General features: G+C 42.8%; 84 protein-coding genes, 2 tRNA genes, 2 rRNA genes and 1 pseudogene (2 of these 89 cut by a window edge). 16 read left to right on the top strand and 73 right to left on the bottom strand.

Annotated features, from left to right (window positions below; genetic code table 11):
* The 4 genes from BacF7301_RS08870 to BacF7301_RS08855 all read right to left on the bottom strand — a co-directional run.
* Positions 1–193, bottom strand: partial view of a helix-turn-helix domain-containing protein gene (locus BacF7301_RS08870; RefSeq protein WP_007655403.1) — the 5' portion only. The gene continues 104 nt to the left of window position 1, outside the view; only the first 193 of its 297 coding nucleotides appear in the window; the start codon lies at positions 191–193; its stop codon lies beyond the left edge, outside the window.
* Between the two features lie 677 nt (positions 194–870).
* Entirely contained in the window at positions 871–1770 is a 900-nt protein-coding gene (locus tag BacF7301_RS08865) for a hypothetical protein (protein WP_167962066.1), read from the bottom strand.
* Between the two features lie 12 nt (positions 1771–1782).
* Positions 1783–2355 carry a DUF5034 domain-containing protein gene (locus BacF7301_RS08860; RefSeq protein WP_167962064.1) on the bottom strand — a complete coding sequence of 191 codons (573 nt, stop codon included), beginning with the start codon at positions 2353–2355 and terminating at the stop codon, positions 1783–1785.
* Between the two features lie 88 nt (positions 2356–2443).
* Positions 2444–3316, bottom strand: a complete 873-nt coding sequence (locus BacF7301_RS08855) for a DUF8429 coiled-coil domain-containing protein (protein ID WP_167962062.1) — start codon at positions 3314–3316, stop codon at positions 2444–2446.
* A 291-nt stretch (positions 3317–3607) separates the two neighbouring features.
* On the opposite strand from BacF7301_RS08855, the gene mdh reads away from it, so the two are divergent.
* The 5 genes from mdh to BacF7301_RS08830 all read left to right on the top strand — a co-directional run bounded on the left by mdh (position 3608) and on the right by BacF7301_RS08830 (position 9745).
* Complete coding sequence (gene mdh / locus BacF7301_RS08850) at positions 3608–4549, top strand: malate dehydrogenase (RefSeq protein WP_167962060.1); 942 nt, start codon at positions 3608–3610, stop codon at positions 4547–4549.
* 284 nt (positions 4550–4833) lie between these two features.
* Complete coding sequence (locus BacF7301_RS08845; protein ID WP_167962058.1) at positions 4834–6297, top strand: TolC family protein; 1464 nt, start codon at positions 4834–4836, stop codon at positions 6295–6297.
* An 11-nt stretch (positions 6298–6308) separates the two neighbouring features.
* Positions 6309–7301, top strand: coding sequence for an HlyD family secretion protein (locus BacF7301_RS08840; RefSeq protein ID WP_167962056.1), 993 nt, complete (start codon positions 6309–6311; stop codon positions 7299–7301).
* A 2-nt stretch (positions 7302–7303) separates the two neighbouring features.
* Entirely contained in the window at positions 7304–8485 is a 1182-nt protein-coding gene (locus BacF7301_RS08835) for an ABC transporter permease (RefSeq protein ID WP_167962054.1), read from the top strand.
* The gene (locus BacF7301_RS08830; RefSeq protein WP_167962052.1) at positions 8486–9745 is read left to right on the top strand and encodes an ABC transporter permease; all 1260 of its coding nucleotides are present in this window, start codon (positions 8486–8488) and stop codon (positions 9743–9745) included.
* A gap of 158 nt (positions 9746–9903) precedes the next feature.
* On the opposite strand, the gene BacF7301_RS08825 is transcribed toward BacF7301_RS08830, so the two are convergent.
* Positions 9904–10572, bottom strand: coding sequence for a porin family protein (locus BacF7301_RS08825; RefSeq protein WP_167962050.1), 669 nt, complete (start codon positions 10570–10572; stop codon positions 9904–9906).
* Between the two features lie 399 nt (positions 10573–10971).
* Here BacF7301_RS08825 and BacF7301_RS08820 point away from each other — a divergent pair, with 399 nt between their 5' ends.
* The 3 genes from BacF7301_RS08820 (at position 10972) to BacF7301_RS08810 (ending at position 15255) form a co-directional block, all read left to right on the top strand.
* Positions 10972–11337, top strand: a complete 366-nt coding sequence (locus BacF7301_RS08820) for a BlaI/MecI/CopY family transcriptional regulator (RefSeq protein WP_022136495.1) — start codon at positions 10972–10974, stop codon at positions 11335–11337.
* 18 nt (positions 11338–11355) lie between these two features.
* Complete coding sequence (locus BacF7301_RS08815; protein ID WP_167962048.1) at positions 11356–13173, top strand: M56 family metallopeptidase; 1818 nt, start codon at positions 11356–11358, stop codon at positions 13171–13173.
* Positions 13174–13359: 186 nt separating this feature from the next.
* Positions 13360–15255 (top strand): TlpA family protein disulfide reductase, encoded by a 1896-nt coding sequence (locus tag BacF7301_RS08810; RefSeq protein ID WP_167962046.1) that lies wholly within the window; start codon positions 13360–13362, stop codon positions 15253–15255.
* 109 nt (positions 15256–15364) lie between these two features.
* Here BacF7301_RS08810 and BacF7301_RS08805 read toward each other — a convergent pair whose 3' ends face one another.
* The 8 genes from BacF7301_RS08805 to mnmA form a co-directional block, all read right to left on the bottom strand.
* Complete coding sequence (locus tag BacF7301_RS08805; protein WP_167962044.1) at positions 15365–16465, bottom strand: Mrp/NBP35 family ATP-binding protein; 1101 nt, start codon at positions 16463–16465, stop codon at positions 15365–15367.
* A gap of 90 nt (positions 16466–16555) precedes the next feature.
* Positions 16556–17314, bottom strand: coding sequence for a tRNA (guanosine(46)-N7)-methyltransferase TrmB (trmB, locus tag BacF7301_RS08800; RefSeq protein WP_167962042.1), 759 nt, complete (start codon positions 17312–17314; stop codon positions 16556–16558).
* A 112-nt stretch (positions 17315–17426) separates the two neighbouring features.
* Positions 17427–18050, bottom strand: coding sequence for a DUF975 family protein (locus tag BacF7301_RS08795; protein WP_167962040.1), 624 nt, complete (start codon positions 18048–18050; stop codon positions 17427–17429).
* Between the two features lie 44 nt (positions 18051–18094).
* On the bottom strand, positions 18095–19126 hold the full coding sequence (locus BacF7301_RS08790; RefSeq protein WP_256380261.1) for a branched-chain amino acid aminotransferase: 1032 nt from the start codon (positions 19124–19126) through the stop codon (positions 18095–18097).
* 40 nt (positions 19127–19166) lie between these two features.
* Positions 19167–19376 (bottom strand): exodeoxyribonuclease VII small subunit, encoded by a 210-nt coding sequence (gene xseB / locus BacF7301_RS08785; protein ID WP_022136502.1) that lies wholly within the window; start codon positions 19374–19376, stop codon positions 19167–19169.
* Positions 19377–19435: 59 nt separating this feature from the next.
* Complete coding sequence (gene xseA / locus BacF7301_RS08780; protein WP_167962036.1) at positions 19436–20665, bottom strand: exodeoxyribonuclease VII large subunit; 1230 nt, start codon at positions 20663–20665, stop codon at positions 19436–19438.
* 48 nt (positions 20666–20713) lie between these two features.
* Positions 20714–22084, bottom strand: a complete 1371-nt coding sequence (locus BacF7301_RS08775; RefSeq protein WP_167962034.1) for a S8 family peptidase — start codon at positions 22082–22084, stop codon at positions 20714–20716.
* Between the two features lie 22 nt (positions 22085–22106).
* Positions 22107–23192 carry a tRNA 2-thiouridine(34) synthase MnmA gene (gene mnmA, locus BacF7301_RS08770; protein WP_167962032.1) on the bottom strand — a complete coding sequence of 362 codons (1086 nt, stop codon included), beginning with the start codon at positions 23190–23192 and terminating at the stop codon, positions 22107–22109.
* Between the two features lie 173 nt (positions 23193–23365).
* Here mnmA and BacF7301_RS08765 point away from each other — a divergent pair, with 173 nt between their 5' ends.
* Positions 23366–24229 (top strand): exodeoxyribonuclease X C-terminal domain-containing protein, encoded by an 864-nt coding sequence (locus tag BacF7301_RS08765; protein WP_167962030.1) that lies wholly within the window; start codon positions 23366–23368, stop codon positions 24227–24229.
* Here the strand turns inward: BacF7301_RS08765 and BacF7301_RS08760 are convergent.
* The 4 genes from BacF7301_RS08760 to BacF7301_RS08745 all read right to left on the bottom strand — a co-directional run bounded on the left by BacF7301_RS08760 (position 24219) and on the right by BacF7301_RS08745 (position 27059).
* Positions 24219–25226 carry a metallophosphoesterase family protein gene (locus BacF7301_RS08760; RefSeq protein WP_167962028.1) on the bottom strand — a complete coding sequence of 336 codons (1008 nt, stop codon included), beginning with the start codon at positions 25224–25226 and terminating at the stop codon, positions 24219–24221. The genes BacF7301_RS08765 and BacF7301_RS08760 overlap by 11 nt on opposite strands.
* Positions 25227–25245: 19 nt before the next feature.
* Complete coding sequence (ispF, locus tag BacF7301_RS08755) at positions 25246–25728, bottom strand: 2-C-methyl-D-erythritol 2,4-cyclodiphosphate synthase (RefSeq protein ID WP_167962026.1); 483 nt, start codon at positions 25726–25728, stop codon at positions 25246–25248.
* 66 nt (positions 25729–25794) lie between these two features.
* Entirely contained in the window at positions 25795–26409 is a 615-nt protein-coding gene (locus tag BacF7301_RS08750) for a fumarylacetoacetate hydrolase family protein (protein WP_167962024.1), read from the bottom strand.
* Positions 26409–27059 (bottom strand): redox-sensing transcriptional repressor Rex, encoded by a 651-nt coding sequence (locus BacF7301_RS08745; RefSeq protein ID WP_022136512.1) that lies wholly within the window; start codon positions 27057–27059, stop codon positions 26409–26411. Before BacF7301_RS08745 ends, BacF7301_RS08750 begins: the two co-directional genes overlap by 1 nt.
* A gap of 175 nt (positions 27060–27234) precedes the next feature.
* Here BacF7301_RS08745 and BacF7301_RS08740 point away from each other — a divergent pair, with 175 nt between their 5' ends.
* On the top strand, positions 27235–27585 hold the full coding sequence (locus BacF7301_RS08740; RefSeq protein ID WP_167962022.1) for a translation initiation factor: 351 nt from the start codon (positions 27235–27237) through the stop codon (positions 27583–27585).
* A 21-nt stretch (positions 27586–27606) separates the two neighbouring features.
* Positions 27607–28116 carry a TlpA family protein disulfide reductase gene (locus BacF7301_RS08735; RefSeq protein ID WP_167962020.1) on the top strand — a complete coding sequence of 170 codons (510 nt, stop codon included), beginning with the start codon at positions 27607–27609 and terminating at the stop codon, positions 28114–28116.
* A gap of 20 nt (positions 28117–28136) precedes the next feature.
* On the opposite strand, the gene BacF7301_RS08730 is transcribed toward BacF7301_RS08735, so the two are convergent.
* The 27 genes and pseudogenes from BacF7301_RS08730 to yaaA form a co-directional block, all read right to left on the bottom strand.
* Positions 28137–29894: an SGNH/GDSL hydrolase family protein gene (locus tag BacF7301_RS08730; RefSeq protein WP_167962018.1), complete on the bottom strand. Its 1758-nt coding sequence runs from the start codon at positions 29892–29894 to the stop codon at positions 28137–28139.
* Positions 29895–29913: 19 nt separating this feature from the next.
* Positions 29914–31716 (bottom strand): DUF4091 domain-containing protein, encoded by a 1803-nt coding sequence (locus BacF7301_RS08725; RefSeq protein WP_167962016.1) that lies wholly within the window; start codon positions 31714–31716, stop codon positions 29914–29916.
* Between the two features lie 81 nt (positions 31717–31797).
* Positions 31798–33318: a RagB/SusD family nutrient uptake outer membrane protein gene (locus BacF7301_RS08720; RefSeq protein WP_167962014.1), complete on the bottom strand. Its 1521-nt coding sequence runs from the start codon at positions 33316–33318 to the stop codon at positions 31798–31800.
* Positions 33319–33331: 13 nt separating this feature from the next.
* A complete protein-coding gene (locus BacF7301_RS08715; protein WP_369805645.1) occupies positions 33332–36667 on the bottom strand; it encodes a TonB-dependent receptor in 3336 nt (1111 codons plus the stop codon).
* 153 nt (positions 36668–36820) lie between these two features.
* Entirely contained in the window at positions 36821–37888 is a 1068-nt protein-coding gene (locus BacF7301_RS08710) for a FecR family protein (RefSeq protein ID WP_167962010.1), read from the bottom strand.
* Positions 37889–37964: 76 nt separating this feature from the next.
* On the bottom strand, positions 37965–38522 hold the full coding sequence (locus BacF7301_RS08705; protein WP_167962008.1) for an RNA polymerase sigma factor: 558 nt from the start codon (positions 38520–38522) through the stop codon (positions 37965–37967).
* 291 nt (positions 38523–38813) lie between these two features.
* A complete protein-coding gene (tsf, locus tag BacF7301_RS08700; RefSeq protein ID WP_167962006.1) occupies positions 38814–39806 on the bottom strand; it encodes a translation elongation factor Ts in 993 nt (330 codons plus the stop codon).
* 121 nt (positions 39807–39927) lie between these two features.
* A complete protein-coding gene (rpsB, locus tag BacF7301_RS08695) occupies positions 39928–40764 on the bottom strand; it encodes a 30S ribosomal protein S2 (protein ID WP_167962004.1) in 837 nt (278 codons plus the stop codon).
* A 120-nt stretch (positions 40765–40884) separates the two neighbouring features.
* The gene (rpsI, locus tag BacF7301_RS08690; RefSeq protein ID WP_167962002.1) at positions 40885–41271 is read right to left on the bottom strand and encodes a 30S ribosomal protein S9; all 387 of its coding nucleotides are present in this window, start codon (positions 41269–41271) and stop codon (positions 40885–40887) included.
* 6 nt (positions 41272–41277) lie between these two features.
* Entirely contained in the window at positions 41278–41739 is a 462-nt protein-coding gene (gene rplM, locus BacF7301_RS08685) for a 50S ribosomal protein L13 (protein ID WP_167962000.1), read from the bottom strand.
* Between the two features lie 203 nt (positions 41740–41942).
* A complete protein-coding gene (locus BacF7301_RS08680) occupies positions 41943–43637 on the bottom strand; it encodes a RagB/SusD family nutrient uptake outer membrane protein (RefSeq protein ID WP_167961998.1) in 1695 nt (564 codons plus the stop codon).
* Between the two features lie 21 nt (positions 43638–43658).
* The gene (locus tag BacF7301_RS08675; RefSeq protein ID WP_167961996.1) at positions 43659–46871 is read right to left on the bottom strand and encodes a SusC/RagA family TonB-linked outer membrane protein; all 3213 of its coding nucleotides are present in this window, start codon (positions 46869–46871) and stop codon (positions 43659–43661) included.
* A gap of 44 nt (positions 46872–46915) precedes the next feature.
* Complete coding sequence (locus BacF7301_RS08670; protein WP_167961994.1) at positions 46916–49468, bottom strand: DUF4962 domain-containing protein; 2553 nt, start codon at positions 49466–49468, stop codon at positions 46916–46918.
* Positions 49469–49600: 132 nt separating this feature from the next.
* Positions 49601–51157, bottom strand: a complete 1557-nt coding sequence (locus BacF7301_RS08665) for a DUF6562 domain-containing protein (protein WP_167961992.1) — start codon at positions 51155–51157, stop codon at positions 49601–49603.
* Positions 51158–51204: 47 nt separating this feature from the next.
* Complete coding sequence (locus BacF7301_RS08660; RefSeq protein ID WP_167961990.1) at positions 51205–52215, bottom strand: DUF6562 domain-containing protein; 1011 nt, start codon at positions 52213–52215, stop codon at positions 51205–51207.
* A gap of 36 nt (positions 52216–52251) precedes the next feature.
* Positions 52252–52989, bottom strand: a complete 738-nt coding sequence (locus BacF7301_RS08655; protein ID WP_167961988.1) for a DUF3575 domain-containing protein — start codon at positions 52987–52989, stop codon at positions 52252–52254.
* 26 nt (positions 52990–53015) lie between these two features.
* Complete coding sequence (locus tag BacF7301_RS08650; protein WP_167961986.1) at positions 53016–55619, bottom strand: DUF4962 domain-containing protein; 2604 nt, start codon at positions 55617–55619, stop codon at positions 53016–53018.
* Between the two features lie 422 nt (positions 55620–56041).
* The gene (locus tag BacF7301_RS08645; RefSeq protein WP_167961984.1) at positions 56042–60169 is read right to left on the bottom strand and encodes a hybrid sensor histidine kinase/response regulator transcription factor; all 4128 of its coding nucleotides are present in this window, start codon (positions 60167–60169) and stop codon (positions 56042–56044) included.
* A gap of 115 nt (positions 60170–60284) precedes the next feature.
* Entirely contained in the window at positions 60285–61484 is a 1200-nt protein-coding gene (locus BacF7301_RS08640) for a glycoside hydrolase family protein (protein ID WP_167961982.1), read from the bottom strand.
* 238 nt (positions 61485–61722) lie between these two features.
* Positions 61723–62214, bottom strand: coding sequence for a DUF4488 domain-containing protein (locus BacF7301_RS08635; RefSeq protein ID WP_167961980.1), 492 nt, complete (start codon positions 62212–62214; stop codon positions 61723–61725).
* A 139-nt stretch (positions 62215–62353) separates the two neighbouring features.
* The gene (gene asnS, locus BacF7301_RS08630) at positions 62354–63757 is read right to left on the bottom strand and encodes an asparagine--tRNA ligase (RefSeq protein ID WP_167961978.1); all 1404 of its coding nucleotides are present in this window, start codon (positions 63755–63757) and stop codon (positions 62354–62356) included.
* Positions 63758–63862: 105 nt separating this feature from the next.
* A complete protein-coding gene (locus BacF7301_RS08625; RefSeq protein WP_167961977.1) occupies positions 63863–65359 on the bottom strand; it encodes a pseudouridine synthase in 1497 nt (498 codons plus the stop codon).
* Between the two features lie 74 nt (positions 65360–65433).
* Positions 65434–66780, bottom strand: a complete 1347-nt coding sequence (purB, locus tag BacF7301_RS08620) for an adenylosuccinate lyase (protein ID WP_167961975.1) — start codon at positions 66778–66780, stop codon at positions 65434–65436.
* A 141-nt stretch (positions 66781–66921) separates the two neighbouring features.
* Positions 66922–66996: transfer RNA gene (locus BacF7301_RS08615), tRNA-Val, on the bottom strand.
* A 34-nt stretch (positions 66997–67030) separates the two neighbouring features.
* Positions 67031–67105: transfer RNA gene (locus BacF7301_RS08610), tRNA-Val, on the bottom strand.
* A gap of 237 nt (positions 67106–67342) precedes the next feature.
* Positions 67343–67480, bottom strand: a pseudogene (locus BacF7301_RS08605) (sugar O-acetyltransferase); the annotation flags it as partial.
* A gap of 8 nt (positions 67481–67488) precedes the next feature.
* Positions 67489–68262: a peroxide stress protein YaaA gene (gene yaaA, locus BacF7301_RS08600; protein ID WP_167961973.1), complete on the bottom strand. Its 774-nt coding sequence runs from the start codon at positions 68260–68262 to the stop codon at positions 67489–67491.
* A gap of 136 nt (positions 68263–68398) precedes the next feature.
* Between yaaA and BacF7301_RS08595 the strand changes: the two genes are divergently transcribed.
* A complete protein-coding gene (locus BacF7301_RS08595) occupies positions 68399–70381 on the top strand; it encodes a beta-N-acetylhexosaminidase (RefSeq protein WP_167961971.1) in 1983 nt (660 codons plus the stop codon).
* Positions 70382–70900: 519 nt separating this feature from the next.
* Here BacF7301_RS08595 and carB read toward each other — a convergent pair.
* Positions 70901–74122 carry a carbamoyl-phosphate synthase (glutamine-hydrolyzing) large subunit gene (carB, locus tag BacF7301_RS08590; RefSeq protein ID WP_167961969.1) on the bottom strand — a complete coding sequence of 1074 codons (3222 nt, stop codon included), beginning with the start codon at positions 74120–74122 and terminating at the stop codon, positions 70901–70903.
* A 347-nt stretch (positions 74123–74469) separates the two neighbouring features.
* Here carB and trpS point away from each other — a divergent pair, with 347 nt between their 5' ends.
* The gene (trpS, locus tag BacF7301_RS08580; protein WP_044653940.1) at positions 74470–75564 is read left to right on the top strand and encodes a tryptophan--tRNA ligase; all 1095 of its coding nucleotides are present in this window, start codon (positions 74470–74472) and stop codon (positions 75562–75564) included.
* Between the two features lie 94 nt (positions 75565–75658).
* Here trpS and BacF7301_RS08575 read toward each other — a convergent pair whose 3' ends face one another.
* The 7 genes from BacF7301_RS08575 to BacF7301_RS08545 all read right to left on the bottom strand — a co-directional run bounded on the left by BacF7301_RS08575 (position 75659) and on the right by BacF7301_RS08545 (position 87999).
* Entirely contained in the window at positions 75659–78040 is a 2382-nt protein-coding gene (locus tag BacF7301_RS08575; RefSeq protein ID WP_167961965.1) for a DUF2339 domain-containing protein, read from the bottom strand.
* Positions 78041–78237: 197 nt separating this feature from the next.
* Positions 78238–80133 (bottom strand): RagB/SusD family nutrient uptake outer membrane protein, encoded by a 1896-nt coding sequence (locus BacF7301_RS08570; RefSeq protein WP_167961963.1) that lies wholly within the window; start codon positions 80131–80133, stop codon positions 78238–78240.
* Between the two features lie 108 nt (positions 80134–80241).
* On the bottom strand, positions 80242–82065 hold the full coding sequence (locus tag BacF7301_RS08565; protein WP_167961961.1) for a transglutaminase-like domain-containing protein: 1824 nt from the start codon (positions 82063–82065) through the stop codon (positions 80242–80244).
* 141 nt (positions 82066–82206) lie between these two features.
* On the bottom strand, positions 82207–83193 hold the full coding sequence (locus BacF7301_RS08560; RefSeq protein ID WP_167961959.1) for a winged helix-turn-helix domain-containing protein: 987 nt from the start codon (positions 83191–83193) through the stop codon (positions 82207–82209).
* A gap of 66 nt (positions 83194–83259) precedes the next feature.
* On the bottom strand, positions 83260–84861 hold the full coding sequence (locus tag BacF7301_RS08555; protein ID WP_167961957.1) for an O-antigen ligase family protein: 1602 nt from the start codon (positions 84859–84861) through the stop codon (positions 83260–83262).
* A gap of 302 nt (positions 84862–85163) precedes the next feature.
* Positions 85164–86111, bottom strand: coding sequence for a hypothetical protein (locus BacF7301_RS08550; RefSeq protein WP_167961955.1), 948 nt, complete (start codon positions 86109–86111; stop codon positions 85164–85166).
* 484 nt (positions 86112–86595) lie between these two features.
* Entirely contained in the window at positions 86596–87999 is a 1404-nt protein-coding gene (locus BacF7301_RS08545) for a DUF3874 domain-containing protein (RefSeq protein WP_245208418.1), read from the bottom strand.
* Between the two features lie 330 nt (positions 88000–88329).
* Between BacF7301_RS08545 and BacF7301_RS08540 the strand changes: the two genes are divergently transcribed.
* Positions 88330–88968: an HU family DNA-binding protein gene (locus BacF7301_RS08540; protein ID WP_167961953.1), complete on the top strand. Its 639-nt coding sequence runs from the start codon at positions 88330–88332 to the stop codon at positions 88966–88968.
* A gap of 168 nt (positions 88969–89136) precedes the next feature.
* Here BacF7301_RS08540 and BacF7301_RS08535 read toward each other — a convergent pair whose 3' ends face one another.
* The 12 genes from BacF7301_RS08535 to tig all read right to left on the bottom strand — a co-directional run bounded on the left by BacF7301_RS08535 (position 89137) and on the right by tig (position 105683).
* Positions 89137–90324, bottom strand: a complete 1188-nt coding sequence (locus tag BacF7301_RS08535) for an OmpA family protein (protein WP_167961951.1) — start codon at positions 90322–90324, stop codon at positions 89137–89139.
* Positions 90325–90427: 103 nt separating this feature from the next.
* Positions 90428–92329 carry a DNA mismatch repair endonuclease MutL gene (mutL, locus tag BacF7301_RS08530; protein WP_167961949.1) on the bottom strand — a complete coding sequence of 634 codons (1902 nt, stop codon included), beginning with the start codon at positions 92327–92329 and terminating at the stop codon, positions 90428–90430.
* 15 nt (positions 92330–92344) lie between these two features.
* Positions 92345–92644: a hypothetical protein gene (locus BacF7301_RS08525; RefSeq protein WP_022137744.1), complete on the bottom strand. Its 300-nt coding sequence runs from the start codon at positions 92642–92644 to the stop codon at positions 92345–92347.
* Position 92645: 1 nt separating this feature from the next.
* Complete coding sequence (locus BacF7301_RS08520) at positions 92646–94394, bottom strand: OstA-like protein (protein WP_167961947.1); 1749 nt, start codon at positions 94392–94394, stop codon at positions 92646–92648.
* A 21-nt stretch (positions 94395–94415) separates the two neighbouring features.
* Positions 94416–95798 carry a peptidylprolyl isomerase gene (locus BacF7301_RS08515; RefSeq protein ID WP_167961945.1) on the bottom strand — a complete coding sequence of 461 codons (1383 nt, stop codon included), beginning with the start codon at positions 95796–95798 and terminating at the stop codon, positions 94416–94418.
* Between the two features lie 9 nt (positions 95799–95807).
* Complete coding sequence (locus tag BacF7301_RS08510; protein ID WP_167961943.1) at positions 95808–96653, bottom strand: peptidylprolyl isomerase; 846 nt, start codon at positions 96651–96653, stop codon at positions 95808–95810.
* 54 nt (positions 96654–96707) lie between these two features.
* Entirely contained in the window at positions 96708–98252 is a 1545-nt protein-coding gene (locus tag BacF7301_RS08505) for a peptidylprolyl isomerase (RefSeq protein WP_167967145.1), read from the bottom strand.
* A 107-nt stretch (positions 98253–98359) separates the two neighbouring features.
* A complete protein-coding gene (guaB, locus tag BacF7301_RS08500; RefSeq protein ID WP_167961942.1) occupies positions 98360–99838 on the bottom strand; it encodes an IMP dehydrogenase in 1479 nt (492 codons plus the stop codon).
* Between the two features lie 88 nt (positions 99839–99926).
* Positions 99927–102107, bottom strand: coding sequence for a DNA helicase RecQ (gene recQ, locus BacF7301_RS08495; RefSeq protein ID WP_167961940.1), 2181 nt, complete (start codon positions 102105–102107; stop codon positions 99927–99929).
* A gap of 168 nt (positions 102108–102275) precedes the next feature.
* Positions 102276–103520, bottom strand: a complete 1245-nt coding sequence (clpX, locus tag BacF7301_RS08490; protein ID WP_167961938.1) for an ATP-dependent Clp protease ATP-binding subunit ClpX — start codon at positions 103518–103520, stop codon at positions 102276–102278.
* Positions 103521–103522: 2 nt separating this feature from the next.
* Positions 103523–104185 carry an ATP-dependent Clp endopeptidase proteolytic subunit ClpP gene (gene clpP / locus BacF7301_RS08485; RefSeq protein ID WP_004297164.1) on the bottom strand — a complete coding sequence of 221 codons (663 nt, stop codon included), beginning with the start codon at positions 104183–104185 and terminating at the stop codon, positions 103523–103525.
* Positions 104186–104327: 142 nt separating this feature from the next.
* Positions 104328–105683: a trigger factor gene (gene tig, locus BacF7301_RS08480; RefSeq protein ID WP_167961936.1), complete on the bottom strand. Its 1356-nt coding sequence runs from the start codon at positions 105681–105683 to the stop codon at positions 104328–104330.
* Positions 105684–106080: 397 nt separating this feature from the next.
* On the opposite strand from tig, the gene rbpC reads away from it, so the two are divergent.
* A complete protein-coding gene (gene rbpC / locus BacF7301_RS08475) occupies positions 106081–106326 on the top strand; it encodes an RNA-binding protein RbpC (protein ID WP_004297160.1) in 246 nt (81 codons plus the stop codon).
* A gap of 91 nt (positions 106327–106417) precedes the next feature.
* Here rbpC and BacF7301_RS08470 read toward each other — a convergent pair whose 3' ends face one another.
* Positions 106418–107188: an ABC transporter ATP-binding protein gene (locus BacF7301_RS08470; protein WP_167961934.1), complete on the bottom strand. Its 771-nt coding sequence runs from the start codon at positions 107186–107188 to the stop codon at positions 106418–106420.
* Positions 107185–107928: an MlaE family ABC transporter permease gene (locus tag BacF7301_RS08465; protein WP_167961932.1), complete on the bottom strand. Its 744-nt coding sequence runs from the start codon at positions 107926–107928 to the stop codon at positions 107185–107187. Before BacF7301_RS08465 ends, BacF7301_RS08470 begins: the two co-directional genes overlap by 4 nt.
* Before the next feature lie 75 nt (positions 107929–108003).
* Between BacF7301_RS08465 and lptB the strand changes: the two genes are divergently transcribed.
* Positions 108004–108765 (top strand): LPS export ABC transporter ATP-binding protein, encoded by a 762-nt coding sequence (lptB, locus tag BacF7301_RS08460; RefSeq protein WP_044654979.1) that lies wholly within the window; start codon positions 108004–108006, stop codon positions 108763–108765.
* Positions 108766–108907: 142 nt separating this feature from the next.
* On the opposite strand, the gene der is transcribed toward lptB, so the two are convergent.
* The 7 genes from der to BacF7301_RS08425 all read right to left on the bottom strand — a co-directional run.
* On the bottom strand, positions 108908–110221 hold the full coding sequence (der, locus tag BacF7301_RS08455) for a ribosome biogenesis GTPase Der (protein WP_167961930.1): 1314 nt from the start codon (positions 110219–110221) through the stop codon (positions 108908–108910).
* 48 nt (positions 110222–110269) lie between these two features.
* Positions 110270–111151 carry a GTPase Era gene (gene era, locus BacF7301_RS08450; protein ID WP_073347496.1) on the bottom strand — a complete coding sequence of 294 codons (882 nt, stop codon included), beginning with the start codon at positions 111149–111151 and terminating at the stop codon, positions 110270–110272.
* Positions 111152–111237: 86 nt separating this feature from the next.
* Positions 111238–112245: a beta-ketoacyl-ACP synthase III gene (locus BacF7301_RS08445; RefSeq protein ID WP_167961928.1), complete on the bottom strand. Its 1008-nt coding sequence runs from the start codon at positions 112243–112245 to the stop codon at positions 111238–111240.
* 86 nt (positions 112246–112331) lie between these two features.
* A complete protein-coding gene (rpmF, locus tag BacF7301_RS08440; RefSeq protein ID WP_004296852.1) occupies positions 112332–112517 on the bottom strand; it encodes a 50S ribosomal protein L32 in 186 nt (61 codons plus the stop codon).
* 12 nt (positions 112518–112529) lie between these two features.
* Positions 112530–113108 carry a YceD family protein gene (locus tag BacF7301_RS08435; RefSeq protein WP_167961926.1) on the bottom strand — a complete coding sequence of 193 codons (579 nt, stop codon included), beginning with the start codon at positions 113106–113108 and terminating at the stop codon, positions 112530–112532.
* A 206-nt stretch (positions 113109–113314) separates the two neighbouring features.
* A 5S ribosomal RNA gene (gene rrf / locus BacF7301_RS08430) occupies positions 113315–113425 on the bottom strand.
* A gap of 113 nt (positions 113426–113538) precedes the next feature.
* Positions 113539–115343 (bottom strand): 23S ribosomal RNA (locus BacF7301_RS08425) (it continues 1077 nt past the right edge of the window).

Raw genomic sequence — 115343 nt, 5'->3', positions numbered from 1 at the left:
CGTTACGTCTTCTTAATAGTGTCCTGTCCGACATCTTTGTCAGCAGGCGTACACCTTTTGAATCCAGTATCTCACTATCCGGTATATTCTCAACGGCAGGAGAGAGTAACTTTTCAATGTTATTCACTTTGGCAAGTATGGTGCTGAGCATGTGACTCACCCCGGCACCGGGAACGGTTTTTCTATTATTCATAATGACCTCGTTGTTATCGTTTATGGTGCAATATTACGGAGTTGTTTTGAGGCCATTGGTTACTCAACCGTTGAGCAACCGCCAAAAAAAGACAGAGAACGCCAAATGGGGACAAAAAAATAGCCGGAGATACTGCCCCCGGCTATTCTATAAGTAACAGGCATCAATAAATTACGCCTTAAACACTTAATATGTTAATAATCAGATTTATACAAAAATAAATAGCAGAATATTTTGTTATGTTCCAAACATTGCCTACATTTGTATATGAGTTATTTGAAACTATGCAAAGCAGTGTAACCCGAAGCAGGACTTCCATATCCAAATCGTTACCTGCATCTTTTAAACTCTCTATATTTGTCTAACCTTCAGAGAGTTATATCAAAATACTTGGTTTCAAGCAATGAAACGAATAGTTTCATTAGGAGAAACAATTTTGAAACTAATCGTTTACAGGTAAAGGTGTTGTTCTTTACCCGCAACCCCTTTATTCATCGAAGAAACAGGAAAAAGGTGGTAGAGAAGATAGAAAGATGGGAATAAATATCCAGTAGAAAAACACATTCGATTCCTGTAAATATTCAGTACCACATCGAAATGAGCAGACTCATTACAGAGGATACTTTCCTGTTGAGGGGAATTCGCCAGGCAATGGAAGATATAATATATGAATGTTTTTATTTAGCTGTCGTAGGGAACAGTCCGAAGGACTTACGCTTCTGTTCCATGATTTTCCGCATCCTCTCTTTTCTTGAAGTTGTTTTCCCCTTCTTGTCTTTTCCTCCTAACCGGATGGGTATCCCGACCCCTATACAGACACTTAAATCCCGTCCAAGCGTGCTTGTCTTATAGATTTGCCGGTCAACTACTTCATCCGTATAAAGGTCAGTCGTAACACTCTCCATAGCCGAGCGGCTTCCTATCGGTTGTATATAATCAACGGATAAAAACAGATAACAGTATGTATTTAGCTTATAGTTTACACTAAAACCTGTTGAAAGAATAAAGATATCCCTACTATCTTGCCCGAACTCATCTTTGATATCATAACGGGTATCATATAACTGATTACCGCCTTTTTTCTTCAGTCCTATAAAAACATCCTGAAAACCGGGGCTATTGACGCCGATACCCAAGCGAGGATAGAAAGCCCAATGTGAATTTTCGATACGATGGACGAAACCGACAGCCAAGCATGGAGTTACCGGTGGCTTTTGCTTTTCAAATATATGGTTCCGTATATAATAATCTTTTTCCAAGACACGGACTAACTCCGAATAATAGTCTGTTCGATACTTAGAAGGAATACCTATTTTTATATTGGCAAACCAACCCCACTTCCTGGAAAAGAAATGCTCCAGACGGAAATCGAGAACCGGGAACGGGGATTTCTTAGCTGCCATAGAAGCAAACGCATTTCCTGCTCCCCTGTGCATCAAGTCAAAGCCGGTTCCCAAACCAACATTTAATTGAAGCAGTTTGTTACTCTCGCGGGAGTGAGATAACTGCTGACCTTCCTGCGCTTTCAAAAGCGAACAAATACCGAATAACAGTACAAGTAAATGAATTCTTTTCATGCTCTTGATTTATTAATACAAAGTAATCGGTTCGCTGATTCTCTCAATAGTCTCTCCGCTCTCCATAGTCAGCACTACACGGAAACGATATTCCCCCGGTTGCGGAACAGCCAACAATGCTTTATATATCCGGTTGATTTGTTCTACATAGTATATAGTGTTCCCATTTGCAGTATAGTCCGTCCGCTGATTGTCACTGATTGTTTTCGGGTAATTATAAAAGCAGGAAGTAACCTCTGCCCCTGCCGGGAAGTTTTCATTAAAAGTCGCATCCGTGAAAATACTGATCTTTTTTATCTCGTCAGACAATACATAAGAAAGATAACGACTGTCATCATAAGAAACGGATTCATCTTCCGTAATTACTGTCGATACACAAATCTCCAGGAGATATGCCTCTTTGGGTATCTTAAGTTCTGCTGGCTCTTTCGGATATTCGCCTGCATTATTCCAATGATGAAGTGTGACATCATCTATTGTACATGAGACTTTTACCGTTTCTATCGGTTCGTCATCATCGCAAGTCATTGCTGTAAACACTAGAAACAGCAATGATAATAATAGTAGTGGATAGTGCTTTTTCATATATATACCGCTTTAAGATTAACAAAGTTAATCTTTTTTTTGATATAGACACACAGCAAAAGGTACTACTCTCTGATAAAGTTGCTTTTTAGTCTAATGTAAATGACTGCGAACCAATCAGATTGCCGCCTTCGAAGATATCAACCCGGTAGTTTCCGGCATACAGGAACTCTTCCACATCCCAAAATACATTCACGTTCTGTTCTTCTCCGTTGTATTCGATATACTTTTTGATGGAATAGGTCAGTGTACGATTCTCATAAGGGAAAGTATTGGATGCGCTCTTCGTCAATGCATCGTTATCCGGTTTGGTAATACGTATATAAATGGTACGCTCACCGTTTTCGGCAGTTATATTCTTCACAACCGTAAAGCTGATAGCCAGCTTGACTACATCTTTCACCTTTTTTGCTACTTTATTACGCTTGTTACGAGGTTCTATGCGAATATTGGTCGCATCGAGTTGGGCGGCTAATGTCACCTTCTTATCCAAGTTCTTCTTTTCTTCAGAAAGGTTGCTGATTTGTTGAGAAGCCTGGTTATATTTCTTGGTCACATCAGCAATGACCAATTTCTGCTGTTCGGTCAGTTTGTTCAATGAATCAATCTGGTTGATATAGCCAATCATTACCTTACGCAGGGTAGCCAGTTCTTTCTTCAAGCGGCGGATTTCTGTTGCGTTCGAGCTTTTCACTGTGCGAAGTTCTTCCAGCAAACGCTGTGTCTTCAATTGTTCCTGCTCCAACAAATGGGATAAAGAATCATTGGATATGGTCATCTTCAACTCATCATACTGTTGTGCGAAACGGGTATATTCGTTTTCCAAATCTTCCTTGTCTAACTGAAATTCCTGTACTAACTCACGGTTAGCCTGTTTCTCAGTAAACAATAAATAGGTAATACCAATAATAGCTATCACCAGAATAGCGACAGTTGTAATAAGAAGACTTTTTTTACTCATAGTTTCAGTTGTTAATTGATAACGAGCGCAAAAGTAATCATTTCGTAACAGAAGTCAAGCAGAAAAACAGAGAGTTTTAGAAAAACCCTCGGCTAATCCGTACAATTTTAATTTATTAACCAGTTTGATAATCTATCGGCTCTCCTTTTATGCTACTGTCTGTAGATTCTAATTACTTCGACCTTTAACTAAAATTATTACGGAAAAATTTCTTTAATTAGGATTATCGTTGTAATTTTGTCGCGCAAAATAGATGAAACAAATTATCAACTTTTTAAATATATAAGTATTATGTCAAAAGTAACCGTAGTAGGCGCAGGTAACGTAGGTGCTACATGTGCAAATGTACTTGCTTTTAATGAAGTAGCAGACGAAGTAGTAATGCTGGACGTTAAAGAAGGCGTATCAGAAGGTAAAGCAATGGATATGATGCAGACAGCCCAATTGCTGGGTTTCGACACTACAATAGTAGGCTGCACGAACGACTATGCTCAGACTGCTGACTCTGACGTTGTTGTGATTACTTCAGGTATTCCTCGCAAGCCGGGTATGACTCGTGAAGAACTGATCGGTGTTAACGCTGGTATCGTTAAATCAGTAGCACAGAACATCTTGAAATATTCTCCTAACGCTATCCTTGTTGTAATTTCTAACCCGATGGATACAATGACTTACCTGTCATTGAAATCTCTGGGCTTGCCGAAAAACCGCATCATCGGTATGGGTGGCGCTTTGGATAGCTCTCGTTTCAAATATTTCTTGTCTCAAGCTTTGGGATGCAACGCTAACGAAGTAGAAGGTATGGTTATCGGCGGTCACGGTGATACTACCATGATTCCGTTGACTCGTTTCGCTACTTACAAAGGTATGCCTGTAACTAACTTTATCTCTGCAGAGAAGTTGGAAGAAGTTGCTGCCGCTACTATGGTAGGTGGTGCTACTCTGACTAAGTTGCTGGGTACTTCTGCATGGTATGCACCGGGTGCAGCAGGAGCATTCGTAGTTGAATCTATCCTTCATGACCAAAAGAAGATGATTCCTTGTTCAGTATTCCTGGAAGGCGAATACGGCGAATCTGACCTTTGCATCGGTGTTCCTGTAATCCTTGGCAAGAACGGTATCGAAAAAATCGTTGAACTTGACCTGAACGAAGACGAAAAAGCTAAGTTCGCAGCTAGCGCAAAAGCTGTACACGGAACTAACGCTGCTTTGAAAGAAGTTGGTGCTCTTTAATTAAAACAGCAAATCCCCTTAATAATTTATATTCAGAAAAAGGCTGTCCTTCATCATGAAAGGGCAGCCTTTTTTCTTTTCTTCTCCCCCGCTTATCTTGTTATATTTTTAAAAAAAGCTAATTCTTTTTGCATTTTCACAGAAAGCGCATACATTTGCATCGTTGTTTATGCAATTATTGTTTAAGCTAACAAGTACAAAAAAACAGACTACTTTAATAAACAAATTACATAAGAACAGGGTTATTTAAATAGAAGTATCACCTTATTAATATGCAAGATGCGATGAAAAAACTATTTCTCCTGACAATTCTGTTAAACCTGACTTTTATAGTAAAAGCGCAAACTATACTGAGCTTAGATAGTTGCCGCGCTTTAGCCCTTGCCAACAATAAAGACCTGTTGATAAGCAATGAAAAGATAAATGCCGCCCATTATCAACGAAAAGCCGCATTTACCAATTACCTACCCAGCTTCTCGGCAACGGGAGCTTACATGAGAAATCAAAAAGAGTTTTCTTTATTGAATAGCGACCAGAAAGCCGCACTTTCAGGATTGGGAACCAATCTGGCAGGCCCTATACAACAAGCCGCGAAAGAGATTGCAATAGCACATCCCGACCTCGAACCACTCATCTCTTCATTGAGTGGGAAATTGGGGCAAGCACTACCCGCCCTCGACCAGGCAGGCAACTCTCTGGTAGACGCGCTCCGCACGGATACAAGAAACGTGTATGCCGGAGCTATCACTCTGACACAACCTCTCTATATGGGTGGCAAAATCCGTGCTTACAACAAAATAACTCAATATGCCGAAGAACTGGCACGCCAGCAACATCAAGGTGGCATGCAGGAAGTGATTATGAGCACCGACCAAGCCTATTGGCAGGTCATTTCATTAGTCAACAAGAAAAAGTTGGCGGAAGGATATTTGAAACTTCTGCAACAGTTGGACAGCGATGTGGAAAAGATGATTGCCGAAGGAGTAGCTACTAAAGCAGACGGTTTATCCGTGCGCGTCAAGGTGAATGAAGCGGAAATGACACTGACAAAAGTAGAGGACGGATTAAGCCTTGCCCGAATGTTGTTGTGTCAACTATGTGGGCTCGACCTTAGCTCTCCCGTCACTCTGACAGACGAAAATATGGATGACATTCCCCTATTAACACCGGAGACTCATTTCGATATGTCAACGGCCTACGCCAATCGACCGGAAATACGCAGCCTCGAACTGGCTACGCAAATCTACAAGCAGAAAGTCAACGTAACCCGTTCCGAACATCTTCCTTCTATTGCATTAATGGGAAATTATATGGTTACGAATCCTTCAGTCTTCAACAGTTTCGAAAATAAATTCAAAGGGATGTGGAATGTCGGAGTAATGGTGCAGATACCTATCTGGCATTGGGGCGAAGGTCTTTACAAGACAAGGTCTGCCAAAGCTGAAGCAAGAATCGCACAATATCAACTGGAAGACGCCAGAGAAAAAATAGAATTGCAGGTTAATCAGGCGTCGTTCAAGGTGAACGAGGCCGGTAAAAAGCTGGTGATGGCTTCCAAGAATATGGAAAAGGCGGAAGAGAATCTTCGCTATGCGACACTTGGCTTTAAAGAAGGCGTAATTGCTACCAGCAATGTTCTCGAAGCGCAAACAGCCTGGCTATCTGCACAATCGGAGAAGATTGATGCTCAAATAGACGTGAAGCTGACAGAAATTTATCTAAAAAAATCATTAGGAACTTTGAAATAATTCATAATCATATGGCACCTACTAAATCACAAAACAGCAATATGCTGCTGGCATTTCTTACTTTACTCGGAGTTATTGCAATCGTTGCAGTCGTTGGTTTTTTCATGCTTCGTAAAGGACCTGAAATCATTCAGGGACAGGCAGAAGTTACCGAATATCGTGTCTCAAGCAAAGTTCCGGGACGTATTCTGGAATTTCGCGTGAAAGAAGGACAGCAGGTCAATGCCGGAGATACACTGGCTATCCTGGAAGCACCGGATGTAGTGGCAAAGATGGAACAGGCACGTGCCGCCGAAGCTGCCGCACAGGCACAAAACGAAAAAGCCATCAAAGGGGCACGCCAGGAACAGATTCAAGCCGCTTATGAGATGTGGCAGAAGGCACAAGCGGGAGTCACCATTGCCGAGAAGTCATACAAAAGAGTGAAAAACTTGTATGAACAGGGAGTGATGCCTGCACAAAAGCTGGACGAAGTAACTGCACAACGGGATGCCGCTATCGCTACCGAGAAAGCAGCAAAAGCACAATATACAATGGCAAAGAACGGAGCCGAACGTGAGGACAAGATGGCTGCTGAAGCTCTTGTCAACCGTGCAAAAGGAGCCGTTGCCGAGGTTGAATCTTACATCAAAGAGACTTATCTTATCGCTCCGGCAGCCGGAGAGGTTTCAGAGATTTTCCCGAAAGCAGGCGAATTGGTAGGTACCGGTGCTCCTATCATGAATATTGCCGAACTGAATGACATGTGGATAACATTCAATGTACGCGAAGACCTGCTTAAAGACTTGACCATGGGAACTGAGTTCGAAGCAATCGTTCCGGCTTTGGATAATAAATCGATCAAGCTCAAAGTATATTATATGAAGGACTTGGGTAGTTACGCAGCTTGGAAGGCTACTAAGACGACCGGTCAGTTTGATCTGAAAACATTTGAAGTGAAAGCATCTCCGATGGAGAAAGTTGAAAATCTTCGTCCGGGTATGTCAGTTGTCATTGATAAGTAATCATGAAAGAGAGAAAAAAGAAATATATAGCATTGTGGCAGGTCATGCAACGAGAATGCCGGCGGTTGGTATCACGACCGCTCTATCTCTTCTGTATGGTCATTGCCCCACTTTTCTGCTATATCTTCTTCACTACTTTAATGGATTCGGGGCTGCCGAAGGATCTTCCTGCCGGTGTGGTAGATATGGATGATTCGTCTACGTCCCGCAATATTGTGCGCAACCTGGATGCTTTTTCGCAGACGGGTGTCGTTGCCCATTATAGTAATGTAACGGATGCACGCATCGCCGTACAGGAAGGAAAAATCTACGGGTTCTTTTATATACCCAAAGGCTTGTCTGCGGAAGCACAAAGCCAGCGGCAGCCTAAGATTTCTTTCTATACCAACTATTCATATCTGATTGCAGGCTCCCTGCTTTTCAGGGATATGAAAATGATGGGGGAACTCACAGCGGGATCTGCCACACGTACCATATTATATGCCAAAGGAGCTACGGAAGATCAGGCAATGGGATTTCTGCAACCTATCGTAATAGATACGCATCCATTGAATAATCCCTGGCTGAACTATTCGGTATATCTATGCAACACGCTGATACCGGGAGTACTCATGCTGCTTATATTCATGGTCACCGTTTATTCTATCGGCGTAGAAATCAAAGATCGTACCGCCCGTGAATGGTTGCGCATGAGTAATAATTCTATTTATATAGCATTGGCAGGAAAGTTACTTCCACATACGGTAATCTTTTTCATTATGGGTATATTTTATAATGTATACTTATATGGTTTCCTGCATTTTCCTTGCAATAGCGGTATCTTTCCCATGATATTCGCCACGCTCTGTCTTGTGCTGGCATCGCAGTGTTGCGGAATCGTTATGATAGGAACTCTGCCCACGCTGCGGCTCGGACTGAGTTTCGCGTCACTATGGGGTGTCATATCGTTCTCTATTTCCGGCTTCTCATTTCCGGTGATGGCGATGCATCCCGTTTTGCAAGCTTTGAGCAACCTGTTTCCGTTGCGTCATTATTTCCTGATTTATGTAGATCAGGCGCTCAACGGATATAGCATGGCTTACTCATGGAGTAACTATATGGCATTATTAATATTCATGATGCTTCCTTTCTTTGTGGTTCACCGCTTAAAAGAAGCATTGGTTTACTATAAATACATACCCTAAATGAAAGATATAAAATTAAAAGATAAGATAGCCCAAGGCATCAATGACCTGTTTTATATCTGGAAGCGGGAGTTTCAGACAACTTTCCGCGACCAGGGGGTACTGATATTCTTCATACTCGTCCCGTTAGGTTATCCATTGCTATACAGCTTTATCTATGACAACGAAGTGGTACGCGAAGTTCCTGCCGTTGTCGTGGACGATTCCCATTCCTCTTTGAGTCGTGAATATCTTCGGAAAGTAGATGCTACGCCCGATATCCAAATCGTATCTTATTGTGCCGATATGGAAGAAGCCAAACAAATGCTGAAGAACAGACATGCGTATGGCATCATCTATATTCCTTCTGACTTTAGCGATAACATCGCTAAAGGAAAACAGACACAAGTCAGCATCTATTGCGACATGAGCGGATTACTTTATTATAAGTCCATGTTGCTAGCCAATACAGCCGTTTCATTGGACATGAATCAGGATATTAAAATAGCCCGTAGTGGCAATACGACCGACCGACAGGATGAAATAACTGCTTATCCGATAGAATATGAGGAGATTTCGATATTCAATCCTACTGCCGGATTCGCCGCTTTCCTGATTCCTGCCGTACTGGTATTGATTATTCAACAGACATTATTGCTCGGCATCGGTCTTGCAGCCGGAACTGCCCGTGAGAACAACCGATTCAAAGACCTCGTCCCCATCAACCGACATTATAACGGTACATTGCGCATCGTACTCGGGAAGGGACTAAGTTACTTTATGGTTTATGTATTGGTGGCTTTCTATGTATTATACATTGTACCACGATTATTCAGTCTCAACCAAATCGGACAGCCCGGTTCATTGGTATTATTCGTTGTTCCCTACTTGGCGGCTTGCATTTTCTTTGCAATGACAACTTCCATTGCCATTCGTAACCGGGAAACTTGTATGCTGATTTTTGTATTCACATCCGTTCCTTTGCTATTTATCTCAGGAATTTCCTGGCCAGGGGCTGCGATTCCTCCGTTCTGGAAATATGTATCTTACATCTTCCCGTCTACTTTCGGGATCAATGGTTTTGTAAAAATCAATAATATGGGAGCAACTTTGAGTGAAGTGGCTTTTGAATATAAAGCTTTGTGGCTACAAGCGGGTGTTTATTTTCTTACTACCTGCTGGGTATATCGCTGGCAAATACTTATGAGTCGTAAACATGCCATAGAGAGATATAAGGAACTGAAAGAAAAAGAAAACTTATCCAAGCAGGTAAGTGATTGATAAATACAACACAAGAGAGAGAAACGAACGGTATATTCTTATTATTAAGGTATGCCGTTTTTTCTTTTTCGGAAAGTAAGGATAAAAAAAATCCCCCGTCCAAAGAGAGTATAGGACGAGGGATTTTAAAGAGATATTATAAAGAGAGTATAATTCTATTAGAATTTATAACCTACGCCGATAGAGAAGTTCATGTTTTTCGGATTGCTAATATCATCATCTTTATAATCAAGCAATTTAGTTAATCCAAATTCTCCGTCTAGACTAACAAAAAACTTTCCGATTTCGTAAGCAACTCCTACTCCAAGGCCAAAATCAAATCTCTTCATATCCATTTTATTCTCGCCACTTCCGAAAAGATCTGCTTCTTTAGGAATCTCTAAATAATCTAAAACATCGTCTACAGAAATTCCACCTAGATCACCTGAAATATCAGTTTTAAACTTACCTGCAAGCCCAAAAGCAAAATACGGACCAGCTTTTATCACAATATTCTGATTATCAGCAACTGCAAAACGAGCAGCTGCCAATACAGGAATTTCCAAATACATTGGATTTAATTTTGCAGTAGCAGTAATTCCATCTTCACTTTCTTCCATTTTTGTTCCTTTTTGAGTAAACATCAAAGATGGTTGAATAGACCACATTTCTGTGAATTGATATTCTGCACCCACGCCAACATTAAATCCTATTCTCATCTTACTATCTTTAAACGCATCCCCAGTGAAGTTACTCATGTTCATACCCACTTTCGCATTCCAAGAAAGTTGAGAATAAGAAACGATAGAAACAAGTGCGAATAGCACAAAAATCAAACCTTTTTTCATATCATTAATTTTTTAGTTTGCTTCCCTCTTCCCTTCGGTCAGCATTGTTAATTAAATAGTTTCATTAGTTAAGTGCGGGGATTTTTTTGAGCTTACCAAAGCATCAAAACGCACCATCCATATTTAACGTCTGTTTTGTACCGGCAAAGATATTTCATTTATTTTAAATAAAAAAGTGTCCAATAGCCTATTTTTAGCATAAAGGTTATTAAAGTGTGATTATTTAAGCAAAAACAATGCCTATCCAATCTTTTTTTATGCTTAAGTATTTTCAGCAAACTGGTGCAATTCAAATATTCTTGCAATCTTTATGCATTTGCATTTATTAACCCATTAACTATTGCCTATTTACGAAATATTCGTAGATTTGCGAAGTATTCGTAATTAAACAATATCTCCATGGAAAAGTTAACAATACAAGAAGAAGAAGTAATGATCTACATTTGGGAGTTACAAAGCTGTTTCGTCAAGGACATCGTAGCGAAATATACGCAACCTGCTCCGCCGTACACCACAGTAGCATCCATCGTGAAGAACCTCGAACGGAAGGGATACGTCACACCGAAACGTGTGGGTAATACTTACCAGTACACTCCCGCAATTCGCGAAAATGAGTATAAACGCCATTTTATGAGCGGCGTAGTTCGTAACTATTTTGAGAACTCTTACAAAGAAATGGTTTCTTTCTTTGCCAAAGACCAAAAGATTTCGACCGATGATCTCAAAGACATCATCGACCTGATTGAAAAAGGAAAAGAAGATTAATAGAAAATATTTATTACTATGACTCCGGAATTAGCCTATTTTCTAAAGATAAATGTAGCAATAGTCCTATTCTACGCATTCTATCGGTTGTTTTTCTATAAAGACACCTTCTTCCATTGGCGTCGGGTAGCTTTGCTATGTTTTTTTGCCATCTCCTTACTTTATCCTTTGTTGAACATTCAAGGATGGATAAAAGCCCACGAACCAATGGTGGCAATGGCAGATCTTTATGCAACAATTATACTTCCGGAGCAAATTATAACCCCGCAACAGGATCCTACGATGAACTGGCAAGAGTTAATCATACTCTTTATGAAAATCATCTATTGGAGTGGAGTAATAGCATTAACAACACGTTTCCTTGTGCAATTGGGCAGCATCATACGGCTACATATCCAGTGCCCTAAAAGCACTATGCAAGGAGTACACGTACATCTATTAAAGAAAGAAAACGGTCCGTTTTCTTTCTTCCATTGGATATTCATTCATCCACAGTCACATACAGAGTCCGAAATCGGTGAAATCATTACTCACGAAGAAACACACGCCCGCCAATATCATTCGGTCGATGTGTTAATCAGTGAGCTAATGTGCACATTCTTCTGGTTCAACCCTTTTATCTGGCTGATGAAACGGGAAGTCAGAGGGAATCTCGAATACATGGCGGATCACCGGGTATTGGAGACGGGACATGATAGTAAATCATACCAGTACCATTTGTTGGGACTGGCGCATCACAAGGCTGCAGCAAATTTATCAAATAGTTTCAATGTTTTACCACTCAAAAATCGTATTAAAATGATGAATAAACGAAGAACAAAAGAAATAGGGAGAACAAAATATCTGATGTTTCTCCCCTTGGCTGCCCTGTTGATGATTGTCAGCAACATCGAAATGGTGGCACGTACCACAGAGAAGTTCGCCAAAGAAGTAATGGAACAGGCAACGACGCAAGTCATCCCTGAACCCGAGGCAGTAACTATCTCCATGCCACCTGCAGAAGAGATTCAAAAGATGGCTCTCCCACAGGATAAGAAAGTTAAAGAAGTATCCGAGACTCAAATCAAGAATGTGCCTGATTCTGTCATATTTGAAGTAGTGGAAGAGATGCCTGGTTTTCCGGGCGGACAGGGAGCATTAATGCAATATCTGGCCAGAAATGTCAAATACCCGGTTGAAGCACAGACCAAAGGAATACAAGGACGTGTGATTGTAAGTTTCATTGTCAGAAAAGACGGAAACATATCCGATATTAAAGTGATTCGAAGCGTAGACCCCTATCTTGATAAGGAAGCTGCACGAGTAATTGCTGCAATGCCCAAATGGAAACCGGGCAAGCAAAGAGGAGAAACAGTAAATGTCAGATTCACAGTTCCTGTTGCCTTTAGGCTAACCGGCCCCGAACCAGCTAAAGCAGAAGAAATAAAACAATCAGATTTGGAAGAAGTCGTTGTAGTAGGGTACGGTTTAAAAGAGGATTCAACCCCCGATGCAGTAGGTATTAAAACTGGAGATACGGAACCTACTTTCAAAGTAGTAGAAACAATGCCAAAATTCCCTGGCGGAACAGCCGGGCTGATGAAGTATCTTGCCAGAAGCATTAAATATCCGACTATTGCACAAAAGAACAAGGAGCAAGGCAGAGTCATCATAAAGATGGTTGTCGGAAAAGATGGCAGTTTGTCAGATATAAAAGTACTGCGTAGCGTTTCTCCTTCTTTGGATGCAGAAGCCATTCGTGTAGTTGGCAGTATGCCGAAATGGGAACCGGGACAGCAACGCGGACAAGCAGTTGCCGTAGAATATACCCTTCCTATTGTATTCCGACTACAATAATTTATTTCCCCGGTGCCGCGCCCTTTCCTCATCGGTGGGGAAAGGGGCGTTCCCCGGTGCCGAACACCCCCTTCCCCGGTGCCGGACATTTCTTTCAACAATACCGGGAAAAAGCATCTTTTTCTCTTTCCATAAGGATAGTTACAAAAATATCCTTATATTTGTTAGCAACAAAACGCTATTTATATGAAAAGATTCACATGGATTATCGGTTTGATACTCTGCACAGTTTGCACTGTACAAGCCAAAGACAGAGTTATCGAGCGTCCTCCTTTCCTTGCCTGGAGCTCCAACAATATCGAAGTTGATAAAATTGTCATGAGTGACACAGTGACCACTGTATATGTGAAAGCTTACTATCGGCCTAAATACTGGATAAAAATAGCAACCGGAAGTTTCCTAAAAGACAATAACGGGGCACTTTATCCTATCCGAAAGGGAGTCGGAATAACACTGGACAAAGAATTTTGGATGCCGGAATCCGGAGAAGCGGAATTTCAGTTACTCTTTCCGCCTATACCGGAAAATGTTACCAGCCTGGACTTCTCTGAAGGAGACCTTGACGGAGCATACAAGATATGGGGAATACAGCTCAACGAGAAAAATTTCCGTAAAACTCCGTTACCTAAAGATGCGATAATCCACAAGATTAATAAGAAAGCCCAGTTGCCGACACCGGAACTCACATATGCCAAAGCCACATTAAAAGGAAGAGTGCTCGACTTTAAGCAAGATATGCCGGCGTCCGGTAAATTGCATCTGAATGATCCGGTCAGATGGTTGAACTTTGCCGAAGAAGTGAACATTAATGAAGATGGAACTTTTCAGGTTCAAACAGATGTGATTACGGTAACTCCGGCTACACTTGTTTTCCCATTTGCCCAAATTCCGTGTCTCCTGGCTCCCGGCAAAGAAATCTCGATTATCATCAACACAGCCGAATGTACACGCCAACAATCACGCTTACAAAAAGAGAGTAAACCGTATGGAAAAAAGGCGTATTACAGTGGTTATCTGGCTGAATTGCAACAAGAACTGACGGACAACTCCATCCAGACCAATTTGGTCAGCAACCCGCGAGAAACCGTGAACGAAGTAACCGGAAAAGACATTGACGGAGTAAAAAACTATTTTGTAGAGAAACGACGTGACATTCATAAACAAATAGAAGAAGCTCCTCTCAGCCTTGCCGCAAAAGAAGTTCTGAAAGCCAATACGGATATAACCACAGGCATCGGAATTTTTATGGCCAAGGATATACTGATGCGTGCACATGTCGCCAGCCAGAAGCTGAACAAGGAGCAGACAAAAGAATACTACATGAATACCAAAATAGAATTTCCGGACAATTATTTTGATGTATTCAAAGAACTGGTTCTTAATTCACCGGCAGATTTATACGCACCGGAATATGCATACGGGATAGGTGTGTTTGCTTCCAGAAAAGATCTTTTGGAACAACATCTAGGTACTAATCAAGGAATTCTATTCCAGATGGCAGAAGCATGCAGGTACTACCGTTCTATCGAAGATTTCACACCGCTAACCGCCGAACAGACAGCGGCACTTGAAGCATTGCCCTCACCTGCTTACAAAGAGATGCTGACAGCACTCAATGGAGAGTTGCTCAAGAAGATGGAATTGAACAAACAGAAGACCGGATACAAAATCAATGAAATAGGCGAAGTAGAAAATGAAGAACTCTTCTCTGCTATCATTTCCAAATTTAAAGGTCATGTCCTATTAGTAGACTTTTGGGCTACTTGGTGCGGTCCTTGCAGAATGGCCAACAAAGCCATGATTCCGATGAAAGAAGAATTGAAAGATAAGGATATTCTTTATTTATATGTCGCAGGAGAAAATTCCCCCAAAGGAACTTGGGAAAATATGATACCCGATGTTCACGGAGAGCATTTCCGTGTGACTAATGACCAATGGAGATATCTTATGGATAAATTCAAGATTCAGGGAGTACCGACTTATTTTGTTATCGACCGTAATGGTAACACAGTTTACCAGCAGACCGGTTTCCCAGGAGCTGACACCATGAAAAAGAAACTGACAGAAGCATTGAATAAATAATAGATGCTACTATATAAGAAAGAACCTTCATAGTCTTTATAAAAACTATGAAGGTTCTTTTTATATCTTACGAACAGCTTATATGAAAGCTGTCCAGTCCGGATTCCGACTATTTATGCATTTCGACAATTTTAGTCGGAGCCATCTCAACATTTCTACGGTCCACCTGCCGGACAACACTCGCAGCTAATGATAAGAAAGCACGTCCGGTTATGGTATTTTCATCCAACGCAACTGGCGTACCATTGTCACCACCCTCACAAATACTCTGCACAATAGGAATCTGCCCCAACAAAGGAACATTCATCTCTTCGGCCAACTTCTTTGCACCTTCTTTACCGAAAATATAATATTTGTTTTCCGGAAGTTCGGCAGGAGTAAACCATGCCATATTCTCAACCAAGCCGAGGATAGGTACATTTACCTTATCATTAGTGAACATATTGATTCCTTTACGGGCATCTGCCAAAGCCACCGCCTGCGGAGTGCTGACAACAATCGCCCCTGTCATAGCCAATGTCTGGACAACAGTCAGGTGAATGTCACTTGTCCCTGGAGGAAGGTCAATCAGAAAATAATCCAAATCCCCCCAAGACGCATCTCCAATCAATTGCTTCAGTGCATTGCTTGCCATTCCACCACGCCACAAAGTAGCCTGATCCGGATCAACAAAGAAACCAATAGACAATAATTTCACTCCATATTTTTCTACAGGGATAATCAGGTCACGCCCATCTATGCGTTCAGCATATGGACGCGCATCTTCCACCTGAAACATCTTCGGCATGGAAGGCCCGAAAATATCCGCATCAAGCAAACCTACCTTATAGCCTAGTTTAGCCAAAGCAACTGCCAGGTTCGCAGATACAGTAGACTTACCCACTCCACCTTTGCCTGAAGAGATACCAATAATATTCTTCACCTGCGGAAGCATCTTGCCAACTTCCGGACGAGAAGCTTGTTTACTTTCCGTTGTTATCGTAACCTGTACATCCGGAGATACATATGTATGAATAGCTGTCTCAGCAGCCTTCAACATCGATTTCATAAACGGATCAGTCGGCTTTTCAAATATCAATGAAAAGCTGACAGTCATACCGTCAATACGGAGATTATCGGCGACCATCTCCGCTTCCACCAAATTCTTTCCCGAACCGGGATAACGCACCGTTGCCAATGCATCCAATATCAAATTAGGATAAAGAGTCATTTTATTTACTATTTGACGATTTACAATTTACTATTTAAATTCACTATTCAGGTGGCTGCCGATTCACTTTACGGTGATTGTTCCGGCAAATTATTTGCTTGTACTCAGCCCGCTACGTTTACTACGATTATAGCTACGATAAGGATCAAGTTCTATTTCGACATCCGGTTCCTGCAATTTTCCTTCTTGCGGAAGCAGAAATTTGATATACTTGATATTTAAACCACGATCGAGCCATTGTTGTTCATAATAAGTTTTGATACCAAGAATATCATCCACCAGGTCGGAGTGATATAAATCTTCCGTCATAAACTCCACCGGAAATTTATTGGCTTCTATCATGTATTTGGTATAAGTAAACATGAAGTTACTGTCTGTTTTCAGGTGGACAATTCCATTCGGTTGCAGGAACTTGCGGTATCTTTCCATGAAATAAGTGGAAGTCAGTCGCTTGGTCGCTTTCTTCATCTGTGGGTCGGAGAAAGTCAGCCATATCTCGCTTACTTCGCCTTCCGCAAAGAAACGTTCGATGATTTCAATGTTCGTACGCAGAAAAGCAACATTCTTCATTCCTGCCTGCAACGATTCCGTTGCCCCCGTCCACATGCGGGAACCTTTTATATCAACGCCTATAAAGTTCTTTTCGGGAAACATCTTACCCAGCCCGACGGTATATTCACCACGTCCACAGCCCAGTTCAAGTACTATCGGATGGTCATTTTTAAAGAACTCCATCTGCCATTTTCCCTTCATGTCAAAAGGCACGTTATCTACTGCCGAATAAGGATATTCGAACACATGCGGATAACTTGCCATATCAGCAAACTTTTCTAATTTATTCTTACCCATATCAATCCTGATTAGACCGCAAAGGTACTGATTTTGACGCAACCGACAAAAAGAAATGGAGTACAGATTTCTCCGTACTCCATTCTTCTATATAGCTGAATTTATTTGTCGATTACATTTCAACCTTCACTTCAACGTCTACTTCAATATTTCCGCCTTGCTGTGCTTTCAGGTCCTCATAGAAAGCTGCACGAGAAACCTGCATATAAGGCTGCAAGAATAAGAATCCGATACCGAAAGTAACGATACAAAGGAGAGCCCAACCGATGAAGCTCAAATCAAGCAAGAACAATTTCATCTTGTTGTTTTCCATCATTGCCATACTCTTTTCGATAGCCGCATTGTTTTTCATTTCCGGCTCTTCTTTCAAGATATAATCCGTCATTGCATAAGAATAATACTTGATGACACCAGGAACAACCAGCAGCAACATCCACAAAGCTGTGTAAATGCCCTGAAGCAACTTGGTTACAAAGATACGACTATAATCCTGGAAGCCTTCAAACAGCACTCCAAAATCAACATCTTTACCTTTGAATACGCCAAACATCACGATAGCAATACCGTATGCAATCGGCAGTCCGATAAACAATGAGCACAATCCACCAATGAAAGGGATAGCTGATAAACCACCGGCAACGATTGAATAAATAAGCGCAGCAACGGCTGCCATAGGCCACTTACCTTGAAGCGCCTGACGTGCTTCTGCACGCAGTTCTGAATTCTCTTTTAACATGATAAATTAATTATTAGATAAATGTGTGTTTATTTGGACTCCGGCTACTCCACGATGGTTACCCACCCATGTGTATCCGGTTCGTCGCCATACTGGATGCCGCGCAACTTATTGTACAACTTCGTACAGACAGGTCCCGGCTTGCCGTCTTTAGAGATAACGTATGATTTCCCGTTCTCTAAATCATCAATACGCTGAATCGGGCTGATTACTGCTGCTGTTCCGCATGCACCAGCCTCTTCGAATGTTTCCAGTTCTTCTTCCGGCACTGGACGACGTTCTACCTTGATACCCATATCTTCTGCCAACTGCATCAAGCTCTTGTTGGTGATAGACGGTAAGATAGAAGATGATTTCGGAGTGATATACGTATTATCTTTAATACCGAAGAAGTTGGCAGCACCACATTCGTCGATATATTTCTTTTCTTTGGCATCAAGATAGAACTCGCAGGAATAGCCCAAATCATGTGCTTTCTTGTTGGCACGAAGGCTGGCTGCATAGTTGCCGCCAACTTTATAGATACCTGTACCATAAGGAGCGGCACGGTCAAATTCGCGAATAATAACGTACGGATTGGTAGAGAAACCACCTTTGAAGTACGGACCTACCGGAGTTACGAATACTACAAACATATATTCATCTGCCGGATGTACACCTACCTGTGCACTTGTACCAATCAACAAAGGACGAATGTAGAGAGAAGCACCCGTCTCATAAGGCGGAATGAAACGTTCGTTCAGTTTCACGACTTTCAGGATAGCTTCCTTGAAACGTTCGGTAGGAAGTTCAGCCATCAAGATTCCCTGGCAAGTAGATTGAAGGCGGGCCGCATTTTCTTCCAAACGGAAGATACGTACTTTACCGTCTTTTCCACGGAATGCTTTCAATCCTTCGAACGCTTCCTGTCCATAATGCAAACACGTAGCTGCCATATGCAGATTCAAGTGTTCGTCACTACTAACTTCCAGTTCTCCCCATGCTCCATTGCGGAAATTGATTCGCACATTGTAGTCTGTCTTCATATATCCAAACGACAGATTCGCCCAGTCTATTTGTTCCATATCGTAATGTATTAGTTTATTTTTCTTAAGCTTTGATTCGCAAAAATAACTTTTATTCTTCAGACTGCCGCTTTTCTTTCAATAATTTTTCGACTTCTTTATCGGCTTTCGTCAGTTTTTCGGTACAAAAGGCAATTATTTCATTGGCTTCTTTGATTTTCTCACTCAAAACGTCGATATCCAATTCATTATTGTCTATCTGGCGAACGATCTTTTCAAGACGTTCCATCGCCTGAAGATATGTTTCTTTTTTAGCTGCCACGATGATTGATTATTAATGGTTAATGATGAATGTTTATTTTACAATTCCGATGCCTGCTATTATTCCACCATAGAACGGGCTTCTCCTTTCGAAAACCGGGTGACCAGCCTGTCTCCCGGTTTCAGCGAAGATGCATCTGTCACTGCTTTTCCATCCTTTAGTGTAATACTGTATCCCCGGCTCAACAATTTATCGGGTGAAGCATCTGCGATACGCTGTTGCAGAAGTTCCAGCCGATGTCGTTGGCGCGCTAACAATGCCATCGTCACTTGTGACAAGTCTTTCTTGGCTGCCAGTAAAGCAAAACGGGCATCGGTGAGTTTCCGGTGAACAAGATTCGGAATACGGGTCTGAAGAATCTCCAGTCTTCGCCATTCCTGTTCAAGAATCGCATAGACTCCTTGTTGGACACGGGCTGATAGTTCCTCCAAATGGTCGGCTACTTCCGTGATTCGATGAATCAGAAGTTCGGCAGCAGCCGTAGGGGTTTTCACCCGTGTATGCGCTACTGAATCAAGGACTGTATCGTCCCGTTCATGCCCAATTCCGGTGATGACAGGCAACGGAAATTGTGCACAGGCAGCCGCCAACAGATACGTATCAAAACCGGATAAATCGGAAGTCGCCCCACCACCACGGATAATAACAACTACATCAAATTCGTTTACACGCGCATTGATACGGTCTAAAGCTGCCAATACAGACTCTTCGACCTGATTTCCCTGCATCAATGCCGGGAAAAGCTCCGTATAAAAAAAGAATCCGCCGGGATTGTGTTGCAACTGATGGCAGAAATCGCCGTATCCGGCTGCGGTAGCGGAAGATATGACAGCAATACGTTGCGGCAGAACCGGCATTTCCAATTCTTTGTTCAGCGTCAGCACTCCTTCTTCTTCCAACTGCAATAATATTTCCCGGCGACGGCGCGCCATATCTCCTAATGTATATGTAGGATCGATGTCAAGCACAGTCAGGCTGTAACCGTAAAGTTCGTGAAATTGAACTGTCACTTTCACCAGTACTTTTATGCCGGAAGTAAATAGCTGTCCGGTAGTTTCCTCGAAATAGGGCTTCAACAAGCGATAGATATTATTCCATATCATACCGCGTGCCTTCGCTATAAGGCTGTTACTACGAGGATCTTTCTGCACAAATTCCAGATAGCAGTGCCCGGTCGTATTGGAACGGACATCACTCAATTCTGCCTGTATCCAATATTCATCAGGCAGGCATTGTTCCAGGCTACGGCGGACAAGCGCATTCAGTTCTAAAAGGGAAAAAGAGTCCATAATGATTAGTGATTAATGATTAGTAACTAATGCAACAGTAACCAGTTATTAATCACTAATCACTTTTCCGTTAACCGTTAAACACGCCTTCCATAAATCAGGAATACCATATCCGTATATATTATCCGGAAAGTCCGCCCTATCACCCGAACGGCGAACCAATTCTATTACTTCTTTTGCAGTCAGTTTCGGACAAGCCTGCCACAAGCAAGCTACCATTCCGCACATAATCGGAGAAGAGAAGGAAGTTCCGTTAGCATGGCGAAGATTGCCGTCTGTTCCCATCACGTCCGAACCTAATCCTACGGCAACAACATCCGGCTTCACTCTTCCGTCCGACGTATTTCCTACGGAAGAGAACGGAGCCAGCTCTCCTCTTTTATTGACAGCGCCTACGGTGATTACATTCTCCGCATCTCCCGGCGGGGTAATCTTCTTCCATGACCCCGCACCGGAATTTCCGGCACTGCAGACAACTACGATTCCTTTATCCGCAGCCCGTGCAGCCTCACGGGACATTAGCGCGTAATGTCCATTCAAATCACGATAGCGATAATTCTTTGCCGGATCATCAAACGAATAATATCCGAGGGATGTATTAACCAAATCCACCCCTACGCTATCGGCAAACTCGATTGCCGCCGCCCAATAATCCTGTTCCACCAGATTCTCCGAATATTCGTCCTCGCTGCGCAGCAACCAATAGGAAGCTTCGGGAGCCGTGCCGATCATCACATTCGGCTGATTCATTGCCATGCAAGAGAGAACAGACATACCGTGGCTGCTTTCCGCATAAATATCTGCTTCGGGATTTACAAAGTCACGCACACCTAGAATATTGATATTCTTCATTGCCTCTATCCTGTCCACATTATGGAATCCGGCATCAATTACGGCAATCGTCATTCCCTGCCCCTTAAAACCTGCCTTATGAAGAAGGTTCGCACGGCTCATCCTTATTTGAGCAACCGCAGGTCCGTAAAGGCTATCGGAGCGCAAAGGTTTGTTAATCAGCGAATCCCTCTCAAAGCTTCTTTGAGTAATGCCTTTCCAAACTCTTTCCGTAGAACGCACAAAGGGTAGTTTTGCGATTTCATCAATCAACGTACTGTCATTGCAGGAGACGGTGACGAAGTTATCCCATTTTCCGGTAACAAGCACATGGACGCCTTTCTTCCGTATCGCATCTACGTATTTCTTACATACCGGCAAGTCGGTGGAATCTATTGCCAAGCCCTGTCTTTTTCTCCGTTCAATGGATTTCCCGGACAAGTATTTTTCCGGTTTCTGCAAAGAGTATTCCGTAGCCGCCTTGTCTTTCAGGCTAATACGATATTTTAAGGTATCGCCCGGTGTGAATTGCGCAGAAACTCCCAGGCATATATTCAAAGCAAAAACCAATAACACAAATTTCCTCATAAGTTATCTTTATTTTAATCAATCAAAATCCTTCGTTCTCTAAAATCACTAATCCGATACCTCGCTGCGAAGCAATAAAAGCTCCTCCCAGCACCCGCCTTCCATCATAGAACACAGCCGATTGCCCTGGAGCAATAGCCGAAGCCTTCTCAAGAAAATGCACCAACAAGCGTCCGTCCTCCAGTCGTTTCACCCGGCAAGGCAACGGACGGCTTCGATAACGAATCCTCACAGCCAGATTCTCGCACTGGAACAATTCTTGTTCATCCACAATCTTATCTTGTTCTATCAGCATATAGTCAGTTTGCAACTGTTCGGCATCACCGAGCATCACTGTATTTTTCTGCGGATTGATTTTCAATACATAAGCCGGTTTGCCCAACGCAATCTCCAATCCTTTCCGCTGACCGATTGTATAATAAGGTGCACCTTTATGTTGTCCCAGTTTCACACCTTCAGAATTGACAAACCATCCCGGACCTATCTCGGTGTCCAGTTCCGGACATTGCTCACGAAGAAAGTCGCGATAATCTCCTTTTATAAAACAGACTTCCATACTTTCTCCTTCTTTTGACTTGGCTTCATAGCCTTTCTCTGCAAGGTATTCCCGAACCTTCACTTTCGTGTAATCCCCTAAAGGAAAGATACAGCGCTTCAGTATATCCTGTCCCAATCTCCAAAGGAAATAAGACTGGTCTTTCTTATCATCGTCTCCGGCTACTATATAAATATTCCCGTTCCGTTCTTCCAAACGGGAATAATGCCCGGTAGCCACCCAAGCACAATCCAGTTTATCCGCCCACTCCGTTAAAACACGAAACTTGAACAAAGGGTTGCACATCACACATGGATTCGGCGTACGTCCCTGTTTATATTCGTCTATGAAGTTTTTTACGATAGCCTCTTTAAAAGGAATACGTTCATCCGCCACATAATGTTCGATTCCCATCCGTGCAGCCAATTCCCTTGCATCTTGTGGCTCATCACCCCATACACGCATGGTTACTCCTACTATTTCGTATCCTTGTTCCTGCAGCATCAGACAAGTGGCGGTACTATCAATGCCGCCGCTCATTCCGACCAATACTCTTTTATTTCGTTCTTTCATCCGAATTTTGAAAATTTACATGGATACAAATGTACGAGATTCCCCGGAAATAATAAATTTATTGCAAACGAAAGAAACAACAAACTCCTTTAATAAGTGTTTTTCAAAACAGAAAAGTTGCTTTTCTCAATAAAATTCCCTATATTTGAAATATAACAAAAGCGAGAACAATTATGGCTAACCCTAGATTACCGGGCATTTCCGAAAACGAGCAAGCCTTATTGTATGCCAAACTGAATGAATACAACCGAGGCAGAGCCTCTTTCAAAGAGGCGGGTGTTTACTTGGTGGTGACACCCCGGCCGGGGAAACCAAACTATTCCCTTTGGCTCTATTCTCCCCTGCCCGAAAAACAATCGATTCTTTACATACATGAGCTGTCGTCGGATATTAACGAGTCTCTCCGGATGGCAAGTACCCTATTTTATTATTCAAAGCGCTGCCTTATTCTTGTGGATTATAATGAGAAAAGAATGCAGAGTAACGGTGATGACCTTATCTTCTTCGGGAAGTATCGCGGGCATTTCCTGCATGAAATACTAAAAATAGATCCGGCTTATTTAAGCTGGATAGCCTATAAGTTTACTCCGAAGATTCCAAAACAGGAACGTTTCGTCAAGATAGCACAGGCTTACCACTCCATACATTTGGACATAATGCTGAGAAAGTCCAAAGAGAAACGTTCATCCAGCCGGTATTTGGGAGAATTAGGAGAGAAGCTTACAGACTTAAAACTAAAAGTGACCCGTGTACGGCTGGAAGACGACCCGTACAAAACAAGAGTGAACGGCACTACTCCGCAGTTTTTTGTCAAGCAGATGCTCACGCTGACAGATGCCAGCGGAAACCTGGTCGTTATGAGTATTCCGTCAAAAAATCCCAGTGCGGTATCATGTACTTTATCCGGGATAGAGCATGAATACCGACTGGGAGAGATTATCTACGTCGCATCGGCGAAAGTGTCACGCCGGTACGAAAGCTACGGTTCAAAATATACGCGCCTTAGTCATGTGAAGTTTGCAAGCCTCAACGTTTAGTCCAATCATCCTTGACAAAGCTTGCCGGATAAGAAACTTTATCCACAATGCCGTCTTTCTGACGAATCCAGGAAGTGAATGTGCGTGCGCCTTCATCTAATACAATGATACGAGCACCATTCGGCAAATGGTTGTACACAGTATTTCCACCGGTATAACGTCCGTAAGCCAAAAGGATATTTTTCCACATGACAGCATAGTCATTGTCATGGTCGTGACCGACAAATACACCCATCACATCTCCCGCTTCTTTCATGGCGGCAAACATTCCTGTATTTATTCTAGGTGCACAAGCTTCTTCCATACGCGTTCCGCGAAAAGCTGCGTTTTCATCGCGAATGGCTTCGTGATATTCGGGCAGAGGAATATGGAAAAATGCAAGGGCAGGCAACGGTTGTCCGCCATTCTGAGCCTTATAAGCTGCGCTTTGCTGACGATACCAGTTGATTTGGTCAAATGTAAGCCAGTCATAGCCTTTCACGTCTTCCAAAAGTGAATAAGAATGGGTGTCCATGCAATAAAGCAGGGCTGCATCCTTTTTAGAGTCGGAAGAAGATTTTACTGTCAACACATAGTCAGGAGACAGGGCTGTTCCACGGTCGGGTAATAAGTTACCCGGCACTGTACGGATAATATCATACAGTTGTTCACGCGTCATTCCCTGTTCATTGTCATGGTTTCCAAAAGTTACGACGAAAGGGAGCTTGCGCTTGGACACTTGTTCCAAGACCTTCAGCATACCGGAATCCGCAGGTGCCGCATAAACAACATCTCCGGTAAAGACAACCAAATCCGGCCGTTCGGCATCAAGTACTTGATTGATACGTTCCAATGCTACGTCGGAAGCCGGATTACCATACTTAAAGTGTACATCGGTAAATTGCACAATTTTGAACTTACCATCTTTACTGAATTTCAGTTCACTTTTTTGAGCCATACCAAAAGTAGTTGCCAACAGTAAGATTAGTGTTAAGTGAAATTTCAAAAGTCGAATCATAATTATTTATTTTAGGGGGTTAATTATTCTTCTCTATCAGTACCGTGGCATAGGCCGAAATGCCTTCTTCGCGACCTGTAAACCCGAGTTTCTCGGTAGTAGTCGCTTTTATGGAAATATCATCTACATCAATTCCCATGACTTTTGCCATTGTCTCCTGCATCAAAGGGATATGTGCTTTGAGCTTCGGACGCTCAGCACAAATGGTAGCATCAATATTACCGACCGTATATCCTTTATCAGCAAGCAATTCCACTGTCTTTTTCAGCAGAATCTTACTGTCGATATTTTTATATTCTCCCGCTGTATCCGGGAAGTGATAGCCAATGTCGCGCATATTTGCCGCCCCTAACAAAGCGTCGCAAACAGCATGCAGCAATACGTCCGCATCCGAGTGCCCCAACAATCCTTTCGTATGTTCCAAAAGGATACCGCCGAGCCACAGTTCGCGCCCTTCGACCAACTGATGTACGTCGAAGCCAAAACCTACTCTTATCTTCATAATTTGTCTAATAAATGAGTACTAGTGATTTGTAGTAATAGTTAATGATGAATGTTCGAAGGTCAATTAACGGATATGGAAATCCAGTAGTTTCTCTCCTTCCAGATAGCCTTGCAAGTGTTGTCCTATACTGACAGGACCTACACCGACAGGAGTACCCGTAAACAGCAAATCTCCGATTTTCAGTGTTACAAACTGACTGACATAGGCTATGATATCGTCTACCTTGAAAAGCATATCCGCCGTACAGCCTTGCTGTACTTCCTTGCCGTCAATCAGCAGGTTGAAGTTCAGATTCTGAATATCCTTATAGCGGTCGACGGAAACAAAATCTCCGATAGCAGCAGATGAATCGAAACCTTTACACAACTCCCAAGGATTTCCCTGTTCGCGAAACTTCCGTTGAAGGTCACGGGCTGTAAAGTCAATACCTACTGTCACTGCGTCATAATACCGGTTTGCAAAACGGGGAGCGATATTCTTCCCCAACCGGTTGATTCGGACTACCAGTTCCGTTTCATAATGTATCTCGTTAGAAAAGTCGGGAATGAAAAACGGTTTGCCATCTTTGAGAATAGCAGAGTCCGGTTTCATAAAAATCACCGGTTCCGTATTTACTTGTGTGTGTCCCAGTTCCTTGTTATGCTGGGCGTAGTTCATTCCTACTGCGATAATCTTCATTATTTCTCGTTAAAATTCAATCTGTTAAACATTACAGCCAGGTGGGCATACAGGGAAGTATTCTGCACGACAATATTCTCAGGCACGCGAATACGGAAAGGAGTAAAGTTCCATACTGCCTTTATGCCACCGTCTACCATCTTGTTTGTAATCTCCTGAGCAATATTAATAGGCACTGTCAGCACACCGATATTCACATCGTATTCTTTCATCTTCGCTTCAAAATCATCGGAATGGAAAATAGGAATTCCGTCCAAGTCCTTCCCCACCAATTCCGGGTTGACATCAAACGCCGCTACAATCTCCAATCCGAAATGCTGCAAACCCGAGTCACGAAGCAAAGCTCCACCCAAGCTACCTACACCAAATAAAAAGGCTTTGTGCATATTGGTAAATCCAAGAAAGCTCTCCAGCACCTCAATCAGCGCATCGATGTTGTAACCGACTCTCGTACGCCCCGAAATATTGACGTACGACAAATCTTTGGCGATTTGGGAAGCGTCAATATTTATTTCCTTAGAGATTTGTGTAGAAGAGACATATTGCTCTCCTTTTTCTTTCATTAGTTTTATATTAGACAGATACCAGGGAAGTCTGCGCAAGGTAGGCTCCGGCACTTTATCCGCCTCTTTTCGTATATAAGTGCTCATACTTCTTACAAAATTTGGTATTTTGCAAAAGTACATTATTTTTTGAGACTGACAACCGTATAATGGAAAACCTTAATAGAGATTAAACAAAACAATGAAAAGTGGTACAAATTTTGCTCTTTTCCATAAGTTTGATACTTTTGAGAAGAAATGAGAAGAAATAAATATGACGAATATGAAAAAGAATGATTGGAAAGACAGACTGAACGTAGTGTATTCAACGAATCCTGACTTCGGTTATGAGATGGATGACGACGAAGAGCAGACCACCCTTGATAAAGGCAAACAAAACCTGCGGGTTTCCATCGATAAAAAGAACCGTGGCGGAAAAGTGGTAACATTAATTACCGGATTCATTGGTACTGACAATGACCTGAAAGAACTCGGAAAGCTGTTGAAAAGCAAATGCGGAGTGGGCGGTTCGGCTAAAGACGGCGAAATCATCATACAGGGAGATTTCAAGACTAAGATTATGGAACTGCTTGTCAAAGAAGGATATACAAAGACAAAAGGTATAGGCGGTTAACTAATTCAAATGATATAAGATATGAGGAAAGGATTTTTATTTTGTGTAGCAGTATTATGCTCACTATTGTCGTTTGCACAGAATGACAAGGGGGATATTGTCAAAACCGGAGACAATATGCCTGCTTTCACGCTTAGTTCGGCAGCAAACGGAACGGTGAATTCCGCAGACCTGAAAGGAAAAGTTGTACTAATCAATATCTTCGCCACTTGGTGCGGCCCTTGCCAGAGCGAACTGGCGGAAGTTCAGAAAACCCTTTGGCCGAAGTATAAAGACAATAAGGATTTTCGTATGATAGTGATTGGACGTGAGCACACTGACGAAGAATTAACGGCATACAACAAACGCAAAGGATTTACATTCCCTATCTACCCGGATCCGAAACGGGAAGTCACGAATAAATTTGCCACCCAGTACATTCCCAGAAGTTACTTGATAGACAAAGAAGGGAAAGTGATATCCGCCACTGTCGGTTACCGGAAAGAGGAAATGGATAAGCTGATGAAGGAAATAGATAAAGCGCTGAAATAATAGACAGTAACAGTCTTTAGCTATTTCAGACTTTTAGCCAGTTGCTCGGATATAATCTCATACCCTTTATGGTTAGGATGTAGCCCGTCTGAAAATAATTCCTCTTTCAGGCCACCATCACTATTTAGAAAAAAGGAAGAGAAATCTAATATCCGTACATTGGATCCTCCGGTCAATCGGGCATTCAACAAATGGTTTAACTTGCTCAGGCGGGATTCGAATCCACGTCTTGGTAGTATATTCACAACATATAATTGTGCATCAGGCTGCTTATTTTTAACAATTCCCACAATCTGGCTGATAGCTTTCACTATCTCCATGTCTGAATTTTGCTGCAAATTATTTGTGCCCATCAGCATGAAAATTTTCTTAGCGCGGAAACCATCCAATTCACCGTGAATAATACGCCACATCATATTTTCAAGCCGGTCCCAGCCAAATCCCATATTTACAACCCTTTTTCCTTTAAATAGTTTTTGCCAAACATCATCCGCCTTTCTGTTTTTCTCAAAAGGCAGACCACCCCAATAATGAGTAATGGAGTTTCCAATCATTACAATCTCAGGCTGGTGTTCTGCATTATATTTCAAAACTTCCTCATGCCGTGCATCCCACTGGTAAGTATTTGCATCACGGTATTGCCGGCATGGCTTGAAAATCAGAGAATCTATTGCCGGATAAAGGATACTCTTTATCTTTTTACTATATGCATCTGCATACTGTTGCATGCCTAAATCCGTAGCGTGCACCCCATCAACCTGGCTGTCCATACATAATCCCAGTTCCTCAAAAGTCATGTAGTATAATCCTTCCACATTTCCTTTCAATGAATGATACGCCGCCTGCAACTGTTTATTAGTATCTATAAAATCTTCCGCCTTTTGGGCTGAGACCTTATACCCCATATATCCGTCATGCTCTACCAATAAAATGGGAGCTTTCCTCTTACTTCTTATCAGCCGGACGGCCTTCTCCACCCTGTCCTTGATTAACTGTACCCGTTCACCTGTCATATTAGGCATACAGTCTATAATAAACAAAGAGGCGTCAAGTTCAGCAATAAGTCCAAGAACTTCCTCGTCCAACTGCCCGTTTCCCGAGAATCCTAAATTGATAACAGGGGTATCCAGTTGACGCTGCAAAATATTAGTCCATGCCATACCGGGACGCGAAGCACAAGCTCCCTGAGCAATGGAAGTCCCATATACAACAACCGGCTTTTCCAAGGATGTACGAACAAATTCAAACCTGCACCCGGCAGGGACTCCGATTTGCAAATACTCTACCTTATTATATAAAGGAAAATACAAACAATACTCCCTCCCTCTATTATGCGGATTGCTATAAGTCAGATTCTCATACGAATAATTTATTGTATCATTGAATCCATACCGTCCTGCACACCAATATTGATTGCCATCAGCATCCGTTGTATAGAGGTCTACTCCGCTAACCCCGGTTGCAGCCATATGTGACATAGACAAGCCACCACTCACCTTGTATTTAACCTGAATATTGGCTGCATTAGTATGGAACTTCACGTATAAGCCTGCACTCTCCTGCGACAAATCCCATACCGGTTTACGCACTATTTCTTTAGCCCGCAAAGGTAATCGGGAATATGTCTTGCCAATCTCTGTATTCCATCCTCTTCCTTGAACCGGCAGCGATGTATCTTCCAACGGATTATGCCAATCGGTCTGTGCACACAAATTCATACCCTCAAACATCAGGATAAATAAAAACAATAATGATGATGATGACTGTCTATACCACATAACTATCAGATATTTACTTTTACAATGTATTTAAAATCCTCTTTGCCTTATTTACAGTTCTCTCCGCAGGTATTTCGGGAAAGCTACTCAAATTAAACGGCGACAATAATCGCTCTATTTTCTTCAATCCGTCCTTATTCCCGGTAACTGTAAATTCACGACGAAGAATCGTTATTTTCTCATGATCCTGTATACCCTCGATCAATTTCTCAAAACGGATAGAAGAACGTGCTCCGGGATATACAAAATAGGTATCTCCTGCCGCAAAACTTTTGTAGCGGGAATCCAATAATGGCTCTTTCGGCCAACTGTTATACGCCCAACGCAAATAACCGTCCAAATGATTCTTTGCAGAATAATAGCTCATCCATGTAGCTTCAGCAGGTGCAGAGAAAGTATATGTATTGGGAAATGCTTCGGCACATGAAGTATAATAGGTAGTCCATTTCCCCTCTGTATGCCGGCGCACCTTCACATCTTCCGGGAAACACTGCCCAATACTGATACAATAATCATACAAATCCTTTTCTATCTCTTTGTGGAAATTGCCTGCAAGCGAAACCTTAAACTCCGAATCGGCTTTATAAATTACTTTCAAGGTTTTCTGCATAACTTCCATCGGACGTTCGTCCATAGCAATTGTACAGATATCAAACCAATCTTTCTCACGCAAATGCCTGGAAAAAGAAGAAAGCATAGCTACCCATATCTCTTCATATTCCGATTCACCCGGAGCGGTCCGGACGAATTGCATACTATTGGAAGCTTGATCAAAATACTGGAAAGAGAGTTCCCATGGGACCATAGAATAACAGTTTATCTGTTTATTAATGCCCATACTCATCATAAATTCAACCCATCGATCAAATACAGCATAATCAAAAGCCCAAGTTCCATCCACTTTCCTTATCCAGGTAACCATGCTTTCGAAATAATCATGTGTTTGCCCATTCCAAGGTTTATGTATGATGGCAGCCGTGATAACTTTCTGCCCTGCGTCTGCCAACATCTTCATCAGCGGGCGCATAGCATTTATATGTTCCTGACTCCAGAGAGGAACTTGATAATAGCGTGCCACAGCAAACGGATTCTGCCAAAGATCCAAGTGATAAGTCCATTCGGAAGGAACCGGAAGTGTATGCGAAGAAACGCGAATATCCATATTCAAAACAGACAATATCTTATCGCCATCTTTCACCTCAACAGTCCCCTTATAGAGTCCTGGTATTGCTGATTGCGGTATCCGACAATTTACCCAAACAGCACGTGTACTCATCTTTTCCATTGGTATAAATTCCAATAGATGGTCTATACCGTCTGCCACAAGCAAAGAGTCATAAATAGTATGGTCAGGACGGGAACCACAAGCTCCACGCCCGTCTTTATTTAATTCATCCGTCATTACATAGCGCACAAACCCACCACTAAAGGCACTAGCCGGAATAATATTCCCTTTTCCGTTCTTAAATTCAGTAAAGGAATAGTTAAGTTTATCTATATCTGTTCCTGTCCAAACAACAGCTTGCGCATGTATTTTTTCACCACGCCAACCTGTAAGACTTATATTCTTCTGCACTTTCAGGACAGGAAGCTTATGTTTGGCATAACGTACATCAGTAGTTCCCCAAGAAACACACGGTTGTTTCATTGTTGACCATTGTTGAGAAGAGGGAACTGAAGGATCTGACAACTCAATATAAGACTGTACCGGAAAAGGATATTGCCCCGTCGAAGTCCCGCATTGTGTCACACCTTGCCCCTGTGCAAACAGGCAGACAGGTGATAATAAAACAGCAAAGATAAAGTTTATGATTCTCTTCATACGTTTTCAATCTTCTAAAAAGGCGAATATACAGAAAAATATCCGCCTTTTATATTTATACTTACTATTTTAATGTTATTTCTACCATGTCCCGTTCTGGGTACAAAGAGGATTCGTCTGTAATTCTTTTGCCGGAATCGGCAAATAATAATGACGAGACGGATCAAAGAAAGAGGCACGAGTTTCATCAATGTTTCGCAATGCCTGTTCTAATAGTCCCCATCTCCTTAAATCATAAAAGCGTTCACCTTCTCTAAAAAATTCAATAGCACGTTGACGGATCAACTCGTTTTTAACAGAAGTTACATCTTTGGCTCCGCTATATGCCGGAAGATTACCGCCACGGGTTCTTATCTGGTCAATATATCCGATTGCCGTATCAATATCTCCGTCCGGCAATTCCAGTTCACACTCTGCCAAAAGCAGCAATACATCAGCAAAACGCATCGCTCTTTCATTAATATAAGAAGGTTCGGTTTCAACTTCCTGGGTGCGAATAGTAGAATGCTGATATTTAAGCATCCAGTACGACTCCAATTCTGCCGGAGTTAGAACTTCTTGAATAGGCCGTTTATAGTACATACATCCCGGATAATCCCATGCAATGGATGTTTTGACCCTGTAATCAACACCACCATCAACTGTTCTTTCCTGCAAAAATAGCGGCATGATATTAGGATATATATTTGCCATAAACCATCCGCCAAGACTTCCTGCCGCATATTCCACCGGAAGAGTGGTTCCTTGCGAAGAATTAGCAGATTCACCGTCGTCCCACAAGTCAGTACCTCCTGCAGAATCAAAGATTATCTCGAAAATACTTTCTGAATTATATTCGTGTTCTTCATCAAAGTTCCACGTATAGTCATCTACCAGACGGTAAGTATAAGGACTCTTAGTCAATGGTTTTAATATTTCTCTGGCACTTCCCCATTGTTCTGTATATACATAAAGTTTTCCAAGAAAGGCGTTTGCTGTTCCTGCTGTCGGTTTTCCCTTGCTATTCTCTAACGGCAGTGAACCGGCAGCTAATTTGAAATCCGATTCAGCTTGCGCATACACATCCGCCTGCGATGATTTTGCCACAGGAAAATCTTTTACATTCTGTGAAGCTTTCAAACGAATAGGAACATCTCCAAACTCTTTAGCTAAAAAGAAATAATACAAGCCTCTCATAAAAAAAGCCTCGCCTCTGACCTCTTTTTTGAAATCCTCAGAAAAATCTTTCTCTTCCAACTTTTCAAGGATTAAATTGCTACGATAAATACCTTCATAAAAGTAAGAGAACATATTTGTTACGGCTGAATTGGAGTTACTATTCGTAAACATGTGCACAGTATATATATCATCTACTCCGGTGCGAAATGTGAGATCATCTGCACGGCAAAGGCGTATCATCAATCCACGGGTAGCATAATATCCTCCATTCCATATCTTCAATGGTGTATAACAAGTCGTCAAAGCTTTCTTGAAATCCGACTCCGTCTTCCAGAATGTTTCCGATGTCACTTCATTGGGATTTGTAAGTTCCAGTTTGCCTTCACAACCAACCCAAAGGAACATCATTAAGAAACCAATAGCCAATATTATATTTTTTTTCATAACTGTCTTATTTTTAAAATGAAACATTCACTCCAAACATAAATATCCTGTTCGCCGGATAAGTAAAATTGTCAAATCCCCGGGATGTAGAGCTTGCGCTGTTATCTACGTCAGGAGTATATCCGCTATAGCTGGTAATTGTTGCCAAATTCTCCATATTCACATACAACCTCAATTTCTGGATTTTACTATTAAACAGGTCTTTGAACGTATATCCCAATTGTACATTACGAATCCGGAAGAATGAACCGTTCTCCAGAAATCTATTTGATTCGGGCCTGTTGTTGTTATTGGGATCATTCCAGTCCACACGTGGCATAGAAGTATTCCTATTCTCTTCCGTCCAATAATTCAGAGTAGAACGCAGAAAATTTGTACCTTTATCCACTCCTTCCAAGTCTAAACGAGTTCCATTATATATTTTATTACCAAACACGCCTTGCATACCTATCATTATATCAAAGTTTCTGTATCCGGCATTCAAATTCAGTCCCATCGTAAAATTCGGGAAAGGACTTCCACAATATACACGATCATCATCTGTTATTTTGCCGTCCTTATTAACATCCTTAAAACGGATATCCCCCGGTTTGGCATTCGGTTGAATTAATACACCGTCTTTATTATGTGCTTTTACTTCATCTGCCGACTGAAACAAACCATCCGTCGGAATCAACCAAAAACCGCCAATTGGATATCCGGCCAATGTGCGGGTAGTGGACACATTCTTATAATTTGTTCCACCATTAATCACTTGGTCAACATCCCCCATCTCAAGCACCTCATTCTTCATAGCGTTTCCTGTCAGCGTCACACCATAGTAAAAATCCTTATTAATATGATCGTTCCACGTCAAACTAAATTCAAAACCGGTATTCTTTATCTTACCTGCATTTCTGATAGGATCATTAGAACCACCGGACGAAGCCGGAATAGGCACAGTTAATAAAATATCTTTTGTTTTCTTATAATACCAATCACCATTAAAAGACAGACGACTCTTAAATAACAAAAGGTCAATACCAATATTGGTCATTGTAGTTTCTTCCCATTTAATATCGGGAGTGGCAAATTTCTTCGGAAAAGCACCTTGATACAATCCGCCATTTCCATCTGGATAATTAATATTTGAGGTGATTGTACTTGTGTATAGATAGTTGTCTATTTCCTGATTTCCCAAAACACCATAACCACCTCTCAGCTTTAGTTGGTCAAGCCAGGAAATATTCTTCATAAAGTGTTCCTCTGCAATATTCCATCCTAAAGAAACAGACGGGAAATGACCATATCGGTTTTTCTTTGCAAATTTAGATGAGCCGTCCCTACGATATGTGGCGGTAATCAAATAACGGTTATCATAAGAATAGAAAAGTCGTGCCATGATAGAGGTCAATGCACTTTCTTGGTTCCATGTATCATTCACACGGTCTTGTGTTGCAGAACCCACCTCATAGATATTCTCCGGCAGCCCTTTGCCGGCAGCCATAATGTATTTGGTATGATATTTCTGATAAGAATAGCCTACAAATGCATTCATTTTATGTTTTCCGAAAGTATGATCAAACGATAACAGGTTCTCTATCAAAAGATTATTAGACGTTTTTTTACTCTCCGTCATATTTGAAATTGAATTTCTGCGCAAACCAAAATCATACGCATTCTCATAAGCGGAATTGTCTATCATACCTACATCCGGAGTTGCATTAAAACGGTATTTTAAGCCAAAAGGAAGCTTAACCTCAGCATACAGATTGATATATGCCGAGTAATTATCCTGATTCCGCCGCGTTATATTACGATCCAAAATGCCCAAAGGATTAGGAATATCCGTCACATCACCATAGTTCTTGCCATAGCCACCGAATTCATTCGTTTCATCATAACGGGACAATGTGGGAATCGATTCTAAAATAATGCCCAAGTACCCACCGCGCGCGAAAGCATACAAAGGGTCACTTTGTTGAAGACTTAACACCACGTTATTGCCTAAAGTAAACCAATCACGTTTGTATTCCGACTTAAAAGTAGCATTGTATCTTTTATAGTTAGTCCCCTTGATTATACCATCCTGATTCATATATCCAAGTCCGGTATAATAGGAAAAATAGTTGGTTCCTCCTTTGATGGTGACATTATAATTCTGCATCAAAGCAGGTTTCATCATCACACGTTGCCAGTCATTGTCTTCTTTTGAATCTAAATCCAAGGCCATATCCAAAGCCGCTTTATTTGCAGCGGCACGTGCACTGCCGGTTACCTTGGCCCATTCACTGGCATTCAGCATATCCAGATATTTAGCAGGCGCTTGCACACCTATATTCGCCGACAGGTCAATTATCGGTTTCCCTTCTGTGTTAGAACCGGATTTAGTGGTGACAATGACAACCCCATTTGCAGCTCTTGAACCATAGATTGCCGCCGAAGAAGCATCTTTCAAGACATCAATGCTCTCAATATCATTCGGATTCAGATGATCAATATTATCCATATACATACCATCTACGATATATAACGGAGTCGCATTATTCAGTGTACCGATGCCACGTATCATAATACGTGTACCGGCTCCGGGAGCTCCACCTTGAGAAACAATATCTACGCCGGCTATTTTTCCTTGCAGGGCTTGACCGATATTCGTATTGCTCTGGCTGCTCAATTTGTCTGCACTGATATTAGCAACAGCACCGGTAAGATCCGCTTTTTTCTGTGTTCCATATCCAATGACAACCACTTCATCCAACACTTCCTGATTATCAGACAACACAATATTGATAACATTCTGTCTGCCAACGGGCACTTCCTTAGTTTTATAACCGATAAACGATACAACTAGAATTGCATTTTCCGGTACTTTCAATGAGTACGCTCCGTCCATATCCGTAATCGTACCTATTGAAGAGCCTTTCACCAAAATATTTCCACCTATAATAGCTTCTCCGTTTTTGTCTCTGACATGCCCGGTTATTTTCTTTTCCTTTATTACTTGTTGAGAAACTTCCGAAGCCTTGCTAAGTATTATCTGTCTATTTTTTATCTCATAGTGTATAGAACTCCCTGCAAACAATATATCAAGGAGCTCTGAAATAGATTTATCTCTAACTTTTAAAGTTACCTTTTTAGATATATCAATCGCAGTTTCGTAATAAAGAAATATATACTGACTCTTTTTCTCTATCAACGAAAGTACATCTTTTATAGAAGTATCTTTCAATTCAAAAGTAAAATGTTCTTGTTGATCAATAGTACTGTTTTCCGCAAATACGGGCAGAATAACTAAAAAAAAGGTAATTGTGAGTATATATTTGCGTATTTTCACTAATATACTGCACATAATCTTATTGTTTTCCATAATTTTGTAATACTAAGGGTTAAATCAAATTTTTGCGAGTTTGAGTTTTACTCTCCATCCGGATAATATTTGCAGTATTATCCGGATTTTTTGTTTTTCATACTTTCTATTCCATAGGCTTTTTCTTTTTAAGGGTTAAACATCTTTATTGCATCATTTAGGGGAAACGTAAAAAATGCTATCTCGCTCCTCCACTACAATTGGAGCTGTAAGAGATATGAAACGAATAATTTCCTGAATGCCTTCATTCAAATCTATTTTCCCACAAAGTGGTTCAACGGGCATTTTACCAGTTAGTATTATTTCCCGGTCAAAGTACCTTTCCAACTTTTTGAAAACATCACCCAACAATTCATTTTTCAGAATAAAAACCCCTTTAGTCCAACTAATATATTCTTCTGCATTCACTCGCTCTTTTCCTAGAATTACTCCATTTCTAATTGAAGCCAATTCATTAGGAACCAAATTCATTTTGTCCCCATGCTCACCTTTTACATTTACTATTCCGCGTAACAAAACAACTGAAGATTTTACATCATCTTTATAAGCATGTACATTAAAAGCCGTACCAAGCACTTCAATATCAAAATGTGAAGTCTTCACAATAAAAGGTGCTGATTCATTACGTTTTACGTCTAAAAACACTTCTCCTTCTATATAAATCTCCCGCTTATCTTTTTTAAAATGAGATGGATACACTACCCGGGAACCGGCATTTATATCAAGCCTAGTCCCATCTGCCAACAACAGGCTACTATGCCTGCCTTTGGGAACTATAATTTGATTATACACATTTTCTTCATTTTTTTCTTCCTTCTCTTTCTGCCGCACTATTGTTTTATTTACAGAAATAGTGCCCTGCGAAGTATATGATACAGTCGCCCCATTTTCAATCGTCAACCGTTCATTATTACCTCCGGATAATACTATCTCATTTTCTTCAGATACTACTGTTGGCAATAAAGCAACTTGAGCCTTTATATCCGGCTCTTCATTGGAATAATAATAACCCAGCCCTACAAATAGCAATATTACAGCGGCTGTAGAAAATGACCATTTCAGATAATATATTATGCGACGACGTTTATTCTCTTTAATATTCCGTTCAATGCATTGCCACAATTCATCCTCAAGCCCGGCAGGAGCCGTTGCCTCCCGTCTTTTCAAATAATGCAGCAATAAACTGCCAACAGAACGGATATGTGTATTTCTTTTATCCATATGATTAGTTTGCTATTAGTATGACTGAAAAAGAAGAAATTACTCCTCACTTTTCTTATTAAAAATAAGCTTTATCTTACTTTTCTAATAAAGAGGATAGTTTGGATATAGCACGAGCTATTAAATTCATTGCCGAATGGGGAGTTATATGCAATATTTCTGCTATTTCCGCCCAAGAAAAGTCTTTTATAAAACGTAGATAAACGGCATTCTTCTGATTAGCAGACAAACGTGAGAAAGCTTTGCGCAAACGCTTACCGATTAACAAGTCTTCGTCCCCCCTGGCAAATAAGCCCTCCAGTTCTTCATCCTCTATGCTCAATTCAAAATCAACGTCCTCAATAGAAAGATCAACTATGACAGAATGTATTTTATCATAGATACAATTTCTCAATATCCTGAACAGATATGCCTTCACAAAATGAGGAGAAGAAGCCTTATTATTATAGATTTTCACAAAAAGATCCTGAATACAATCCTTTACCAAATCTTCATTGGCACAAATAGACTTACCATAATTGAATAGTGATGAGAAATAACGTCGATACAATACTTCAAGAGCTATTCCATCACCTGTAGATAAATAACCCCATAAAACTGGATCAGTCATATTATGATATTCACATCTGTTCATTCAAATAAAATTTTGGCTTTGAATTCTATCACTATCTTTTCGAAATAATATATCACATGATAATTCATCAACTTATATAGCTTTATTTTCATCTAAAAGAAAAATAGTATAATACAAGTCAGATTCCTATTCTTAACTTACTTATTGTATCAGCGTGTGCAAAAATAATCGTTTATTTTATTTTTCCGCATATATTTTCAGAAATTACAATCCAACTTATCTATTGTAAAAACAAAAAGCCGTTTCGAAATAAATTCGAAACGGCTCCTATATTCTCTGTCGTCAGACTGATTATTCAGCTTTCAAAGTGAAACGCTTGAAATCAACAATCTTCAATTCAGGGTCAGCAGCAGCCAACACTTCTCTTACAGTCTTCTTACCGTCCATGATATCTTCCTGGTTCAATAAGCAAACTTCTTTCAAGAACTTGCCCAGACGACCTTTAGCAATGTTCTGAATCATTTGTTCAGGCAAGTGAGCAGCCTTTTCAGCAGAAACAGTAGCAATGATTTCTTTTGCTTTAGCTACATCTTCAGCTGTAATCCAGCCTTTAGCCATGTTGCTTTCCATGTGTTCTTCGCTGTCCACATGAGCCGGGTTGATGTCAGCTTTCTTCAAAGCAGCTTCTACAGCTTTCTGTACCTGTTCAGCTTTTGTCTTCTCAATAGCAACTTCGATTTCTTTCTGTTTTACTTCTTCAGAAACGCCATCTTCATCAATTGCAATCGGGTTCATGGCAGCAACCTGCATAGCTATTTGCTTAGCCAACTGCTCGTTAACTTCCTTGTTGAAAGCAACAATAGTGCAAAGGCCATTTCTGTTCATGTGGTTGTAAACAGCAGTGTATGCACCTTCTACAGTCATGTAACCGTCAAGTTCCATTTTCTCACCAGTGATACCGCTACGGTCAGTCACTGCATCCTGTACAGTACCGTTACCCATCGGCAATGCTTTCACTTCGTCCAAAGTAGCGCATTTGTTAGCCACGGCAAGGTCAAGAATATCCTGAGTCAGTTTCACGAAATCAGCATTCTGAGCCACAAAGTCAGTTTCACACTTCAAAGCAACGATAACGGCGCGGTCACCGGTAGTTTTAGCCAAAACGCAACCTTCAGAAGCTTCACGTTCCGAACGCTTAGCAGCAACAGCTTGTCCTTTCTTACGGATAATTTCCATTGCCTTGTCGAAATCGCCTTCTGCTTCAGTCAACGCGTTTTTGCAATCCATCATACCAGCTCCGGTCATTTTGCGCAGCTTGGTAATATCAGCCATACTTACAGCCATAATAATTTCCTTTTATTTTAATGAATAATAATTTTCGAAACAAAAAATGTGCCAATCTGCCAATCAAAATGCAAGTGTATAATCACACCCTTGCACATTAGCAAATTGGCACATTAATATATTAAGCCTCTTCGTCTTCCTTGATGAAAGCAGCAGCCTTAGCTGCGTTGATAGCTTCTTCGTCAGACTTGTCGAGTCTAGCTTTTACTGATTTCTTCTTACCTTTGTTGGCAGGAGTTTCACCAGCAGCTTCCATGTCGATCTTTTCAGCTTTTCTTTCTTCCAAACCTTCGATCATTGCAGCGCAGCAAGCATCGAGGATCACTTCTACTGATTTAGTAGCGTCATCGTTAGCAGGAATTACGAAATCAACGTTTGAAGGATCAGAGTTAGTATCAACGATACCGAATACTGGAATACCCAAACGGTTAGCTTCACGAACTGCGATATTTTCTTTCATTACGTCGATAACGAACAATGCAGACGGCAGACGAGTCAGGTCAGCGATAGAGCCCAAAGTCTTGTCCAATTTTGCACGTTGACGTGAAATCTGAAGAACTTCTCTCTTGGAAAGGTTAGCATAAGTACCATCGTTAGTCAATTTATCGATAGTAGCCATTTTCTTCACAGCCTTACGGATAGTCGGGAAGTTGGTCAACATACCACCCGGCCAGCGTTCGATTACATAAGGCATATTAACAGATTGAGCTTTCTCAGCTACAACTTGTTTAGCTTGTTTTTTAGTAGCAACAAAAAGAACTTTCTTGCCAGATTTGGCAATCTGTTTCAAAGCTTCAGCAGCTTCGTCTACTTTTGCAACAGTTTTGTGGAGGTCAATGATGTGAATACCATTGCGTTCCATGAAAATATAAGGAGCCATTGCAGGGTTCCACTTTCTCTTAAGGTGTCCGAAGTGGCATCCGGCTTCCAATAATGTATCAAAATTTGTTCTTGACATCTTGTTTTTCTTTAAATCGTTTACTTTCTTTTTTGTTTTTTCTAAACCAACCGCCGGGTAGTCTATGAATAGAGTCCCAGTAGTTTAGATACTAAACATATTCCTCGGTCAGGCAGCCCATTAACGCTTGCTGAACTGGAATCTTCTACGAGCTTTCGGCTGTCCCGGTTTCTTACGTTCAACAGAACGAGGGTCACGAGTCATGAAGCCTTCTGCACGAAGAGCAACTTTATCTTCAGCGTTCATCTTAACCAGTGCACGGGCAATTGCCAAACGCAAAGCCTGAGACTGACCTGTGAAACCACCACCACACAAGTTTACTTTGATGTCATACTTTTCAGCAACATCCAACTTGTTCAATGGTTGTTTTACAACATACTGAAGAATAGTTGATGGAAAGTACTCTGCAAGGTCTCTCTTGTTGATAGTAATCTTTCCTGTACCTTCGCTTACGAATATGCGTGCAATTGCACGTTTACGTCTGCCTAATGCATTTACTACTTCCATTATATCTTATTTATATAAGTTAATATCAATCATTTTCGGGTTCTGTGCAGCTTGTTTGTGTTCGCTACCAGCGTAAACATACAAGTTTTCCAGCAATCTTGCTCCCAAGATATTCTTAGGAAGCATGCCCTTCACTACTTTTTTCAGTAATCTCTCTTCGCCGTTCGGTTTAGCAATCAAACGGGCAGGAGTCATCTCTCTCTGACCACCAGGGTAGCCTGTATATGACAAATAAACTCTGTCATTCCACTTGTTACCAGTCAGTTTTACTTTGTCTGCATTGATGATGATAACGTTATCACCGCAGTCTACGTGAGGAGTAAAGTTTGGTTTGTACTTTCCTCTCAACAATTTTGCAACTTTTGCTCCCAGACGACCTAATGTCTGGTCTGTAGCGTCAACAATAACCCATTCTTTGGTTACAGTTGCTTTGTTGGCAGAAATGGTCTTGTAACTTAAAGTATCCACTCTAATTTTGTTTTTTAAATGTTACTACTAAAAATTTTCTTCACCACTCATTAGTCTTCCCCGGACAAAGGACTACTAACTTGCTATGAATTAATCTCTTATCATTTTGTGATAATAATCGGCTTGCAAAAGTACGGCTTTTCTTTGAATTGGCAAACTATTTCTGTATATTTTTCCGGTTGCCTATTCTATTGAAGGTCTTGCTAATACCCGTTATTATTCATTCCATTGAGTTTCGGATTACTTTGTATTTCCTTCAGAGGGATAGGGAAAAGCTCATGTTTGCCTTCTATAAAATTACGGTAAGCGGGATAAGGTTTGTTCTCTTTCTGATTCACGGAACTGACTTCACCAAACAGTTTCAGCGCCTTTCCCAACACTCCCCAACGTATCAGGTCGTATTTGCGTTGTCCTTCAAAAGCCAGTTCAAGACCACGTTCCCAGTAGAGAGCCGTACGGAACTTTCCTTCGGGGGTAGAGTCGTCGATGAAAGTCAAGTTATGCGTTTTTTTCCGTGCGCTCATCATTTCTTCATAATTCGCTTCTGTAATAGAAGTGGCTTCGGAACGTGTACGCACGCTATTCAACAGATTCCAAGCTTTCTGACGGTCGGTTCCTGTTTCATTGTATGCTTCGGCAGCCATTAATACGACATCGGCATAGCGTAAAGGACAATAATTCACATCGGCGTAATTGATGTTCTTGTTCCATGAATCTTTCGGCATCCATTCCCTGCGCCATTTTCCGACGTACCAGCTTCCGGCACTTCTTTCTTCTTTTACATGTTCCTTTATAGTGCCATTCCAAGTGTAGCGATAGGTACAAATCGCTATGTCACGACGCTTATCTTTCTCTTCAAAGAAGTTGCGCCATTCGGGAACAACGATAAAGAAACCATTGGCACGTCCCATATACTGATTTGCTTCAGACGCGGAGATTCCGGTAGGTTCCGCCACCTGCGGACCGTTATAAATCCCCCATGCTCCACCGTTGCGACGTCCCTGTGAATGATAGAAAGCAATTTCCCAAAGGCTCTCTTTCGTATTCAACACGCCTTGCGAGAAACTTTTGAAGAGCGCTTCATAGCCGCCGTCATAAAAGTCATGGTATCCTTTATCTTCAAAAGCTTCCCATTCTTTTATCACTGCATCGAAGTATTGTTTCCGCTTGCTATCGTCCGGACGTTCCAACTGCCCGTTTGAGTGAAGGCTATATCCGGCACGTTGCAGATACACACGCATCAGCAATGCACGGGCTGCTCCCTGCGTCACCCGTTCGGGAGTGGAAGAAGCGGTTGCCCAATCCAGATTGTTCTTGGCAAAAGTAAGGTCGGTTATAATTTCATCGTAAATCGTTTCCCGGTCTACACGTTCACCGAAAGCAGATTCATAGGATGAGGAATAAGCGGTTTTGAAAGGGACATCTCCCCAGCCTTTCACCAAGTCGAATGCAAGGAAGGCACGCAGGAAACGGGCTTCGGCTTCCAGTGCTTTCAGACGGGTATTGTCACTGTATCCCATCATGCCGCTGATACCGTCGATAGTCAGGTTGGCACGGTCGATTCCTTCATATTTCAGTTTCCAGATGCTTTCAATCCATGTATTTGTGGAGTTGAGCTGGTAGTGCGCGATGTCGTGCACCTGGTTGTCAGACTGTGTACGGGCGGTATAATAGGTATCGTCAGATGCCGGAGCAGCCATTTCGTACCAACCGTAATGGTTAAAATCCGACAGTGAGCCGTATATCCCCATGACTGCCATTTCCGCTTTTTCTTCCGAATCGAAATAGCGGTCGCGGTCATACTTTGAATTGGGTTCTTCTGTCAGCAAGTCCTCGCAAGAGGTAAGTCCTGTCAGTAATAAAGCGGATGCGATATATAATAGATGTATCTTTTTCATGATTGCTATGTATTAAAAGAATTAGAAAGCTACGTTTAGACCAAAAATGAAAGAACGGCTGAGGGGATATGCTCCAAAGTCAACACCGGGTGTCAGCCCGCTTTTCATTGTAGAGACTTCCGGGTCGAAACCTGTATATTTTGTCCACGTTAACAAGTTATTGCCCGTAGCATACAGGCGCAGGTTCTTCAATCCTACTCTCGCAATCAGGTGTTTCGGGAATGTATATCCCACAGTCACATTACTCAGTTTTAAATAGGAAGCGTCTTCTACTGCCCAAGAGTGGATATAATTGTCTCCTTGCTGCGCATCATGATAGGCGGCTACCGTTTTGCCGGCGTTCAAAGCAGCCAGTTCTCCGGGGTCTGTTACTTTCTGCCCTGCGGAGTTGATGGTCATCCAGCGGTTGGAGCTGTTCATTACGTCTAATGCATTATAGTTCTGGCTGCCTATTTTACTGGTAACCAGTTTGGTGGCGTTCAACACCTCATTGCCATAACTGAAAGTAAGGAATACGCTCAAGTCAAATCCTTTGTAAGTAAAGGAGTTGTTCAGACCGCCGTAGAATTTCGGTTGGGCGTTGCCGATAATCGTTTTATCATTTTCATCAATGATATCATCCCCTTCGGTCAAGTTTCTGAACTTCCACATTCCCGGCTGAATCCGCCCTCTATCCCCATGATAAGGCACACCGTCTTTCAGTGTATAAGTTTGGGTGGAAGCGTCGTAATTGAAATCATCCACCTGATACAAGCCATCCGTAATGTAGCCATAGAATTGTCCCAACGGTTCTCCGACAGCAATACGGTGTGTGTTTTGGTTAAAGCCGAACTTGGCTTCGTAGAGTTGTACCGCCTCACCGGTCAATGCTCTCACGGAATTCTTGTTGTGCGACAACGTAAGCGTAGTGTTCCAACTGAATTTCTTTGTAGAGAAGTTCACTGTATTCACAGTCAGTTCCACTCCCACATTCTTCGTTTCGCCGGCGTTAATCAACATAGTCTGATAACCGGAAGAATAAGGCAATTGGGCATTCAACAGCAGATTACTACTCCTATTAATATAGAATTCGGGCGAGATAGTGATACGTTGGCTCAGAAAGCCCAAATCTACGCCCATATTAAATGTCTTGTTCGCTTCCCATTTCAAGTCGGGATTCGGTATCTGCTTGGAAGCATAACCGGGGGTGAGTTTATCCCCCATAGCTGTGGCAATGGAAGACATCAGGGCAAGGCTGTTGTAGCTACCGATGCGGTTGTTACCTGCCAGACCGTATCCGATACGGAATTTCAAGTCGGAAAAGAGATTCAATCTTTTTATAAAATCCTCTTCGCTCACACGCCAGGCGGCCGATACGGCGGGAAAGTATCCCCATTTGTTGTTCTTGCCGAATTTGGAAGAGCCGTCCGCGCGGAAAGTGGCGGAGAACAAATATTTGTCGGTGAAATCGTAGTTGAGACGGGCGAAGAAAGAAAGCAGGTTGTCGTCAAAATTTTCGTCGGATGAAGCAACGGACGGAGTTCCCAGGCTCATATCACCTAGAATAAATTCATCGGTAGGCAGTCCGCTCACACCGGATTCAAGAACACGTGTCCAACGTTTCACGAATTCCTGTCCCAGTTGCACGACTACTTTATGTTTCTTCTGAAAGCGCTTGTCGTAAGTCAGGACGTTGGACGTTTGGAAACTTCCGGTTTCCGTATTTCGGATAGAGCCGTAGATACCGCTACGTCTTCCCATAATAGACTGGTCGCCATAGAAAAGTTCGCGTCGGTATAGCTGGTAACGCATACCCGTATTATTCCGGAAAGTCAGTCCTTTCATTATTTTAAAGGTCAAGCCGCCATTGGCTTGCAAGGTACGTGTTTCCTTGTTGTCCTTTTCTTCGGCAGCAGCTATCAACGGATTCTGCATTACGTTACCGTCCGCATCGCTCAATACGGGGTCTTCTCCTGCCAATAGTTCATCATCACTTCCACGAATACCGATGGTAGGACGGTATTGCAGTATCTGCACCATTTTATTGAACTTAGCGTCCACATTGCTGCCGCCTTCGTTCGTTCCGTTTCCGGCAACACCTGCGCCATATACTTTCAGGTAATCGAAGTTGATACGTCCTGTGACGGAAAGACGCTTGTTCACTTCGCTCCTTACACTAAGCGAGATATTGTGTTTGTCGCTTCCGCTATATACCATGGCGCCTTCGTCCTTGAAGTAGCCGTAAGACATATTATAGTTCAGTTTATCATTACCGCCGTTTACGCCTACCCGGTAGTTCTGTGTGACGGTGGTGCGTCCCATAGTACGGTCCAGCCAATCTATACCCTCACGGTTAGCATAATTCTCGTGCAAATCGACAAAGCCGCCGTAACGGGTTTGCCATGCCCGCATACTTTCTGCGGGGTCGGTGGCGTCACCTAATGTTCTTTCATAATCCGCCAGTACGAATTCTTCCACACTCAGTACATTCAGACGTTTGGCAAGCGTACGTACTCCCACATACGAATCGAAAGTAAGCGTCGCCTTTCCTTCACTTTTCGCACCGCTTTTGGTAGTGATTACCACTACCCCGTTCGCTCCGCGGGCACCATAGATGGCTGTTGCCGAAGCGTCTTTCAAGACATCAATGCTCTCAATATCAGCGGGGTCGAGACTGGACATGCCGTCTTCCGTTGGGAATCCGTCGATAATATAAAGCGGTTCGTTGCTCTGTGTTATTGATATACCCCCACGTACACGTACTGACATGGCAGCTCCCGGTTGTCCGTCTGTCTGTATAATCTGTACACCTGCCATACGTCCCGCAAGAGCTTGGGTGACATCGGACGAAGGGACTTTGAGCAAATCATCGCTTCTGACGGAAGCTACGGAGCCGGTCAGGTCTTTACGTTTCACTGTGGCATAACCGATAGCCACCACTTCGTCCAGCAGTACCGAAGCCGCTTTCATAGTCACATCAATCTGCTTCCTTCCTTTCACGGGCACTTCCATGTTTTCCAGACCGATAAAAGAAAAGACCAGTACATCTTTAGACGGGTCGCTGACGGTAATGGTGTATTTACCGTTGATGTCGGTGATTGTACCTGTGTTTTGTTTGCCTTTCACAGTTACATTTCCCCCAATCACTTCCAAGCCCTCGTTGTCCACCACCTTTCCGGTGACAGTCAGACTTTGGGCGTGTATGCCGGATATACCGACAAGCAGAAATAAAATACTAATAATCTTACTTTTCATGATATTCTATTCTTTATTTATATTCATTATAGTTCACTGTTTTGTCACCGGCTTATCGCCCGGGTAGATACAGGTGTCCGGTCGGTCATCTCTGTTACTTGCCAAGTGCCGTTCACCTCGTCATAAAGTAAGGAAGAACCGGTGTACTGACGGGGATAAGAGGTTCCGTTCAATGTAGGGTTATCTGTTCCATAGCTGAATACAGCCGGTTCCGTACGATGAGTAACCGTGAGCTTCGAGGATTTGGAAGCATCAAGAACAGCTTCAATCGTCCAGTCGCCTACACTGAAAGTATCCCCATCACGGTGGATAGCAGACACAGATTCTTTCGTATCACCTACCTGAATGACAGCCAGAAAGCGAGTGGCGAAACTACCGTCCACCCGTGCAGTGAGATGCCATTGATTCGGATAGTCTGCTCCAGTAGTCGCGGGTGGTACTGCGAAGCGGTTTGTTTGGGACAAGGCAAAAACGTGCCCGCCAAAAAGTTGAGTTACAGCGACAAAGCCTTTGGCACTATTATTGGTAGACAATGTTTTTTTCACAGCATCAATTCCAAATTCCGTAGGACTATGCAATAACCATTCCCAACGAACAGCTTCCGAAGCTTCCAACTCGTCGTACACCAGTACCGTAGAAGGATGAAGCATTAATATATGCCTGCGATATTTAGTCAATGGTGTGGTACCGAAACCATTTTCTGGCGTTTGTGTAATACCTGCCTGCTCGAAGTAGCCTATCCACATGGGGTCATTACTAATCCCCCTGTAAGCATGCGAAGCGTCACCCAGACAATAGCTGATATGCTGTCCAGTCATAGCACGCATCACATTACCGTAGCCTTCGGTGGAATAAGGTTGTCCTATGCCGTTCACCAACAGGGTATTGTGTGCCCGGGTATGGCGGTAGGACATCAAGTTATGCGCATCACTGAAGTTTTGATAATAGCCCGTGCTACGATAGACATCTACTCCTTTATACAGCAAGTTAAAAGCATTCTGACTGGCAGTGGTGTGACTGCCCGAACCGAATGTACTGGAACGGAACGAGAGCGCAAGGTCTTTTTCCGTATCTTCCGGATGACTGTGCATAGCTACTTCGCCTGCATCTTTATACCATACCATTTTTGCTGCGTCCGCAGGGAAAGCAGTATTATAGTTCTGGTCGGTACACATACGGTAAAGACGTAATTCATAGTCCCGGCGCAACAAATCCCGACATTCTCCGGCATACCATGCGGCATAAGAATCGCCAGTTTCACAAGACAGGTAATCGGCAAAAGCGGCAATCAGGCGATTAGGCTCAGTGCCTTTTTCGCTGTTATCACCAAAGCCGTTAGTTTTTGAGCCCGGCGGACAAGTATAGACCATCGAACGTCCTGCATTCCGATACCACGGATGCAGCAGGAAATTCTGACGGGTGATGTATGAAAATAAAGCAGGCATATAGGCTAAAGTCAAGATATTGGCACTAAAGTAGCCTGTGCCATTGTGCCACATACCGTCACGATTGAAGCCGGAAGCAGGGGCACGGGCTGTCCATAGTTCATAATAATATTCCAGCATCGGCAGCACTTCGGAAGAATAAGCAGGTTTGTCATAGAGCGACAAAGCTACTTGAAAAAGGATACGCATATTCTGCTGCCAAAAATGATTGTCGAAGAGATGATTTTCCTGAAAGCCACAATTCACCTTATAATAATAGCGTGCCACACGCATCATCAGTTCTTCGGCTGAGGTACGGTCGGAAGCTGATAAGTCATCATAAAGCAGGTCATAAGCTGCTACGAGACACCAGGCGATATTGCTGGCGGTAAAGTTGGATGCGAAAAGCTGTTTGTCGGCAGGCGGAGCGACAATCAAGGCTTCGAGAAGCTGACGCAACTTTTCAACATGTTTTTTTTCTTGAGTCAGGTGATAAGCCTGATAGAGATAAGTGGTGTGTTGCCGAAGTTCTTCGGCACGGCTATACAAGTCGGGCATTGTCGTATAATCGACGTTCAATGCGAGAGTTGCACGGTTTTGCAATTCCTTGTATTCAGGGTGTGAAGCTACACGATTACGAGCTTCTTCGATACGGTCGTCGAGAAAACAGTAAATACGGGGATGCAGACGGGGAGCGTTTTCTAAGAATGTCTTAAAAGTGGGTGTTACAAATTCCGGCGTATCATTCTTTACTTCAAAGCGATAGGCCTGACTCCATTCACCGGGCATATTTCCATTAATATTAGTAGAGCGGAAACGCCAGAACCATGTGCCGGTATCCAAGCGGCGGTGAGGATTATACATACACCATTCCTGCGGTTCGGTGACCAATGTTTCGGAACTGCTGAAATCTTCGGTACGCGAGAGGGAGAATTGCAGTCTTTCGCCTGTCTTCATCGTTTGAGGAACAATAAGAGGAGCAGGATTCAGATACAGTTCATTATCTGCTTTAGGATAAGGCTGTGTCCGTATCTTATCCTGATAAGCATCGGGAGTTGCGGCGGGCGTCTCGGGCTGCGAACCGTCCGGTTCGGGCAACGGGTCGGATGAACAGCCGATGAACAACTGTACAACTAACAAAAGGTAAACCGACAGGCGAAATGAGGTGTGCATATTATCTTCTTTTCGAGGTATAAGATTAGGGTTCTATTGTCAAAAGTTCCAATGGAGAAGAAAGTAAGAAAGTGGAATGGGGGTATCCCACTTTCTTAACACTTCTATTGAGTAAGGTCGAGTGTTCAATGACTATTTGAAGATTGTAATCATGGGGCGGCAAAGAGCTGATTGAGTACCAGTTCCTGTTACAGTTATACCGGCAGCTTGCGCATTAGTTACAATATTATTAACAACATTGATACGAACGCCAGATATATTACCACCATTATTGATAGTACTGGAAGCATAGTTCACCGTAGCAATAGGGTCTCTATCAAACATCTTACCAATCACAAATTCAAATTCAGGCAAATTTCTAAAATCCTCGCTACCAGTAGCCGAGGTTTCTCCTATTGTAAACAATGTATTCATAAATGCGTTCAATTGTGCCAATGTAGGAATATACCATGCACTTAGATTTTCACTGCCAAGAATATGTTCTCCCACCCATTTGTCATAAGCCGTTTTGAAAGCAACGTCTCCAATACCTGTAAGTAAAGTCTCCGTAGTTTGCGTTCCGTTGGTCATACTTGCCGCTGTTTCAACCAAGTTTGTCAATGCACCATTAGGATTAAGAGCTTGGCGACCAGCCGCCACATTCTCAATCGCTACCGCATATCCTGCAATCGTCTTTCCTTGAAGTGTAGTAGGATAATTAGCCGGAACATCACTACCGATAGCTTCCATCGCGAAAACGATACCAACAGCATCCGCTGCATCACGCACAACTTTACCTTCCGCATTGATATAACTGCCGACTTTCATTTCCAAAGCTTCATAATCGGGGTCTACTTCTACATCAACATCATAGTTACCATCACCAATTTCAAATTTCGCCAAAATCTGCATATTGACATCTAAAGGCAATGCGTTAGCACGTATTGTTATCGTTTTTTCATATCCGCCACTCAATGCCATACTAACTTCTCCGGCAAAATTCGTCACATCTGTAGGAGCAAAGAAGAAATTAGAGAACCAAGCTCCACTTGCCGAATTAAAACTTGTATTCGTATAAGTCACAGGAGCAGTAGCACTGCATTTACCTTCCAAAATATCATATCCGCTCAAAGCATTGTATTTCACTTCCAATTTGGTTGCAGATGCCGCTACTGCCGGATTCTTCGGCTGCACACTAATATTAGCAAACGGACGCTTCAATGTCACGCTGGCATTACCGATAGTTTCCAACTTTCCGCAGAAAGCATCGCAAGCTGCCATTAACGCAGCATTAGTCATATCGAATGACGCAGTGTTATATCCTACTGCTCTCAAATCGGCTGTATCATATACTTTACCGGCAGCACCCGCTGTCGGAACATATTCAGCCCAAAACAAGGCTTTCGCAACATTCTTCTGTTCATCTACTGAAATTGTGAAGGATACTTTTCCGTCATTAACCTGTTTGGTATCCTGCGCACCTACCGTATTGCCTTCCGCATCCAGTAATTGCATGATACACTGCATCGTATAGCCATCAGGTATAGTGACACCCGCACGGCTGAGAGGATTATTGACAGGAGCCTGCACAGCGATAGTAACAGGAGCTTTGATTTCATTTCCATTGTCCGAAACGATTTCTTCTTGTCCGCATGATGTGAAAAGCACTGCGCACAAAGTCATTAGCGAATAAAATAAGTTCTTTTTCATGATTGTAATTTTTATGGTTAAGCAATTCTTAATTCATTTGTTATTAATTATAATTCTCCAAGGTCTACTTCCAAATCACCATCGTAACCGGGGTCGATACCTATTCCGCCATTTACGTCGGAAGTAAGGAAGTTACCGCGTACTGTTGTGTTTTTGTTCCGTTCACAAGGAATACTCAATATTGTACGTGCCAGTACTTCATTCTTCTCATTCAGGATTTCCAGTTCCACCGGAATAGAAGCGGTTGCTCCGGCACCGACCAATAGATAGTCAAATCCCAGTTTCAGCTCTTGCGTACCGTCGGCAGGACGTTCAAAGGCGACCTTGTATTCCATATACATCAGCGAGTTCTTGGGCACATCGTCCCATAAGTTATATCCCGTAGGCAGATAATCGCTGTACTTCACGCGAGCCGTAAAGCTCTCACCTTTCAGACTGCCCGTAGAGAGTTTATAGAGAAACGTCTCCACATCTTTCGCAATCAATTCATAGCGCGCCACGGGGCGGTATAATGTTACATCAAGTCCGGTTTCAGCTCCCCAATCGTTACGGTAGGAAGTAAGGTCTACTGCCGTAGAAGCGGCAAACACATCTTTGTAGCGGCTATTTCCTATATATTTTCCGGCAGGAAGAATGAAAGCCAGATTCTCCGCATCGTAGACAAGTCCCTGTTCCGGTGTTTCCGAATTTACATAGTCAGCCCACACCAAGATGCGATAGTTGCGGGCATGTAACTTCATGCTGACGGGCAGAGTAGAACGGTTGAAATCTTCTTCATACACCGTCTGGCGTGCCACTACTTGCCTATCCAGGTAAGCCTCAACGATAAAACGTCGCAGATATTTGGTTTCCGCCGCACGGCTGACCGCCATCGGCGGGCGTTCCGCCAAACTAAGATTCATTATCAGATTGAGATTCAGCGTCACTGCTGTAGGGTCTACTCCCAATTCTCCGTCAGGAGTCAGTTCCGGTTCTTCGTGCAGGCTGCATCCATTCACTAAAAAAGCGAAGAATAACAGAAAAGTGCAATGTGCCAGTATATATAAACTTTTTCTCATATTGTTATCGTATTTACAGGTATATTCCTATTGAGTTCAGAAGCGATATACCAGTGACGCTCCTACGCGGGTTACACCCCAATAGTGGCGGACACGTGTATCCAGCAATGCACCGTTGTCTATATTATAATAGGTATTATACTTCATATTGGCATATCCCAATCCCAGAGTAAATTCCGCTCCCCAATGTTCGGACAAAGGCAGTTTGTAGCCATAACTCAGTCCGGCTCCCAGCAAAGGGCGGTCGACGTCCTGATAACGGTTGTCGTTCCACTTCACGTTGAACCATGCCACGTAGGCGTGCAGTCCGACAAAATGTCCTCGTCCCGCTTCGTTTCCTATCCACCAACGAGCTTCCGGTTGCAATGCCACGGTGCGTACTCCATGTTCACTTCCCAAGTCCCACAGACTGCAAGTCAAAGGCAGTTCCACGGTTATCTTTTTGTGCACCTGCATTTCCACAGCAAGGTTCAAGAGAGCACAAGCGTCATACAGCACGTTAGTTTTCAGCGCCAGGTAGCGTTTGCCGTCTAAAGCAGCCGCCTTCCGCGTGCCCGCTTTGCCGGAGACTTCCTTTTTACTCTCTCCCTTTTTGGCAGGAACGCCAATAACCGTCACCGGCTTCTTTCCGTCAGGTTTGTAGACCGTCGTTTCTTCCGGAGCAGCGGAAGTCTGCACACGGGGCTTCACCGGAGTCTGAGCTGACAAAACAGCCATACCCGATAATGCAGCCAACAGGCACATGGTTCTCATATTAAATTTCGAATGTCTCATAGTTCCGTATCTTTCATGTTCGTTTATCAGATTTCCAGTTCGGGCAATGTATCCCTCATAACTGTTTCATATCCGTCTTCATTGACAATAGTGGCTTCTCCCTTGTAAGTGATATTCACTTTCTCCTTGGTGCTGCGGATGAAGAAAGAAGGCGCACCGTTAGATTTCAGATTCACACTGATAAGCCACCCGCCCACTTTGATACGTCCGTCGGACAGTATTTCCGGGTCTTTGGCGGGATATTTCAACGCATGCGTATTGATGATAGTGGCAAAGCGATATACTTGTGCTTTCTCCGATGTAGCGGTAAAATGCCAGTGGTTCGGATACTTCTTGAAGTTGCCTTTATCATCGGCACGCAGCCAGTTGACTGCCGGATAGAAGAAACTGCTGGTTGTGTCAGTCTGTAACGTTCCGCTTGAGAAGAGATAAGCGTCCGACGCTCCGCCACGGTTAGTAGCCTGAACGTGTACAAAACGGTTATCCGCCTTATTCACAGTCATGGGATTCTCCGTAGTGTGCAACAGGTAATTCCAGTTCACCGGTTCGTCTGCTTCCAGTTCATCATAGACGAAAATCAATCCGGTCTTACCCAAGTTCACAATATGACGACGGAAAGTCTTCACGTGATTCTCATCCCAGCCATTTTCGGGTGTATAGTGCACTTCGGACTGTTCACCCCGTGTCAGCCAAAGCGGTGAGATAACTTTTCCATAAGCATTGGAAGCGTCTCCCAGTACATAGCCTATTTTTTCACTGGCGTAATAACGGGGAATCCAGCCATATCCTTCCGTTCCTATACGCTGTCCCATGCCATTCACCAAGATAGTATTGTGAGCCCGTGTGGCACGATGGCACAACATACTGTGTACATCCGTAAATTCGATATGGTGACCGCTACTATAAAACAATGGCTTTCCACCATAGAAAGTATTGAACGCATTCTGATTGGCTAGTGCATGAGAAGTAGAACCATAAGGACTGGAACGGAAACTCCACATTGCGTTGCCGCCTACTCTGTCCCAATTCGTTTGGAAGGAAGCCAATCCCGTCGCGGGAAATACGTAACCCGCAGGAAGCGCTGTCAATCCCTCGCCTTCGGGCAATGGCTTGTCGCATTGAAGACGGAACCATGCAAGGTCACCCGGTTTGCTCAACAAGGCTTTTTTCATATATTCCGGTTCCACTTTCAAGGTGCGGCGTACAAAGTCGGCTGCATAGGTATTTCCGGTAAGGCGTGCCAGTGCATCCAGATACCCGATACGGATACTGTTAGGACGTCCCACATTCTGATGCGAACTTCCGTTTCCACCGGATTTGGAGAAAGGGGGTTGCTGGAAGATAGTGTACATGATATTTCCCTGATACCACGGGTCGGAGAAGAAATCATATCCGCTCAGTTTGCTATAATAATAAGGTACTTCTATCAAGGTACGGGTGTTGACTGTGAAGTAAGAGTCGCCATTGTGCCAACCACCGTCTTTGTTCAATCCGGGAAAACGCGCCAGCCAGACATTGTAGCAATAATCCACCCATGTATTAGCTTCGGGCAAATCACCATATACACTGAATGCCGCCATTGTCAGGATACGGAGTGTCATCTGCCACACATGATTGTCGGCAATGTGATTCTCCAACCGATTGTTAAAGTTATCGTACATCTCGCCACCTTTCACCTTGATTTCATCAAGCAAAGTTTTCTTCTGCGATGCGTCCAGCCGGTCATAGAAAGAATCATAAGCCATGGAGCAAAGTGACAACAGAGTGGAAGCGTTGAAATCACCTTTCACATTCTTGTCCTTGTCCCAACCCGCCATAATAAGTACCCGCTTGATGCCTTCGTCAGCATATTTAGTATCCTGCGTCAACAGCCACGCACGTATCAGCGCCTCGGTATTTCCTTCTTCGGCATCAATGATACGACGGCTCTCGCGGGTAAGGTAGGAATTAATCTGCATTTCATTTTTCAGATTCTTCACTTGGGAAGTATTGATATCTTTCACCGATTTCATCGGAGTCTGAAGCACTTTGTCGGCACGTTCAAGATACCATTGTCTTTCCGCTTTTTCCTTGCTGCGGTTCATAAAGTCCTTCCATTCATCCTTCATCATCCACACACGCGGATGACCGGCAGGCAATTTTGCCAGCAACGCTTTCAATGAGGGGGGACAGAATTTTCCCGGACGGTCTTCCACTGTGACCTGTTGCGTGCTTCCCCACACCACTTGTCCGTCTTCTACATATCCGAACTGCCAGTACCATACACCCGGTGCAAGCGGTTTCTCCGGATTGTAAAACGGCCAACGGGTATCCACCTGAGTGACACCTGATTTAAAACCGGAGTCTTGAGAATAGCGTAAGCGATAGGTAACTTTCGTTTTATCGACCTTCTTTACTTTGTGTTCGAATCCGTCCAACGGACTGTCCTGTGAGTTCATATCCGAACGGAGCGGCCATTGGAAAGAAACCGCACGGTCATTCACCACAGCCTTATCAAGCGGATAAGGAGTAGCACGCATTTCATGCATTAACATTGTCTCCGTCAACTTGATGACTGCCTGTTTTTGTGCATAAGTCATCTGTGCAGCCGCAGACAAGATTACGAATGAAATCAATAATACTTTTTTCATGATATCAAATGATTGGTTTTTCTGTAGGCAAATGTAGGTAAACCACCCGAAACGGGACTTTCAATTCAGTTCTTCCTTCTCTGATAGTGTCTAATCCGACTTTGATTTCGTGCATTTCAACTTAAAAATCGTCCAAGACAGGAGTTATAGGTAGCTACAGAGGATATAAAAGAATAAAAAAGCATTCACATACTATTAAATCAGAACATCCGAAACTCTAAAAAACAAACCGAATAAAACTATCTCCGGTGATGCATAATTTTATTCGTCTGACTATAGTGATTCTTTCGTCTAACTATAGTCAGACGAAAGAATCACTATAGTCAGACGGAAGTTCAACTGTAGTCAGACGAATAAAATCATATATAATGAAGACTAACTCTTTGTATCTAAAGAATTAGTCTTATGCAAGTTCGATATTATTATTTAGCGTGCTGCTTTACATATTCCGATGGCAAGCAGCCGACATACTTCTTAAAACTGGTAGAGAAATAAGAAGAAGAGCCGAAACCTACCATACCGCTGATTTCAGAAATGGAATAGCGGCCTTCCAGCAACAGTTTGCAGGCTTTATTGAAACGGATACGCCGGATAAAGTTAGCGGGTGGTTCACCGGATACGGAATTCATCTTGAGATAAAGTGACGAGCGGCTCATACAAAGCTTGCTTGCCAGTTCGTCCGATGTAAAGTCCTCGTTACTGATATTCTCTTCCACCACCTGAATCGCTTTGCTCATGAATTCTTCATCCAAGTTGTTGGAAGTCATTTTAGCAGTATCAATATCAATCGTATTAGAATAATAATGTTTCAGGCGTTGGCGTGCTTTCAACTGATTAGCGATTTTGCCTTTCAGCAATTGGATGGAGAATGGCTTTGCCATGTAATCGTCCGCTCCCGCTTGAATACCCTCGGTCTGTGCGTCGACACTTCCTTTGGCTGATAGCAGAAGCACCGGTATATGGCAAGTTTGCAGGTTTCTTTTGATAAGCTGGCAAAGTTTAATCCCGTCGATTCCCGGCATCATCACGTCGGAAAGAACGATGTCCACCCGATGCTCTTTCATGATAGCCAACGCTTCCTCTCCGTTTCCGGCAGTAAGGGTCACATAGTTCCGGCGGAAATTCTCTTTCAGATAATCTACCATTTCCTTATTATCATCCACCAGCAAGATAGTGGGACGTTCTTCTTCACCGGTAGCCTCTATCTGACTGTCGTCCCCGGACGTTTCCTCAGAAACCACAGCCGGCATGTCGCCGGAGAAATATTCATCAACAACCGGAAGTTCGCGGAAGGAAGCGTCAGTTTTGGCTTCATGTTCCAACGCTTCGGCTTCATGTTCCGGTGCTTCCCGTTCTTTCTCTGTGAAAGCATTTATATTGGCCGGTAAAGTGACTCTAAATTCCGTATATTGATTAGGCTCACTTGCCACGGTAATAGTCCCGTGATGTTTCTCCACCAGCATTTTCACCAATGACAACCCGATACCCGTTCCTTTCCGTTGACCGTCTACTTGATAGAAACGTTCAAAAATACGGGTAAGCTGTTCCGCAGACATGCCGATACCACTATCCCTTACAGTGAAGCTATATGTTTCCCCTTCCGCACTTAAAGAAAGCGAAATACTTCCGCCGTCCGGTGTAAACTTAAAGGCATTTGAAAGCAGATTCATCAGAATAGTCTCCAAGTACGTCTTGTCTGCCGGAAGCAGTCGTCCCGCCGCCAGGTCTGATTTCATACTAACAGTTATATTACGCTTTTGCGCATTCTCACTGAACATGACAAGAACGTCCTGCAACAGCCCTTCTACATCTGTCAGCGCAACATGAACAGGCAACGCGCCCGCCTCGGCTTTACGGAAATCAAGCAGTTGGTTGACAATGTGCAACAACTTCCGCCCGTTCTTATACACATAATCCAATTTCTGCCGTACAAGAGTATCCAACAGGTTTTTCTGCCCCAAAAGTTCCTCTAACGGAGCCAGTATCAGGCTCAACGGTGTACGCAGTTCATGAGACATATTCATATAGAAACGTACTTTCTCCTGGCTGATTTCTTCTACCTTGCTTCGCTCTATCTGTTCGATTCGCACCTGCATCTTCATCTTGGCACGGGCGATGAAGAAATATACAATAAAAACGAGAAGACCTACGGAAAAGAGTACGAAAAGCGTCTTTGCCCACCAAGTCTGATACCACATCGGGATGATGTGCACAAAAAATTCAGTAGTCGCTTCGCTCCATTTTCCGTTATTGTTGCATGCCTTCACCTTGAACACATATTCCCCGGGCGGGAGATTGGAATAACTCGCCCGCGCAAACGATACATGACGGGAATAGTTCCACTCCGTTTCAAATCCTTCCAGTTTGTAAATGAATTGATTCCGTTTACCCGCCAGATAATTGATAACAGCGAAACGGATATTAAACAGTTTTTGGTCGGAAGGAAACGACATGCCTAACATTCGTCCCTGCTCGTCCTGATAATAGCGTACCCGGTCGCTTTTCATGTCCGTAATCACTTGATTGAAGACTACCGCTCCTGTAACCACCGCGTTCGGAGAATACGGATTATCCCCCAGTTCGTAAGGCTTGAAATAGGCAACACCACCCAAAGAGCCCAGGAAGAATGTACCGTCCTGCGCCTTACAAGCTCCGTAATAATTGAACTGGTCGTGCGGAAGCCCGTCCTGCTTCGTATAATTGAGGAAAGTACCTTCTTCCCTGTTGAAACAAGCCAGCCCCTTATTGGTAGTCAGCCACAAACGCCCCCGCTCATCTTCCAATATACTATAAATGAAGTCGTTCGGCAGACCGTCTTTCATCGTATATTGTTCCCAAGCGGTCGATGTACCTTCCTTATAACGGTATAGCCCCGTGGAAGTCCCTACCCAAATATCGTGATGACTGTCTTCCAACACACAAAAGGCTTGTATCAGCCCATGCAGATAAGCCGAAGAGGAAAGATGTAATTCTTCCAGTTTCCCGCCGGCATACAGGAACAGACTCTCTTCCGTTCCAATCCATATCCTTCCTTTTGAATCGCGGAACAATGTATATATCAATACATTCTCCAACTTACCATGTTTTTTAGCCAACGGATGCAGTGAAAGTACTCCCGTCCGTTTGTCTAAAAGGTAAAGCCCGTTCATGCCACCTACCCAAAGCGTTCCGTCCGCTCCGTCCAATAAGGAATAACAACTGTTGTTCAGAGAAATCGAATGTGGGAAATCGTATGTCTCTATTCTCCCGCTCTGGCGGTTCAGCCGGCTCAGTCCCCCGCCATGAGTACCGATATAGATACTGCCGTCTTTATCCGTCCATATACATTTTATATTATCAGACTTCAAAGAATTGGCGGAAGTTCCCGCCCGGAAGAAAGAAAAGGCTCCGGTTTTCCGGTTATAGTAATTCAGTCCGCCGTCGTTTGTGCCAATCCATAGATTCTCACTGTCCGGCTCCTCGGCTATACAACTCACGGTATTGTCACTCAGAGAGTTCTGCCAGGTCGAATGTTGCAAGCGTCCGAAAGCCGGAGCTAAAGGATGGTAATAATTAAGTCCGCCGTAAAACGTACCCACCCACATACCGCCTTGATTATCTTTCAAGATAGAGCGAATGGAATTGTGCCCCAACGAGGTAGGGTCTTCGGGAGAGAAACGGCAGATTTGAAAAGACTCCGTTTCCGGTTCGAGGATAAGCAGGGCTTCCATCGTTCCTATCCAGACTCTTCCCTTATCATCCTGACACAGGGTTCTGACGGAATTTGTGAGGAAGTAGGCAGGGGTATTCTGTTTGTTATAATGCCGTTTTATCTGAAAATTATTATCTACGCAATACACCCCGTTAGTCAATGAAGCCAGCCAGCAATTTCCGGTTCTGTCATCATAGAACATATCGGATATGACTTCTCCCTTCAGTTGCAACAGTAGCCGTGTCACGTTTTCATTGCGCTCATAGTAGAAATAGACACCTTCCGAAGTACCCAGCAAGAAGCCGTCATTCATCCGGCAAACAGAATAGATTGTTTTCCCGGCAAGCTCCGGCTGTGCTTTCATCCGTCCCGTCTTTTTATCGAAAATCATCAAGCCTGTATTAGTGGCAAGCAAAAGGCGACCGCTTTCTTCCGGCTCCCCGATAGCAAATACTTGCATCGGCTGGTTGTCCGGTGAGGAATAGTTGGTGAAGTTGTTTCCTACAATATTATAACGGGACAAACCAACCTGAGTGCCTATCCATACCGCGCCTTCCGGGTCAGTGTGAAGTGAATAAATATGGTTATTCGCCAGACTTGTCGTATCGTCCGCCGCTTTATAGTAAGACGCAAAACGGGAACCTTCATACCAGTTCAGTCCGTCTATCGTACCTACCCAGATTTTGTTATTATGGTCCTGCGTCAAGGCAAGCACAGTGTTCTGCGACAGTCCGTCGTCTACGGACAACCGCTTAAAATGGATAGGGCTGTTGTCAGCCAACACGGTATATAAAGGAAAAAACAGGAAGCAAACGGATAATCCGAATATGTACTTAAATAGCAAATGCCGGTCTTTCATGAGCTAAACGTTGAAGTTTTCATTGTAAAGATAGGAATTTTCAATTCAATCTTATAAAGGAACCCTATTTTTTAACTCATATAAAGAACCGGCATCTACCTAAAAACTAATACTATTAATTATCCGATTTCTCTTTTAGGTCTTTATAACGCTTCATTGCTTCCAGATAGTAATAATCGGCATAATTCAACGGAGTGTCAATTTCACTATCATGCGGGAAGCTGCCGACAGAGTGCAGCTGGATGAAACCATGATTTTCTCCTTCTTTCGCCAGATATTCTTCGGATGATAATTGTTTCAGAATGTTCTCCGCATAACGGAAATATTCCTCTCCTTGTTTTTTATCACCATATCCGCTCAGTTCCAGTAATGCGGAAGCTGTTACAGCAGCCGCAGAAGCATCTCTCGGTTCATTCGGAATATTGGGAGCATCATAATCCCAGTAAGGAATGTAATCGTTTTCCGCCGGACGGTGGTCAATAATAAACCGGGCTATTTTATGAGCGGCATCCAGATAACTCTGCTGCTTGGTGAAACGGTAGCACATGGTATATCCATACACTCCCCACGCCTGGCCACGCGCCCAAGCGGAAGAATCGGCATATCCCTGGAATGTTCCTTTCGACTCCACCTCGCCGCTGTCCGCCAGATAACTTACCACATGATAGGAAGTCATGTCCGCCCGGAAATGATTCTTCAATGTCTTGTCGGCATGGGAAATTGCTATATCACGATAGGTAGGATTATTTGTTTGTTCCGAAGCCCAGAACAACATTTCAAGATTCATCATATTATCAATAATCACCGGATAACTCCAGTCGCCGAAATCCCATGAACGAATCAATCCTACTTTCGGGCTAAACCGGGAACAAAGGCTTTCGGAAGAATGGACAAGAATCAGGCTGTCGGTCGGTTCCGGTTTCAAACGAATACCTTGCCCGTAACTGCAAAACATCATAAAGCCCAAATCATGGTTACCGGTATAATATTGCATATCCTGCAAACGGTTCGTGTACTTGCGTGCTTCCTTTGCCAACGCCTCATCCCCGGTCAACTCGTATGCCAGCCACATCGAACCGGGATAGAAACCACTCGTCCAGTCGGTAGGATGTTCCAGTCTGTACTTTCCCTCTTTTATGGAACGGGGGAAGCAAGCCGTGTCCGGTTCATTCTTCAATTGCTCTGCCATATAGAGCAACTGATGCCCGGATGTTTTCACCGCATGGTCGAACCATTGCATCTCATTTCCTTTCGGAGCATTGCAGGCAGTCAGGAAAGCAATACTTCCTACCGCCACTAAAAGTTTGTTTTTCATTGTTATAATTCTACTATTGTTGATGTAAGCAAAATTAGAGCAATGCAGAGAAACGGAGTTTATATATCTTCCTTTTCATTTCCGTTTCTATTTCAACCGACTTTGATTTCGTCCAAAAACGCTTCGTTTTTATCTTTTACACAAAAGACAGGCACGGATTTCACGAAAGACACTGTAATCAAGTATAACAAGAGTACAGTATTCCGTGAAATCCGTGCCTGACAAAAAAACGATGTTTTTATCTCACAATATCTTCCGGAAACTTGGCCGGCATTTCCACCCGTTTCCAGGTTTCATAATACCAGGTATTCAGTTCATTTCCATTCAAATCATTCTTGATGAAGTATTTCAGATGCAGGTAATCACTGTCCTTGATTTCAAATTCCAGAATATTATCCTGATTATCCAACATCGGAAGATGGATATTCTTCTCGATACTTTCTTTATAAGAATCGTCCGTCAACTGCTTCCATCCCCCATATCCGGTGACAATCGCACTGGAACCGGGAATAACAGTGAAGTTCACAATTCTTCCGTCGTCACTCAATACCTTGAATGTATTACTGGGCTTCAACTCTCCCGGAACATCGGGAGATTCCGACACATAATGGCAAAGTTGCCAGATTCCTTTCAACTCGGCCACTTTGAATTTAGTTTTCTTCTGGGCCATCGCACCTGTTACCGCCAACAACATTATTGAAAGCATGGTAAAGAAATAGAGCTTTTTCATTGTCGTATTATTTTAGTTAACACTCTTCTATGCGTATGCCCAAATATAAAGATTTATTTTGAGAATAGAACAATGAATGGCATAAAAAAACTCGCATAACCGAAAGATTATGCGAGTCTTACATAAATATACCGAAATATTAGAAATCAGCATTTCTCGGTGTACGCGGGAACGGTATCACATCACGGATGTTCGCCATACCTGTAACGAATAATAACAGGCGTTCAAAACCGAGTCCGAAACCGGAGTGGGGACAAGTACCGAACTTACGGGTATCCAGATACCACCACATATCCTTCATCGGGATATGCATTTCTTCGATACGGGTCATCAGCTTGTCATAATCAGATTCACGTTCGGAACCGCCGATAATTTCACCGATTTTCGGGAAAAGAACGTCCATTGCACGTACTGTCTTGCCGTCCTCATTCTGCTTCATATAGAAAGCTTTGATTTCTTTCGGATAGTCAGTCAGGATTACCGGACGTTTGAAGTGGTCTTCCACCAGATAACGTTCGTGCTCGGAAGCCAAGTCTACGCCCCAGTAAACGGGGAACTCGAACTTGTGACCTTTTGCAACGGCATCTTCGAGAATCTTTATACCGTCTGTATAAGGCAAACGTACGAAATCATCATTCAATACACCTTGCAGACGTTCAATCAGTCCCTTGTCGAACATATCGTTCAGGAATTTCACGTCGTCCGCACAGTTATCCAACGCCCATTTCACACAATATTTGATGAACTCTTCAGCCAAGTCCATATTGTCTATAATGTCGTTGAAGGCAACTTCCGGCTCAATCATCCAGAACTCTGCCAAGTGGCGGGGAGTATTGGAGTTTTCGGCACGGAACGTAGGACCGAAGGTATAGATAGAACCCATCGCCGTAGCAGCCAGTTCACCTTCCAACTGACCGGATACGGTCAGGCTTGCCTGCTTGCCGAAGAAGTCGTCCTCATAAGAGATGGAACCTCTTTCATCTTTCTTCAAGTCATACAGGTTCATAGTAGTTACCTGGAACATCTGTCCGGCACCCTCACAGTCAGAAGCTGTAATGATCGGAGTATGGAAATAGAAGAAGCCCCTGTCATGGAAAAACTTGTGAATAGCAATCGCCATGTTGTGACGAATACGGAACACTGCACCAAACGTATTGGTACGCGGACGCAAATGGGCAATCTCGCGCAGGAATTCCATGGAGTGACCTTTCTTCTGTAATGGATATGTATTATCGCAAGTACCCAGCACTTCGATTTCACGAGCCTGTACTTCCACTTTCTGACCGGAACCTACCGATTCCACCATTTCGCCGTTCACGCTGATACAAGCGCCGGTGGTAATCAGTTTCAGCATCTCTTCATCGAAATTAGCCAAATCTACTACGACCTGCAAATTATTTATTGTAGAACCGTCATTCAGTGCGATAAAGTTTACTTGTTTGCTACCTCTGCGGGTGCGAACCCATCCTTTCACATTGACCATAGCGCCGATGTCCGTGCGCTTCAACAGGTCTACAATTTTTGTTCTACCAATCTTTTCCATTTAACTTATTCTTTTTAGATACAAGAAGACGAGGTTTAAAACGCAAGATTCATTTCTTCCTGCTTTCTTTCCCCGTCCCCTGTCAAGTTGTTATTTATTAACTTATTATTCAAACGAACCCATGCGGAGGTAGTTTACTTCTGCTTCCGTCAGGTAACGCCAGTCTCCGCGACGCAGACCTTTCTTGGTCAGTCCTGCGAAGAATACACGGTCGAGTTTTATTACTTTATAACCCAGTGATTCGAAAATACGGCGAACGACACGGTTCTTGCCGGAGTGAATTTCGATACCTACCTGGTCTTTCCTGAAATCATCCGTATAGCTGATAGCATCTGCATGGATTTCACCGTCTTCCAACTGGATACCGGCTGCAATCTGTTCCATATCCGCTTTTGCCAGATTCTTGTCCAACTGAACGTGATAGATTTTCTTCTTCAGGAACTTCGGGTGTGTCAGCTTGGAAGCCAAATCACCGTCATTCGTCAGTAACAGTACACCAGTTGTGTTACGGTCAAGACGTCCTACCGGATAAATACGTTCGTTGCAAGCTCCTTTAACCAAATCCATTACCGTGCGGCGTTCCTGCGGATCATCCGATGTAGTAACGGTATCTTTCGGCTTATTCAGCAATACGTATGCCTTACGTTCGATGCTTACCGGTTCGTCGTGGAACTTAACCACATCCGAACGTTTGATTTTTGTACCCAATTCAGTAACTACTTCATCGTTTACAGAAACCACACCTGCCGTGATAAATTCGTCAGCCTCACGACGTGAACAAACACCTGCATTAGCCAGGAACTTATTCAGACGAATCGGTTCGTTCGGGTCAACAAACTGTTCCTTGTACTCGATTTGTTTCTTTATGCTGTATTTCGCATTCGGATCATAATCGCCGGTACGAGGACGAGGACGGTATCCGCCCTGGCGGTCGTTGTTGTATCTCGGACGATAACCGCCACCACCGCCGTTGTTGCTGCGATAGCCGCCACCACCTTCGCCGTTATTGAAACGGGGACGATACGGACGGTCACCACCACCTTCACGGTTGTAAGAAGGACGCTGAGGACGGTCGCCGCCACCTTCGCTATTGAAGCGGGGACGGTACGGACGGTCACCATATGAACCACCTTCACGGTTGTAAGAAGGACGCTGAGGACGGTCGCCACCACCTTCGCTATTGAAGCGGGGACGTTGCGGACGGTCGCCATATGAGCCACCTTCACGATTGTAAGAAGGACGTTGGGGACGGTCACCGTAAGAGCCGCCTTCGCGGTTGTAAGGACGCTGCGGACGGTCGCCACCTTCATTGTTATTGAAGCGAGGACGATACGGACGATCGCCACCTTCACGATTGTAGGAAGGACGTTGAGGACGGTCGCCATAAGAGCGGTCGCCATAAGAACGCTGCGGACGTTCTCCACCTTCATTATTGGTATTAAATCGCGGGCGATACGGACGCTCCCCGCCTTCACGGTTGTAAGAAGGACGATACGGACGTTCTCCACCTTCTCTGTTGTAAGATCTGTTACCATCACGGCCGGCACCGGTATTCTCCTCATTGTAAGAATTTTCGCGCCATTCTTCGTTTTCTGTGCTCATTTTTTTATTCGAATAAAATTAGACTTTGGCCTCACGGCCTATTTAAAAAACACGTTTATTGTATAAGTAAACAATTAAAGCCCCGTATAGGTATGCGGAGTAATCGCTCTTAACTCTTTTTTTATCTCTTCGCTTACGTTCAGTTCTTCGATAAACTCTTTAATAGAACTTTCCGTAATCGCCTGGTTGGTCCGGGTCAAAGCTTTCAAAGCTTCATACGGATGCGGATAAGCCTCACGGCGCAGGATGGTCTGAATAGCCTCAGCTACCACGCTCCAGCAATTATCCAAATCACAGTAAATGGCCGGTTCGTTCAGTAACAGCTTGCGCAATCCTTTCAAAGAACTCTGAATTGCAATCACGATATGACCGAAAGGCACGCCTACGTTACGCAGAACGGTAGAGTCGGTCAGGTCACGCTGCAAACGTGAAACCGGAAGTTTCACAGCCAGATGCTCCAGGATAGAAGTTGCGATACCCAGGTTACCTTCCGCATTTTCGAAGTCAATCGGGTTCACTTTATGCGGCATAGCGCTCGAGCCCACTTCTCCGGCTTTGATTTTCTGCTTGAAGTATTCCATGGAGATATACTGCCAAAAGTCACGGTTCATATCCACCATGATGGTATTGATACGCTTCATTGCATCAAAAACAGCAGAGAGGTTATCATAGTTCGAAATCTGCGTTGTATATTCTTCGCGTTCCAATCCTAGTTTTTCTGCAACAAACAGATTGCCAAATTGTTTCCAGTCATACTGGGGATATGCTACATGATGCGCGTTATAATTTCCGGTAGCACCGCCGAACTTGGCAGTAATCGGACAAGCCTTCAACATTGCCAACTGGCGTTCCATACGGTAAACGAATACCATCACTTCTTTACCCAAACGGGTAGGAGAAGCCGGCTGACCGTGAGTTTTGGCAAGCATCGGGATATCAGCCCATTCTGTCGCATACGTTTTCAACTGTGCAATCAGTTCTTCAATCAGCGGATAGTAGACCTGCTCCAGTGCTTCCTTGATAGAAAGGGGAACAGACGTATTGTTAATATCCTGCGAAGTCAGTCCGAAGTGAATGAATTCCTTGTAGTCATCCATTCCGCCCATCTTGTCAAATTCTTCTTTCAGGAAGTATTCTACGGCCTTCACGTCGTGATTCGTCACACTTTCGATATCCTTAATGCGCTGTGCGTCTGCTTCAGAGAAGTTACGGTAGATATTCCGTAAAGTTTCAAACACGCTGCTATCGACTCCTTTCAGTTGCGGCAAAGGGAGTTCGCACAAGGTGATAAAGTACTCCACCTCTACCTGTACACGGTATTTTATCAGTGCAAACTCAGAAAAATAGGCTGCCAAAGCTTTAGTTTTGCCTCTATATCGACCATCAATCGGAGATATGGCCGTTAATACATCAAGTTCCATACGTTTTCTTAAGATAATTATCAGACTGCAAAATTAACTCTTTTTCCTGAGTTATAAGACAAAAGGATAGAGAAAGTTTGTATAAAAGCGGTAAGAAATAAAAAAGTCTCACGAAATAATCGCGAGACTTCCTTTTTGGTGTGGGCGCTGAGGGATTCGAACCCCCGACCCTCTGGGTGTAAACCAGATGCTCTGAACCAGCTGAGCTAAGCGCCCGTATAATGAGCCGGAAGTGTTTCGTTTTTTAATGTGGGCGTTGACGGATTCGAACCGCCGACCCTCTGCTTGTAAGGCAGATGCTCTGAACCAGCTGAGCTAAACGCCCTTACACTTCCGTTTCAAAAGCGATGCAAAGGTACGGCTTTTTTTGGAACCTGCAAATATTTCTCCTATTATTTTTCAAGAAAGTTTTTATCCTTTTGACAAATCTACTGATTATCAGCAAGTAATAAATAAAGTTTTTTTCGTGCAACTTTCAGTTTTCCGGTTCCGTCTAATAAACAGGTTAAATTATTTAAAGTAATTATTACCTCTTGCAGAAAATAACTTCCCCAGTCGAGCATCAAACAGGCTGCTTACGAACCACACGTGCCGGATTCCCGACTGCAATACTGTCGTCGGGAATATCTTTTGTAACGACACTCCCCGCTCCTATCACACAACGATTGCCGATAGTCACGCCGAGACAGATTCTACTTCCGTCATACTTTATACCTCTTTACCATTCGTGAATACAAACTTCTTTTCGTCCGAAAGAGATTCGTTAAACTCGAATCCTTCCCAAGAGAAACTTTTCAGTTCTTCCGGATTTTCTATTTTATTTTTCAAGATGAAACGCGTCATTTCACCACGGGACATCTTTATATAGATAACTATTGAAGCCCATTTCCCATTTCTCCACACGTGAAATTCGGGAGTAATGACACGCACCTCTTTCTCTACCCGCTTCCAGTCAAACAGACTTTTCATCTCATCACTAGCTAAATTGCAAAGTATTCCGCCTGCATTCTTTATATCTTCTATGAAGGTATCCGTCAGGCGCGACCGCCAATAAGAGAACACAGTCTGATTTCCCAGTTCCGGCAATACGACATCCCCTTCCAACCGATAGGGACGAATGACATCCAATGGTCTCAACAACCCATAACAGAAGGAAGTCAGACGCAAATGCTCTTGCGCATATTCAAATTCCTTTTTAGAGAAATCCTTTGCATTCAGACGTTTGAACACGATTCCGGTATAAGCCAGCAAAGCAGGCAGTTGTGGCGCGTCTTCCGCATGAAACACTTGATAACGCTTGTAATTCTCAACAGCCATCTTAGCATTCACACGCAGCAGACGTTCCAATTCGTCCACCGAAAACTGCGACATCTGTAAAGCAACTTCGGACGCCTCTTTTTGAAAACGCGGGATTGTATCCAAAGGAGCTTTCACCTTTGAAGTCCCGCTCATAGTCTTGGCACAGGATAGAAGTACTAACATGTTTAAATCTGATTTTATCTTTTCAAAAAACAAAAATAAAAAATAAATCGCTTCCCTTGCCGATGAATACCTAAATTATCCTTACTTTCACCCGATAATTAACGTTAATCATTTATTAATAACAAAAATCCCCCTTATGAGACACACACTAATCCCCCTGAAAGTGCTATGCTTATTGACTATCTTTTGTCTGACCGGAAATTTATCCCGCGCTGCAGTTAATCCAAAACCATTCGTTGTCCCCGAACTGAAACAATGGGCGGGAAAAGACGGTAACTTCATCCCGGGAACGGACGCGAAAATCGTCTGTACTTCCTCAAACCCCGAACTGTTGAGAGTAGCCCGAATGTTTGCTGACGATTATCAACAAATGTTCGGACAGGCATTGAGCGTGACGGAAGGGAAGGCGAAGGCCGGAGATTTCGTTCTATCGTTATCAACAGATAAGAAATTGGGACAAGAAGGTTATGATATCAAGATAGCCGACCGCGTGACGCTCTCCGCCCCGACTTCTACCGGACTTTACTGGAGCACGCGCACCCTCCTGCAAATAGCGGAACAAACCGCCGGCCACCAACTTCCCAAAGGTACTATCCGCGATTATCCCGACTATCCCATCCGTGGATTTATGATAGACTGCGGACGTAAATTTATCCCGATGTCTTATCTGCAAGACCTGGTGAAAATCATGGCTTACTACAAGATGAACACCCTGCAAGTCCATCTGAACGATAACGGATTCAAGCAATATTTCGAACACAACTGGGACAAGACGTATGCCGCTTTCCGTTTGGAATCGGATACGTATCCGGGACTGACCGCCCGCGACGGCTCTTATTCCAAAAAGGAATTTATTGATTTCCAAAAGCAGGCAGCCGCCAACTTTATAGAAATCATACCGGAAATAGATGTTCCCGCCCATTCACTTGCACTCGCTCATTACAAACCGGAAATCGGCAGCAAAGAATATGGAATGGACCATCTTGACCTCTTCAAACCGGAAACGTATGAATTTGTAGATGCTTTGTTCAAGGAATACCTGGAAGGAGACAATCCCGTATTTGTAGGCAAACGCGTGCATATCGGCACTGACGAATACTCGAACGCGAAGAAAGAAGTAGTAGAAAAATTCCGTGCGTTCACCGACCATTATATCCGCCTGGTAGAAGGATTCGGCAAGCAGGCAGTGGTATGGGGTGCGCTCACTCATGCCAAAGGTGACACTCCGGTCAAGTCAAAGGATGTCCTTATGAACGCCTGGTACAACGGATATGCCGACCCGGCAACCATGATAAAGGACGGTTATCAACTCATCAGCCTTCCGGACGAAATGGTCTATATTGTTCCGATAGCAGGATACTATCAGGATTATCTCAACGAATCATTCTTATACAAAGAATGGACACCGGCACATATCGGCAAAGCTGTATTCGAAGAAAAGCACCCTGCCATTCTTGGCGGCATGTTCGCAGTCTGGAACGACCATGCAGGTAATGGAATTTCCGTGAAAGATATTCATCACCGTGTATTCCCCGCCCTGCAAACTCTTGCCGTGAAAATGTGGACAGGTAAAGAAACCAGCCTGCCTTTCGAAGCGTACAAGGAGAAGCGTGCCGCTATCAGCGAAGCTCCCGGAGTAAACCAAATGGGAAGAATCGGCAAAAGCCCCGCATTAGTCTATGAACGTTCCACAGTTACTCCCGGCAGCACTTCTGACTATCCCGAAATCGGCTACGACTATACAGTCAGTTTCGACATCACCGGAGCACAGGAGAAAAGCGGAACTGAACTATTCCGTTCGCCCAATGCCGTATTCTATCTGACAGACCCGATTCGCGGCATGATGGGTTTTGCACGCGACGGTTATTTGAACACGTTCCCATATAAGGTAAATCCGGGAGAGAAAGCTTCGATCCAAATCGAAGGAGACAGCCGCAGCACTACACTCAGGGTAAACGGAAAGGTTATCGAAGAAATGAATATGCAGAAACTTTACTTCAATGCAGGAAAAGACTCGATGAGCTATATCCGTACATTGGTTTTCCCCCTGGAAAAAGCCGGAGATTTCAACAGCCGGATAGAAAATCTGAAGGTATATAATTATCGTGTGAGCAAATAATAAAAAGCAAAAAACATCGCTACTAGAGAATTAAAACATAACAAGTTGCTGTCATCCGTCACAATAAGTCAGATAACGCATTGACTATAAACAAGTAAGAGTGTGACAGCAAGACGTGACGGCATTGTGACAGCAGTATTTTCTGTCACAATGCCGTCACACTTTGCGATCATGCCCGCCACGGCAATACATCCATCCTTTCGGATGAAAAATACAGAAAGGCTTTCCCCAATTAGTTTCACCTGCTTGAAACTCTAGTTTCATCGGTGAGAAACTCTAGTTTCAAAGCCTTGAAACCAATAGTTTCAAGCAATGGAAACTTCGGTTTCAAGCAATGGAAACTTCAGTTTCAAGCAATGGAAACTTCAGTTTCAAGCAGGTGAAACTCTAGTTTCAAGTAATGAAACCAATAGTTTCAAGGCGCGAAACTACCAGTAGCAAGGCAGATAAAAAGAAACTCCCCCTTTGGACAAGCCAAAGAGGGAGTTTTCTTATCTTGAGACAGACAGCTAAAGCAGTTTATTTGTACTCCTGCCAGCTCTTAATCTGAATATCACTCAGTTTCAGTTCACAGAATGCTTCGATAAAGGCACTTGCCAGACGGGCATTTGTTATCAACGGAATGTTATGGTCGATTGCGCCACGACGGATACGGTAACCGTTTGTCAATTCGCGCTTGCTATGATTCTTCGGAATGTTAACAATCAAATCGAACTTGTGGTCGGCAATCATCTTCATCACGTTGTTTTCTGCACCCGGCTTTTCGTCCGGCCAGTAAACCGGAGTAGTATCCACACCGTGAGCGTTCAGGAAGGCAGCAGTTCCGGCAGTAGCGTAAATCTGATAACCTTTGGCGAACAACATGCGGCTGGCATCCAGCAAATCAACTTTTGATTTCATAGCACCTGAAGAGAACATCACCGCTTTTTCAGGAATCTTGAAACCGGTAGCAATCATTGCGTTCAGCAATGCTTCAGAGAAGTCATCACCGATACATCCCACTTCACCTGTAGAAGACATATCCACGCCCAATACCGGGTCAGCCTTGTGCAGACGGGAGAAAGAGAATTGAGAAGCTTTTACACCGATCCAGTCGATATCGAATGCGGACTTATCCGGACGTGAGTATGGAGCGTCCAGCATGATGCGGGTAGCGGTTTCGATAAAGTTACGTTTCAGTACTTTAGAAACAAATGGGAAGCTACGCGAAGCACGCAGATTACATTCGATTACTTTCACCTCGTTGTTGCGGGCAAGGAACTGAATGTTGAACGGACCGGAGATATTAAGTTCCTTTGCAATCTGACGGCTGATTTTCTTGATGCGGCGTGCAGTCGCGAAGTAAATCTTCTGAGCCGGGAATACCAACGTAGCGTCACCGGAGTGAACACCTGCAAATTCCACATGTTCGGAGATTGCGTACTCTACTACTTCACCGTTCTGTGCAACAGCGTCAAACTCGATTTCTTTTGTATTTTCGAGGAATTGGGAAACCACTACCGGATATTCCTTAGAAACTTCGGCAGCCATCTTCAGGAAGTTTTCCAGTTCTTCGTCATCGTAGCAAACATTCATTGCAGCTCCCGAAAGAACGTAAGAAGGACGAACCAATACCGGATAACCGACTTTTTCCACGAAACCTTTCACTTCTTCAAGGCTGGTAAGTTCCATCCAAGCCGGTTGGTCGATACCCAGTTGGTCGAGCATAGCAGAGAACTTGTTACGGTTTTCGGCACGGTCGATAGAAATCGGAGAAGTGCCCAGTACAGGAACCGACTGACGATACAGTTTCATAGCCAGGTTGTTCGGAATCTGTCCACCTACGGAGACGATGACGCCGCGAGGTTGTTCAAGGTCGATTACGTCAAGTACACGTTCGAAAGAAAGTTCGTCGAAGTACAGGCGGTCGCACATATCATAGTCGGTAGAAACCGTTTCGGGGTTGTAGTTAATCATGATAGACTTGTAACCCAGTTTGCGGGCAGTCTGAACAGCGTTCACCGAACACCAGTCAAATTCTACCGAGCTACCGATGCGGTAAGCACCCGAACCCAGTACGACTACAGATTTCTCATTCTTATAATAATTCACGTCATAACCTTCTACCGCATAGGTCATATACAGGTAGTTGGTCAGCTCCGAGTGTTCGGAAGCGATGGTGTTGATGCGTTTTACAGCCGGAAGGATGCCCAAAGATTTACGGTAAGCACGTACGGCAAGGTTTTCTTTCTCCATGTTTCCAACCGGATTCAGAACGAAACGGGCGATTTGGAAGTCAGAGAAACCTAATACTTTTGCTTCACGCATTACGTCAGCCGGGATATCTTCCACCTTATTATAAGCGGACAATTTAGCTTTGTAATCAACGATATTCTTCAGTTTGCCGAGGAACCAGGGGTCAATCTTTGTCAGGTCGTGGATACGTTCGATGCTGTATCCTTCTTCCATAGCTTGTGCGATAGAGAAGATACGCAAGTCGGTAGGACGTGAAAGTTCCTTGTCGAGGTCGTCGAAGTGAAGTTCGTCGTTACCTACGAAACCGTGCATACCCTGACCAATCATACGAAGACCTTTCTGGATAATTTCTTCGAAAGAACGGCCGATAGACATGATTTCGCCTACTGACTTCATGCTTGAACCGATTTCGCGGGATACACCGGCGAATTTCGTCAAGTCCCAACGAGGGATTTTACAGATATAGTAGTCGAGTTGCGGAGCGACATAAGCTGAGTTTGGAGTTCCCATCTCACCGATTTGGTCGAGTGAGTAACCCAAAGCAATCTTAGCGGCAACGAATGCCAACGGATAACCGGTAGCCTTGGAAGCCAAAGCGGAAGAACGGCTCAGACGGGCGTTTACTTCAATCACACGGTAGTCGTCCGTATCAGAGTTGAAAGCGTACTGGATGTTACATTCACCTACGATGCCCAGGTGGCGGATACATTTCGTAGAAAGTTCCTGCAACATTTTCAGTTCCTTGTCGTCCAGAGAGCAAGTAGGAGCAACAACGATAGATTCACCTGTATGAATACCCAGCGGGTCGAAGTTTTCCATGCTGGCTACTGTGAAGCAGTGGTCGTTAGCGTCGCGGATTACTTCAAATTCGATTTCTTTCCAGCCTTTCAGAGATTCTTCTACAAGGATTTGTTTTGAGAAGGCGAATGAGCTTTCTGCCAGTTTCAGGAATTCTTCCTCGTTTGCGCAGATACCGCTACCAAGACCACCCAGTGCGTAAGCCGAGCGCACCATCACCGGATAACCGATTTTGCGGGCTGCGGCAATCGCGTCTTCCATGCTTTCTACGGCCTGGCTCACCGGAGTCTTCATGTTGATTTCGTCCAGTTTCTTAACAAACAGGTCGCGGTCTTCCGTGTACATGATAGCTTCTACCGATGTACCAAGCACTTTCACTCCGTATTTATCAAGAATACCTTGCGTATAGAGTTCCGCGCCGCAGTTCAATGCAGTCTGTCCGCCGAAAGCCAACAAGATGCCGTCGGGATTCTCTTTCTTGATAATTTCTTCTACAAAATAAGTATTTACGGGAAGGAAATACACTTTATCGGCGATACCTTCAGAAGTCTGAATGGTTGCGATGTTCGGGTTTACCAATACTGAGCTGATACCTTCTTCTTTCAAAGCTTTCAGTGCTTGTGAGCCTGAGTAGTCGAACTCTCCGGCTTGTCCGATTTTGAGTGCTCCAGAGCCCAAAACGAGAACTTTCTTGATTTCCTTTTCCATTTCTTTTGTTGTTATAATAAGTTGTTGTTTCTAAGTTCGTTCATAAAAAAAATGCGTTACCCTCAAAAAAGGATTAACGCATTACCAAAGAACTAAAATATCGTTTTTGGAGAAAAGAGAAGAAGCCCGTCGTTTCCGGGTGAAAAACATCCGAATGTAGATAATACTTACTTCTGATTTCTTGTTGATTCATTGTCGATTTCAAAATTTGTGCAAAGTAACGACATATTTTGCAAATGGCAAAAAGAAACGCCTACTTTTTTACAGTGAAGTGAGTGCATTTTAGTGCTGTTTTCAGTTTTTATCTGTATCTTTGTCGCTAAATCTATATTAATAAGGTAATAACAATGGGAAAAGAAAAAATCATATTGACGGGAGACCGCCCTACCGGCAGACTTCATATCGGACATTATGTAGGTTCGTTGAAACGCAGAGTTGACTTGCAGAACGCAGGTGATTACAGCAAGATGTTTATCTTCATCGCCGACTCACAGGCGTTGACCGACAATATAGACAATCCTGAAAAGGTACGTCAGAATGTAATCGAGGTTGCCCTTGATTATTTGGCTTGCGGCATCGACCCGTCCAAAGCCACTATCTTCATCCAGTCGCAAATCCCGGAACTGTGCGAACTCAGTTTCTACTTTATGGACCTTGTCAGCGTGTCACGCCTGCAACGTAACCCGACTGTGAAAGCGGAAATCCAAATGCGCAACTTTGAAGCGAGTATCCCCGTAGGGTTTTTCACTTATCCCATCAGCCAGGCTGCGGACATCACGGCTTTCCGTGCAACGACTGTCCCTGTCGGCGAAGACCAGGAACCGATGCTCGAACAGGCTCGTGAAATCGTCCGCCGATTCAACTATATATATGGTGAAACTTTGGTAGAGCCGGAAATCCTGTTGCCGGACAATGCGGCCTGCCTGCGTCTTCCGGGAACTGACGGTAAGGCGAAGATGAGCAAATCACTCGGCAACTGTATCTATCTGTCGGAAGAACCGGAAGAGATTCAGAAGAAAATCATGAGTATGTACACTGACCCGGGACATCTCCGCGTGCAGGACCCGGGAAAGATTGAAGGTAATACGGTATTTACTTATCTCGACGCTTTCTGCCGTCCCGAACATTTCGAACGCTTCTTGCCGGACTACCCGAATCTGGAAGAGTTGAAAGCTCATTACCAACGCGGCGGACTGGGCGACGTAAAAGTAAAACGTTTCCTGAATTCTATCATGCAGGAGACTTTGGAACCGATTCGCAATCGTCGCAAAGAGTTCAGCAAGGATATTCCTGCTATCTACGAGATGCTTCAGCAAGGCTGCGAAGTGGCAAGAGCTGCTGCTGCCGAGACTTTGGCTGACGTGAAGAAGGCGATGAAGATTAATTATTTTGATGATAAGGAATTAATCGAAGAGCAGGTGAAACGTTTCTCGCAAGAGTAAAACATTACGTCTGGGAATAAACATAATTATAAGGTAAAGGCTGCCCTTCTTTTGTAGAACAAGCAGCCTTTCTTATCGGATATTTTTCAAAGATTTAGTTTATTTCTTCCTCGTCATTCTTGAACAACACATCCTTTAGTTTCTGATAGAGGAATGAAAGTATCAGTAATATCAGTCCTAAAATGATGAATACGATAATCTTGCCGATAGTCGGCATAGCCCATAAATCGTCAAAGACGAGTTTGAGTAGGACTATTCCGAAAGTCGCAAGACTCACCATACGCATCGCTTTCTGATGCAGGCGCATGCCCAACCCCATCTGGACGAACCCGGCAATGCTTAATGAAAGCGATAGCCCGGCACTGAAATCGTCTACACCTGCTTGCCAAAGGAAAGAGCGTACCATTGTCAGCCAAAGGAGCGTGGCAAGGATATTGATATATACGGTAAATCGGGGCTTTATGCCGATGGTTGTATAGTACAAGCGTGCTACATAATACAAATTCGCTATTACGAACGCAGCTGTCAGCCATGGTAGTACAACAGGAGGAGAAGTCCATATTCTCTGGTCGCCCCATATATTTATGATATATACAAGTACGTTTGCCCCGATAGCCAAGATATAAGAAGTGAGATGTTTCGTTATCGGGAATCGTTTTCTGAAAGCATAGCAAACACTCGAAATGGAAACGGCAGTAAACAAGAACATTGCTCCGCTTCGCGTCGCTCCTTCAAAATACAGTTTGAATTCCGTCATAAATGTATAATAAAGGATGGCTACGGAAACTATAAGCATAAAAGGATTCCAGAAACTATATTTCAACCGACGTGCCGTAGAGAAGAATTGATAATAATATCCCATCAATAAAGCAAATGCTCCCGTGGCTAATCCTACAAACAAAGAGGTTGCAAATGAACTATTCAGGAAAATAGCACCTGAAGAACGGTATCCATGTGACATTACATCATATACATCCATCAGATAAGAGACAAAAGTGAGACCTACCAGCACCTTCGCCGCATATTCATAGACTCTGACCTTCGATTTCACATAAAGCCACAACAGCAATACCATTTCCGACGCCCAAAGCAATGTGATATAGTTTCCGTCCAACTGAATCGGAATGGTGATAGAAACAAAGGTCAATACAAGTCCCAACGTGGTATAAGCCAAGAATTTATAATCTTTTCTATTCTTCCACAACCAAATTACCAGCCCCAGATTGACGAGTGCTATAAAGAGGCTCAACAGACCGCTTGCTTTGAAAGACAACCCCATGTTCTGCAGGAACAGGATTCCCGAAAGTAAATAGATAAAATTATTTGTAATGATAACAAATACCAGTCCACGACTCATTGCTTGTATCTTCTCTCCACGGAGAATGGAAAATACTGGAAGCAAAAAGATAAAATAGAACAAGGTGGCAAACATCAACAAATGTCCCGATATGACCGTAGAACGGGAAGAATAGCTTAACAGTAAGAAACTAGCCATTATCAGGCAAGTAAAGACAAAGGAGATAATCGGAAGTTCGCTCCACTTTTTATAGATGGAAAGCCCGAACATACCCAAATTCAAAATGCTCACATAAGTAAACAGAACTTGATAACTTCCTTCGCCGCTACTCACAATGAAAGGTGCTAAAAATCCGCCTACAAGCGCAATAATAGCCAGCTCACGCCTGTCATATATCACAGAGAGAACAGACATAAATATAGTAGTGGCTATCAGAATGATAAACGCCACAGTCTGCGAGAAGATATGATAATAATGGAACGCAATAGCAACCGTGAGATAGAACACGGCAAAAGCACCGCCTGCAAGCAGTGAACTGAATGTACGATATTTCTTCTGTAAACGTTCGGCAACAAACAGCAATGCGGCTCCGGTCAGGAAACCAAGCACGGTACGGAAAGTCTCATTTATCCAGTTCTTATCAATGGCGTACTTCACAAAGAAGCCCACCCCTATCACAAATATGAGAATACCAATCTTTCCGAAAAGGTTTTCGCCGATAAACTTCTCGTAATTGATTTGTTTCTTTGGTGGTTTCGGAGTAGCCGGTGCCACATGAATCGGTTCTGGAGACATTGCAGACTCTTCCCGAACCGTATCCATAACTGGGATACTTTCAATAATTTCTTCCTGAACAGATTCTTGAACTGATTCCGGAGCGTCTTGCAATTTATCAGCAGCCACAACCTCAACAATTGTACTTGGTTCTTGAACAACCAACTCTTCTTCAACCAATTTTTCTTTTGACAGGACTTCTATTACTACTTTCTCAGACGTCTCCTCACTTGATTTCATATCACCAGCAGCCATTTTCGCCTGCCCCTTCAGAAGAGCGTCCATCTGTTTTTTTATTACATCAAGCTCTTTCTCTATCTTCGTAAACCGACCATCAAACCGGCATAGCAAAACAATAAGCATCACTATACCAAGCAGCAGATATACACTATTCAAATCGCCCATAGTATTTTGTATTTGATTCAATATCACAAATATAGAAAATATAACTAAACGATACGATTATTTCGGTAAAGAATGATTTAAGGCTAGAAGAATCAATAGGTAAAAAGTTCTTTCTATCTTTTATATATAAATAAACAAGTCGAAGTTAGCGCTGAATAAGGAGCTAACTTCGACTTATCAACCTAAAGGATATTTTACTAATAATGAGGATTTTGTATCATATTAGAATTCAAATCAAGTTCTCGAGCTGGAATCGGATATAAAGTTTCATACCCTTCAATTCCTAATATTGGCACAGCTAGTTCCAACTGTTTCAGTAGAGCAAAATACCCGTAATCCTTATTTATAATCTCTTGCCACAGATTTGCAACTTCTGTACACGCATCACTCTCAGGTAAAAATTCCAGTTTCTCTTTATCCAAAGATGCTCTTATCTGGCTTATTACCGTTTTCATTTCATCATAAGCTCCAAGACGATATAAAGATTGGGCATAGTTCAACATAACACCTGTGAATCTATATATAGGATGCAATGAGCCATCATGTTTTATCACCTCTTCAAAAAGCGGAAAAAGAGTAGGAGCAATCAATTCCAATGAGAAGAGTTCTTCCATATTCTTTTCTTTGTAAATCAAATTATTCGTACCCAAGAGAGTATATTTGTCATTATCAATGATGGCCTTTAGTAAAGTAGCTGCTCCCTGATAATCAGCAATTTCTTCTTCTAACATTGCATTTGCAAGTACAGCCCTGGCTAAATCTTTTGAAAAAATAAGGTCATCATCAGAATTTGCTTCTGGCAAATCGGATAACACATCTGTTATCTCACTCACAATAAAAGCAAGTACTTCTTTCTTTGAAGCCCTAGGAATATTAAAATCATTACCGTCAAATCTACTTGTCACAAGTGGAACTCCACCCCAATGCTGTACCATATCCAAATAGATAAGGCCTCTATATAAACGAAGGGAAGTAACATAAGGCTTTACATCAAAACTAAATCCTGAACAATCGTGTTCCAGTACAGTATGTATATTTTTCATAATACTATAAGCGCGAGTCCAAGCACTTTCTATCAACGTGTTATAGGGATTTATCTGAACTCCAGAGACAGTTACCTGTTTGCATCGAACAGCATCAAGTATGGTTATAAGTTGAAAATAGTTGCTCGCATTTACGTAAGTACCTTTCAAATACTCTTTAAATAATTTCTCATTATCCTGCTCTAAGGGTGGAATCGGTTCCGTTCCTTCGCCTATCGTTTCGTCATTTTCATCCAAAACTCCATCGCCATTACCATCAATATATTTACGAATATTATTGACCACAACCTCTGTTTCCTGAGTCCGATAATACTTCTTGATATTATCCATTACAGATAAGGCATTTACGCCCGTCTCCCCGTAATAAATTTCTTCCAACAATAATTTACTAGTAATTGTTCCTTCTTCTGCAAATTCATTGCTAAGTTTGGAGATGAACTCTGAGAACTCACCTTCCGATTTATTATATAGCAATATCGAAGAAATAGCCAACAGCATCGCCGCATTTTCATCCCCATCAGTCAAACTAATTTTCTCCGGATTTTTAAATTCCGTAGTGATATGGAAAATCTGCAACAGTTCCTTCTCTGCAAGTCTCTTCGCATTAAGAAAACTACTGCCTTCCTTCATCAACTTCTTTACACGTTTAAATTCCAGATGAGTCAGAATATTCACATTCACATTTCCCTCACCAGAAAGGTCAGTTATAGCATTCAGATTAATTTGTGAATTGGAATGCCTACCAATTATCTCATTATAAAAGTACCCACTAATTTCAAGTTCTATATAACGACCGGATAATTCTATCTCCGAAAAGGAAAAATCCCCTTTGTCATTAATGGTCTCAGTCCTGAAATTCTTTCCTGTCTGATTCAAGTTTTCATCCAACTCATAAAGAGTCACTTTAGAACCAGTAAGAAAAGGCCCTTTTTCAATAGTACCATTCACATTGTTTTTCGAATTAGTCTTTTCATCTTCCTTCTCAGAACAGCCAAACAAGGCAACCGTTATAATAAACAGAATTAATAAATTACAAATAGCTTTAGTCATTTCCCATCTTTTGTGATTATTGCTGCAAAGATAAGGAATAACTCAATAGCTCCTAAGCAATTATCACTTAATTATTCCACGGATTTCAATGACAGTACATTTTAATACTCACCACCAAACTTGTTCACCATTCTCATATGTAAAAATTCTCTCTTCCCTTCCTTTCGTCAAATTATGAAGAATATAAAAGGTGTTGCTAGGAACATTCTCAAAAGTCACTGTTAATCCAGATGCAACCTTACAACCTACACTTTTCCATTGATTATCCCAATAGCACAATTCATACTCATGATCTGGAATTATAAAATTAGCATCACTGCGCGGACAAAAGCGTACCCTTGTTATGTAATAAGAAGAGCCCAAATCTAGTGCAACATATCCTTTTTCATCTTTTTCTTTTGAGTAATAGGTTTCATAATCCCCATCCATAGCGTGTAAATAAGGATGTCCATTATTAATAGGCACTTCAGGAAAGCCGAATACTTGCCCTACTATTTTTTGTTCAGGTTCATGCAAATTTTTCTTTCCATAAAATTCAATTTCTGCCAAATCTCCCGTTCGGTAAATAGCCGGCTCTACCTGCAAATAACGGAAACGCTGTTCTATTTTCACTAAAGAATCTACAATATCACTAGGTGTTCCCATTATATCAAACAATAATGTAGAATTTTGGAACTGTCTGTTATCTGCTCCTCTCACTTTACCACGACGGATATGTGTAGCAAACAATTCCATCCTTGGAAAACGTGGATACTTTCTTTTCAATATCATACTCAAACGAGCATTTTTATTAATTTTCAGATATTCTATTCTCCCATCCTTTTTTAATATGAACGGTTCATTGGCAGGAATAATTTTCCCTTGAGTGTAATAACCCGCCATATAACATACATCACCCATCATATGTCGGAACACTATTTGCCCATTTTTTATCTTTCCACAATAAACTGGCTTCCATGCAGCATTATCAAATACACAAATAACTGCATATTGTTTTTTGCCATTCCCATCCCAAGGATACAAACATGGAATAGAAATATCATAAACATCTCCATACTGTTCTGTCACATCCAATTCATCCTTCAAAGTCAAATACGAAGGAACATCTTTCAATGAAGGCATATTTCCTGAAGTTAATGAAAACTTTCTCCGGAATATTTTCGCTGGTTTATAGGTAAATTCCAGCCTTTTCCCATTAAAAGCATCAAAGGGATAGATTTTACCATTATCCAAAAGCAAGACATTCCACTCGTGCCCCATACTTCTATTTCCCCATGCTTTGACATAATCAATTGCCACAGGCAAACCACATGCTCGCATAACAGATGCATAAAATGTCGTAGCATGGCGACAAGCTGAATGATGTCCTTTTTCCATTTTACTAATAGGTAAGGCTATCGGATATTTCCACAGTGTATTACAATAACGATAGCGTCGATTCAACCAAAATTCTTTATTAAATTCCCTAATAAGACTTTCCACACTATCTTTACCTACATTATACAAGTTACGCAATTCTTCACGATATCGTTTCCTATATATCTCCGGTTTCTCATTATTTGCTCTATACGGCAACACATATTCATAAAAATCATCAAGATTATGACTTACAAAATCGGGAGTATCTCCCCATGCTTCAAAAGCCTGCTCCAAATTATCAATAAGAAAATGAGAATCCAAAAAACGACTATCCCATTTCTTCTCTAAACGATGAATGGTTAGTTTCCCATACTGTTGCTCCAGCTCATTCCAAGTTTCTGTGATAACAGGTAAATCTCCCTCATCAACACCTGCATTATAGAGAGAGTCATATATAGAAAAAATTGTATCATAACGATTTATCAATCCACCTTCATAAAAACACTTGTTTCCCATGCCTGCTATCAGAAATTTCGCAGCTTCTTCTTTCTGCTTATCCTCAGAATAATACATAAGAAAAGATTCCAGTTCAGTTCGGTTTCCTCCGGCTTGTTCCAGTGTATACTCAATTTTCGAATCGTAACAAGCTATAAAAAACAGAAATAGACACCCCAAGATACAACTTCTCAAAAAGATATTATGCCCCTTCATCATTTACCTTGTTAAATCTTTATCTAATACAATAATCTCATGTTCTTTCGCAGAATTAGATTTCTTCAATTGATAAATATCAATCTGACACTCCACCTGAAAAGAGGATATTCCCTCTAGTGATTTGCGCAAACGGCAAATTGCAGTATACAACCGCTCCGCCGTTCCGCTACCATTCGGCCACAAGAGTATGTCTATTTCTCTTTGAGTAAGCTTATATTGATTTGCTTTCAGAAAAGCTTCCAAAAGCACTGCCTGTTGAGGAGTCAATTTTTCTATATCCTCTTTTTTCTTTAGTATTCGTTGATGTACATCAAAAAAAACATCTTCTTCCAATTGGTATACAGGTAGTCTCTCCGCTTTTACAATTACATCAGCCGCCTTCTCATCCTTTGATGTAGGAATCTGTTTTTTGAATAATGATAATTTTGGCATCTGTAACACCTTCACAAACAAAAAACCTGGAATGAAATAACCGGCTAAAAGTAATATTATCATAATAGGCAATCGGCCATCAAATATATTCCACCAATGATAAGAAGCAAATCCCGTTATTTCGACCTCATGGTTAGGCCCCAAGTAAAACGAAAACAAACTATCCTTAGCTAATGGGGCAAAAGAAGATTCCGAGTAATGTACTTGTCCTTTAGAAATAGATATTCGCACATTAGTCTTTACTGGAATATTTACATTATAAAGTGATTCACGCCACATTTTATTCAAAGAATCCACATTCAGAGGTATATTGACTAAAACCGGAGAAAAAAGGCTGCGTTTCTCCTTATTATTTATATATCTACCATAGGACATAGATATAGTGTCATGTTTTTGTATTTCTTGCTGTAGAATATCCTCAAAAGCAAGTGTCGCTTGTTCACACCAACGCTCAGTTTTATCTTGGTAAATAGTATAGATGCTTTTTATTATCAAATATACACACCCTAATGTAATCCAATATCTAGTTTTATTCAAATTTCTCACAAAGCTCATAATAATCAACCTATTAATTATATGCAAAGGTAAATATTCCGAGACAATCTATTTCCATAACACACTTCATTTTTTTCTGCGCAACAGCAGATTATTGACTTGGCAGGCCTCATCATATTCCCCTATTCTTCTTAAAAATTGCATCTGTGCTATAAGAATTTGAATATTATTCGGAGACATATTAGACGCTATACTCAATTTCTTCTTAGCTTCGATAACATTGCCTTCTTCTTCATATATCATAGCCAAATTATGTAAAAACAAAATATCAGAAAAAAAAGATTCAGCCTGATGCATTAAAGTAAAAGCCTTCTGTCTATCACCTAATTTGTATTGCAACTCTGCATATGAGATTAAAAAACGTCCATTATTCTTTAATAAAGGATAACATTTTCGAAAAGATTGAGATGCATTTACATAAGTTTCGACAGAAAAAGATTGTTCAGTAGCTCTTTGCCAATAAACATAACTATATATGCTTAGTATAAAACCTGAAAAAACTATAACGCCAATGCCACATAAAGAGAAACTCTTTAATTTTGAAGAGAATGATAATCGAAGAAAACTTAAATTGCCAGTGGAAACAACAGAGGCACAACACAGTATGTATAGAACAGTAAGAGGTACTATTTTAAACGGAAAATAAAATAAAGATATTATTTGATATGCCAATAACGGAAACAACAAAGGAGATTTCATTCTATATGCCAAAATCAATACATAAATAACAAAAGCAGAATAAAACAATAAGCCAATAATTCCAAGTGTAACACCGATATTAAGAAATTCATTGTAAGAAGAATGAACAACGTCATAATTTAACAAACTGACTACTTCGGGGTTTTCAATAGTGTATCTAGATTGAAATTCCGGATAATATTTTTCAAAAGAGTACAATCCCCACCCAAAAGGTTTATTCAATATCATAGACAAGGCTACTATCCATATATAAAATCGACCTAACACAGACTTTGGATACCAACATATCAATAGTATCATTGCCAATAAAATAAGTATTAAAATTATTGTAATCCCTTTCTTCGCAATCATTTTCTGACAAATAAGATAGACAAATGTTATTACTACCACTGCTACAATTGCTGTACGAGACTGCAACATGAAAAATAAAGCAACTGTTATTAACACTATCATTATCCGAATACGTTTCCATTTATTACCTAAATAGCAAAAAGGAAGTAACATTACTAAATAAGCCGATAACATATCCGGATTACCAAAAGAACTTCCTACTCTAAAGAAAGTATTAAAATTAGGAAAAACAGATATATATTGCAAGAAACAGAGAATTAAATGAATTGAAATGATTATTGGCGACAAGGTCATTAATATGTCATTCCAATTTCTCTCATGAATTAAACGAAGAAAAAAATAGAATAAAATATATAGGATTGGTAAAGAATGGTCAAGGATATTAAATGCCCCCATACAATAATATAAATAGGCACCTCCCAAAAGTAAGATAGTGACATCAGCCAATGATATTGAAAGACAACTGTTTAAATTTACCTTTTCCTTTATAAAGAGAGAGAAACACATAAAAATAAAAAAAAGTCCAAATGCGAAAATCTTAATATAATAGTTCGCATTTATATCTCCTGGTAAAGCCGCGAATGATAATAGGAGAGGTAATAAATAAAATATATTCATATATCATACGTATTTAAAATGAGAGCGCCAAAAGATATTCTTTTAACTCTCTCATTTTTAATCAGTTTTCTTTCATTTTTCCAGTTTGCTTATGTATTTTCCTTCTTCTACACCACCAAAAGATGATATTTAGTATAATTACCATAAACACAGATGTACATATAGAACTCAGAAGATCAGGCTCATGAGAAATCCATTGCCATCTATAAAAAATGGTGTCAACAATCCAATCTATGCCAACAAAAGCGAAAAAGCTCAATAGATACCATGCTATTTTTTCTTTCATACAATATATCAGTTAATTAGTTCAACCATTGTCTCAAAGCTTGTGCTACAGATGCCCCAGCACCTCCAGCAAGTGCACCATATCCAGCTCCCGGGGCAGCACCAATACCACCTGCAGCGGAACCTGCTATAGCTCCACTTACTGCACCACCGACAGCACCAGCTCCATCTTCAGCGACCACTTCTTTTCCACCGCCATAATTCCACCAGTTAGATACTGCTTCACTTCCACTATCCCAAGTCTCTCCAATAGCTCCCCAAGCATCATCCCACCAACCTCTCGTATCAGCAGATGAAGAGAAAACTAATTCCCCTTTATGAATATTAAAAGAATTCAAGATTTCATCTTCATACTGACCAAGCAACTCCGGATTATTCAAAGCAATAATCCATTTCATATGATTTTCTTTCCAATACAAGTAAGAATAATAACAAGTGCTTGTCCCCGCATAAACGGCAATAGCATCTTCCTCAGAAAGAGTGGCATCCGCTTCCTTGTTTATATCATTTAACACGTCAACCATCTGCTTAGGTGTTCTCTCCTTATTAAGAATCTCATTCATCATTTTATCCACCAAAACTTTGACTTCCGGTTTCATTTCTATCACACTTCTAGTTTTCGCTCCATCCACCAAGGATAAGTCTAGCAGCTCAATGTTATCACATCCTTTACTCACACAATACTTCTGCAAAGCACCTTCCATTAATACCAAGCATTCTTCCTTAGAAAGCTTCCGAACCTCTCCATCTGCACGGGTATCTACTTCATAATATTTCCGAAGTGCTGAAAATGCCGCTGCAAGACCCTCATTATGTCTTTTCCCAATAACCTTATACTTTTCCGGCATTTCTAAATTCTTGCCACTCTGTTCAGGACCACCTTCAGAATAGTTGTCGTCTGAACAGCTTAACATACACATACCTGAAAACAAAGCGACACACAAAGCATAAATAAGCTTTTTCATAATCATAAGATTTTTAATTAAACATTTATTATTTCAGTTTCTGCAATCTCACTTTGAATTGCACGAGCAAAGGTAGTTTCTTTTATGTATCCAGGTTTTAAATCTGCCTTACCAATCCTTACAATGCCCCCAAACATTCCTGACAGGCTTTTACTCAAATCATTTATTCTGTAAAATAGTACATACAAGATGTACAAAATTACAGATAGCCCGTATATTCTTTTTTCGTATCTCAATAGTTGATTAAAAAACAGATCAATTCTCACCTTTCACTAAAAGTTGCAGTAACAATGGACTATTCACCAATATTGACATAAATTCATGAAACAAACTTATTCCCATATTTTTCGCTTCCAGCCGCTTCAGTCGCCCCGAAACCTTTTATCCATCGGCATCCCGACTGAAAGCAAACCTCAAAAGTAAAAAATATTGCTTTCAGCCGTTTCAGTTTCATGGAGATGCTTACCTTATGAAAACCAATCAATCAGCGGCGTATCACCGAATATACATTTCCATATTCCGTATGCTTCCGCCCCACTCCCATCTTCGTCAATACTTGTGCAAACTGGTTCGGATTAAAACCTCTCAATGCGGCTGAATTCATATTCTTCAATTCCTTATATATCTCCGCGGCGGACAACTGTAAGCATTCTTCTTCCGGCAAGGCTATGCGAAAACAGCAGTTAAAAACATCCTCAGCAGGGCAGGCATGATAAAAAGATACATTGTGCCGTTGCAATTCCCGTTCCTGTTCCTTGCTGAACCAATAAGGAATTCCCTGTTCCAGTTCAGCTTTCAGTTGGGCAAAAAGTTGTGCATGTTCGATACCCTCACAATCAATAGGTTTTATTACTTCCACGCAAAGATAACGACGGCTCCCCGTAGGGTCATTCAACAAATCATAGCGGTTGGAAGTGCCTATAAATGATGCGACACGCGGCAAGTCACGATAGTTTTTCTGATATGCCTTGCAAATATGCAGGCTCGACATTTGCATCAGATTTTTCAATAGAGGCATCTTACCCGCAGCATATTTGTCAAATTCATCAAGATTAATCAGTCCCATCTCCGACATAAGACGCTCTGCCTTCCCTTCCGAAGTCAGTTTGAGATTATCCATATAGTAATGCTGCAAAGCCGCAGGCATCAACGACTTGCAGAAAGTAGACTTCAACCGCCCCTGTTCCGAACTTACGAGAATGGGAGCTACACTATTGGCATGAATCCCTGTTTTTCCCGACCATTGGGCGGCAACTCCCAAAAGCCATGTATGAAAGCCGCGCACCCACAGATGTAAGTCGGAAACGCGTAATGCCAACGGAGTGACACGGTCGATGCCGTCCCAAACAGGCAATTCGTCCATATAGAGCCGGAAAGGGTGGTATTCGGCAATACGGGTAGAGTAAATATAGCGACTCACATCCTTATCCCAGCAACTAATCCCCTTTGCATGAGCTTCCATACAAAAGGTGTTCAAATCACGTTTGCTCACCGGTTGAAAAAGACCGATTGCTTTACCTGCATCATCCAACAGGCGGAATTCCGTTTCTTCTGTCAGGAGATTATAGCGGAAATCATACTGTGTACGTAAAAAAGCGTTCACCTGCTCCGTCAGGCAGGTAGAGCCAGTTTTCTTACTATCCGGTTTAGATAGTGACAAATCCGACACCCCTGATAATTCAGAACACTCCGGTTGTTCCACTGATTCCGGTTGTTCCATTGCTTCCGGCTGTATTTCTTCCGGGACAGGCAGTCCTGCTTCTACTTTTTTCGTCCCGGCCATTTTCAGCCCGTTCGTTTCCGCTTCTGCAAAAGCAGTCTCTTTTTTCATTCCAGTTCTCCACACCTTCATCAACATAGAGAACAATTTTGTTACTTTTTCCATCATATTTTTGTTGTTATTTTAATGTTTTCGTATGCCAAATATACAACCGTCCGATAGCGGTTTGCAAGCTGATTGCAAGTTTGTCCTTAACTAATTGCATTTATGAAATAAAGCCTTTATTATTAGGTTAGCAAGCCTTTGTGTTGTATTTTTGCAATAAGAAACTGCATAAGCTAATTAAGGTTAGCCGATAGGCTAGCTAGCGTTATCTTATACGCTAACAAAGGTTAGCGTATAAGCTGATTAAGATTAGCTGATGTATTTAAAGGAAGAATAACCTAAAGGAACTATAGGAAAAACAGAACAGAAGTACATCAATAAAAGAAAGGAACTATGGCTATATTATTTGACTGGTACGAGAATCCGGTATCACCGGACAAACCCAAGAAGAAAAGATTCCATCCGCGCATCATCGCTAACGGACAGGTAGATACGGATGAACTCAGAAGCAGAATCCAGTCGCGATGCACACTGAACGAAGTAGACGTGACTGCTGTGTTGGACGCTCTCTCGCAAGTAATGGGAGAAGAACTTGGAGAAGGCAGACAGGTACACTTGGATGGCATCGGCTATTTCTACCCTACGCTGACTGCCACCGAAGAAATATCCGCAAATACTCCCCGCAAGAATTCGAAAGTGAAATTGAAAGCTATACAATTCCGCTCGGACAAAAGGTTGAAACGATCTGTCGGAACTATAAAAATAAAGCAAATGAAGCGGGTCAGACATTCCGCCAAATTATCGGAAGTAGAGATAGACATGCGACTGAAAGAGTATTTCACCGACCATCAGATTATGCAACGTTTCGACTTTCAAGGTATCACAGGGATGGTACGCTCCACAGCCATGATCCATATCCGCCGACTCCGCAAGGAAGGCAAGCTGCTGAATATCGGTATACCCAATCAGCCGATATACGTGCCTGCTCCCGGATTTTATGGAAAATCCAGAGATTATCAGCCTGTAAGATAAGTATGAATGAAGCAAAAGTTCAGGAGCAGAAACCATTTGCTAATAAGATAGGCTACCAATAAAAAAGGCGGCTGAAAGCGGAAACCTCTCATTTCAAGGTTCGCTTTCAGCCGCTTTTCCTTTCCAGCAAGCGATTACAGAGAATCGCTGAATGCTGAAATCACTTTATCACTTTGCTGTTTCTACCAGTACAACACGGTTCAGAATCGGTTGACCGAACTTATCGACACCACCACCGGCAGCAACTTTCAAGTTATCGGCAGGAATTCCATACTTCTTTACCAGCAAGTCTTTAACAACTTGTGCACGTTCCAAACTCAACTTCTGGTTGAAAGCCGGAGTACCTGTTGCAGAGTCTGCATATCCGTTGATAGTATAAGTAGTGCCCGGGAATTCTTTAATCCGGCTGGCAAGGTAAGATAAGTTCATCTCTTCTTGCGGAGACAGTTTGTCAGAACCAATCTTGAAGAATACGGTACGCGGAGCGATGTTAGGATCTGTGATAACTACTTCTTCAGCTTCTTCTACTTCAACCGGCTGTTGTGCATTAGCCAACTGCTGTTGCAACTGCATATTGGCGGCTGCCATTGCATTCATCTGGTTACGCATCTGATTCAATTCAAGTTCAGAGATAATCTGTGGTACAGGACGTTGGAATCCACGAGTCGGGAAATAATAAGTTACACCGACAGTAGCACCGAGAATACCGTCATAATCACGTTTGCCACCATGTTCACCGTCAAATTTGCCTTCAAGACCTGTTGCACTCAATTCAATGTTCAAGTCGACAGCACTGGACAGGCGGAAACGGTTGATGATACCTGCATTGAAAGTAGCGGCATTGGTGTGGGGGCGTGAGTAAGAATGAGCCCAGCCGGCACCAATATAAGGGATAATTTCATATACACGGTTCGGATTGTATCCACCGAAAAGAGCATTCAGGTTAATCATCAAATCACCGTGAAGGTTCATGTAATCCCATCTCTGTTTGTAAGAACCGTCTTCTCTCGGACCACCGACTACATAATTAGCAGTTTCATTCATTGTGAATCCTTTAGCTTGCAGTCCGCTGTATTGCATACGCAATCCGAAGCCCGGGGTTACCCATTTGCCGACAGATACGTTGAATGTAGGAGCAACGCGATCTCTGAATTTACCGATATGGTCATTGTTACCATACAATACCTGAGCACCGCCTCCTACTGAGAAGAACCAGTTACTCCAAAATGGGTTCGTTATTACTTGATATTTATCTTGTACCTGAATCACTTCGTATTCAGTTACCGTCATAGTCTGCTGCGCAGAAGCGACAGACGCAACGCCGGCAAAAGCCAGCAACATCAGAATCTTTTTCATATACCTAATAGTTAAGTGGTTATTTAAATCTTTTTCTTTGTTGAACTAATTAAATAACACGAACTGAACTAAAAGGTTTTAGAAATAGATGAAATTATTTGCTTTATTTGAATAAACGTTCGATATCTTCTTCCTTGATTGTTGTCAAAACAGTCTTCCCGTCCGGAGTGTAATTCGGTGAAGGACAGGCAAAAAGATTATCGACCAGGCTGACCATTTCCTCGTTGCTCAACACTTGTCCGTAAACGATTGCTGCCGCACGCGCCAATGTCAATGCCAGTATATTTTGGATTTCTTCCTTCACATCGTTCCCTTTTTCCATCGCCGTATGTAGCATATTGCGCACCAATTCGACCGGATTCAGCCCTTCGATACCCGACGGAATTCCGTTAATGGCATAGCTTCCGCCACCCAAATTACTCAAATCGAAACCTACTGCGGATAAATCATCCACAATGCTTTGCAACACAGCGGCTTCCGAAGCCGGCAATTGCAATATTTCGGGAAAAAGAACACCTTGCGATACTCCCTTCTTCTGCTGAATCTGAACCATGTAACGGTCGAATAGCACCCGGATATGCGCCCGATGCTGGTCGATAAGCATCAAACCGGATTTTACGGAAGTCAGAATAAACCGTCCCTTGAACTGTAAATGCTGGTTCCCTTTTTCTATCACAGGCTCGCTGGCATATAAAGTGGAAGAAGCCATAGAGGTCACTGTCTCCACCTTTTCTTCCATAACCGCCGTTTCTTCGCTGACAACAGAGTCTTCCCACTCCATTTCAGGCTCCGGCATCGGATTATTCATCTTGCTGGCTTTCGTCAAGCCACCGTACAAATCTTCCCATTCCACTTTTGAACGGCTATACGAACCGCCGCCACTACCGCCTGCAGATACTTTGAACGGATTATAATCCGAATTATAATGTACCTTAGGTGGCTCGGAAGTTGTCTTTTGTTCGAATACGGGAATATCAGGCATATCTTCCGTATCAAAATCAATGGAAGGAATTGCGCTGAACTTACCCAACGACTCCTTGACCGATGCCGAAAGTATCTGCCAGATGGCCTGTTCATTCTCAAACTTGATTTCGGTCTTGGTCGGATGGATATTCACATCAATATTAGCCGGGTCTACTTCGAAATAGATAAAGTAAGAAATCTGTTCGCCGGCAGGAATCAACTGCTCATAAGCTTCCATCACTGCCCTGTGAAAGTAAGGATGGCGCATATAGCGTCCGTTGACGAAGAAGTATTGATGAGCACCTTTCTTGCGGGCCGTCTCCGGTTTGGCTACGTAGCCGGAGATTTTCACCATGGTGGTATTCACCTCTATATTAAGTAACTGCTGATTCAGCTTTTTACCGAAGATAGCCATAATACGCTGCCGCAACGGAGATACCGGGAGATTAAAGAGTTCGGAATCATTGCTATACAGTGAAAAGGCAACTTCAGGATGAACCAGAGCAATCCGTTCGAATTCGGCAAGGATATTACTCAATTCGGTTGAGTTTGCTTTCAGGAATTTACGGCGTGCAGGGACGTTAAAGAACAGGTTCTTGATGGAGAAATTACTCCCTTTAGAACAGGAAACAGCTTCCTGGCTCTCTACCGTAGAGCCCGCTATCACCAGTTTCGTTCCCAATTCTTCCGATTCGGGGCGTGTCTTCAGTTCCACCTGTGCCACTGCTGCGATGGAAGCCAAGGCTTCTCCGCGAAATCCCATCGTACGCAAAGCAAACAAATCAGCAGCTTCACGTATTTTGGAAGTAGCATGACGCTCGAAGGAAAGACGGGCATCCGTTTCGGACATTCCCTTTCCATCGTCAATGACCTGTATGCTGGTTTTTCCCGCATCAGTCACCAATACATGTATATTTTGCGCATCTGCATCAATCGCATTCTCCACCAGCTCCTTGATAACAGATGCCGGACGTTGTATCACTTCACCGGCAGCAATCTGGTTAGCTACCGAATCAGGTAACAAATGAATAATATCGCTCATAGTTCAAGTTAAAAATTAAAACGACCAGCTTCCTGTCGCCAAATAATGCCATATAAACAGAAGGAAAGCAATGATAACCAATATGACTCCGAAGGAAACCGGTTTGCGGCCACTTGCCTTTCTTCTTTTCAGATGGGTCGTTCCCTCGACAAACTTGCCACGGATATCTTCCGGATCAAATTCTTTCTCCGGCAGCATACCCAGGTCGCGCTTTGCCTTTTCTTCCATCTTGTCGAGCTTTTCCTTGCGCTCGTTTACGTAAATGTATTGATGATTAAAACCACGAGGTTTCCTCATCGAATTAAACATTCCCATACTACTTCATATTAATTAAGTTTCGCTTTTCTGTTTTCGGTCGCCGGTCGGTGGTAGGTTTCAGGGTTTCTCCCGCCCGCTTGCTTCTCCAATTGAAAATATCGTCTTTATTCAGCGGACGGACATAGTCGAACCAGGCAAAAGTAGGAAGACGCAGTTTGTCGGGCGGTATTTGATCCATCGGATACATAGTTCCGTTGGACTTGCCGATAAACAGTCCTTTTTCCATTTTCTTATCTTTCATATAAAGATGAAGCACACTACCTTCCAGGCAATTGAATCCGGTCATTGTACTGTCTTTTTCTTCGGGATAGAAAGCGGTCAGCACATTACCGATTACTTCGATATGCCGCATATCTCCATTTTCAAAATAGGCTTTCATCTCCTTGCCGGACACTTGATTGTAGTGGATGGAGTCTTTCATCTCCACCGTAAATGCCTGGTTGATGATATGCGCCCAGTCAATGGTACTGTCGTTCATATAAATCTTAATCTGCTCGCCAAGTAGCTGCTGACCGTCATTCCAGAGAATCGGGTCGGTGTACATCGTCATGCAGGAATCTTTCGAGTTATAAACCAGTGAGTCACATACTCCCTGCACATCGGTGCGGTACATACGTACTTTATGGTAAGCCTTCATCAGGCGGAACAAAGAATCGGTGTTCAGATTATAAGATACCATCTGCAAAGTATCGCCATGCATAAAGAGACTATCGCCTTGTGAATAATCAATGGCAACAGCCCGTTTGGTAGCAAAGGCGGAGTCTGTCAATTCATTATAGAAACAGTAATCGCCTGTCAGCATATTCTTGTTGATGCTATCCGTCATTCTCACATTATCAAAGGCTTCGCCATAACCGATGACGCGGTCATAGAACAAACTGTCACCTACCAGTTTCTTCCCTTGATTGGTCAGGACGGAACGGTCGAGCAGTTCGGCTTGCTCGGTCAATGTGTTATAGAATCCACGCTCGGAGTAGATGTGATTATTATCACTCACGATATTGGATGGACCGAGGATAACGGCAATTTTATTATCCGTATTGTACCGCAGTGTATCGGAAGTCAATACGAACTTAGGATTCACGAGTTTCACGTCATGGTTGAATACAGATTGCTTTGTCGCAGGACTGTATTCCCCCCAGTCGGAAGTCAGCACGTTTTCTTCATCCATCAAAGTTCCGCCTTCGAAGTAATATCCGAGGTCGTAGAGACGGTCGTAGTTCAGACTATCCGTCAGCAGGGTGGTGTTGCGGTTAATCATCTTCACGTTTTCACGGAGTTGGGCAATCTGCGTCATTCCGTCATAGTAAAGGTAATCACCGTATATAAATAAGGTGTCTCCCTGCTCCATACGCACATTGCTAAAGGCTTCCACCGAATTCGTTTTCTCGAAAATCAATGCACTGTCACAGTACATATACATACTGTCATGGCGCATTTTCACGTTGCCAATCAGCACTTGCACATCCGGACGAGCCAGTTTATCCGCCTGTCCTTCGTCAGCATGGAGCAAATAAACTTTCGTCTTTTTGTTCTCCGGCTGCTTCTTATTGTTCGGCTGCTTCTGTGCTGTCCGGGCTGTTTTAGATGTATCCGTAGCCGACTTCGTTGAAGTCCCCGTAGTTGCAGGTTTCTGTCCGGTAGGCCTTACTTGCGCCACAAGACATACACCAAACAGGCATAGAAAGCCTATAAGGAGCCATCTATGCCTGTCTTGTTGTTTATCTTTCTTATTTTGTTTCAGCATATAATATCAAGCTGTTAAACATCAATCCTTCTTCACCCAACCCGGGTACTTGAAGTCACACTTCTGCCAGTTTTCGTTGATACGTACATACGTATGTTTCTGTTTGTCAAGAATCCACTTATGCAGCATCTCTTCGCGGCGCTTGTCCATTACGATTTCTTTCAAGTCCTGATAATCTTCTGCGATAGTAGCCTTATGACCGTTGATTTTCGCTTTCAACTTCACGATAGCACATACTTCTTTTCCGTCCTTCTCGTTTATCATTGTAAAGGCTTTTGATATCTCACCTACATTCATCTTATCTACTACCTTAGCCACATCCTGCGGAAGGTCCTGCATCTGGAACTTGGAAGTAGTAACACCTGAGTTCTCGTTGATGTTCACCATGATACCGTGATTGTTGCGGGTATCCTTATCTTGTGAGATAACGGCAGCCGCTTCGTCGAACGTAAATTTGCTGGCGCGGATATCATCCGCAATAGAGTCCAGACGTGCACAAGCCTCGGTCAGTTCTTTTTCAGATACTTTCGGACGCAACAGGATGTGACGGGTATTCACACGGTCACCACGTTTCTCAATCAACTGGATGATGTGATAGCCGAATTCCGATTCTACAATCTTGGAAACTTTCTTCGGGTCCTGCAAGCTGAATGCCACATTCGCGTAAGAGGGGTCCATCATACCACGTCCCATAAATCCGCACTCACCACCTTTGATGGCAGATGCCTTATCTTCGGAATACAGACGCGCTAATGTAGAGAAGTCAATCTCTCCTTTAGTCACACGGTCGGTATAGTCACGCAAAGTCTTTTTTACATCTTCGATTTCGGAGATAGGAATCTTCGGTTGCAAGGTGATAATCTGCACTTCCACCTGTGTCGGGATATACGGAATACTGTCCTGCGGAAGGTCTTTGAAGTAACGGCGTACTTCTGCCGGAGTCACCTTGATTTCCCCTACCAGTTTCTGCTGCATCTTCTGTACCGTCAGACCGTCACGCGCATTGTCACGCAATGTCTCACGAATCTGTGTCGCGGTTTTATTGAAGTACTCCTCCATTTTTTCTTTAGAGCCAATCTGCTGGATATACATATTGGTCATCATATCTACACGTTGTATGATTTCCGCTTCGGAAACTTCGATACTATCCAACTTTGCCTGGTGCAAAAACAGCTTCTGCACTGCAATTTCTTCAGGAATTACACAATAAGGGTCGCCTTCGAATCTGCGCCCGTTATACAGGGCATCCATACGTGCCTCTTCTACGTCTGATTTTAAAATAGCTTCGTCACCTACTACCCAAACTACTTCATCAACCACATTGTCCTGTGCATAAGTTGCCACATTAGCAAATACTGCCAGGACAAGGGTAACAACAAATCTAAAGTTCACAAACTTCTTCATTCTTTGTATTTAATAATTATATATAATCTTCTTCTTGCTTGCTGCTTGTTGGTACAGGTCGCTTTTTACTTGTTCCATAAAGCTCACCCGTTTCTGATTGACCAGTAAGTCCTTCACTTCCGGACGGGCAAATTCATACGGCTTTTCCTCTCCTACTCCACGATAGTCGCTCACATTGAGGAAATAATAGTATGCCGTATCTTTCAATTCTATCTGTCGATGTTTATTCACATATTCTTCAGGCGCTTCGTCCTTCAGCGGAATCAAATCCAGTACATCTGTCACCGGCACCCATTTGTCATAGAAGTACTCGTATTTCACCGCATTCAGCAAACTATATTTTTCGAGACTCTCTACTGCATCCTGTTTATCCGACTTATACCATCTGCGGACATTATTCAACTGCGGGGCCGTTAGCGGCACTTTAATGAACAATCCCTTTATCAGCGGGCTTTCCAGCTTAAACAGTTCCTTGTTTTTCTCGTAATACTCCGCAATCTCCTGCTCGGGAATATCGTTCGTCAGTTTCTGATTAATCAGTTCCTGCTGATAAGTGTGCATAATCAACGCTTTCCGATAATTTTCCACCAGCTTCTCTACATCCACATTGTCAGGAATATTGTTTGCTGCTTTTTCATACAACAAAATCTCTTCCGCCCAGCTACGAATATAATGCTCGGCAAAGAGAATGCTATCATCTTTTGACAATCCGACAGGGAGTACAGACATCAAATCTTCCTTATATAAAAAGTTACCGTCCACCTCTACCAAAGGAGTCTTTCCTTTGTGGTCGCGCTGTTCCTTGCACGCTCCACAAGTAAGAAGGGTAATCAGTAAGAGGACTAATATTCGCATTGTCAACTGAAATCTACTTATTTAAGGTACGAAGATAGTGAATAATCGGTTACATCAGTTATTATTAACTGTTTTTAAAACCTCTTGGTTTATTTCAACCTTACCGGACTCCCTCAATTCCCGCGTCCAGTACGTGTCAAGATAGGTTCGATAATCTCTCCGCACCTGGTCTATCACTTCCCGATAATCATCCGGCCCCTTCTGTTTTTCGCCAACAGCAATGGTAAAAGGATAAGACACCAAAGGTTCAAATCCGCCCTTCTTAAAAACCAGTTTATCTATATATTTGTTGTCTCCGTCGGCAAAAATTCCCTGTTCAATTTGTATTTTTTCTGCTCCGGATGTATTAAATGTTTGCCGAAGTTTATCCATCCATTCATTTTGCGGCAGTTTCTTCAGTATTTTTTTTGCCTGTTTGGCGGTCTTTTTGTCTGCACAATGAAGAACGGCTCCCTTATACCGGGGACTATCCCAACGATAATCCGACGAATGAAACTTAAAATAAGTCGCCAATCCGGCACGGTCATTCATTGCAGGCAAGCCAACCTTCTGCCGTGTGACCTCTTTTATGAGATAGTCTTCATTGGATTTCTGCAGGGCATAACGAATTTCGGGATGCCTTCTATCCATATTCCTGCTTTCATAATCCAATAACGACTTGGCTGTAAATTCATCAAGCTGCCGTTTTACGGCCTGCGGATGTGAAGCGGCAAAACGTTTAAACATAGTTCCCGTATAGTTCTGTCCATCAATGGTGAACAGGGGTTGTTCTGTCACTCCTTTCACTAACAGTTCATCTATACCCGCCTGATTGGGAGTATATTTCCAGTCTTTTTTCAATCGTTCCACTACTTTCGTTGTGGCTTTGTCCAATATCTCCCTGCGTCGCATACGTTCCGTCAGTTTATCGACGACATCCTCATAGACAGGTAATTCTTTCCGGTCTGTCACTTTCAGGATATGGATTCCCGCAGGAGTAAAGAAAGGTTGGGATACTTCTCCTTTCGGCAGAGCGAAAGCCACATTTTCAAATTCAGTGGTTGCCTGCAAACCTTCTATCCAACGGCTCTGTTTATCATCCGAATATTTTTCTACCCAATAGGAAAATTCCAGTCCGGGTTGATTTTGTATAGCCCGGTAGATAGAGTCCATGCGGGCCTTTTGTTCTTCCAGGTGACGGGAACTAATCGTTTGCGGCAGATATTTAAAAATCTGCACGACCTGTACTTGCCCGCTACGTGCTTTCAGTCCCATCTTCTGATACAGGACACGGGCGCAACTATCCAACGTCGGTTTATCTATCAAATAAGATTCCGTCAGTTTAGTCCGGGTTATCTCCTGTTGTTTACGAAAAGCATAAGTCGTGTCGAGTCCGGCAGCTTTGGCAGCTTCTACTTTCTGCATGGATTGGGCGAAAAGTTCTGCATACTCCTTCGGAGAAAGATTAGTGCCCGCATCGGCCGCATTGCGACGATATGAATATTCAAACTCCGAACGGGATATATCCCTCCCGTTGACACGCATCAACACAGGGTCTTGCTGAGCAAAGACCGAGACTGCAAAGAGACATACGCACCCTGACAACAGACTTCTTTTCATCATCAATTCTTATTTTATAAACAACGAACGGTGAGCAGCAAACATACGCTGATTGACACAGCTTGTTCACCGTTCACCGTTAGTTAACAGTTCACCGTTTATATATGTTATTCCGGACGGCTATAATTAGGCGATTCACTGGTAATCGTCACGTCGTGCGGATGGCTTTCCATTACACCTGCATTGGTAATTCGTGTAAACTTCGCATCGTGAAGTTTCTCAATACTGGCAGCGCCACAGTATCCCATACCTGCACGCAGACCACCTGTCAACTGATAAACCACTTCGAAAAGCGTACCTTTATAAGGAACACGGGCAGCGATTCCTTCCGGAACGAGCTTCTTCACATCGGCAGTTCCACTTTGGAAATAGCGGTCTTTCGAACCGTTTTCCATTGCTTCCAAAGAACCCATACCGCGGTAAGATTTGAATTTACGACCATTGAAAATGATCGTATCACCCGGTGACTCTTCTGTTCCTGCAACCAGTGAACCGATCATCACACTGTATCCACCGGCAGCCAATGCTTTCACTACATCGCCCGAATAACGCAGACCACCATCGGCAATCAAAGGAATACCTGTACCTTTCAATGCTTTCGCTACATCGTATACAGCCGACAACTGAGGAACACCCACACCTGCAACCACACGAGTCGTACAGATAGAACCCGGTCCGATACCTACTTTCACAGCATCAGCACCTGCTTCCGCCAAAGCCTTCGCAGCAGCTCCGGTGGCAATGTTACCTACTACAATATCAATATTCGGGAAGCGTTTCTTCGCTTCTTTCAGTTTCTCAATAACAAATGCAGAATGTCCGTGAGCCGTATCGATAACGATGGCATCTGCACCCGCATCTACCAAAGCCTGCATACGGTCCAGTGTATCGGCAGTCACACCTACACCGGCAGCTACACGCAAGCGACCTTTGGCATCTTTACAAGCCATCGGTTTATCTTTTGCTTTTGTAATATCCTTATAAGTAACAAGACCGATCAACTTTCCGTCCAATCCAACAATCGGAAGTTTCTCAATCTTATGTTTCTGAAGAATCTGTGCGGCAGATTCCAGGTCGGTAGACTGGTTCGTAGTCACCAATCTCTCTTTCGGAGTCATCACCAAGTCGATACGTTTAGCCATGTCTCTTTCGAAACGCAAATCTCTGTTGGTAACAATACCTACCAAATAACCTTCATCATCCACAACAGGAATACCACCGATTTTATATTCGGCCATAATACCTAAAGCATCGCTGACAGTAGAACCTCTCTTAATAGTTACAGGATCATAAATCATACCATTTTCGGCACGTTTTACAATGGCAACTTGTCTTGCTTGTTCTTCGATAGACATATTTTTGTGAATCACGCCAATACCACCTTCACGAGCAATGGCAATAGCCATTTTCGCTTCGGTAACCGTATCCATGGCAGCCGTCACAAACGGAATTTTCAACTCAATGTTTTTAGAAAACTTTGTCGAGAGGTCGACAGTGCGCGGTAAAACTTCAGAATAAGCGGGGATCAACAGTACGTCGTCGTAAGTCAACCCATCCATTACAATCTTATCAGCAATAAATGACATAGGGCTATGCGTTTAAAAATTATTGCGTGCAAATATACGGTTTTTATTCAAAACAGCATACCTGCACGCCTATTTTTTTCGCTTTTTTTTAATTAGCCATTTCAGAGATGAACTTGATACGTACCAAGCGAACTTCTTCTTCCGTGAAGTCGTCGCCCAATTCATCAAGCGCATCATCAATCTTATCTGTGGTAGATTCCTTGAAATAATCGTAGATATCGAGCATATGGTCTTCGTCCATGATTTCTTCCAGGAAATAATCGATATTCAGTTTCGTTCCCGAATAAACAATCGCTTCCACTTCGTCCAGCAATTCGCCGAACTCGATTCCTTTGGAAAGGGCGATGTCGTCCAACGCCACCTTGCGGTCAATGGCCTGAATGATAGCCACCTTCATCTTCGACTTATTGGCAACGGTACGTACGCGCAAGTCTTCAGGACGCTCTATTTCATTCTCTTCGCAATGACGCTTAATCAGTTTACAGAACTCTTCGCCGTAGCGTTTTGCCTTTCCGGCACCTACACCGGGGATATTTTGCAGTTCATCCAGTGTCACCGGATAAATAGTAGCCATCGCTTCCAAAGACGGATCCTGGAAAATTACATAAGGCGGAACTTCCAGTTTCTTCGAGAGCTTCTTCCGCAAGTCCTTCAACATTGAATAAAGAGCCGGGTCTACCGCACAGGAGCCACCGCCGCGTGCCGGTACTTCTTCCTCTGTCTCTTCAAAGTCATTGTCTTCAGTAATCTTGAATGATTTCGGCTTCTTCAGGAACTTGTGTCCTTCTTCCGTCACTTTCAGTAGTCCGTAGTGTTCCACATCTTTGCTCAAGTAACCCGCTATCAGAGCCTGACGAATCACAGCATTCCATGTCTTGTCTTCTTCGCCCATACCTGAGCCGAAAACTTCGAGGTCTTCATGCAAATGAGCCTGTACTTCTGAAGTTTCCTTACCTTGTAGTATGTCTATTATATAATCTGCTTTAAAATTTTCTTTCACCGCGATTATCGCTTCAATCACGGCACACAATAATTCTTGAGCCTCCACTTGTTTTTTAGGGTTTAAACAGTTGTCACAATTTCCACAATTTTCTTCCGCGTATTCTTCACCGAAATAATGTAGCAACGTCTTGCGTCGGCATACGGAAGATTCGGCATAAGCAGCGGTTTCCAACAGAAGCTGCTTGCCAATTTCCTGTTCTGCCACAGGTTTTCCCTGCATGAACTTCTCTAGCTTCTGCAGGTCTTTGTTTGTATAAAAGGTTATGCACTGACCTTCACCGCCATCTCGTCCGGCGCGTCCTGTCTCCTGGTAATATCCTTCCAGACTCTTCGGAATATCATAGTGAATCACAAACCGCACGTCGGGCTTGTCTATTCCCATACCGAAAGCGATAGTAGCCACAATGACGTCCACCTTTTCCATCAGGAAGTCATCCTGATTCTTGGTTCTCGTCAACGAATCCATCCCCGCATGATACGGGCGCGCATTTACACCATTCGCCTGAAGGATTTGAGCAAGTTCTTCCACTCTTTTCCGGCTCAGGCAATAGATGATGCCTGATTTCTCCGGATTGTTCTTGATGAACTTGATTATATCCCGGTCGATATTGGCGGTCTTCGCGCGTACCTCATAATATAGGTTCGGGCGGTTGAACGAGGATTTGAACACTTGGGCGTCTACCATTCCCAAGTTCTTCTGGATATCATGCTGTACCTTTGGCGTTGCCGTCGCAGTAAGCGCAATCAGCGGAGCTTTTCCGATTTCATTGATAATAGGTCGTATCCGGCGGTATTCAGGCCGGAAGTCGTGCCCCCATTCAGAAATACAGTGAGCTTCATCTACCGCGTAGAACGAAATCTTCACTGAGCGCAAAAATTCTACGTTTTCTTCCTTCGTCAGAGACTCCGGCGCCACATATAGCAATTTTGTCTTTCCGGCAAGGATATCGGTTTTCACTTGGTCTATCGCACCTTTATTCAACGAAGAATTGATAAAATGGGCAATGCCGTCTTCTTCACTGAAATTACGCATGGCGTCCACCTGATTTTTCATCAACGCAATAAGCGGAGAAATTACAATAGCCGTACCTTCCATCAAGAGTGAAGGTAACTGATAGCATAAAGATTTCCCGCCACCGGTAGGCATCAGCACAAAGGTATCTTTACCACTGAGCAAATTCTGAATGATTGTCTCCTGGGTTCCTTTGAACTTATTAAATCCGAAATACTTCTTCAGTTCATCTGTTAAATTAATCTTCCCTGCCATCTTAACTTAGGTTGTTTTATTCAGTTCATGGTTTAACTTTAAGTAAGTCCTCTTTTTCAAGAGAGCCAAACAAAGTTATAAACAACTTCGTAATTACCAAGCAAAATGTGACTAATATTTTCAAGAAAATACAGTAACAATCATTTTTAGTCGCCTTACGCTTTGATTTTAAGCGGTTTGTAGTCGTGCCATGTTCGCTTTTTCCAGTTGATGTTTCGCATAATCCAGCGTTACCTCATACTCTTTTTTACTCTCCGAGGGGATTTCAAACATGACATCCATCATGATTGTCTCCACAATAGAGCGCAAACCGCGGGCACCGAGCTTGTATTCCACCGCCTTGTCTACGATGTACTCGAAGACAGAATCCTGGAATGTCAGCTTGATGTTATCCATTTCAAACAGTTTGATATACTGCTTGATGATAGAGTTTTTCGGTTCGGTAAGGATAGCACGGAGCGCTTCACGATCCAGCGGATTGAGGTAAGTCAATACCGGAAGACGCCCGATAATTTCGGGAATCAGTCCGAATGACTTCAAATCCTGGGGAGCGATGTACTGCATCATGTTATTCTTGTCTACCGTCGCTGTTTTTTGCGAAGCCGTATAACCTACGACATGCGTATTCAACCGTTGCGCGATTTTCTTCTCGATGCCGTCGAAAGCACCGCCACAGATAAAGAGGATATTCTTGGTATTCACCGGAATCATCTTTTGGTCGGGGTGCTTGCGTCCGCCCTGGGGTGGAACATTCACCACGGAACCTTCGAGCAATTTCAGCAATCCCTGTTGCACACCTTCACCGCTCACGTCGCGAGTGATGGAAGGATTATCACCTTTACGGGCAATCTTGTCGATTTCGTCGATAAACACAATACCCTGTTCTGCTTCCGGCACGTTATAATCGGCCACCTGAAGCAGGCGGGTAAGAATACTTTCAATATCTTCGCCCACATAACCGGCTTCCGTCAACACCGTAGCGTCCACAATCGTAAACGGCACGTGCAATAACTTGGCAATGGTACGTGCCAACAAAGTCTTTCCCGTTCCGGTGCTACCTACCATAATGATATTAGACTTTTCAATCTCCACATCATCACTGTTGTCTTTTTGCAACAAGCGTTTATAATGGTTGTAGACCGATACGGAAAGAAAACGTTTTGCGTCATCCTGTCCGATTACATACTGGTCGATGAATTTCTTGATTTCTACCGGTTTGGGCAGTTCTTTTAAATTGAGTTTGGTAGCTTCGCCGCTTTTCTTGCCCTCGCCCAGTGCTTCCTGAGTAATCTCATAAGCCTGGGTAGCGCAACTGTCGCAGATGTAGCCGTTCATTCCCGTAATCAGGAATCCGACTTCATTCTCCGGCCTGCCGCAGAAGCTACACTTTTTCTTTGTTCTTGAATCAGCCATTTTTATTTCTTAATCAATACCTCATCAATCATACCGTATTCCTTCGCTTCCTGCGCTGTCATCCAGTAGTCGCGGTCTGAATCCGCCCATACCTTATCAAAGTCAGTATGCGAGTGGTCGGCGATGATTGTATAAAGTTCTTTCTTCAATTTCTGAATCTCACGAGCCGTGATTTCGATGTCCGAAGCCTGTCCCTGCGCACCGCCCATCGGTTGGTGGATCATCACGCGTGAGTGGGGCAACGCAGAACGTTTGCCTTCGGCACCGGCTACCAGCAACACAGCTGCCATCGAAGCTGCCATACCTGTACAGATCGTGGCAACATCACTGGAGATAAACTGCATCGTGTCGTAAATGCCCAGTCCGGCATATACACTTCCGCCCGGAGAGTTGATATAAATAGAAATGTCCTTACCCGGATCTACAGAATCCAGATACAGCAACTGTGCCTGAAGCGTATTTGCCGTATAGTCATCTACCTGAGTACCCAGGAAAATGATGCGGTCCATCATCAAGCGTGAAAAGACGTCGAGTTGAGTTACGTTCAACTGTCTTTCTTCCAAAATATAGGGATTCAAATACCCGGCCTGCGATTTAATCACATCATCCAATACCATGCCATTCATTCCTAAATGCTTGGTTGCGTATTTTCTAAAATCATCCATGTTAATTGTTCCTTTCTTAAAATTTAAAATAAACGTAAGTACAAAGAAACGAAAAAGAATACAGAGACACAAAAAAACACAGAGTTATAATTTTATAAAAACTCTGTGTTTCTGTGACTTTACATTCGATTCAACCGAACGATTATTCAAACATCTTATTGAATTCTTCGATAGAAACGTTCTTGTTTTCCAAAGTTACCTGTGCTTTCAGGGCAGCAGCCAACTTCACTTCTACAACACGGCTCACCAGATTGTTGATTGTTTCTTTCTTCTTCAACATCTCCTGTGCATAGTTGTCAAGCACATCTTCGGGAACAGACAACATGCCGTATTGAGCAAACTGCGCCTTCGTTGTGTCTTTTGCCATCTTCAGAACGTCTTCCTGTTCCACCTTGATGTCGTTGGATTCTACCAACTGTTCCTTAATCAGGTGCCAAGTCAGTTCTTCGATGCTCTTATCATAGTTTTCAGCTACATATTCTTCGCCTTTCTCTTCGTTGTTCATCAACATGATGCGTTTCAGCAGTGCGTCAGAGAATTCCAGCTTACCTACTTTATCCATCATTACTTTACGAATGTCGATCAAGAACTTATAATCGCTGTCGGCAACAAATCTTGCTGCAATTTCCTCTTTAATCTTAGCGCGGAATTCTTCTTCAGTCTTCACAACACCTTCACCGAATGCCTGGTCGAACACTTCCTGAGTCAGTTCACCCGGAACAAAGCGAGTGACTTCTTCTACCTGGAAGCTGAAATCAGACTTCACGTCTTTCGCGATTTCCTTGTCAATCTTCAACAAAGAACCCAGTTCAGTAGCGTTTCCGTCATAAGCAACGTTCGGGTTGAATACCAGTACATCGTTCACCTTTGTATTAGCGAAGATAGCTTTCTGATCATCGTTCTTCATATAAGAAGGCATCATTACCGCACCTTCTACCTGAATACCGCCTTCTTTCGTGTTACCTTCTTCGTCCAACTGTGCCAACAGACCTTTCAGCATGTCGTTATCTTCGTAAGCATCTACTTTATCGTACTTGCCGGTGCGTTGAGTGTACATCTTCACCTGGTTGTCGATCATTTCTTCAGATACTTCGATTGTATAATAATCTACTTTATCCTTAGCGCTTACTTCAGCCTTGAATTCAGGTGCCAAAGCGATGTCGAATACGAAATCGAATTCATCCATTGTATCGAAATCAATATTCTGTTGCTTTTCTTCGTTAGGCAACGGTTCGCCCAACATGTTCACCTTATTTTCTTTAATATAATTGTAAACAGCTTCTTGCAGTGCTTTATTCACTACTTCTGCAATAACAGACTTACCATACATTTTTTTAATAAGGCTCGTCGGAACCATACCTTTACGGAATCCCGGGATTTGCGCCTTCTGACGGAGTGATTTCAACTCTTTGTCTACTTTCTCCTGATAATCGGCTTTCTCAAGCTTCACAGTAAGCTCTGCGCTTACTTTGTCAATGTTTTGTAATGAAACGTTCATTCTGACAATTATTTATTTGATTTATACTTTGTTCTATACTCAAACGAGGGTGCAAAATTAGTGCTAATCTTTTAAATTTCAAAAGACATTGCTGATTTATTTCGTATCTATTTAGAATACATAACTAACAAATCGCTGATAAACAATACTTCATTGTAACAATCGCTCTCCTTTTTTACAATTTTCTACAAATTAAATCTTCAAAAAGATGGTCAATCCAAAAATTATTCTTTTCTTTGTTGCGGATTGATGGACCATTAGTTTCTCGATTTGATTACAAGGTTTTTACTTCCGTTTCAGAAACGCTTTTGTAAACTCTCTGTCGTTTTAATCCTTTTATTAGTAACCATCTATCCGGAGAGTTTTATTCATTTATTTATTTTTTATCATTTTCATTATGAACATTTATGTTGGAAACCTTAACTACCGTGTTAAGGAAGGAGATCTGCAACAAGTGATGGAAGATTACGGCGCAGTATCATCAGTTAAAGTTGTTATGGACCGTGAAACCGGCAAATCAAAAGGATTCGCTTTCATCGAAATGGAAGACGATGCTGCAGCTGCCAAAGCTATCGCAGAATTGAACGGTGCTGAGTACATGGGCCGCACTATGGTAGTTAAAGAAGCTAGACCTAGAGCTTAATTGCCGACGCTACATAGCTAAGAAAAAAAAGAAACTTCTGCCACCTGATGACAGAAGTTTTTTTTATTGTCCTTTTTTAAGTTCCCGCTTCCTATCCTTCCATGCTTTGCACTTCAAGGTCTTTCACCTTGCGAAGCAAGTCCGAAGCAAAGATAAAGTTGTTCAGACGTTCGTTGGTAGAAGTGAAGATATCGTCCTTCGTCCCTTCCCACTCTTTATGTCCCTCATAGATATAAATCACCTTTTCGCCGATTCCCAATACCGAATTCATATCATGCGTATTGATAATCGTGGTCATATTATATTCCCTGGTAATATCATGAATCAGGTCATCAATCACCAATGAAGTCTTCGGGTCCAGTCCGGAGTTAGGTTCGTCGCAGAACAGGTATTGCGGATTCAGCGAAATGGCGCGCGCGATAGCTACACGTTTCTGCATACCTCCACTGATTTCTCCTGGAAACTTATCTTTCGCTTCAGTCAGGTTGACACGATCCAGGCAGAACATGGCGCGTTTAGTACGTTCGCGCAATGTGTCATTACTGAACATATTCAAAGGAAACATCACATTGTCCAATACCGACATGGAGTCGAAAAGAGCGGCACTCTGGAAAATCATTCCCATTTCCTTGCGGAGCATCTTCTTCTCCTTCTTCCCCATCATCACGAGATTTCGTCCGTCATACAAGACTTCGCCTTTCTCGGGAGTAAGCAATCCTACGATACATTTCATCAATACCGTTTTACCGGAACCACTCTGACCGATAATCAGATTTGTCTTTCCATTCTCAAAGGTCGCATTGATATCGTCCAACACCGTCTTATCGTCAAACGATTTATAAAGTCCCTTAACATCAATCATCCCATCAAAAGTTTAGTTATTATCAAATCCGCAAACAGAATCAAGACGCTGCTCGACACTACGGAATCCGTAGATGCCTTTCCCACGGCAATCGAACCACCTTCCACCGTATATCCGAAGAAAGCGGACACACTTGCAATAATAAAAGCGAAGAAGAGAGATTTGATGATACCTGCCCATATAAACCATTCATTAAACATATACTGCAAACCATATTCGAGGTCGACAGCATTCATCACTCCGGCAAACCAGCAGGTACAAAAGGCCCCTATGATACCGGCGAAGATACTGAATGTCACCAATATAGGAATAACGGTCACCATAGCCGAGATCTTAGGCAGAATCAGATAGTTGGCAGAATTGACACCCATAATCTCAAGCGCGTCAATCTGTTGCGTCACGCGCATTGTTCCCAACTCCGAAGCAATGTTCGACCCTACTTTACCCGCAAGAATCAAGCACATGATGGAAGAAGAAAACTCAAGCAACATAATTTCACGAGTCACGTATCCTACCGTCCAGCGGGGCATCCACGGACTTTCGATATTCAACTTAATCTGGATAGTAATAACCGCGCCGATGAAAAACGAAATCAACAGCACGATTCCGATGGAGTTCACGCCTAGCTGCTCCAACTCGTTAAGGTATTGCCGGAAAAACATACGCATACGTTCGGGACGGGAAAAAGTCCGTCCCATCAGCATGAAATATCTTCCGACGGTTCTCAATGCTTTTATCATAACTCACACTATTTGTCTGCAAATGTACATTATTTCGGCTTATTTTTACTACATTTGCCGCAAAATAACTAGAATATGGAAGAAAGCAAGATGGTGCTCCGCACGGAAGACCTGGTGAAAAAGTACGGTAAACGAACCGTTGTAAGCCATGTTTCCATCAATGTGAAGCAAGGTGAGATTGTGGGTTTGCTGGGTCCGAACGGTGCCGGCAAGACGACTTCATTCTATATGACCGTAGGATTGATTACCCCGAATGAAGGGCGCATCTTCCTCGACGACCTGGAAATTACCAAATATCCGGTTTACAAACGCGCACAGACGGGAATCGGCTACCTTGCCCAGGAAGCGTCCGTATTCCGCCAGATGAGCGTGGAAGACAATATTGCCGCTGTGCTCGAAATGACTAACAAGCCCAAAGAATATCAAAAGGAAAAACTTGAAAGCCTGATAGCGGAATTCCGCCTCCAAAAGGTACGCAAGAACAACGGTAACCAGTTATCCGGTGGTGAGCGCCGACGTACGGAGATTGCACGCTGCCTTGCCATCGACCCGAAATTCATCATGCTTGACGAACCTTTCGCCGGTGTCGACCCGATTGCCGTAGAAGATATTCAGCAAATCGTGTGGAAACTGAAAGATAAGAATATCGGTATCCTGATTACCGACCACAACGTACAGGAAACGCTTAGCATCACCGACCGTGCCTATCTGCTTTTTGAAGGAAAGATACTTTTCCAGGGTACGCCCGAAGAGTTGTCCGAGAATCAGATTGTACGTGAAAAGTATCTGAGTAACAGTTTCGTACTACGCCGTAAGGATTTCCAGTTGGAGAAATAGGTTCACCACAGAGGACACGGAGGACACAGAGAAATAATAAATCAAAGACACGGACTGTCTCAACTATATAAATATATATTGGGGCAATCCGTGTCTTCTTATAAAATAAACTCTGTGTCCTCCGTGTCCTCTGTGGTGAATCTTACTTCTGACGGATATAAATATTAATCGGCGTACCTGTAAGGTTCCACTTCTCACGCATCTTGTTTTCAAGGAAACGTTTATAAGGCTCCTTCACATACTGCGGCAGATTGGCAAAATAGACAAATGAAGGCACTTGTGTATTCGGCAACTGCGTGATATATTTAATCTTGATATACTTGCCTTTGTTTGAAGGGGGCGGATATGCCTCGATCAACGGAAGCATCTCTTCATTCAAACGGGCAGTCGCAATCTTTGTTGTCCGGTTCTCATATACATTACGCGCTTCTTCCAGCACTTTCAGGATACGTTGCTTAGTCAATGCGGACGCAAAGATAATAGGGAAATCTACAAACGGAGCAAAACGTGAACGCACAGCCGTTTCAAATTCTTTCTGCACTTTCACCGATTTGTCTTCCACCAAGTCCCACTTATTGATAACGACCACCAACCCCTTCTGGTTCTTCTGAATCAGAGAGAAGATATTCAAGTCCTGGCTTTCAACCCCTCTAGTAGCATCCAACATCAAAATACAAACATCCGAACCTTCAATAGAACGAATCGAACGAATCACTGAATAATATTCCAAGTCTTCATTCACTTTGTTCTTCTTACGGATACCGGCTGTATCTACCAGATAGAAGTCAAATCCGAATTTATTGTAACGGGTATAGATAGAATCGCGGGTTGTTCCGGCAATCTCGGTAACAATATTGCGTTCTTCACCGATAAATGCGTTTACGATAGAAGATTTTCCTGCATTCGGACGGCCTACTACGGCAAAACGAGGAATCTCGTCATCCAGAATTTCAGAAGCCTCTTTCTTGAATTTGCTGACAATCAAGTCCATCAAATCACCCGTACCACTTCCTGTCATAGCAGAGACACAATAAGGGTCACCCAATCCCAATTTATAGAATTCGGGGGCATTGTATTGCAAGTCATGGTTATCCGTCTTGTTGGCAACCATAATCACCGGACTGTTGGCACGGCGCAAGATAGCCGCTACCTGCATATCCAGGTCAGTCACTCCGTTCATCACATCCACTACGAACAAAATCACGTCCGCTTCATCCACTGCCAACAATACCTGCTTGCGAATTTCCTCTTCGAAAATATCGTCCGAGTTTACCACCCATCCGCCGGTATCTACCACGGAAAACTCACGGCCCAGCCACTCTGACTTGCCATATTGTCTGTCTCGGGTTGTACCCGCTTCTTCATTCACAATAGCCTGACGAGTTTTCGTCAGACGGTTAAATAAGGTAGACTTGCCCACATTGGGGCGTCCTACAATTGCAACTAAATTACTCATAGTTCAATACCTTGTTTTTTCACGACTATCCCAGTCGCATGAATACTCTTAATCTAACTGATAACCGAAATTACGCAGTTCCTTATCCGAACTACGCCAATCCTTATCAACTTTCACATACGTTTCCAGGTAAATAGTCTTTCCAAAGAAACGTTCCAATTCACGGCGGGCCTCAGTAGCAACCTTCTTCAGCGCCTTTCCCTGTTTACCGATAATGATTCCTTTCTGCGAATCACGTTCCACATAAATTATCGCCCGAATCTGAATCTTCTTCGGCTCTTCCTTAAACTCTTCCACGACCACTTCCACCGAATAGGGAATCTCTTTGTCGTAATAGAGCAAAATCTTTTCACGGATAATCTCATTCACGAAGAAACGTGCAGGCTTGTCCGTCCATTGGTCTTTCCCAAAATAAGGGGGAGAGTCGGGCAGCAATTCCTTAATCCGCTTCATCACATAATCCACATTGAACTTGGAAGCGGCAGAAATCGGAATAATCTCGGCCTGCGGAAGCAGTTCCTTCCATTCTTCTACCAGCTTGACCAGCTTTTCCTGGTCGGTAAGATCAATCTTATTAATGAGCAATAAGACAGGCACCGTCATTTCACGTACCTTTGCCATAAACTCATTATTCTTATCCGGTGTCTCTACCACGTCAGTCACATAAAGCAAAACATCCGCATCCGCCAGTGCCGAAGTAGAAAAGTTCAGCATAGACTCCTGTAGCTTATAGTTAGGTTTCAATACTCCCGGAGTATCAGAAAAAACAATCTGCATTTCATCCGTATTATAGATTCCCATAATGCGATGACGAGTAGTCTGCGCCTTGAAGGTAGCAATCGAGATACGTTCACCCACCAAAGCGTTCATTAATGTCGATTTTCCGACATTCGGATTTCCTACGATGTTTACAAAACCTGCTTTATGCATTTCTCTTCATTTTATTGGTTGAGACAAAAAAACGCATCGAACCGAAATAAGATGCGTTTTTGAGAGTTATAGTTTAGTAACGAATGTTACTGTTCCTTCTTTCCGTCATAACCCCACTTCACATAAACCGCACCCCAGGTAAATCCGGCGCCGAATGCAGTGAAAATGATGTTATCACCTTTCTTGAGTTTATCTTCATAATCCCAAATACACAAAGGAAGCGTAGCAGCACTTGTGTTACCGTAATGTTCAATATTAACCAGCACTTTGTCCATCGGCAATTCCATACGATGAGCTACCGCTTCGATAATACGGACATTTGCCTGATGCGGCACAACCCAGTCGATTGTTTCTTTTGTCAGTCCATTCTTTTCTGCGATAGCAGCAGATACGTCCGACATGCTGGAAACAGCATATTTGAATACTGTTCTTCCTTCCTGGTGCAGATAATGCATTTTATTGTCAACTGTGAAATAAGACGGCGGACAAACCGAGCCACCGGCTTTCATATGAAGGAAAGGCAAGCCTTTACCATCCGTTCTCAGTATCGAATCCATAATTCCGTAATCTTCCGTAGTAGGCTCCAGCATAAAAGCAGCAGCACCGTCACCAAAGATAGGACAGGTAGCACGATCTGTATAGTTAACCATTGACGACATCTTATCGGCACCGACAATGATAATTTTCTTATATCTTCCCGAACGGATAAAATTCGCACCCGTCTCCATCAAATACAGGAAACCGCTACAAGCAGCCTGCAAATCAAAAGCAAATGCATTCTTCAGTCCGAGTTTGTCGCAAAGAATAGAAGCTGTAGAAGGGAAGTGATAGTCAGGAGTACTCGTAGCGACAATAACTAAATCAATATCGTCCGGATTAGCACCAGTCTTTTTCATCAACTGTTTGGCAGCTTTGCGTGCCATGTATGAACTACCTAATCCTTCCTCATTCAGAATATGTCTTTCTTTTACTCCGATACGAGTCATAATCCATTCATCGTTGGTATCCACCATCTTTGATATCTCGTCGTTAGTCAAGATATAATCAGGAACATATCCACCGACTCCTGTGATTACTGCATTTATTTTTTCCATCAAACCTATTTTAAATTAGCAATACTATAATACTTAAAGCAGCCGGAGAGAATTACCCTCAGGCTGTTTCAGTATGACTGTACTAATTATACAGCTGCTTCTTTCTCAATAGCGAGCTTACCTCTGTAGTAACCGCAAGCGCCACATACAGTGTGGTATACATGCCATTCGCCGCAATTCGGACAAATAGCCAAAGTAGGAGCTACTGCCTTATCATGAGTTCTTCTCTTTGCTTGTCTCGTACTTGATTGTCTTCTCTTAGGATGTGCCATTTTCTTAAAACTTTAATTATTATCTAATATTTTTTTTAATTCATTCCAGCGGGGATCAATTTGTTCCTCCACTTCTTCCTCTATCACGATGTCCTCTCCACCAGTGTCGAAATTATCATCGCTATCATCATTCGCATTTGTTTTCAAATGCTTGTTCAGCTTACTTGTTACTGCCTTATTACACTTACCGGGAGCGTGTACATGCTTCATCGGGATAGATAGTGCAATAAACTCATACATGAACCATGCAACGTTGATTTCTCCTTCTTCCTCGGGAATCACAATAAGGTTGTCACCTTCTTCTGCATATCCATTTCCAAATTTCACCATCAGTTTATCAGAAGAACTGATCGTTAGTTCCATATCATCCAGGCAACGGTCGCATGGCACCCATACTATTCCGTCTGTCTGAAAACTCATCTCGAAAGCGCGAGAGGTTCTTTTCACGGTCAATGTAACATTCACCTTTCCTTTCTGAACTTCAGGTCCGTCAATGTGAGCGAAGTAAAGATTATCCAATACAAACTCATACTTAGCAGAGTCTGTTTGCATACCTTTCAAGTCAATTTTGTATTTATCAAATTTTCCCAAAGCTTCTCTCTTTTTTAAATCGTTAGCTTACAATTCGGGCGACAAAGATACAAATAAATATCCTCATAACATACAAATTACCAGTAAATATTCACTTTTTTAATACGTATTATAAGGTTTGCGACTGTTAAAAAGAGTCGCATAAATGCCGGAGCACTAAAAAAAGAAAGCCTCGCCCGTCAGATAGACAAGCGAGGCTTCTTCAAAAATGGCGGCTACCTACTCTCCCACTGTTACGCAGTACCATCGGCGTGACGAGGCTTAACTTCTCTGTTCGGAATGGGAAGAGGTGGAACCCTCGTGCTATAACCACCTGAATAAGGTTATGACATGATGAAAAAGTAAAACTTAAGTGTATTACTGCTGTTTCTGTATCTCGTTTCTGTGTCAGTAATCTGCTAAATGTATATATCGCGCCCCGTACAGGTTCGAAAGAAAGTGAACGGGCAATTAGTAATGCTCGGCTATGATGTTACCACCTTTACACCTGCATCCTATCAACGTCATCGTCTTTGACGACCCTAAGAAATCTAATCTTGTGGCTGGCTTCGTACTTAGATGCTTTCAGCACTTATCCAATCCCGACTTAGATACCCAGCGATGCACCTGGCGGCACAACTGGTAAACCAGCGGTCAGTCCAACACGGTCCTCTCGTACTAGTGTCAGAGCCACGCAAATTTCATACGCCCACGATAGATAGAGACCGAACTGTCTCACGACGTTCTGAACCCAGCTCGCGTGCCACTTTAATGGGCGAACAGCCCAACCCTTGGGACCTTCTCCAGCCCCAGGATGTGACGAGCCGACATCGAGGTGCCAAACCCCTCCGTCGATATGAGCTCTTGGGAGGGATCAGCCTGTTATCCCCGGAGTACCTTTTATCCTTTGAGCGATGTCCCTTCCATACGGAAACACCGGATCACTATGCTCTAGTTTCCTACCTGATCGACTTGTATGTCTCCCAGTCAAGCGCCCTTATGCCATTACACTCTACGGACGGTTACCAATCGTCCTGAGGGCACCTTTAGAAGCCTCCGTTACACTTTTGGAGGCGACCACCCCAGTCAAACTACCCACCAAACAGTGTCCCCGCATCTACGGGTTAGAACTCAAATAATCAAAGGGCCGTATTTCAACAGCGACTCCACAAATACTGGCGTACCTGCTTCAAAGTCTCCGGCCTATCCTACACATCAATTACCCAAATTCAATGTTAAGCTATAGTAAAGGTTCACGGGGTCTTTTCGTCCCATCGCGGGTAATCGGCATCTTCACCGATACTACAATTTCACTGAGCTCACGGTTGAGACAGTGTCCAGATCATTACACCATTCGTGCAGGTCGGAACTTACCCGACAAGGAATTTCGCTACCTTAGGACCGTTATAGTTACGGCCGCCGTTTACTGGGGCTTCAATTCAATGCTTCTCTTGCGATGACATCTCCTCTTAACCTTCCAGCACCGGGCAGGTGTCAGGCTGTATACCGAATCTTTCAATTTTGCACAGCCCTGTGTTTTTGTTAAACAGTTGCCTGGACCTATTCTCTGCGCCCTACGTTGCCGTAGGGACCCTTTATCCCGAAGTTACAGGGTCAATTTGCCTAGTTCCTTAACCGTGAATCACTCAAGCGCCTTAGTATATTCAACCCGACTACGTGTGTCCGTTTACGGTACGGGTACCTTAATGATTAAGTTTAGCGGATTTTCTTGGGAGTATGCTTACACGCACTATTGGATTGTTCCGAAGAACGCTCCATACTATCAGGTTCGACTCTTGCGGTGGATTTGCCTGCCACAATCAACGTCTACACCCTTCAACGGACTATTCCGTCAGTCCGCGGCGCTATCACTGCTCCGTCTCCACGTCACTCATTAAGGTAGTACAGGAATATTAACCTGTTCTGCCATCGGCCTCACCGTTCGGCTGAGCCTTAGGACCCGACTAACCCTGATCCGATTAGCGTTGATCAGGAAACCTTAGTCTTTCGGCGAGGGGGTTTCTCACCCCCTTTATCGTTACTTATACCTACATTTGCTTTTCCACACGCTCCAGCAAAGCTCACGCTTCACCTTCGACGCAGAGTGGAATGCTCCCCTACCGATCATTACTGATCCCATAGCTTCGGTAAATTGCTTGATGCCCGATTATTATCCACGCCAAACTCCTCGACTAGTGAGCTGTTACGCACTCTTTAAATGAATGGCTGCTTCCAAGCCAACATCCTAGCTGTCTT

It is taken from the genome of Bacteroides faecium (assembly GCF_012113595.1).
GTDB lineage: Bacteria > Bacteroidota > Bacteroidia > Bacteroidales > Bacteroidaceae > Bacteroides > Bacteroides faecium.
This window is presented reverse-complemented; position numbering and strand designations above follow the sequence as displayed.

Excerpts from the sequence above, each read along its gene's own strand:
- BacF7301_RS08775 (WP_167962034.1), bottom strand. The coding sequence starts at position 22,084 with ATGAGGAAATTTGTGTTATTGGTTTTTGCTTTGAATATATGCCTGGGA.
- BacF7301_RS08650 (WP_167961986.1), bottom strand. The coding sequence starts at position 55,619 with ATGAAAAAAGTATTATTGATTTCATTCGTAATCTTGTCTGCGGCTGCA.
- BacF7301_RS08575 (WP_167961965.1), bottom strand. The coding sequence starts at position 78,040 with ATGGGCGATTTGAATAGTGTATATCTGCTGCTTGGTATAGTGATGCTT.
- BacF7301_RS08705 (WP_167962008.1), bottom strand. The coding sequence starts at position 38,522 with ATGAACAGATGTGAATATCATAATATGACTGATCCAGTTTTATGGGGT.
- BacF7301_RS08470 (WP_167961934.1), bottom strand. The coding sequence starts at position 107,188 with ATGATTGATGTTAAGGGACTTTATAAATCGTTTGACGATAAGACGGTG.
- clpP (WP_004297164.1), bottom strand. The coding sequence starts at position 104,185 with ATGGATGATTTTAGAAAATACGCAACCAAGCATTTAGGAATGAATGGC.
- BacF7301_RS08765 (WP_167962030.1), top strand. The coding sequence starts at position 23,366 with ATGGCTAACCCTAGATTACCGGGCATTTCCGAAAACGAGCAAGCCTTA.
- BacF7301_RS08840 (WP_167962056.1), top strand. The coding sequence starts at position 6,309 with ATGGCACCTACTAAATCACAAAACAGCAATATGCTGCTGGCATTTCTT.
- BacF7301_RS08830 (WP_167962052.1), top strand. The coding sequence starts at position 8,486 with ATGAAAGATATAAAATTAAAAGATAAGATAGCCCAAGGCATCAATGAC.
- BacF7301_RS08565 (WP_167961961.1), bottom strand. The coding sequence starts at position 82,065 with ATGTATTATTCTGAGGATAAGCAGAAAGAAGAAGCTGCGAAATTTCTG.
- trmB (WP_167962042.1), bottom strand. The coding sequence starts at position 17,314 with ATGGGTAAGAATAAATTAGAAAAGTTTGCTGATATGGCAAGTTATCCG.
- BacF7301_RS08810 (WP_167962046.1), top strand. The coding sequence starts at position 13,360 with ATGAAAAGATTCACATGGATTATCGGTTTGATACTCTGCACAGTTTGC.
- BacF7301_RS08515 (WP_167961945.1), bottom strand. The coding sequence starts at position 95,798 with ATGAAGAAGTTTGTGAACTTTAGATTTGTTGTTACCCTTGTCCTGGCA.
- BacF7301_RS08750 (WP_167962024.1), bottom strand. The coding sequence starts at position 26,409 with ATGAAGATTATCGCAGTAGGAATGAACTACGCCCAGCATAACAAGGAA.
- BacF7301_RS08445 (WP_167961928.1), bottom strand. The coding sequence starts at position 112,245 with ATGGAAAAAATAAATGCAGTAATCACAGGAGTCGGTGGATATGTTCCT.
- BacF7301_RS08815 (WP_167962048.1), top strand. The coding sequence starts at position 11,356 with ATGACTCCGGAATTAGCCTATTTTCTAAAGATAAATGTAGCAATAGTC.
- tsf (WP_167962006.1), bottom strand. The coding sequence starts at position 39,806 with ATGGCTGTAAGTATGGCTGATATTACCAAGCTGCGCAAAATGACCGGA.
- BacF7301_RS08725 (WP_167962016.1), bottom strand. The coding sequence starts at position 31,716 with ATGAAGAGAATCATAAACTTTATCTTTGCTGTTTTATTATCACCTGTC.
- trpS (WP_044653940.1), top strand. The coding sequence starts at position 74,470 with ATGGGAAAAGAAAAAATCATATTGACGGGAGACCGCCCTACCGGCAGA.
- BacF7301_RS08555 (WP_167961957.1), bottom strand. The coding sequence starts at position 84,861 with ATGAATATATTTTATTTATTACCTCTCCTATTATCATTCGCGGCTTTA.
- BacF7301_RS08745 (WP_022136512.1), bottom strand. The coding sequence starts at position 27,059 with ATGAGCACTTATATACGAAAAGAGGCGGATAAAGTGCCGGAGCCTACC.
- BacF7301_RS08520 (WP_167961947.1), bottom strand. The coding sequence starts at position 94,394 with ATGCTGAAACAAAATAAGAAAGATAAACAACAAGACAGGCATAGATGG.
- BacF7301_RS08465 (WP_167961932.1), bottom strand. The coding sequence starts at position 107,928 with ATGATAAAAGCATTGAGAACCGTCGGAAGATATTTCATGCTGATGGGA.
- BacF7301_RS08510 (WP_167961943.1), bottom strand. The coding sequence starts at position 96,653 with ATGCGAATATTAGTCCTCTTACTGATTACCCTTCTTACTTGTGGAGCG.
- BacF7301_RS08835 (WP_167962054.1), top strand. The coding sequence starts at position 7,304 with ATGAAAGAGAGAAAAAAGAAATATATAGCATTGTGGCAGGTCATGCAA.
- mutL (WP_167961949.1), bottom strand. The coding sequence starts at position 92,329 with ATGAGCGATATTATTCATTTGTTACCTGATTCGGTAGCTAACCAGATT.
- BacF7301_RS08625 (WP_167961977.1), bottom strand. The coding sequence starts at position 65,359 with ATGAGCACAGAAAACGAAGAATGGCGCGAAAATTCTTACAATGAGGAG.
- rbpC (WP_004297160.1), top strand. The coding sequence starts at position 106,081 with ATGAACATTTATGTTGGAAACCTTAACTACCGTGTTAAGGAAGGAGAT.
- BacF7301_RS08540 (WP_167961953.1), top strand. The coding sequence starts at position 88,330 with ATGGCTATATTATTTGACTGGTACGAGAATCCGGTATCACCGGACAAA.
- BacF7301_RS08645 (WP_167961984.1), bottom strand. The coding sequence starts at position 60,169 with ATGAAAGACCGGCATTTGCTATTTAAGTACATATTCGGATTATCCGTT.
- lptB (WP_044654979.1), top strand. The coding sequence starts at position 108,004 with ATGGAAGAAAGCAAGATGGTGCTCCGCACGGAAGACCTGGTGAAAAAG.
- BacF7301_RS08715 (WP_369805645.1), bottom strand. The coding sequence starts at position 36,667 with ATGGAAAACAATAAGATTATGTGCAGTATATTAGTGAAAATACGCAAA.
- recQ (WP_167961940.1), bottom strand. The coding sequence starts at position 102,107 with ATGGCAGGGAAGATTAATTTAACAGATGAACTGAAGAAGTATTTCGGA.
- BacF7301_RS08640 (WP_167961982.1), bottom strand. The coding sequence starts at position 61,484 with ATGAAAAACAAACTTTTAGTGGCGGTAGGAAGTATTGCTTTCCTGACT.
- BacF7301_RS08735 (WP_167962020.1), top strand. The coding sequence starts at position 27,607 with ATGAGGAAAGGATTTTTATTTTGTGTAGCAGTATTATGCTCACTATTG.
- BacF7301_RS08665 (WP_167961992.1), bottom strand. The coding sequence starts at position 51,157 with ATGAAAAAGAACTTATTTTATTCGCTAATGACTTTGTGCGCAGTGCTT.
- BacF7301_RS08525 (WP_022137744.1), bottom strand. The coding sequence starts at position 92,644 with ATGGGAATGTTTAATTCGATGAGGAAACCTCGTGGTTTTAATCATCAA.
- BacF7301_RS08825 (WP_167962050.1), bottom strand. The coding sequence starts at position 10,572 with ATGAAAAAAGGTTTGATTTTTGTGCTATTCGCACTTGTTTCTATCGTT.
- BacF7301_RS08795 (WP_167962040.1), bottom strand. The coding sequence starts at position 18,050 with ATGTTAAAAGAGAATTCAGAACTGCGTGCAGAAGCACGTCAGGCGCTT.
- BacF7301_RS08845 (WP_167962058.1), top strand. The coding sequence starts at position 4,834 with ATGAAAAAACTATTTCTCCTGACAATTCTGTTAAACCTGACTTTTATA.
- BacF7301_RS08680 (WP_167961998.1), bottom strand. The coding sequence starts at position 43,637 with ATGAAAAAGATACATCTATTATATATCGCATCCGCTTTATTACTGACA.
- BacF7301_RS08720 (WP_167962014.1), bottom strand. The coding sequence starts at position 33,318 with ATGAAAAAAAATATAATATTGGCTATTGGTTTCTTAATGATGTTCCTT.
- guaB (WP_167961942.1), bottom strand. The coding sequence starts at position 99,838 with ATGTCATTTATTGCTGATAAGATTGTAATGGATGGGTTGACTTACGAC.
- BacF7301_RS08560 (WP_167961959.1), bottom strand. The coding sequence starts at position 83,193 with ATGAGCTTTGTGAGAAATTTGAATAAAACTAGATATTGGATTACATTA.
- BacF7301_RS08730 (WP_167962018.1), bottom strand. The coding sequence starts at position 29,894 with ATGTGGTATAGACAGTCATCATCATCATTATTGTTTTTATTTATCCTG.
- rpsI (WP_167962002.1), bottom strand. The coding sequence starts at position 41,271 with ATGGAAGTAGTAAATGCATTAGGCAGACGTAAACGTGCAATTGCACGC.
- BacF7301_RS08710 (WP_167962010.1), bottom strand. The coding sequence starts at position 37,888 with ATGGATAAAAGAAATACACATATCCGTTCTGTTGGCAGTTTATTGCTG.
- BacF7301_RS08655 (WP_167961988.1), bottom strand. The coding sequence starts at position 52,989 with ATGAGACATTCGAAATTTAATATGAGAACCATGTGCCTGTTGGCTGCA.
- BacF7301_RS08545 (WP_245208418.1), bottom strand. The coding sequence starts at position 87,999 with ATGATGGAAAAAGTAACAAAATTGTTCTCTATGTTGATGAAGGTGTGG.
- mdh (WP_167962060.1), top strand. The coding sequence starts at position 3,608 with ATGTCAAAAGTAACCGTAGTAGGCGCAGGTAACGTAGGTGCTACATGT.
- mnmA (WP_167962032.1), bottom strand. The coding sequence starts at position 23,192 with ATGAAAGAACGAAATAAAAGAGTATTGGTCGGAATGAGCGGCGGCATT.
- carB (WP_167961969.1), bottom strand. The coding sequence starts at position 74,122 with ATGGAAAAGGAAATCAAGAAAGTTCTCGTTTTGGGCTCTGGAGCACTC.
- BacF7301_RS08855 (WP_167962062.1), bottom strand. The coding sequence starts at position 3,316 with ATGAGTAAAAAAAGTCTTCTTATTACAACTGTCGCTATTCTGGTGATA.
- BacF7301_RS08805 (WP_167962044.1), bottom strand. The coding sequence starts at position 16,465 with ATGACTCTTTATCCTAATTTGATATTGGATGCATTGGCAACGGTGCGT.
- BacF7301_RS08595 (WP_167961971.1), top strand. The coding sequence starts at position 68,399 with ATGAGACACACACTAATCCCCCTGAAAGTGCTATGCTTATTGACTATC.
- BacF7301_RS08740 (WP_167962022.1), top strand. The coding sequence starts at position 27,235 with ATGAAAAAGAATGATTGGAAAGACAGACTGAACGTAGTGTATTCAACG.
- rpsB (WP_167962004.1), bottom strand. The coding sequence starts at position 40,764 with ATGTCAAGAACAAATTTTGATACATTATTGGAAGCCGGATGCCACTTC.
- BacF7301_RS08865 (WP_167962066.1), bottom strand. The coding sequence starts at position 1,770 with ATGAAAAGAATTCATTTACTTGTACTGTTATTCGGTATTTGTTCGCTT.
- purB (WP_167961975.1), bottom strand. The coding sequence starts at position 66,780 with ATGGAACTTGATGTATTAACGGCCATATCTCCGATTGATGGTCGATAT.
- der (WP_167961930.1), bottom strand. The coding sequence starts at position 110,221 with ATGAGTAATTTAGTTGCAATTGTAGGACGCCCCAATGTGGGCAAGTCT.
- BacF7301_RS08535 (WP_167961951.1), bottom strand. The coding sequence starts at position 90,324 with ATGAAAAAGATTCTGATGTTGCTGGCTTTTGCCGGCGTTGCGTCTGTC.
- BacF7301_RS08860 (WP_167962064.1), bottom strand. The coding sequence starts at position 2,355 with ATGAAAAAGCACTATCCACTACTATTATTATCATTGCTGTTTCTAGTG.
- BacF7301_RS08570 (WP_167961963.1), bottom strand. The coding sequence starts at position 80,133 with ATGACTAAAGCTATTTGTAATTTATTAATTCTGTTTATTATAACGGTT.
- xseA (WP_167962036.1), bottom strand. The coding sequence starts at position 20,665 with ATGGACTCTTTTTCCCTTTTAGAACTGAATGCGCTTGTCCGCCGTAGC.
- BacF7301_RS08760 (WP_167962028.1), bottom strand. The coding sequence starts at position 25,226 with ATGATTCGACTTTTGAAATTTCACTTAACACTAATCTTACTGTTGGCA.
- tig (WP_167961936.1), bottom strand. The coding sequence starts at position 105,683 with ATGAACGTTTCATTACAAAACATTGACAAAGTAAGCGCAGAGCTTACT.
- BacF7301_RS08675 (WP_167961996.1), bottom strand. The coding sequence starts at position 46,871 with ATGAAAAGTAAGATTATTAGTATTTTATTTCTGCTTGTCGGTATATCC.
- clpX (WP_167961938.1), bottom strand. The coding sequence starts at position 103,520 with ATGGCTGATTCAAGAACAAAGAAAAAGTGTAGCTTCTGCGGCAGGCCG.
- BacF7301_RS08550 (WP_167961955.1), bottom strand. The coding sequence starts at position 86,111 with ATGAAAAAGCTTATTTATGCTTTGTGTGTCGCTTTGTTTTCAGGTATG.
- ispF (WP_167962026.1), bottom strand. The coding sequence starts at position 25,728 with ATGAAGATAAGAGTAGGTTTTGGCTTCGACGTACATCAGTTGGTCGAA.
- BacF7301_RS08505 (WP_167967145.1), bottom strand. The coding sequence starts at position 98,252 with ATGAAAAGAAGTCTGTTGTCAGGGTGCGTATGTCTCTTTGCAGTCTCG.
- BacF7301_RS08635 (WP_167961980.1), bottom strand. The coding sequence starts at position 62,214 with ATGAAAAAGCTCTATTTCTTTACCATGCTTTCAATAATGTTGTTGGCG.
- asnS (WP_167961978.1), bottom strand. The coding sequence starts at position 63,757 with ATGGAAAAGATTGGTAGAACAAAAATTGTAGACCTGTTGAAGCGCACG.
- BacF7301_RS08660 (WP_167961990.1), bottom strand. The coding sequence starts at position 52,215 with ATGAGAAAAAGTTTATATATACTGGCACATTGCACTTTTCTGTTATTC.
- yaaA (WP_167961973.1), bottom strand. The coding sequence starts at position 68,262 with ATGTTAGTACTTCTATCCTGTGCCAAGACTATGAGCGGGACTTCAAAG.
- BacF7301_RS08670 (WP_167961994.1), bottom strand. The coding sequence starts at position 49,468 with ATGCACACCTCATTTCGCCTGTCGGTTTACCTTTTGTTAGTTGTACAG.
- rpmF (WP_004296852.1), bottom strand. The coding sequence starts at position 112,517 with ATGGCACATCCTAAGAGAAGACAATCAAGTACGAGACAAGCAAAGAGA.
- BacF7301_RS08820 (WP_022136495.1), top strand. The coding sequence starts at position 10,972 with ATGGAAAAGTTAACAATACAAGAAGAAGAAGTAATGATCTACATTTGG.
- era (WP_073347496.1), bottom strand. The coding sequence starts at position 111,151 with ATGCATAAAGCAGGTTTTGTAAACATCGTAGGAAATCCGAATGTCGGA.